Raw genomic sequence first — 115343 nt, 5'->3', positions numbered from 1 at the left:
ATTCATTTGTGCTAAATGCTACTTTTATACCGTTTTTTATTGCGATATTGCTATTGAAATAGTACGATTGAACCAAGATTAAGATAAGTTACTCATTATAAGTTTAAAGCATGAAAGTATTACATACTGCCGATTGGCATTTAGGAAAAAAACTGGATCATTTTTCGCGATTGGAAGAGCAAAAGATCGTTATGAACGAAATTTGTGAGATCGCCGACAGTCAAAATGCAGATGTAGTTATAGTGGCAGGTGACTTATTTGACACCTTCAATCCTCCAGTCGAAGCCATAGATTTACTATATAAAACGCTCAAAAGACTCACCAATAATGGCAAACGTCCTGTAATTGCTATTGCAGGAAATCACGACAGTCCAGATCGAATAGATTCCCCAAATCCTTTGGCGCGTGAATGTGGGATATTGTTTGTAGGTAATCCAGATGTTACGATTCCAACCATAACTATTGAGAACGGATTTGAAATAACCCAGTCAGAGAACGGATTTATAGAAATTCAGTTGCCGCAATACGATTTTCCTATTCGAATAATAACTACGCCTTACGCGAACGAAATGCGCTTGAAAACCTATTTAGGAGCCGAAAATAAAGAACAACAATTGAATCAGTTATTGCAAGATTCTTGGGCTGCACTTGCCGATAAATATTGCGATACCAAGGGCGTTAATATCCTCACGACCCATTTGTACATGCTCAAGCGTGGAGGCGAAATATTGGAAGAACCCGATGGTGAAAAACCATTGCGTATAGGTAACGCCGATATCGTGTACACCGATTGTATTCCGCAGCAAATTCAGTACACCGCTTTAGGGCATCTGCATCGTTTTCAGAATGTGGGTGGGCATTCTAGTCCTGCAGTGTACTCTAGTAGTCCACTGTCTTATAGTTTTTCGGAAGCGGGACAAGAAAAAAAAGTAGTTCTAATTGAGGTACAACCGAACGAGGCCGTAAAATTTACGGGTATTCCGTTGCAGTCTGGGCGGGTTTTACATCGAAAACGATTCGAAAACATAGACGAGGCTGTAACTTGGTTGTTAGAGAATCCCTATTGTTTGGTCGAATTGACTTTGGTTAGTGATACTTTTTTTGCAACCAAAGATCTCAAACGAATCCATGAAAGTCACGACGGAATCATCTTTATCATTCCCATTGTGACTAAGGATGGCGATACAGAGCAACAAACCCCAAAAGTAAATTTAGATCAAGACATTCAAGGATTATTTAAAGATTACTTTGTTTCGAAACACAAACAGGAACCCAATGACGAATTATTGGAGTTGTTCAATGAAATTATTGGAAGTCAAGCTAAAAACGAATAAAAAAAAACCTTTATGTTACCACTAAAATTAAGTATTACTGGTTTGTATTCGTATCAAAAAAAACAAACCATTGATTTTGAAGAATTGACAAATGCGGGTTTATTCGGGATTTTTGGAGCGGTTGGTTCTGGGAAATCTTCTGTTTTAGAAGCGATTGGTTTTGTCTTGTACGGAGAAACAGAGCGTTTGAATAGCAGAGATAAACGTTCGTACAATATGCTAAATCTAAAATCGGATAGAGCCAATATTGAATTTGAATTTTTAAATTTTGAAGAACGAAAATTTAAGTTTGTAGCCGATTGGAAAAGAAATAAAAAACGTTTTGAAGAAACCACAACTATAGAACGCCTTGCTTACGAATGGAAAGAGGAGGAATGGGTTCCAATGACTTCTGCCGATGCGACAGCGTTAATAGGACTTACTTATGAAAATTTTCGCCGTACGATTATCATTCCGCAAGGGAAGTTCAAAGAATTTTTGGACTTGAAAGGAAAAGACCGCTCGGATATGATGAAAGAAATTTTTCATCTCCAACGCTTTGATTTAGCCTCGAAAGTGGCAACCGCGCAAAGTGCTGCTAGAACACAATTGGATCAACTTAAGGGAGCATTATCAGGATTCGATGCTATTTCGAAAGAAACCATTTCAGCTTTAGAAGTTGAACTTGCAGAAGCGAATACGGAATTACAAACGAATAAAACAGAATTGGAATTGGTAGAAACCGAGTTCCAAAAAATGACCACTTTAAAAACTAATTTTGAAGATTTAGAAAAAAAGAAAAACCTTCTTTCGACTTTTATCGAACAAAAACCAAAAATGGATGCGCTACAAACCGAGATCGATACGTTTGAAATCACAGACAAAGCTTTTAAGGTGGTAATAAATGAGTTGGGTTCTGCAAACACAACGTTATTCAAAGCAATAGAACAATTCCGTTTACTCGAAAGTAATAAAAAAGGAGTAGAGGAGAGTAAGAAAGTGAATCAAACTGTAATGGAACAATTACAGCAGAAGTTCGACCAATTAGAAACTTCTAAAAATAAAGTATCCGATTTAGAATCGATTGAAAAAATATTTGGTTTACAGTTGGAAGTCGCATTAATCGAAAAAAAGAGTAAAGCTAGCGAACTATTATTTTTAGAAAGTGAAAAGAAAGAAACTGAGCTCAAGAAAGACCTAACGACTATTCAATTGGATTTGGTTGCTTTAAAATCTAAAAAACTAGATGGGGATGTATTATTAGATGTGGGGAATTGGTTTACTAAACAAGAATCGTTAGTAGAGCAATTAACGGCGAAAGCGAAAAGAATCAGTGTTATTCAAGACTATTTAGAGAAGCAAAAAGTCTTGTTTTCAGAATTAGAATTACCTGTGGAGACTTGGAAAACAATTTTAGATACAAAACGAGAACAGCTTTCGATAGAAAACAAAATCGTTTTGGCAACCAAAACAAAGCTTTTGGTTTCCAAAGAATTAGCGCAATTTGCCCATAATTTGCACGATGGCGAAAACTGCCCTTTGTGCGGATCGCTGGAACATCCTCATGTAATGCAAGCCGAAGATGTTACGGACCAATTGTCGATTGCGGAAGCCATGATTTCAAAATTAGAAAATAGCGAAAAAGAAATTGCTCTACTCGAAAAGAAAGCTTTCAAAATCGAAAATGATAGTACACATGCCGTCGAACAATTGCAGTTGACTGTTATTGATAAAGAAGCTTTGGAATCCGACTCCAAAATTCATCTTTCAAAATTCATTTGGACAGCGTTTAGTGCTGCCGATAACGCTGGTTTTTTGGCAAAAAAACAAGAGCAACAAATTATTGAAAAAGCGATATCCGAGACCGAAAAAAAGGAAAAAGATACTCGTACACTGCAGGAACAACTAGCAGAACAACTGAAAGTTCAATCGACAAATAAAGGAAATATCGCCAATGAAAAAGCATCCATATCAGGAGGAATCACCAATGAATTATCCCAGCTAAAAGTACTTGACTTCGTGGATTATGCGCAATCAGACATTGCTATAATTCGAAATGAAAAAACAAAATTACATTTAGAAAACAGCACAATAGCATCAGAATATAAATTAAAATCGGATGCGATTGTACTTCAGGATAAAGAATTAGCAGGATTAGAAGCCAGTTTGAAACTAATCACTGAACAAGTGGTTTCAAACGAAAAATTAGTACTCGAAACCCAAAATAAAATAACTGAATTACTCCAAACCCATCAATTGGATTCGATAGATACCGTTCAATCAATTCTTTCTAAAACTTGGGATATCGAATTGGAGAAAGCCCGAACCAAGCAGTTTACCGTAGATTTGAAAGTAGCAGAAAGTGCTGTTATCGAATCAGAGAAGTTGGTAATGAACGAGCGCTTTGATAGTACAATTTTTGAAGATAAACGAATTCTGGTTGCAGAAGGTAAATTAAAGTTTGAAACCCAATTAGGAAAGCTATCTACTTTGCAAGATAACTTAAAACGTATCAACGCATCGTTGTTAGAAAAAGCAGCCTTATTAGCTCATTTTGAAGTACTAAATACACGTTCTACAAACTTAGTTACCTTGGCGAATATGTTTAACGCTAGTGGCTTTGTAAACTATGTTTCTAGTATTTATTTGCAAAATTTAGCAGATGTGGCCAATGTCCGTTTTCATCGTATGACTAAAAATCAACTGAGTTTAACGATTAACAGTTCCAATGAGTTCGAAGTGATTGATTACCTTAATGATGGTGCTTCTAGAAGTGTAAAAACACTTTCTGGAGGGCAAGGTTTTCAAGCTTCTTTATGTTTGGCTTTGGCATTAGCAGAAAGTGTACAATCTTTAAATAAAAACGATAAAAATTTCTTTTTTATTGACGAAGGATTTGGAACGCAAGACCCTGAAAGTGTAGCCATTGTATTTGAAACCCTGCAATCGCTCTACAAGGAAAACCGAATTGTCGGAATCATTTCGCACGTTGCCGAACTGCAAGAACGTATTCCTCGTTCTATCAATGTGATTAAAGAGGAAGAAAAGGGAAGTTTGGTGAGTGAAAGTTGGAGTTAGGGTGTTTAGTTCCCGACTTTTATTCTTGATACTATATTAGCTTTAACTACTTGATTTTAGGCCGTTTTTTGAATCTAAAACATAAAAAAACCCCAACATCTGTTGGGGTTTTGTGACCTTGACTGAACAATTTACAAACCATTTTATGAATGATTTAAAGAAATTAGCGATGTGGAATTCATTATAGGATCTACAAATTTTATTCTAGTTTTAAGTGAAATTAAACCGTTTTTTAGAAAAATTCACCTAAAAATTTAGGTCTGTTAGAGGTGTTTTTTATACTTGGAGAAAATGTCTCTAAATTATAATTGATTTCAGCATTATTTCGAATAAAAATTTTACTATCAATGAACTCACCTCCTTATCGATAATAATTATAAAATTCTATATTTTCAGTAAAATTAATATTGAGTTTGTTTAATTCAGAATCCAAATACTCACGCTGAATTCTTTTGCTGCCAAGCGATTTTCGAGTTTCCAGTTTTCTAACTTTCTTGAAGTATATTAATTTTGAAGTGAATTTTGGTTTTATGATTTTAAAAAAGTGAATTTTATCTTTATCATTTTTGTTTTGACCGCTATAAAACAAGAGTATTCTTCTAAATTCAGACATTTTTTCACTGCTTTTTTTATTGTTTTTTTGAGAAATATAAACAAAAAAGAGATTGTGCATGGACTTATTATTACTGGGGTTACTTTAGTCAGCTAAATTTAAAATGACTTATTAATTGCACCCAAAAGGCTGATTTAAGTGATAGAAATAAATGCATTAATAAACCAGCGAAATAATTATTGTTTTTCAAAGGTAAAAACGTACTTTTATTTTCAATTGCAATTCAATCATAAATGGAGAACTATTTACTTAACATCGGTAAAAGAATTAAAAATATTAGGAAAGAAAAACAATTAATTATTAGTCAAGTTGCTGATGGCGCAGGAGTAAGTAATGGTTTAATATCTCGGATAGAAAACGGCAGGACTATACCTTCATTACCTGTTCTATTTAATATTATAGGGGCCTTACAAATTGATATTGGTTCTTTTTTTGACGGAATGGAAAGCGCAAACGATAATAATCATATTGTTATTCGTGCAAACGAATATAAGAATATTGAAAAAGAAGTAGAGGCAGAAGGTTTTGCTTATAAATTTATTTTCAATAAGGGATTGAAATCCATAGGTTTTGAAGCTGTTTTGTTGGAGGTGATGCCAAATAGTAAAAGAGAAAAAGTGTCCACGGATGCCTACGAATTTAAGTATGTTTTAAGTGGTGAAATAAATTATTTAATTGATAAAGAGGAAGTGTTACTTAATGAAGGAGATTCATTGTTTTTTGATGGACGTATTCCTCATGTACCGGTCAACAAGAGTGACAAAAAGGCAAGTATGCTAGTCTTATATTTCTTTAACGCAGCACTTGATAATTAATCATTTTTATTAATTTAAACCATAGCAATACTAGGGATTTAGTAAAATAAAAACTCCCCATAATTAGATACTAAAATGAGGAGTTTAAACAAAACACAATCCAAAATGAACTACAAGAGTATCGCTCTCAATTCAGTTAAACTTTCCAATATGTAAGTTGGATTTGCTTCTTGTATCTGTTCTCTATCTTGAGCACCTGTTAGTACTCCAGCAGTTATTCCGCAATTAGCGCTGATTCCCTCTTCGATATCTATTTTAGAATCTCCTACTTTTAATACTAATTTACTATCCTTTATCCCAACAATTTCCATAGCCTTAAAAATCATATCGCCAGCGGGTCTTCCATTTTTAACATCATCTGCAGTAACCAATGCATCTATAGTTTCTCCAACTGTCCAATCTAATTTTTGCAACAATCCGTTAGCTGTTTTAGCATCATAACCCGTATTCAATACTACTTTAATGTCATTTTTTCTCAAGTCTTTAAAAAGTTGTTCTGTTCCTTCAAAAGTCTTCACGTCTAAATTAGCATATGCTATTTCTAATTCAGATTTAAAACTAGTAAAAATAACGTCTACAATCTTAGAAATCTTAATTAAATTAGTGCAGTTATGGAGTACATCAGTAATAGCTTGATGCTTTTCTTTACCAGCTCCGTATTTTAAAACATCTTGTAAAGTGACATTATATCCCGCATTGTTTATCGCTTTTTGTACTGTTTTGTAGACTACATTGTTTTCATTAACAGTAGTTCCTGCCATATCAAAAACAACCAATTTTATTTCTTCTTTCATTTTTATTTATTAAAAATTTTACTAATATTTTCTTTAGAAAATCCTGCGCTTCCCGTCATTCCTTTTCCACCAATTCCAGTGATGATATGAATGTTTTTGCCAATGGTATGCTCAAAAATATCTTTAGTTTTGCATTGTGAATAGATCCCAAACCATCGGTTTTGAATTTCGTAATTGGGCAAATTAATGATTTTTTTTGCTTCTTGAATCATGAAGTTATCGATATCCATATCTAAATTAGCACCTAAATCATCTGTGTTTTGGGCATCAGCATATTGATGGGAATCTCCCAAAATAATAGATCCATCTGTAGCTTGTTTAAATAAAATATGTACACTCCATTTTTTTTCTAAGGTGTTTTTTTCTTCTTTTGATTTAATGGTCTTAAATGAAGGACATTCATAAAAAGACTCGTAACGTCTTATAGATAAACCTGATAACACAGAACCGTTCAGAGTATAATTTTTCTGTGGCTTAGTTTGCATCATTTGTAATTTAGAAATTTCTAAATCACTATTATTATATAAATGAGGAAATAAGACTTTGAACTCACTTCCATTACAAATAATTACTTTTGTGGCAAAAAATTCTTCATTAGAAGTACTTCTAATAAATACGCCATCATTAACATTTTCGCATTCTACAACACAGACATTAGTTGAAAATTCCAATCCCATATGCTGAATCATATACTCTTGTAATTTGTATATCATGGTTTTAGGTTCTATGGTAACTTCCTCTGGAAAAAACAATCCTGCCTGTACATAATCACCCCGTACTCCTGGATATTTATCTAAACATTGTTGTTTGCTAAGTAAATGCGATTCATAATTATTAGATTTATTAATTTGAGCTAATTCTTCAATCAACTGAAGCTCTTCTTCATTTGAGGCTAAATAAACCGAACCGTTCTGTCTAACCGAAATGTCGAATTGATTTTGAATTTTTTTATAAATCGCTAAACTTTCTCTTCCATACCTTTGCCATTTAGAGTCCATACCAGAGGGAACTACTTGTCCAAAATTTTGAATAGTAGCTCCTTTTGCCATTTTGTCTTTCTCTAATATAGCAACTTTAAGTCCTTTTTTTAGTGCATGATACGCATGAAAAGTTCCTAAAACTCCCCCGCCTATTACTATTAAATCATAGTGTGTTTTCATTTAAAACTAATTGATAATTTATATTTTGTTTCTTATTTTTCTTGTGTTTTTTATTCAGATATAGAATCGAAAAGGAGGTTACAAGTACACCGATGCCAGCGACTAAATACGCTCCTTTGACAAAAAAGGCTAACCAAGACAGACTGCTTTGACCAAAATTTTTATATAACAAAGCCAATACACTACCAAAATATCCAAAAGCGTCTGCAATATAAATTAGAAACCCTGCATTCCCTTTAATTTTGAAAGCACCCACAAAGCGATCGAAAAAAAGGCAATTAAACGGGACATAACAGATGTATAGACCAAATCCAGAGATAACCATCCAAATAAAAGGACTAATGTTTCCAAACTGGAATAATAAGGTAGAAATTCCTATTGAAAAAGAGCCTACTAAAAGTAAAATTTGATAAAAAATAAGGGCTTTCATATTATCTTTAAAATAAAAGGCAGTTGCTAAAACTAGCAATACAACAATAGCAACCAAGGTTTCTGAGGAAGTATAGACTGAAGGATCTTCTTTAAAACCGAGACTGTCCCATAATTCGCGAGAAAAGTTATCTCTAAAATCCCTGAATGCAGTTAAAAAAGTATAAAATAATACCCATAATGTTATAGGAAATAAAAATTTGAGCAACACTTTTTTCCGACTTGTTGCTGTCATCGGAATACGCTCGGTTCTCAATTCGATATCTTCTTGACTCGGTTTTGGAATGCGCTCCAACATCCAAGTAAAAAACAACAACGGAATCACAAACAACAAACCGGTAATAGCTGGCATCCAAAACGCTGAAAATCCCCAAGTATGCATCACAAAGTAGCCTGCAGATTTTACCACGCCGCTCGATACTATAAAACTTGTACTCAAAGCCACACCTAAAATTTCAGTAAATCGCCTTCCTTCTAAATATGAAAAAATTATCCCCCAAATCATTCCTAATGGCAAGCCATTCATAAACATAAAGAAGATATTGTAGGGCTTCGGAACTATTGCGAAAAGTACCAATGCAATTTCTGCAATACCTATCAAACCCAATAGATAGTATACGCGCTGGTTCGTCTTAAGTTCAGATATTACCTTAATGCCAATAAACTTAGATAAAACATATCCGATTACTTGAGCAATAATCAAGAGGATTTTATAGTCGATATGAAACACTTCCAACCCCTCAAAAGAGGCTACAGTAAATGGCTTTCTAAAAGCATACATGCAAAAATAGGCCCCAAACGATGCTACGGAAGCATTTAGAATAAAAAATATATTGGACTTACTTTTACTCATTTTTACTGTTTTTCTTCTGAATGTTTTTCTTTTCGCGATTTTCTAATCGGTATTCGTCTTGTTCTTTGCTTTCACGTAACATATCAGCTTCGTTGTCCATCTCTGGTGATTCTTTTAATGATTTCCAATCAAAATTTTCATCAAATGGATCCAGTGCTTTTTGAGGGTCGAAAACTCTTGGGTCAACTTCTACGGCGTTGTACGGTTTATAATTAGGTGTACTAGTGAAAAAATCAGATAAATCAGTAGCGCCAGCATCATATTGATTGAGATAGGGCGTAGCTAAAACATTCCAAAATGTTTTAAATATACTTCCAAAACTGTAATGAAGGTGACTTGCATACTCTCTTTTTACCCAAGGGGAAATTAACAGTAGGACACTGCGATGCGCATCAATATGATCAACTCCGTTTTGAGCATCATCTTCTGTAACTACGATTAGCATGTCTTTCCAATAGGGCGTTCTTGATAAGTATTCTACAATTCTGCCTAAAGCCAAATCATTGTCAGCCAAATAGCTTTCTTTGAAAGGATATCCTGCCTTTGGATTATCTCCGGCACCGTGATCGTTGGGTATAATTACTGTAATTAGCTCTGGCATAAGCTCTTTGCCTTTAACCCACTTTTCATCAAACTCTTTCTCAAACTGATCTATTCTAAATTGATCTGGAATAGACGTATTGTAGGTAGGATACGTTTTAGAAGTTCTTGTAAACAAAGGTTGTGGCATAGGGTAGTTCACAAATTGTTTGATACCTGTATACTTGAAATTGGCTTCGTATAGTGCTGGTTCAAACATGATACTAAAACCAAAGTTGTAAAAACGTATCGCGTTACGTTCCAAATGATCCCACATTGATCCCGCTTCATTATAATCTTCAGGATAAATGGCTCCTGCTGCTCCGTTCATTGCAAAAATTCCTGGCGCTTTTGATTCTGATTTAAAATCTCTATTGCCCCCATAACTAGCTGCTGTAGCCGTTTCACACCATTCATTTGGGTAGGTGTTTACTAACCAACGATGTCCATCAGCAGAGACATCAGAATCTACATAGAAATTATCGGCTAAACCAAACTGTCTTGCTAGAGCTAGGTGATTTGGCATAACAGTAATAGCAGCTAATGAATCTGTTTTTTCTCTATTTACAAAGTCAGCATTTTCACCATATCTAGCAAGTGATGCATCGCCATTCCCTTTTTTTATTTGTCCAAAAATCTCGTCATAGGTTCTATTCTCTTTAGAAATAAAAACGATATGTTTAATCGGACTCTCTTTTTCACCTGGATAAAGCGGAATAGGATTGTCTTTTCTGCTGTTATAAATAGTATCGGTTGCCTTTGTAAATTTAAAGTTGTTTGAAATAACTTGCTGCGTAATTTCTTCTAGTCGGTCATCAGAAGGAATAGCTGCAACTTGGACGGTTCCTTTCATTAACGAACCAATATAACTTCCTTCTGAGCCTACTTGAAAAGAACGACCTCCGTTTGGACCGCTTCCGTATCCTTTTGCATTAGCAATAATTAAGTGCTTCCCATCTTTGGTCACTTCGATTTTAGAGGGAAACCATCCCGCAGGAATATGTCCTACCACTTTCTGATCTTTTATATTGATTACGCCAATGGCGTTGATTCCTGATTCTGCGACATACAATCGTTTTTGATCTGGGCTTATTGCCAAGCCAAAAGGGATAACTCCTCTAAATTGTTTAACTCTGTAATCTGGTTTTAACGCAATGGTGTTAATAATAGTATCTTTCTTGATGGAAATTACCGAGATGTTGTCATTGGTACCGTTACTCACAAATACATAATCATTTGTGGCAACAATAGAATTTGGGCTTGACCCACCAACAGCTGGAATTCCTTCTATCATGGCGCCTACTAAATGACCTGTTTTAATTTTAGCAACTACTTTTGCATTGTTTTTATCCTCTAAATTAATGGCAAAAACGGAAAAAGCCTCAATAGCATTCAGTGCGCCTAAACCATTAATTTTTATTGTATCATTTTGAATTCCCTCGACCATTTCTTTAGAGCCATAAGCGGTCGCCGGATAACTAATTGGCGTGATTTTAGCTTCTTCTTTTTCACTGTCTTTTATGTACGAATATTGAAACATCCCGACATTAGCTACATAAGCCTTTTTTTCATCAGGCGATAGGCAAATTCCAAACGGATAGCGTCCTACAGGTACTGATTGTGTTAAGGTTTTAGAATCCGTATCTGCAATGATCATTCTAAAACCAATTTGGTCCACTGCATAAATGGTTTTCCCATCTTTGGAGAGTTTTAAATCACCAATGTAACCATCTGTATAATCATGAATTTCAGATTTGGAAGTACAATCAATAAAACCTTTGGCTGCACCATTTGCCAAATCAAAAAGATAAATTTTATTTTTTTGCCCCCCAGCTACATACACTGTTTTATTATCAGGAGAAATGGCTAACCCCATAAACACAGAAGCAAGAACTCCTTTGTCTGTAGCTGAAGTAGGAGGGACCTGCTGCACTTCAGGATGATTGGATAATAAGTTTCGAATGATTGAAATCGAAATCGGATTAGTCCCCGAATTAGCTGTAACGGCGATAGTATTATCGGGACTTATCGTTAGTCCGTATGGATGAGGAGCTGTTACTATACTTTTGCCGAGTGGAGTAACAAACCGTCCGTTAGGAATTATTGTTTTACCCTGTTTATTAATTTGTGTGAGCTCTATTCCAGCTGGAGCTGAAGCCAGCCATATGGTACCAATAACTTTACTTTTGGTACTGCAATCAGCAATTAAGAGCAGGAAGAAGCATGAAATAATTTTCTTTATCATTTGTGTTGTTTTATTATTTTATAAAGTGTAAGCTAAATATTTTCAATATTAGTTAGACTATCGTCTAAGATAGTCAATGCAAGATCTAACTCTTCCCGAGTAATTGTTAATGTAGGTGACAATTGCAATACATTTCCAGCAGATATCTTAAAACTTAACCCTCGTTTTAAACATTCGTACATTATCTTTTCAGCTTCAGTATTGGCTTTTTCTTTGGTGAATTTATTAGTCACTAACTCTATGCCCCACAACAAACCAATACCTCTAACATCTCCAATTAAAGCATGTTTTAATTTTAATACTTCAAATGCTGATTTTAAATACACTTCATCTTTCTTTACCTTTTGCAAGAGGTTGTCATTTTCAATTATAGCTATTGTAGTTAAACCAGCAATAGCTCCTAACGGACTTTTTTCATGCGTATAATGCCCTAAGGAAATATCCTGAAATCGATTGTACTTGTCTCTAGTGATAATGGCCGCTTGTGGAATAACCCCACCACCTAAACCTTTACCAATACACAAAATATCAGGTTCGATGTCATAATGTTCAAAGGCAAACATCTTAGCTGTTCGACCCAAGGCAATAGGAATTTCATCTAAAATCAATAGGACTTCATATTTATCGCAGAGCTTTCGGGCTTCTTGCCAAAAATGCTTCGAAGGAATCTGGACGTCTGTATTTCGAATCGTTTCGGCAATAAAAGCACCAATATCATTTTCTTTCGAAAAAACATATTCTAAGTATTCTAGACATTTGTTTTCGTTATCTTCGAAGATACCTCTATACGTTACTGGTGGTGGAATACGCTCAACACCGGGCGTCAAAGGGCCCATATAGTCCCTAAAAGCAGATTCCCCGCCAACACTGATCGCATCTAATGAAGCCCCATGAAAAGAATCCCAAAATGAGACTACCTTGAATTTTCCTGTTATTGCTCTGGCTAGTTTTAATGCAATTCCCACCGCAGCGCTACCGTTAGGAGTTAGCAGAATTTGATTGAGATTAGAAGGCATAAGACTAGCTAGTTTTTCAGCAAAATTAATTGCCGGTTCATTGGTAAAACGTCTTGGAGAAAATGGTAAAGTTTGTAATTGTTTGATAATATTTTCAATCAAAATAGGATTACCATAGCCTATTTGATGTACATTATTTCCATGGAAATCTAAATATTTCTTACCAGAAATATTTTCGATATAAGCACCACTACAACTTTTCAAAACATCTAAGCAAGGTGTTGATAATGATTGATGTAAAAAATAGCGAGCATCTTTGTCTAAAAGAATTTTCGTCTTATCATCAATTTCATTTGCTATCCAAGCATCCCTAATCAAAGAAATATTGATGTCCCCTTCTGTTTTCTTGTTCTCTCCTAAAATCATAATTTATATGCTAATATGTTTCTTTACCCTCTTTTTAGCCTTTAAAAAGGGTTGTTGGAATAATTTGTTTAGGCATTGAAGCTGTTTTGTAATAAACATCAAGCCATCCTGAGCCACCGTCATTAAACCATGTGACCTCTAATGGATAAATTCCTGGCTTCAACCTTATCTTACCCGATTTTTCTACAACACCATGGTCACCATCATTGTTTACAATAATTTCGTTATTGATTTTAAGAATGCTTCCATCGTCAGAGCGAGTGAAAAATACGTAAGTATCTTCCTTCTCGATAACCATTTCAGTTGTAAACTTTACAACAGTATTATCCTTGATAGCTTCTTTTACTTCATCTGATGTAATTTCGAAGCAAGTTCCTTTAGCATCAGGCGACAGTTGATCCAAAAAAGGAATGCTAGTTAAATTCGACAAATAAAATACCTCATAAGAAACTGGTGGTTTTAAATGTGTGGGATACACTCTAAAAAATGCCTCAGTAACCGTGCTCACAATTTTATCATTTTCGAAAACAGCACTTTTAACTACTGTGTTTTTCAAAACTTGAAATGGTTTAATGTAACTATTCGATGAGCGAGAAGGCATGGAACCATCTAAGGTGTATTTTATGCTTCCTTGATTATTCGGGTTTTCAATCAGCACTTCAGCATTATCTTTAAACAGACCACCCGCTTTTTTAATCATTGTTGCTTTTGGTACAATTACCGGTTCTAGCAGCCTTTTAATAATAGGATAATCATCTGATTGATTAAAACCTACAAACGCATTTTTTATTGGTTTTCCAATACCAGCCATTGGTAACTGCAAACCCAAAGCAAAAGCTACTGTTGCTGCGTTGTCATATTGATAAACTGGGTATTTTATAGTGTACCCTTTCTTTACCGACTTTCCCCAAATAATAAATGGAATTTCTACTTCTTGCAAAGTTTCGCCACCATGACCTTTGCCGATTCCACCGTGATCTGAAGATACTATTACTAGCGTTTCATTAGCCATTGGAGACGAAGTAATAGCTTGCATCACTTCAGCCAATAAGGCATCGGCTTTTTCAACAGCTATGTAATACTCGGGAGTACCATGACCAAATTCATGACCGGCATGATCAACGTGATCAAAGTGTATGAAAGTAAATGTTGGTTGTTTTGATATTATGTAAGCACTAGCAACTTGAGCTGTTTCATCTTCTGATTTTGGATTTATATCATAATCAACAGCACTTTTTTCAAAAAGTCTCCCAAATCCATCCCAATGGTAAATTGCCCCAATTTCTGCATTTTTTATTTTGGTGTTAACCAAATTAAAAATAGTAGGAAACAAAAAATCATCACTTTGTACCACTGCGGGTAATACAAAATTATTTTTTTCCCAACTATTAGAAGTAATCCCATGCTGTTCAGACCCAGCACCTGTAATCATGGTAGCCCAATTAGTGCTTGAACTTGAAGGTAAAACTGCTCTAGCATGCATGGTTGAAGTACCTTCGGAAATTATTTTATCAAATTCTGGTGTTTTTGTATTAGCCAGACCGTCAGGACTTAAACCATCAAATCCGATAACTACTACGTGTTTAACAGGGTCTAATTTTTGACTCTGTATTGGAAAACAAAACCACAGGGAATAAATCCCTATGGTGATGAATATACTTTTTTTTATTTCCATATTAATACCTATTTGATTATCCACATTGTGGCATTAATATCGTCAGAACCGCTGTATTGAGAACCCAATGCTGCATTTACATTTGTTGTATTGTTTTCGAATTCACTTACAGGATATTTCCAACGTAAAGGTATCTTGCCTCCGTTTTTATTGGCTGGACCAATATCAAACGAAGGAATACCTGTCCTTCTAAAATTACAATATGCTTCTATTCCAGAATTATCAAAAAAGGCAACGTATTTTTGAGTTAGAATTTGATTCAGTCCATTGGTATTGTTTCCTTTATAAACCACATTAGAATTTGTTAGAAAGGAATCAATATCTGCTTGTTCTATGTCATAGAATTGCATAGATCCCTTGATAGCATTTTCATAGTGTGTTTCTGCATTGCCAGTCGTCCAGCCTCTATTAATAGCTTCGGCAATATTAAATTCCTGCTCTGAATAACCAATCTGTATATAGGGCTCGCCTTTAAATGTCGAATAATATCTTTTTTCACTTGGGTAACTGTATTTTCCCGCATCAGAATCTACTTGCATTTGTCCTTGTTCATCACCAGTTTTAGCACCTACATAAGCATTTAAGTTTAAAGGATCATTAGCCTTGAAAAAAAACGGTGCAGGATCTGCAACAACGTAAATGCGGGGATCATTATTAGCTTTAAGTAAATCTAAATAGGTTGCGCCAATAATATTCCTATTTCTACTGAAACCATAGCTTGTTGGATTTAATTCATAACGATTCCCCTGCTCATCAGAGAATGTACGCATCATATTATCTGATATACCACTGAACAATGGGTATTTTGAAGGATTAGAAATAATTGCATTTACTTTACTTGCAATATTTAAGTCTGCATTTTTCTTGCTCAAAGAAATTAAAACTCTCAAATGATAAGCATTAATTGTTTTTTGCCATTTATCTAGATCTCCATTGAAGAAGAAATCGCCAGAAATTGCTGAAGTTCCTACCTGTGTCTTTGCTTTAGTTATCTGGTCGTTTGCGGCTTCCAATAAATCTAAGACTTCGATGTAAACTGATTTTTGATCATCATATTTCGGCTGGGTAATTGCAATTTCAGATGACGCTTGTAAAGCCTCGGTTAGAGGAATGTTTCCAAGTCTTTTAGACATATAATCATAGAAATACGCTTTAAAAAATTTAGCAATAGCTTCATACTTTTCTTGATTATCGAGTCCTTTAGCTTCTTTTTCCATTGCAATTACTGTAGATAAGGTATTGTATCTAAAATTTGCTGCTCCCCAGTTATAATCTTGATCGCCATAATAATCAAAACAGATCACCCAAAATTGATTGTCACGCTGCGTTTCACGCCAAGGCCCATCGTCACTAATATTGTTAACAACATTTAGAACTTCTGATAGCAACATCGATGGAGGGACGCTAGTGGCTTTGTTTGGATCATCTGTTAAGTCGCCAAACGGTGTGCAGGAAAACACTAGTAGCATAACAGCTAAAATTGTTAAATACTTTGTACTATTATAATTTTTCATTTTTAATTTATTTAGAATTTAAGGTTTACGTTTAAACCGTAACTTTTTACTGTTGGTGTTTGTAATGGAGATCCTTTTTCACTGTTAAACTGGTCTAAATCAATGTCTTTGTGCTTGGCAAAATAGATTAAATTTCTACCTAATAGCGAGACAGATGCACTATTAATAAAAGTATTTTTTAGCTTTTTTGATGGTAAGTTATAGGTAAGAGTTACTTCTCTTAATTTAAAGAACGTTTTGTCAATAATGTTTGCAGCTGTTTGTCCATGATACGACTTTGAAAAATCTTGATAATACATTTTTGTTGTATTGGGAGCAAAAGTTCTAGTATCTGATAGTACATTTCCTTCACCATCAGTAGTTAATAGACCTCCAGTAATTATTACTCCATCGGTTACATATGATTTTATACCCTGAACGTCAAAGGCTCTTTCGGGAGTGTCTGTACCAATTTGTCTACCACTTTGCCACATTTTAAGTGCTACATAATTTTCAATTTTTCCCCCATAACGACCATCAAGTGAAAAATCAAGAGAGAAGTTTTTGTATCGTAGATTGTTTGCAATTCCTGCAGACCAATCTGGTGCTGCATAACCAACTCTTGTTTGATACGCATTTTGCAATGGCTTACCATCATTTCCAACAATTAATTGACCTTCGTTAGTTCTCATGAAATCTGTGATATAATAAGCGTCTACTCTTTCGCCAACTTTTATCCTTCCATTATTGGTTATGTCGCCGTACACTTCTTGTAAGTATTCTTTATATGCAGACCAGTTCAGACCAATATTCCAACTAAAACTTTCATTTTTTATAGGAGATGTTGTTAATGCTATTTCCCAACCTTTTGTTTTAGTAGTAATACCATTTTGTTTTTTACCATCATACCCTGAAGCTGCAGAATATTGTAAGTCAAATATTTGAGGACCATTTTTATTTTCATAATAGGTAATATCAAAACCCAATTTATTTTTCAACAATTTAGTTTCTATACCAAATTCAGTAGAGGAGTTGAAAGCTGGCTGCAAATCTTGATTTGACAAAACCGAATTGACATAGGCAGGATTATAAGTTGTACCATTTATAGTAAACGGACTGTTTAATTTATAGGTGTTTAAATTACTATAAATAGCTAAAGAACTTCCTACTTTGGCATAAGATGCTCGTACTTTTAAATAATCTACTATAGGTATATTTACTACTTCACTCAATACAGCACTCAATGAAACCGATGGGTAGAAAAAAGAATTGTTTTTTTCTGGCAATCTAGAATCTTTATCAATACGTCCTGTTGCGCCCAAGAATAAGAAAGACTTGTAAGAGAAATCAGCAGAGGCATAGTAGCCATAAGTTTCATAATGGCTATTGTAGTTTGTCGGTTGAACCGGTGTTTGTGTATTACTTAATGTATATAATCCAGGAACGATTAAATAATCTGTGGTAGCAAATAAGTTTCTATATTTTTCTATGTTTATATTTGAACCTAATGTAGCGTTTAAACCGAAATCACCAAATGTATTATTGTAATTCAACATGAAATCAGTATAGCTCTTAATATTATTATAGTACGATTCCTTATAATCACCTTGTGCTTTTTCTCGCCCATACGTAGACATTGAATAAGGAAATTTTTCATTTTCAAATTCGTTTTCAAGAGCTATATTTGTTCTTATGGTAGCATTTAAATTAGTATTGAATTTGTGGTTTAAGTTTATTTGTCCTCTGAAATCATTTGTTTGTTTTCCTCTCAACCATTCATAAGCCATAAAATAAGGGTTGTTGTAACGTGTATATTCAAAATTCTTTTGCTGCAAACCTTCTTTGCCATCTTGCCAGTAATTTCTAAGATCCCTAACATCATAATCTGCACCACCCCAGATAAGCATGTTGTATATGTAACTATTTGGTCCGTAATTTACATTTGGATTATTTGGTGAAGTTTGTAAACTAAAATTAGCGCTTGCATCTATAGAAGTTTTTTCGCTAAAGTTATATTTACTACTTAAGTTGAAGTTATATATGTTAAGTTTAGTATTTGGATTAATTCCTTTTTGATATGTGTGTGACATCGAGAAGCGAACGTTTCCTTTGTCAAATTGGGATGCTACAGCTAGATTAGTTGTTTCTAAAATTCCAGTTTCAAGAAAATTATTTAAGTTATTTGCTCCTCGTGCTAGCCATGGTGTTGGGATTAGTTTTCCGTTTGCATCTAAAGGGCTGTCATATTGAGTAATTAACTGTCCATCAAATTTTGGTCCCCATTGATCATAATCTGCATCATTAATTCCTCCACCTTTTCCGTCCAAAAAAGCATAATTTCCATAAGAACCTGGCCCATAATTATTTTGTGTTTTTGGAACTGCATTAAAACCTCCTTGCAAAATGCTGTTTTGGTTTAACTCTACGACGAAACCTCGTTTATCTTTAGTTCCTCTTTTCGTAGTAATTTGTACTGCTCCATTTCCACCGTCAGATCCATACAATGCAGCAGCATTAGCGCCCTTTAATACGTTAATACTTTCTATGTCGTCTGGGCTGATATTCCAAGAATCTGTACCTAATGGAACTCCATCAACAACTATTAAAGGTTTTTTCCCTCTTAAGTATAAATTTGGAGCAGTAAAAAATTCTGCTGAAGAAGCAACAACCAGTCCTGAGACTTTTCCAGATAACGAATTTAGAACATTTGGATCTCTTGCTTTAGTAAGATCACCTTTAACTTCTTGAACTGAGTATCCTAATCTTTTTTTCTCTTTTTTAATTCCTAAAGCAGTAATAACTACTTCATTTAATGATTGTGAATCTGGTTTCAAAACAATTACCAAATTAGAGGTCGTGTTGGTATCTAATTCTACTAATTTATATCCTATGTACGAAATCAACAGAATTGATTTGTTCGCTGGAAGTTCAATTTTGAAGTTACCATCAAGATCTGTTAAAGTGCTAATAGTACTTCCTTTTACAGCGATTGATACCGATGGTAAGGGGATATTATTTTCACCTAAGACCTTCCCTTTTATATTACTTTGAGAATGGCTAATAACAAATGATAAAAGGGTAATTATCAATATTAGATTTGCTTTAGTTTTTTTCATTTTTTAATATTTGTAAATTTAATTAATTATTATGTGGCAAATATCGATAGGGAATATATACTTAACTTGCTTGTAATGTTATTAAATAAATGCCTTATTGTTAAAGACGTTATTAAATAGTTAACTTAAAATGTTTACAAATAGTAAATATTTTATAAAGTCATGATAGTAATATTTTATATTGTTACACCGTATTTTAAAAATATACTGTCATATGTAAGTCAAGATCAGGTATGCCAAGTACAACAGACAGCGGGTCTATTTCATACGACTCAATTCTGGGAGGAGGAAGGACCTCATTTAGTTTTTATTCAAACCATTTAGGAGAAGCTTCAACAATTTCATAGAGCTTAACTTTTACGATAATTAAATTTTTAATTATTTAGCAGGTAAAGATTGCAGTGGTAAGTAATTCGACGAATATTTTTTAATACGTCGAAACGACTTAACAAAGAAATAGCATAAAATGGCTAAAGAAAAATATCAGCTATCAACGAATTTTTCCTTAGGTCTTTATTTGCGGGGGAGGTTTTATGAGATGACGAGGGGGTATTTAAACTTGAATTTGCTTTTGCTCCAAATGTGTTTTCATCCTTAAATTTTGGCATTGTTTTACTTCCAGTAGCAGATTACATAGACTAAATCATTATTCTAAGCTTATTAAGTGCTAAATTCAATTAGTGAAAATTCTAATTAGCCTTTTTGATGATTTTATCATTGTTGCTGTTTAGCATTTTATTTCTTAAAATTATCATGTCCTCACTAACTTTTTTATCTAACACCTTTGCATAATGTTGAGTGGTTCTTAAGTTTTTGTGTCCAAGCATTTTGCTTACACTTTCAATAGGAACTCCGTTCGTGAGTGTTACTGTGGCTGCAAAAGTATGGCGTGTAATGTGAAAAGTAAGTTCTTTTTCGATTTCACAAATGCCTGCGATCTCTTTTAAATAGGCATTCATTTTCTGGTTGCTCAAAATGGGGAGCAGTTTTTTTTGATTGCAGCTTTCCAGATGATCCTCGTATTTATCAATAATCATTTGGGTAATTGGAAGAATTGGAATCTTCGAAGCCGTTTCTGTTTTCTGGCGGTGGGTGAATATCCACTTTTCTCCATCAATACCGAGGCTTATGTGGGACTTTGTTAGGTTTTTGACATCAATGTAAGCCAAACGGGTAAAGCAGCTAAAAAGAAAGATATCGCGTACTAAGGATAGTCTTTCTGTTTTGAAATCTTTGTTGATGATATTCTCAATTTCTCCCTCTGACAAATATACGCGTTCCACTTCTCTGATTTTAGCTTTGTAGTTACTGAATGGGTTTCTGTTTATCCAATTGTTGGCCAAACATATCTTCATGATTTTGCTAAAGTTCTTGATGTATTTGATAGTGGTGTTGTTGGCGCACTTTCTAACACTTCGTAAGTAAAATTCATAATCGGTAATAAAAGCATGGTTTATTTTGGCAATCTCGATATCGGATATTTTGTATTTCCATTCGAGAAAATCGATTGTATGTTTTAAGGAGGTCTTATAGCGCTCAAATGTTCCGGGTGCATATTATTTACCCACCAATTCTTTGATTTTGTTGTTATGGTCTTGGAGGATAGGGACGAGGGTTCTATATACTGTACCCATTTTTCAGACAGAAATCTCAACGATTTAAAATAGGTTTTTAGTTTGATATTCTATTATTTTGGCTGAAATAGGAGATAACTTTTGGCTATTATGAAAAGCCAAAAAAAGTCATTCTGATTTTATGCTACTTCCTTTTTGTAATAATTATTATATGGCGTTCCATAGTCTAATGACTGATTAAGTCGCCGTTTATTATAAAATTCAAAATAATCTTTGAGTCCTCTATAAAGCATGATTCCATCAGAATATGCTTGTAAATATACATTTTCGTATTTGACTGTCCTCCATAATCGTTCTATAAAAATGTTGTCAATAGCTCGTCCTTTACCGTCCATAGAAATTTTTATTCCATTGTTTAATAGCACATTGGTGTGAACCTCACTGGTGTATTGACTTCCTTGATCTATATTGAAAATTTCGGGCGCACCATACTTATGTATGGTTTCTTGCAAAATATCGGCACACCAATCGGTACTCATTGTGTTGCTTACACTCCAGTTCAAAACAAATCTTGTATGCAAATCTATAATCGCAGTCAAATACATAAATCCTTTTGCCATAGGAATATAGGTGATATCTGTTGCCCACACCTGATTTTTAGGGGTAATCTTCGAACCTTTGAGTAAATAAGGGTATTTCTTATGTTCTTTATTACTCATTGTTGTTTTAGATTCCCTATAAATGGTTTGCCAATTGATGATTTGCATCAATCGTTTTACCCGTTTGTGATTCACTATAAAACCTAAATCCTAGAGCCAGAACGTCAGTTTCCTGCAACCATAAAATGGAGTATTAAAATACTGTTGGTCTAGTAGTTGCATTATTTTCAAGTTCTCTAAACTTTCCTGTTTTGCTTTATAATAAAGACCGCCGCGATGAATTTCTAATAATCGACATTGTTTGACAATGCTCAATTTATTTTGGGTATCGACCATTTTTACTCGCTCACTGATGGATACTAACCCAGACTTTTTTTTAAAAAGTCATTCTCTAAAGTCAGCTGACCTATTCGAGCATAGAGTTTCTCTGTTGGAATTTCATCTTTGGCAACGACTGTTTTTTCTGCAGAAAAAACCGCAGAAAGATTCCGGATCGCTTCTGCCTTCCACATTGAAATTTGGTTGGGCAGCAACTCGTATTTTTTTGATAATACTTCGATGGTATCTTTCTCTTTTAAGGCTTCCAAAACAACTTTGGATTTGAAGTCTTTCCCGAAGGTTCTTCTTGTTCTTGACATAATAGTGCTAATTTAAGGTTTTTATTCCTATCTAAATTAGTCGGGATATATTGTCCGAATTTTGGGGGTCAGCATAATCCTGAATTGTAAATCTTAAAGCTCCGTTTTTTAACGGAGCTTTTTTTTTAACTTTGTACAAAAAAAAACAAAATTAAAATAGCCATTATTGAAGATGAAAATCTTGCATCAAGATATCTAAAATCGGTTCTTGAACTACAGACAATACTTTCTATCTCTGAAATTTATATACTGAAGTCTGTGAAAAATGCTACCATTTTTTTTAAAGAAAATAATGTTGATCTTGCTTTTATGGATATCCACTTAGGAGACGGTAAAAGTCTCGATATTTTTGAACAAACAACTATTTCATGTCCTGTTATTTTTATTACTGCTTATGATTCATATGCGGTTAAGGTATTCAAAAACTTCACAATAGATTATCTTTTAAAGCCTTATGCTGAAGAAGAGTTATTAGAATCTTTGATAAAATATAAAAACATAAAAGACACTTTTAATCTAGGATTAATTGTTAAGTCTTTAACTGAAATTGAAAATAAAAACAATATTCAGAATAATTTTTTGGTGAACCATAGAGATAAACTTATATCGATAAATGATTCAGCGATAGCTTATTTTTTTTGCAACGGGGAAGCACCTTTTTATTCATATCAATACAGGACATAGTTATTTGTATAATAATAATTTAAAAGATTTGGTCAATACAATTGATTCGGTTCTTTTCTTCAAAATAAGTAGAAAATACATCATCAACAGAAATTATATTCAGGAATTATTAAACATAATAGTCAAAAAATAGAAATACTTTTAAACGTGCCTATTCCAGATTCAGATCCTCTTATTTTGAGTAAAAAGGAAATTAATAATTTTAAGAATTGGTTGAATTCTTAAATAGTATAATATTAAAAAAAAAACAAACAAGGATAAAATGATGGAAGTATATTAATACTGTTTTATCAACTAGAACTGCATTTTAACCAACTATGACAAGTCTGTTGCAAAATTGTGATATCTTGGATATAGGAGGTGTAGGTACTATAGTAATTATTAAAAATGGTAAATAATTCCCGAATATAATCCAATAATAATAGGTTTGAAATTTCCTGTTTTGTTAGAATATGTATTGAGTTGGTATTTCAGGATAGGTTCAAAATTTAACTGAAATGATTTAGCAAACTGGTATTTAAATCCCATCCCAAAGTTAGTACTGAAATGTATTGAATTTAAATTGGTCGCTTCTCCCAATTTGAAATTAGCTTCAGGAGAAACTAATGCTATTTCGTTTTCTTTTAAGAATAAAGTACTAACTCCGCCAATGATATTGATACCAATTTTTTTATCTAAAATAGCATAAGAAATTTCAAGCGGAACTTCATAATAACCCATTTTTTGATTAATGGAGCCGCTGCTTGTTTTTTGTAAATTTTTTTCAAAAGAAATTAAGGAGTTTAAATTGTCTTGATTTTGAATTTCTATAGCGTTATTCGCGGTATATTTAAGATTGGCCAAGCTATTACTATTTAAGCCTGCTGCGTACGACACGTCATTAGTATTATAACCTACCGAAAACGAATTAATTCCTGATCGTAAGGCGAATTTATTACTCAAAGCATAATTTATTCCAACACCATAGCTAAAGCCGCTACCAGCTGTTTTATTGTTTTGGGATAATTGCGGGTCGATGGCAGAGCCAGATGAATTGGTATTGAGATACATTGCAGCAACATTAGGAACTAATTTCCATTTTTTTTTATGGATAGTAGCAACTTTCAGCTCTTTTTTATCTTCTTTCTCCTTTAAAAGTTCTTCGAGTTCATTAGGAACAGTAGAAATAGGAGATTCTAATTTTTCTGCATTAGTTTGAACAACTTTTGAACCTTGTTTATCTTTTAGAAGTATTGTAGTATTATTTTTATTTAAAACGGATTCCTCTATTATTAGATTTTTCGTATTGTTTCTCTCAACAAGAGCCTCATCAGTATTGAGTTTATCCCTTACTAACTTATTCTCTTTTAGCGGTCTACTATATTCTTTTTGATAAACCGCAGTACTATTTTGATATTTCGCTTCAGTACTATTGTTTTTTGACTTCGTTTTTGTAGATAGTTGGTCTGTATTTGTCCGGTTTGATTTAGATATTTTATCATTAGTAATAACTATTTGGTTTGTTTTTCTTTGATAGTTTTTGTTTATGCCTTCTGTGTTCTTAGTAGTGTTAGAATCAACATTAGAATTAGGTATAGTTGTCGTTTCTTGTTCTAAAACGATAATGTTTATAGGTAAATTAGTCTTTTTTAAGTTAGTGTTCAAAGCAAATAAAGCAGGAAATAATACCACAGCAATACCGGCATATTTAAACCATATTGGTACTATTCGTCTTTCTTTTTTTTCCTCTTGTAAAGCAGTTTGAATGTTCAACCAAGTTTGATCATTAGGTTCTGTTTCAAAATCTTTGAATCTTTCTTGAAACAATCGGTCTATGTTTTTTTTGTTTTTCATTTTACCGATGATTCGTATTTAATTTCGGTTATTTTTTCTATTTTTTCTTTTAAGATTAAGCGCGCTCTAAAAAGATTTGATTTTGTAGTTCCAGTCGAAATATTCAGTATTTCGCTAATCTCTTTATGAGAATATCCATCAAGTACATATAAGCTAAAAACAATTCTATATTGATCTGGTAGTTCATGAATGATTTGCATCAGAAATTCGAGAGAAATATTCTCATCGTCAATGTCAACTTCGACATCAGCGATTTTATCATCTAAAACCTCCATGAATCGAACTCCTTTATATTTTTGGAGAATATTATTGATAAGTATTCTTTTAGCCCATCCCTCGAAAGAACCTTTATCGCTAAACTGCCTCATTTTTCCAAATATAATTAAGAATCCGTCTTGGAGATTATCTTGTGCGTCTGCATAACTAGATGAATATTTTAAACATACCCCAAAAAATTTTTTAACGAATAATAGGTATAACTGTTCTTGAGCCTTAGGGCAGTTCTTTTTACATTCATTAATTAATTGTTCTAATACCACAGAATTACACTATTTTAGTCAACAACTTGAATTTCTACGTTTTCAAATAGGTCTTTACCATCCGCATCTTTTCCTTTGTAAAACTTAAAAACATAAGAACCGGAATTTGTTGGGTAAAAATCAAATGAAACTTCAGACTCTGCAGGAACCACATCAATGCAAACTTGGTCACTTTTTGCAGCGGCTTGTATGGCTATAGTTCTAATGTTAGAATCTTTACTATAGTAAATACCTTGATAAAGATAGCATTCTGTAGGTTTTTGATACTTCAATTTGATTGTATAAGTTTCTCCTAATTTAAAGCTTGCAGGAAGCACATAGCTTTCAATAGGAAGTATTTCGTACTGATAGTTATCTTCATAATCATTATCAATACTGCAGCTTAAAAAAGTTGTAGCTAGTACGAATAGTAAAATAATTTTTTTCATTTTTCAATAATTAAGTATATTATAAATTAAGGATTTAATTATAAAAAATAGCCATCCCTCTTTTATAAAGATGCTGAATTTTGTAAAAGGTTGCGTCAAAAAAGTTTTTTTAAAATTAAAATTAAAATTAAATTTCAATATCTGTAAACTTAGATATGACATTTGCTTCTATAAAAAAAATTTTTTTTCATTTGGATTGATTTATTTGCGTAATTTTCAAATTCTTGTTTTGTAAAAGGAGCGATTGGAAACCCAAAAACATGTCCAAGAAATTTATTCTCAGCAAATTGCCTATCCACATACAAATTGTAAATTCCAGTCCCGTTGACCATCTAATTCCAATTTAAATTGATCATTGATTTCTAATATGTTTAATAAGTATTATTTGTTTTAATTTATTGATTTTTAGATACGTTAATGGTTGTTTGTAGTTGAGTTAATCAATAGTTTGCACTGATCAATAGAAACTGGAAAGTCGTGGTCAATTTGTCCCTTTTTTCCAGAAGTATTCTCAGTTAAGAGTTTTTTTTTACATCTTAAATCTAATAAATGTGAGTATATTTGGAGTAAAAACCATCTAGATTTGAAAGCTATTACTTTAAAAATATTTTTATTCTTTCTAATAATTACTCCATTTTATGCACAGGAATTACTTCCTTTTGTAGAGAATTATAATAAATCAAATTATCAAGGTGATAATCAATCGTGGAATGTTACCCAAGGTAATGATGATGCGATGTATTTTGCAAATCATCACTATTTACTGCGTTATGACGGAGTAAAATGGGAGAAAAACATGTTGCCAAATAAAACCATTATACGGTCAATTTATGCTATAGATGACAAGATTTATTCAGGTTCCTATAAAGAATTTGGATATTGGATGCGCAAAAACGGAAAGATGAATTATGTGTCATTATCGGAGGGAAAATCTGTTTTTGACGATAAGGAGAATGAAGAAATTTGGAAGATTTTTCAATTTAATAAAGCTATTTATTTTCAATCATTTAATTCTATTTACAAGTATGATGGAGAGAGCATTACAAAGATTAAGATACCATTTCTAATTTCTTATTGCTATGTAATCGACAACCAGTTGTTAATTGCTTCCGTTAGCATTGGCGTGTATAGAATGGTAAATTCTCGTATCGAAAAAGTGCAAGGGTGGGGTGTTTTAGAAAATAATATTATCCACGGAATTGAGAAGTTCCAAAACAAAATCTATTTTTTTACTAAAAAGAATGGAATTTACGTCGAAGAAAACGGAGTTTTAACTCCCTGGAAAAATTCGCTTAATGAGACTTTAAAAACCGCAAATATAAACGGGGCTCGTTTTCTAAAAGGCAGCAAATTAGCTGTAGGAACAAGTAGCAAAGGTGTTTATATTTTCAATCTTGAAAGTAATACCTATATAAATATTGACCGTAAAAATGTACTAATGAATAATTCTATTTTAAGTATTGGCTTAGACAAAGAGAATGACTTATGGTTAGGCTTAGATAATGGAATTGCACATATAGAGATTAATTCACCAACTGCTATTTTTTATGATAATACTGGCACTTTGGGTTCGGTTTATTCGGTTGTTAAAAGTAACGATGGTTACTTGATGGCTTCTAATCATGGTGTTTTTAAATATGAAAATAAAGGTTTTTCACTAATTCCAAATTCAGAAGGTCAAGCTTGGAATATCAAGAAGATAAATAATAAGTTCATCATCGGCCATAACGAAGGAACTTTTGTTTATGAAAACAGTATTTTTTCGAAATTAAATAATATAAATGGAGGTTGGAGTTTAGTTAAAAGTAACGTTAACGACTCTTATCTACAGACAAGTTACAGTGGTATTTCAATATATAATAACTTAGAGGACCTCTTTCAGAAAATTGATGTTAAAGGGATTCTAAAGCCTATAAAATATGCTGCTCAAAATAAAAAAAACGAAATATGGGCTGCTGATAACTATAGAGGGCTGTATAGAATAACTTACAATGATTTTTATGAAACCATGGAGGTGGAGAATATTACACAAAAAAGTAAAAAGAAGGCGAATGACTTTGGAGTGAAAATATTTGAATTTAGAAATGAAATTCTTTTCTTGATTCACAAAACGTGGTATACTTATAATTCAATTTCAAATCAGCTAGTGGAAAACGAATTATTTAATTCAAATTTTGCAAATACTTCTGATATTGTAAAAATAGACGAAGATCATTTTATAATACTAAAGGAGGGATTATTATATCAGGTCGATGTTAAAGGGAATAATTTTGTTCGAAATTTAATTCAAGAAAAATACTATAAAGGTAAAATCATCAATGATTATCTAAAAGTATTTAAAAATGGTAATAGCTATTTGCTGAATTTAGATGATGGTTTTATTTCACTTCAATTGAAGAATGATTTGGTTATAAATCCCAAAATTAAAATTGAAGCATATAATAATGATGAATTAGTTGGTAATAATAGCACCATCAAATATAATTCAGAATTAAAGATACATGTAACTTCAGGAATTTATGGGTCAAGTAAACCAAGCCTATTTTATAAGATAAATAAGTCCGAGGACTATTCTCTAGTGAATGGAGGAGTAGTCGTTTTGAATAATTTAGAGAGTGGAAATTACGTGTTGACGATATACAGTCATGATGGAATGAATTATAACGAAGTCTCAAGTTTTGACTTTTATATTGCGAATCCATGGTATATCTCTTTTTGGATGATTGTACTATATATGGTCGTAATAGGAACCATTTTATTAGTGTATTATAGATGGAATAAAATGCGTTACATTCAAAAGCTAAAATTACAGGAAGAGGAATTGAAACACCAAAAGGAAATTCTGGAAATGGAATTGAAAGCGGAGAATGAATTGAATAGTCAAGAATATGAAAAGCACATTTTAGAATTAGAACTGCAAACAAAATCATCAGAGGTAACTGGGAAATCACTTTCAATTGCGAAGCAAAGTGAAATGATTGAAAGTATCCAAGGTATCTTAGATTCAGCAACAGATTTAAACAAACTGAAGAGTGAGATTAGTAAGACTATTAAAATAAATGCGGTCAATAAACACGAATGGGAAACATTTGAAACGAATTTGAATCAGATTCACAATGAATTTGTAATTGCGTTATCTAAAAGATTTCCAAACCTTACTCAGAAGGATATTAAGTTATGTATTTATTTAAAGATGAATCTTTCTTCGAAAGAAATCGCTCCAATGATGAATATTTCTTTTAGAGGAGTTGAATTACATCGTTATCGATTGCGAAAGAAATTACAGCTCGTGCAAGATGACAACCTTTCTAAGTTTTTATTATCAATATAAAAACCAATTATTTTTTACATTTTATATTTTTTTTAAGGTATTTCGTAACAGAATTATAACACATCATTACTACATCATTGAGATGTAAAGTAATCACTCAGCACGCTCGAAACCCCCTAAAATCATTGAATTACAGTATTTTTTTATTAGCTTGATGTAGTTATGTAGTAATTCAAACAGGATTGCTATAACGTTGTAGTTATCTAACTTAGCTCTACTAACATTAACAAATTATTAATAGATGAGAAATTTTATTTTTAGCTTTTTAGCACTCCTTCTACTTCCAGCTTATATGTCGGGGCAAGTAATTAAGGGTAAAGTATTGGATAAAAACGGAATTGGGATACCAGGTGCAATTTTGGTTTCTCCCACTTCAAATGCTGATACTGATTTTGACGGAAATTTTAATATCAATGCGAAAGCAGGTGATTTATTAAAAGTTACCATGTTGGGTTTTGAGGCGGTTTCTATTAAGGCGACTGCTGGACCCATGAGTATAATGATGCTAGAATCGGAAGATACTGCATTAAAGGAAGTTGTTATCATTGGTTATGGTACTAGAAAGACCATTGATAATACAGCGGCAATCACTTCTTTAAAGGCAGAAGAGATTTCTAAAACTAAAGTGTTGAATGCTTCTCAAGCGATTCAAGGTAAAGCGGCTGGTGTTCAAGTTGTTTCATCTGATTTACCAGGAAGTACGCCTTCAGTTATTATTAGAGGTTTAGGAACTGCATTAGGAGGACGTACTCCTTTATATATTGTTGATGGAATGCCTACAGAAAACATCAATAATATTAATACAAATGATATTACTTCTTATGAAATTTTGAAAGATGCATCAGCATTAGCTATTTATGGGACTAGAGCTGCAAATGGTGTAATCATCATTACAACTAAAAAAGGTAAAGGGGACGGTGTCACAGTTGAACTGGAAAGCTTTGCTGGATTTAGAGATCCTTTAAAGAGAGTAAAAATGTCGGGAAGTAATAAATATTCCTATTACTCTAATTCAGCTTTGCAAACTACAACTTTTTCTCAAGATCAACCGGTAAACACTGACTGGTTTGACGAGATCACTAGAATTGGCTCATATACTCAAAATAATATTTCTGTTTCTGGTTCTACAGAAAACATAAAATATTTCTTCAGTTTAGGGAACTATGAGGAAAAAGCGGTTTTGAATGGATTAGATTATAATCGAACTACTTTTAGAAATAATAATGAATATAAAATTTCTAATAAACTGACCTTAAATCAAAATTTTAGTTTCGGAATTACTAATTCAAACCCGAAGCCTCTAAATGCTTTTACTAGTGCTTACAAGCAATCTCCAATAGTCCCTGTTCGTTTTCCGAATGGACAATACGGAGTTTCATTTGTAGGGAATGATGGTTTTGCAGGGACAACAGGATCAAATTTTAATAATGTTGGAAATCCAGTTGCGCAATTAGATTTCTTTAATGAAGAGCAAAAGAGCGTCATCTTACAAGGTGGATTAAAGTTAGATTATGAAATTGTAGAATCATTAAAATTCACTTCGCAATTTAATGGAGAATATTACACTTGGAAAAATTATAATTTTGAAGACACTAGAAATATTTGGTTAGCTGCTGATCCTAGCCGAATTGAATCTCAATACAACTCTACTGCCAATGTCAATTTATTGACAAAAGGAAGAAGTCAATATTTCAATTGGAATCTAACAAACTACGTTACTTACAATGAGGTTTTTGGAGATATTCATGATGTTGAATTAACAGCGGGTATCGAAACTTCTATCAAAGGAGCACGCGAACAATTGACAATCTCTAGAAAGAATGTAAACCCTAATTCAAATTACTGGTCGTTAAGTGGTGTAAATGAAGTAGGGAATGTTACAAGTTATAGAGATGAAGTTTTTAATAAAACAAAGCTTGCGTCTTATTTTGGTCGTTTTCAATATAAATTGATGGACAGATACTTGCTTACTGGGACAATAAGACGTGATGGTTCATCTAATTTTGGTAAAGATTATCGTTGGGGAACTTTTCCAGCCTTCGGAATTGGATGGGTTGTTACTAAGGAAGACTTCATGGCAGATGTTAAAGGAATCGATTTGCTTAAATTAAGAGGAGGTTGGGGTAAACTAGGAAACCAAAATGTACCTCTTAATAATCAGGCCTATTCTTCAGGCCTAAGCAGTTATTTAGGTGGTTCAATTTTGTACCAAGGAACTACAATCAACTCGCAAGTTGATCCAAGTTTATCATGGGAGATTACAGAAGAAACTTCGGCAGGTATTGATTTCGAATTGTTAAACAATAGATTAAAAGGAGCCTTTGATGTTTATGATAAAACAACAACAAACGTAATTTTAAACACTAGACCATATATCACCTCTGGGATTAGTAATTCTTCTCCAGCACATGTGGGACAAGTCTCTAATAAAGGATACGAAGTTAGTTTACGTTGGGATGATAAAATCACTGATAATGTAAGCTATTGGGTTGGAGGAAATTTCTCTAATAACACCAATAAGTTAAAAGGCTTAAAAGACGCCACTCTTGCTCCAATAAATGGAGGAGATTTATCAAACGGACAGTTTACAAAATTACTTGATAATACATCTATTGGAAAACCATTAGGTAGTTTTTACATGTATGAGTACGCTGGTGTTGATCCTACAAACGGTAAGATGTTATATTATACTGCAGCGGGTACGACAGTAGCTCAAGATGTATTGGACGCTAATAAAGACAAAAAGTATGCGGGTTCTATTTTGCCGTCTTCGACCTTCGGAATTACTTTAGGTGTAAACTATAAAAACTTTGATTTATCTCTTGATGGATATGGAACTTCAGGTGCAAAAGTGTACAATGGTAAAAAAGCACAACGTTTTTCAGGAGAGAACATAGAAGAATCTGTTGCTACTAATTTCTGGACAGTAAATAACACTACAGCTTCAAATCCAGCGCCTTTTAACCAAGTTCCAGTTGCCTCAACGTATTATTTAGAATCAGGTGATTTCTTCAGAGTAAATAATATTAGTTTAGGATATAAACTGCCATTAGCTGACAATGGATTTTTGAGTTATTGTCGCGTGTATGTAAATGCAATAAACCCATTTATCACTCAAAAGTTCTCTGGTTTTTCTCCAGAATTAAATGGTAATGGAGACCCATATGGTAGTCAAGGTATCGAACTAGATGCCTACCCAACGCTAAGATCACTTGTTATTGGTGCTAATTTAAAATTTTAATACGATGAAAAAGATATATATATCACTATTTGTACTATCCGCCTACTTTTTTTCTGGATGTTCAAACGACTATTTAGATGTAGACCAAACAGAATCTATCTCTACAAAGGATATTGCTTTATTTAACAATGACGAAGGTGCAACCACATTTGTTACTGCAATCTATAACAAGTTTTTAGATTTCAATATGAGCTCGTTTTCTTGGATTGGACTAACTAGTATTGCTTCAGATGATGCTGATAAAGGTTCTTCTCCTGGAGATACAGGTTCAGATAAAGACCTGCTGGATGCCTTAACCTATAATGCATCAAGCGCTTCTATTAGAGAGGTTTTTGAGGCTAATTATGAAGGAATAAACAGATGCAACCAGGCATTAAGTATTGTGCCACAATTAGATCAAGCAAATCCTGCTTTACGCTCGAGACTAATAGGCGAAGCGAAGTTTTTGAGAGCCTTCATGTATTTTACTATATTAAAAACTTACGGCGGAGTACCTATTATAGATCATTTACCAAATCCCTCTTCTGACGAGGATAGAATCATGCAATTGACACGTAAATCAGCTCCTGAAGTTTATAGTTTTATCGAAAAAGATTTAGCTGATGCGATTGCTGCACTGCCTAATAAATCAGAATATGCTCCAGCAGAAAAAGGAAGAGCTTCAAAAGGCGCTGCCTATGCATTATTAGCAAAAGTAAATTTGTACCAGAAAAAATGGCAGAAAGTAGTAGATAACGCTGATCTAGTTACGGGATATTCAATTGTTCCTAACTATGCCACAATGTTTAGATTAGCTGGAGAGAATGATGCGGAATCAATTTTTGAAATCAATGGCACTGGTGCAGTTCCAGCTAAAGGAATTGCAGGATATTCAAACACTCAAGGTGCTCGTGGTGCCGGCGGATGGGGTTGGGGTTTTAATACTCCTTCTGAGAGTTTAGTTAATGCTTATGAGCCAGGTGATGTTAGAAAAGACGCAACTATTATTTTTGCGGGAACAACTTTATATGATGGTAGAGTAGTGCCAATAACCGTTGAAAACTCTCGTTACAATTATAAAGCATATTCTTCTGCATTTACGGATGCGTGGGAAACTGATGCTAATATCAAATACTTGAGATACGCCGAAGTTTTACTAATGAAGGCTGAAGCATTAAATGAATTAGATCAAACTCCAGCGGCTATTCTTTTGTTAAATCAAATTAGAAATAGAGCTGCATTAGGAAACACCATTGCAGTTACTAAAGCAGATGTACGTATTGCTATCTGGAAAGAGAGAAGAGTAGAAATGGCCTTTGAGCACGATCGCTTTTTTGACTTGGTAAGAACTGGGCAAGCTGTTGCAGCTTTTGCAATTCACGGAAAAACATTTGTCGCTGGAAAACATGAATTATTTCCTTTGCCACAGGCTTTTATTAATCAGGCAAATGGATTGTCAACACAAAATCCAGGTTATTAATTTTAAAAAACAGTAAAAATGAAAAAAAATAAATACATATACCTATTTACTTCTGTTCTTGTTTCACAGTTTTTTATAAGCTGTAATGAGGATAGTATAGATAAAGTAAACAGCACGATTCCTTATGAATCAATTGGTGGATATGATAACTCAGATGAGATCGCAGCTGCAAATTTAATTACTAAGGTAAGTTTTGAAAATAATATCACAGATTCGAAAAACGGAATAACTGGTGGAACAGGAACAGCCGTGAGCTATGCACCAGGAATTAAAGGACAAGCTTATCAAGGATCTTCTAGTTCGTTTATTGCTTACAGTACTGTAGCAAGTTCTTTGGTAAGTCTAAAAAACATTACCGTTTCTATGTGGATTAACACAACTCCACATACTGGTGGCGCACAGTCGTTATTTATGTTACCAAAGACGACTGATTTTTGGGGTAACATTTTTACAATGGTTGAAGGAACGGGGCCAGCAAATACTATGTTGATGAAAAATCATATTCAAAAAGATGTAACACCTAGTATTCCTTGGTCAGGCCAATTTATAGAGCATGGCGGGTCAAACCTTTTGCCAAATATGTTTGGATCTTGGAAACATGTTGTTTGGATGTATAATGGTGCTAATTCGACTTATAGCATGTTCATCGATGGAAAAAAACTTGATTTACCAGCTTCAATAGCGAAGCGCTATGCTAGCGATCCTCAAACTGGAGGTGTTGGTTATGGCGACTTGGCAAATTCAAATGTTTCAAAATTTATAATTGGAGGCTTTCAACAACATTTGGGTGCTCCATGGAGTGCTCCTGATGGATGGATGCTTAACTATACCGGATTAATGGACGAGTTTAGAATTTATAATGCTGCACTTACTGATAATGAAGTAGTGGCCTTGTATAAGTTGGAAAAGGACAATAGATAAAAGTTGTAAGAGCTAGTTTAAGAAAACTAGCTCTTAAATAATAATTATAAAAGTATTTGAAAATGAAAGTTTATATATGTTTAGTTTTAATAAGCCTTTTTAACTCCTGTTCTAACTCATCTCCAGATGTTAAAGAACCAAGTGGAGGTACACCCTTACCTACTACGCCAGGTACAACAGCCACTCCATTAACTGACATTGAAGCATTAGACCAGGTACAAAAAGATGCATTAAAGTATTTCTGGGAGTATGCTGAAACCAACTCAAAGTTAGCAAGAGAACGCTATTACACTAACGATCCTGGTTTTGAAGCTAATATTGTTACAACAGGTGGATCTGGTTTTGGATTAATGACCATTATTGCAGGTGTTGATAGAGGTTTTGTTCCCAGAGCAGAAGCCGTTTCTCGCTTGACAACAGCTATGAATTTCCTAGAGAAAGCAGAGCGTTTTCATGGTGCGTGGCCACATTGGATCAACGGAAATGACGGTAAAGTAATCCCTTTTGGTACAAAAGATAATGGTGGAGATCTCGTAGAAACAGCATTTCTTTGTCAGGGATTGTTGACGGTTAGAGAATATTTTAAAGATGGAAATACCACTGAAAAAGCATTAGCCGCTAAGGCAGACGAACTTTGGAAAGGTGTTGAATGGGATTGGTATACTAAAGGAGAAGATGCTTTATATTGGCATTGGAGTCCAAATTACGGTTGGGAAATGAATTTCAAAATTCAAGGATATGATGAATGTCTAATTACCTATGTGATGGCAGTGTCATCTCCTACTCATCCTATACCAGTAGCGGCTTACCACAAAGCGTGGGCAAGAAGTGGAGCAATTAAAAGTGGAGCCTCCCAATATGGTATTCCAGTTGTACTAAACCATAATGGAGCTAATGGAACGGTAGGACCAATGTTTTGGTCTCAATATTCCTATATAGGTTTAGATCCTTCTAATTTAAAAGATCAATATGCTGATTATAGGGCATTAACCCAAAATCATGCTAAAATAATGAATCAATATTCAATTGCTAATCCAAAGCAATGGAAAGGGTATTCTGATAAGGTTTGGGGTTTAACGGCTAGTTATACTAGAAATAATGATGGAACTACAGGTTACTCAGCACATCAACCTAATAATGACGTGGGAGTCATTACGCCAACGGCTGCTTTATCATCATTTCCATATACCCCCGTTGAATCTATGAAATTTCTACATTATTTATATGATGAAAAAAAATCGGAATATGTAGGAATAGCAGGACCTTATGATGCTTTCTCACCCCATTACAATTGGGTAACTCAGAGGTATTTAGCTATTGATCAAGGTACGATTGTCCCAATGATTGAAAATTATAGAACCGGTTTACTATGGAAACTATTTATGAATGCACCAGAGGTAAAGCCAGGTTTAGTGAAAATGGGCTTTCAGTCTGCGAAATATAATTTTTAAGAGATGACTAAATACATTTTACTAGCTATAACGTTATTAACTACCTTAATTTCCTTTGCTCAAGGTGAAGTTACTGGAAAAATTAAAATTGAAAGTGTTTCAAAGCATGAATTGAAGTATGTTTTACACATTCCGGCAAATACGATGGATAAAAAACCATTAATTATCTTTCTTCATGGTTCTGGTGAAAAAGGGACTGATATTGAAAAAGTAAAAACACATGGTCCGTTTAAATATTTAAAGAAAAACGAACTAGATGCTTATGTTTTGGCTCCACAATGTCCAGATAATGAATATTGGGACACTGAAGTATTGTATCAGTTGATATTAAAAATCCAAAAGGAGAATAAGATTGATGCCAGAAGAATTTATTTAACAGGACTTAGTATGGGAGGCTGGGGCGCATGGAACTTAGCTTTTGCTCATCCTGAGATATTTGCGGCCTTAGTACCAATCGCTGGATTTGTGGATCGTGTACCCATGATTGAAAACTGTAAAATTGAGACTATTCCTATTAGGATTTTTCATGGACTAGTTGACGATGTTGTAGATGTAAATTACTCCATTGCAATCTATAAAAAATTGAGGTCTTGTAATAAAAATATTGAACTGACCATTTTCGACGATGCAGGACATGATAGCTGGACGCGAGTATATGACAATAAAGAAATTTACGATTGGATGTTCCAACAAATTAAAAAATAAAAAGAAATGAAGAACAAATTAATTATAGTGCTCTTATGTCTTTCACTATTTGGCTACAGCCAAAAAAAGAGAAAAAAAAAAGAGATAACAATCAAACCGAGAGAGATGTTTGTTGCTGATTTAATGGCAAGAATGACTGTAGATGAAAAAATAGGACAGTTGAACCTGCCTACTTCAGGAGATATTACAACAGGGGCTGCCAATAGTTCTAATATAGCTAAAAATATTGAAGAAGGAAAAGTGGGTGGTCTTTTTAATATCAAGTCTGTACAAAAAATTAAGGAAGTACAGAAGATTGCTGTTGAAAAAAGCCGCTTGAAAATTCCATTACTTTTCGGAATGGATGTAATTCATGGATACGAAACAACTTTCCCAATACCACTTGGGCTATCTTCTACTTGGGATATGAAGTTAATTGAGCGTAGTGCCCAAATAGCTGCGCAAGAAGCTAGTGCTGACGGAATAAACTGGACTTTTTCGCCAATGGTGGATGTGTCTCGTGACCCGCGCTGGGGAAGAGTTTCTGAAGGTTCCGGTGAAGATACTTATTTAGGTAGTGAAATAGCCAAAGCGATGGTGCACGGCTATCAACAAGATGATTTGTCAAAAAACAATTCGATATTATCCTGTGTAAAACATTTTGCTTTGTATGGAGCACCAGAGGCGGGACGCGATTACAATACCGTGGATATGAGTAGAATTAGAATGTACAATGAGTATTTTCCGCCTTATAAAGCTGCCATTGATGCTGGAGTAGGTTCAGTTATGGCTTCTTTTAATGAAGTTGATGGAATTCCGGCAACGGGAAACAAATGGTTAATGACTGATGTCCTGAGAAAGCAATGGGGTTTTGATGGATTTGTGGTTACTGATTATACCGGAATCAATGAAATGATTGATCACGGTATGGGAGATTTGCAAACTGTGTCAGCTCTAGCGTTGCACGCAGGAGTTGAAATGGATATGGTAGGTGAAGGTTTTTTGACTACTTTGAAGAAATCCTTGGACGAAAATAAAGTGAGTATGGCACAATTAGACAATGCTGTGCGTCTTATTTTGAATGCCAAATATGATTTGGGGTTATTTCATGATCCTTATAGGTATTGTGATGTGACTAGAGCTAAGAATGAAATATTCACCGCTGCAAATCGATTAGAAGCAAGAAATACGGCCGCTCAATCTTTGGTTTTGCTTAAAAATGAAAAGCAACTTTTACCATTAAAAAAATCAGGAACGATTGCTGTTATTGGACCATTGGCTGATGCCAAAGAAAATATGGCAGGAACTTGGAGTGTTGCTACAAATATGGATAAATCCATTTCACTGATTGCAGGCATGAAAGAAGTTGCTGGAAAAGATACTAAGTTGCTTTACGCCAAAGGAAGCAACCTTGATTACGATGCTGCTTTTGAAGAAAAAGCAACAATGTTCGGTAAAACACTACACCGTGATGATAGAACTTCACAAGAATTATTGGCCGAAGCCTTGAAAATCGCTAATCAATCAGATATCATTGTCGCAGCGCTTGGAGAATCTGCAGAAATGAGTGGAGAGAGCAGTAGCAGAACAAATCTAGAAATACCGCAAGCCCAAAAAGATTTACTAAAAGAATTATTAAAAACGGGGAAGCCAGTAGTTTTAGTTTTATTCACAGGTCGACCTTTAGTTTTGGTTCAGGAAAACGAAACGGTTCCTGCTATTTTGAATACTTGGTTTGCAGGAAGTGAAGCAGGATTTGCCATTGCCGATGTATTATTTGGCAATGAAAACCCTTCTGGAAAATTAACGGCTACTTTCCCTAGAAGTGTAGGACAAGTACCTATTTATTATAACCAGAAAAATACTGGAAGACCATTAATGAATAAAGAAGGTAAGTTCGAAAAATTCAGATCTAATTTCATCGATGAGAGAAACGAACCATTATTTGCTTTTGGATATGGTTTGAGCTATACGACTTTCGATTATTCGAACTTGGAAATCTCATCTGATAAAATGAAAATTAATGAGACTTTGAAAGTAACAGTTGATCTTTCAAATACAGGAAATTATGATGGAAAAGAGGTTGTTCAATTGTACATAAGAGATCTAGTAGGTTCTGTGACAAGACCAATAAGAGAATTGAAGGGGTTCCAAAAAATATTGCTTAAAAAAGGAGAAATAAAAAAAGTAACTTTTGAAATCTTTGTCGAAGATTTGAAATTTTATAACTCTGATCTTGAATTTGTTGCAGAGCCTGGTGCTTTCCAAATTTTCGTAGGAACAGATTCAAACGCAGTTAATAATGTTGGTTTTGAATTGATGAAATAAATTTTGGTTTGTTTATTTTTTGATTCGCCCTTCGGTAATAAAATACCGAAGGGTTTTTTTATAGTTTTTGAAATAGTATTTATATGTCAGTTTCGAATAACAAAAACTGTAAATATTTTTGTTCCTTTACGCGTACAATAAATTTCAAAGCCTGAATTTGACTTTGTAAAGATGTAAACAATTTTATAATAGCATCATAAACTGACGAGTAATTACATAAAATTAGAATACAAATTAACCACAATCAATAATGAAAAAAAATACATTTATTACTTATGGTACACTACAGTAAATTAGACATTCTTTTCAGTATAAGACACTTATAAATGGGAAGTTGAAATAGCAGAAAGACCCGAATCCAGTGCAGGATTTATTCCTGAAAAGAATTGGATATGTCTAGGTTTTCTATGTTCCAAGATCGGAGTTTGACTTGGGGATTAACGATTGTTATAAAAAATAGAAAATATGTAGATATAATAAATTTCATTTAGTTAATTTTTTTATTTTGATCTTATTTTCTTCTCAAAAGTTCTGAAATTACAAAAATAGGATAATGGTTGGTTTCGATTAAATTTTAAATTGCCCAGAGATAAATTGGATATCCGTAAATATAATCTTAAAGTTGGACTCTCTCCTGAGAATAAGATATAGGCCTCATTTTGCAGCAGGATTTGCAAGCTGTATAAAAAAAATTTAGTCTTCATCATCAAATAAATTGTCAATATCAAAATCATCAATATCAAAATCGTCACTTTCAGTAGGAGCGATGGCGCCTGGAGGATTGAATAGACCCATTCATCCCAGATGTGGTTGTTAGTATCGGAACTATTTACCTAGTCTAGAAATAACAATCTAAATTCATCGAGTTCTTTACGGATGAGTTTTATATATTCTAGATCTTTATAGCTTTCATGAAAACGTAAACTGCCGACATGAACATATAAATGCATGGCATGGTCTTTAATAATAGCGGCATTTTGCATGCGAATACTGTATAAATCACCCCCTTCGGCACCCGCTATTTAGCTGGAATAATCATTGAATCAGCACGCATAAATTCTTTGGTGTACTGAATATATTCGTCCTCTTCGGGAAAAGAGGCCATTAAGCTTTCTACTAATTGATATATAAATTCTGCTTTTTGGTAGGTTTTTGGTTTTATCAAATAGAGACATGGGTGGGGGTATTATTAAAAGAATGGATTATAAATCCGCTATCGGGAGAATAGAATTAATCCGTTGGATAAAGAAAAATATTTAAATAACATTGATCTTCATAACGACAGTTGTACAACTTACTACGAAAACTCAAAACGAATTTTAACAAAATCTGGCAAATATAAGTGGGTTTTGACCTGAGGGAAAATAATTAAGCGGGATTCAAATTATAATCATAGGTACAAATATTGATGTTTCCTCACAAAAAGAAAAGGAAGAGGAAATTATAAAATCTCTTGAAGTTATTGCCGAGCAAAAGAAGAGGTTCTTATATTTTGCTCATATCGTTTCTCATAATCTGCGTTCTTATGCCGGTAATATTGAAATGTTATTGAATCTAATGGAAGAAGAAAAAGATGAAGTCAGTTTAAGGGGAACTAATTTGTATTTAGGCTCTTCATCTCGTGTGTTAGCAGAAACAATTGATAATTTAAAGGAGTTGTTGGAAGTTCAAACTGCGTTGCATCCTAAACTTAAAAAAGTAAACATAAATTTACATTTAGCAAAAGCCTTAGCTGTTTTAGAAGATGAAATTAATAAGAATAAGGTCATCATTCAAAATTCAATTTCAGATGAAGAAACAGTAATTTCTAATCCTGCATATTTAGAAAGCATTTTATTTGATCTAACATCTAATGCTATCAAATATTGTGCGCTAGGTAGAATCCCAGTAATTAGTTATATGGTGGTCTCAGAAGGATAAAAAAAAAATTAGTTATAGAAGATAATGGGGAAGGAAGGAATTTAAAATTGCATGGGGATAAGTTATTTGGAATGTATGAAACGTTGCATAATAATCATGATTCGAGAGACATTGGACTGTTTATTATACAAAACAAGATAGAAGCGACGGGTGGAAGTATAGAAGTTCAAAGTATAGTAGGGCAACGAACGGTTTTTAAAATACATTTAAATGAAGAAGTTTAGGGAAGTATATGTCATTGATGACGATAATTTTTTTCATTTTATAATACCCAATTTATTTAAAAACAACAACTTGGGTATTAATGCATCCTCTTTTTTTAATGGGCTTGAAGCTGTCGAAAAAATAAAAGAGAATATAAGTTTAGGTTTAGGCATGCCGGATGTAATTTTACTGGATATAAATATGCCAATTATGGATGGATGGCAATTTTTAGATGAGTTTAAAAAATTCAACAAGGCGACTGATAACAAAACCCATGTTTGTATAATTAGTTCATCGGATAGTAGTTCGGGTACAAATAAGGCAAAACCATATCAAGATCAAATAAAAATATATATTCTGAAACCAATAACAATTGAGGATTTCAAAGAGATATTTTAGCAAAAAAGCTGAGCCAATACGGACAAACTAAATTTTTTAAATTTAAACGAATGAACTTGATTTATTAAGGTAAGAATTAAATAGCAGCTTTGATTGGCTTTACAACGGTAATTAATTCAAAAGATCGTATCAAAGAAAATTCATATAGAAATCTATTTACAACAGCGGAGGTTATTTCCTTTCTTTGTGATGCACGAACTAGAAGGTCTGTGATCAATAGAAATAAATTATAACTATTGATAGTCATATTCTTAGTCGTGTTCCTAGTACTAACAAAGAAAGGAATCTTTTAGATTTAATCAGCTGTAGTTTTAAAGAGGTAGTAGCACGGTTTGGAGGTAACACTAGACGACCAAAGAGTACTATTTGTAAATTGTACTAATACCATGGAGTTCCATCTCGATTTTCAAAATAAAAACACCAGTAACAGCGATACTCAAAAAAATTTCGCAATCGATAAAACATTGAATGATGTTAATGGAGCTTTGTACAATTCTACTTAGAGCAATGAAACGCTTGTGATGTTCTAAAAGCAAGCAATGTACAAAGAAGGTCAGGAAGCAAAAGGATTAGCAACATTAAATATAAGTATAGAGGCTCTTATTACAGAATCTTTTGTTTTTAATAGAAGTGTTGCGTACTGGCTTAAAGGAATAAATTAGACAATTAGTACAAGGAGAATCAGATGTTGACAAAATAAATACATAAATAGGGGGCGCGCTTTTGTAAATTAAAAATGTACTAAAAGTAGTGAATAGAAATACATCTTGTTGGATTTATCGCTATCTTAGCCTTAGAGTAGTTCTTATATACTTCATCAACCGGAAAAGGCTTTACTTAACTGTAGATTAATAGGGAATCGTGTGTAAATCACGAACTGTCGCGCAACTGTAAGTAACACACCAAAGGTTTTCATCCACGAGCATCCACTGCCAAAGGCGGGAAGGACGATGGACACCGTTACAAGTCAGGAGACCTGCCTTTTTCGAATTGACAATGCTTTCGCGATTTGAAGCTTTTAGTCAGACAAATGTGTTTTTATACAAGTTCAAATATCCTTAGTAGGATAATTAGGGGTTGTCCTTTTTCTTTACGCATTTTTCTTTCTTACCATTTTTATTGCAAAAGTATTGTGAAATAATTAAAGAGCTTTTCATAATGATTATAAACCATTTAAAAAGTTACAAATGCAAACGCACAATCTTGACTATCCGCGAATTGGTAGTGACAGAGAACCTAAAAAAGCCTGCGAGCAATATTGGTCAGACAAAAATTCAAGAAAAGAACTGATACATGGAGGCAGCATAGGATGTATTGAAGACAGTCAGTTAGAACAAGAATCAGGAGTAGAGTTAAAACATTCTATTTTTTTTTGTTCTACGATCAAATTGTTGATACGGCGCCAATTTTAAGTACCATTCTGTAATGTTGTAATGAAACTAATTTATACCAATCGTAAAACAAACTTGACATGTATTTTGTGATGGACTTTGGCTATCAACAGACATTTTGGATAGTACAACATGTAAAAGGAAAGATGCTCTGATAATGACGAAAAGTACATTACTTCCGAATTTTACAAAAATCACAAATTCAATTTATTTCCAATATTTTTTTAATGAAGAAGGATAATAATGTTCGCTTTATGCCTATTTGGAAGAACTATAATCGGATTATTATCACCATGTTTTTCAGAACTAATTTTAAATTATCTAGGAACTATTTTTAGATAAAACCTTAAAAAACTAAAATACAATGACTACCGAAGAAAAAATAAAAAAAGCAGAAACACGAATTTTTAAAGCCGTTTTCCCAAGCACCACCAATCATTACGACACGCTTTTTGGTGGTACTGCAATGCAACTTATGGATGAAGTTGCTTTCATTACGGCAACACGTTTCAGCCGCCAAATAATGGTAACGGTAAGCAGCGACAAAATTGATTTCAAAAAACCAATTCCAGCAGGAACGATTATTGAATTAGTAGGTGCTGTGAGTCATTTAGGTAACACAAGTATGAAAGTGAGTGTTGATATTTTCATTGAGGAAATGTATTCAGAGCATCGTGAAAAAGCGATTACTGGAGAATTTACCTTTGTTGCGATTGACGTAAACAAGAAACCAGAGTTTATAGTTAAGAATTAGATTTTTTTAGTGCCAAGAAATTCTAAAAACAAACCCTAGGAGTTAATATATCTAGGAAATAATTTTAAGGAAATAGCAACAGGCACGGACAAATGGAATAATCGACCTTTTATGTTGCCCATCAGATCTGTCACTCAATTCGATAAAGATAATGGAATCGAATGCGAAAAAAACCAATATTTACAGCTAATAGTCGAATGTAGTTTGGTATGATGTAACTGTTGATAAAGTGATTTTAAATCGGTTTTATAAGGGAACAGGAAATTGGTTAGCCCCTAACCTTCATGAAATAGAACCGTCTCAAATTTAGTTTAGAGGCGGTTTTTTTTAAATATAAAATATTTTTTAACCTCTTCTACAAATAAAGATCTAAATTGTTTTTATAGTTTTTTTTAGACCAAGAGTTGATTTACGGTGTTGGCTTCCTTTTTTGTTTTAAAATGACTATTTTAAAAATTATGAGTTCAATTAATAAATCTAACTCAATTTATTTTGAACTTACACACTTTAAGAGACAGTGCAAGATAGTGCAAGACAGTGCCTTAAATAGCGATTAAAAAACCCACAAGATTTTCTTTTTTATTTAGTTGTAATTTTTTTCTTAATCGATAACGGGCCAGTTCAACGCCGCCGTTTGAAATGTTCATTATTTCTGCTATCTCCTTTGTAGACATGTTCATTAATAGATAAGTAGATAAATCAAGCTCTCTAGGGGAAATAGTTGGATGTTTTTCTTTTAATCTTTTTAAGAAATCAAAATGCACATTTTTAATGTGTTTTTCTAAATCATTCCAACTTTTATCGGCAGTTACCTCTTTAGTGATGCTCTTGTTTAATTTGTTAAGCTTTAACTTTGTTGAGTCGTCAAATGATTCCACATTAATATCTTTTAGTTTGTGGATTATTCCATTTAGTATTTTATTTTTCTTGACAACTTGAAGTGAGTTGTTTACGAGTTCTTTGTCTTTGGTTAATATTTTTATTTGAAGTTTATCATTTTGTAGCTTTTCAATTTCTTTTTCAAGTTTGTACTGCTCTTGTCTAATCTTAGATTCTTTTTCCAAATATATTCTTCTCTGTTCTATCGTTTCGTAATATTTATTTTTTCTAATTTTAACTTTTATTCTCCTTTGGATGAAAAGGATTGTAGCTATTATGATCGATATATAAAATAAATAAGTTAGAAAATGCCTATACCATGGAGGGGAAATCGTAAAATTAAAAGTGGTACTATCTGATTCGATTCCATAGCTATTTCGGGCCTTTAATTTCATTTTATAATTACCTTCTCTTAAGTTAGTGTATTCTTTAATTAAAGATGTTGACCATGGACTCCATTTGTCAGTAAAACCATTTAATAGATATGAAAATTCAACATTTTCAACATTTTCATAAGTAGGTGAGGAAAAGATAAATCGCACTGAGTTTGATTTATAAGGGATAGTGTAGTCGTTCAGTTTTGTTCTTCCATTACCTAATAGTAGCGTGTCGTTTGGGAAGGAAAAGCTCTGTATAAATACTTTGGGCTTTGTTATGAAGCTCTTTGATAAACTAGCGTTATAATGAGCTAATCCATCTGTTAGTCCGATAAATACATTAGCGGAATCAACTGTATTTATAGAAAGATAGTTATTGACTAAGTTACCGGTTAAATTAGAAAAAGGGGATATAGAGTTTTTGTACGTACTATTTGTGCTTTTTAGCAATACTCCTAGTGACTCATCGAATGCATACCATAAATTACCTAATCTATCTTCAGTCAGTGCGTTTATTAAGGGAACATTTTTAAATATAGCACTAATTGTCTGATCTTCATAGAATGTCCCTTGTTGCTGCGAATATTTGTAGAAATGATTTTTAGTTTGAAAATATATTTTATTATTAAAATGCTGAATACTAGTTATTCCTTTCGTTTCTTTCGCTAACTGCTGGTAGCATTTTATTTTAGTGAATTTTGTTAAGTTTTTAGACAATTCTAGTTGGTATAATAAATCATCTTTTTTTAGCCAAAGATTATATCTATCTATTTCAAAAGTGTTTGTTGATTTATTAAAACCAGCGATTTTATTTTTAAATTCCCAACCATTTTGTGTTTTTTCAAATAGCGTAAAACCATTGTAAGTGGAGCCAATGATAAAATTTGGATGATTAGGTATTTTTTTAAAGCCAAAGTAACCTCTATTGTCAAGTATTTTAACAGCATTCGGACTTTCGATAAGCAATGCTCCTCTATTGTGTGCGCAGAACAACAGATTATCGATTATTTGTAAATCCCATGCTTGGCCAGTTGTACCTTTTACGAGTGAAAAAGCATCCTCCTTAATTGTCTTGTTCCAAGTGTGGCAAAAGACTCCTTGATTAGTCGCTACGTACAATTTGTCATTAAAAATAACGGAAGCGTAAACAGTGCTTAAATCATAACTAAAGCCAAAGTAGGAAAAAGGGGAGCTTTCATTAATAAATGCGATCCCGTTATCAAGGCCTAGCCAGAGATTGTTTTTATTATCAATAAAGGAAGTGAGCACGGTATTGTTTTGCAAACCTTTTTTATGATTGATGTGCTGAATAATTTTGCCATTAAGGTCGCAAATGATTATTCCGTCTAATACAGAATTTATAGCGATAAAACGATTCGTTATATTGACTCCACCTAGCGAGCTATTTTTTTTAATAAATTCATTGGCTTCGTTCTTCCAAGGTGTCATTCCTTTTCCATCATAAATAAAAAGTCCTTTGCTTAAAGTGGCGACTAATATTTTGTTATTGGGCATTGGAAACATTCCCCATACCTCGTTATTGTTTAGTATTCTTGAACCTTTTAGAGGAATGAATGTATCGTTTTTATACTCTAGTATCCCCAGTGCAATGTCTTGGAGATACAGTTTATTGTTGATTATAAAGGAAAATTGAAATCGATTAGGTGCATTGCGTATTTTGAGCTGCTTGTTTTTGTATATGTAAATTTTTTCAAAGGATTGAAAAATTACTTCTATACCACGGATATGTATTTTCCAAATGAAGTCTATTGGATTGTTCGCGTCCTTATTAATCATCTTTGATAAAGAAAAATATTCAAGCTTTCCTTTTTTATTGGATTCGAAAAAACCAAATTCACTATAGCCGCCAACAAATATTTTACCGGAATCATCAATTTTTATCGATCTGACTGCAAAGGAATTTGGTAATGAATATTTTTTCCAAGATGAACCGTCAAATTGAAGTAGGCCGTTATTGTTTGCGAAATATAAGTTGCCATTTTTATCTTGGTCAATATCCCAGTTTTGCGTTCCTCCCTTATAATCGGATCTTTTGTAGTTGCGTATGTCAGGAAGCCCAATGTTTTTTACTTGACTTGTTAGTAATGTTGAAGTCATTAGAAGCCCTAGAAGTAGTAGGTTTAATGATGTGTATTTCATAATACTATAATGTGTAATGAGTAGTTTTATTTAGAAGTAGTTTTATAAGTTGAAACTACTTTTCTTAAATCATTTTGATACCTTGATTGTCGAATAAAAGCTAAAATACTTGATTTTTAACTATTGTAGTGTTTGTTTTAGTTGATTATATTTTTAAATATTTTTTTTTAATATTTAAAGGTCTTATTAATAATGTTTTGTAATTATTTTGATGTGTTTTTGTTAAGTTATATTTTGTTAGTTGATGTGTTTTTGTAATAATTTAAAAATGCCAATACCAAAATTAAAGAGGTATTATTGCGGTAAATAACTAAATAATTAACCAAAAATTATAGAAAAATGAAATTAAGAAAATTACTTATTTTTTGTTTTTCATTGATACTATTCTCAGTTTATGCACAAGCACAAGATGTTGTAGTGAACGGAATAGTCAATGATGAAGCAGGAATGCCAATTCCAGGGGCATCAATTTTATTGAAAGGGAGTACAGAATCAACCTCTTCAGATTTTGATGGAAAGTTTCAGTTTAAAGCTCCTATTAATGGAGTCTTACTAATTAGCTATATTGGATATGCTACGATAGCCGAACCTATTAAAGGGCGATCTTCTATTACTATTAAATTGGTTTCACAGTCACAAGATTTAAACGAGGTGGTTGTTGTAGGGTATGGAACTCAAAAGAAAAGCGTTGTTACTGGAGCTATTTCTAGTATCAAAGCATCAGACCTAGAAGATTTGCCTATTACAAGAGTTGAGCAGTCCTTGCAAGGTAGAGTTTCAGGTTTGACGATTGCAGCAAACTCTGGACAACCAGGTTCCTCTGCAACAATACGTGTTAGAGGAATTACTACTTTCGGGAATAACGAGCCACTTTGGGTTGTTGACGGAGTTGTGGTAGATGCCGGAGGAATAGGTTATTTAAATCAATCGGATATTGCTTCTATAGAAGTTTTAAAAGATGCAGCTTCTCAAGCAATTTATGGTGCGAGGGCTGCAACAGGTGTGATTTTAGTAACTACTAAAAAAGGGAAATCTGGAAAGGTCAGTGTGAGTTATAATGGTTACACAGGTATATCTGCTCCAGCTAGGAAATTAGATTTGCTAAATGCAACGCAATATGCAACATTAATGAACGAAGCTTCCGTAGCTGGTGGTGATGGAATAAAGTTTACAGATCCTGCTTCTTACGGTACTGGTACGGATTGGCAATCGGCTATTTTTAACAATAGTGCAAAACGTGTTGGTCATGAATTAAGCTTAAGTGGTGGAAATGAGGTTTCGACTTTTTATGTTTCATTTGGTCTTTTGGATCAAGAAGGAATTGTTGCCACTGATATTTCTAATTATATAAGAAAAAACATTAGATTAAATTCTACACATAAAATAACTAAGAAAATTACTTTTGGTCAAACATTAGGTTATTCTAGAGAGAAAAGTGTTGGAGTAGGAAATACGAATAGTGAGTTTGGCGGAGTCTTAAGTTCTGCAATTAATTTAGATCCTCTAACACCAATCGTGGAAACTGATCCAATTCTTTCTAACCAATCTCCTTATACAAATAGCGGTGCTATTAGAGATGCTAATGGGAATCCTTACGGTATTTCATCTAATGTAGGTCAGGAAATGTCTAATCCATTGGCATATATTCAAACGAAGTTAGGCAATTATGTTTGGTCTGATAATTTTGTTGGTAATGCTTATTTAGAAGTGGAACCTATAACTGGATTAAAAATACGTACAACTCTAGGTGGGAAATTAGGGTATTGGGGTAGCGAAAGTTTTACTCCTGAATCGTATTTAAATGCTTCAAGTATTGTTGCTAGAAATAATATATCAAGAAGTACCAATACTGGATTTGGTTGGAATATTGAAAATATTGCGTCTTATTCTAGACTTATTAGTAGTCATAATTTCAGTGTTTTAGTAGGTCAAGGCTCGTATGTTGATAATATCACAAGCGGTAGCGGAGTAACATATTATGACATTCCTGTAACTAGCTATATAGATGCATCATTTAATTTCAGTGTGCCTACAGATCAAATAGTTGCATATGCTTACACTGGCTCAGAGCATATTGTAACCTCTTTATTTTCAAGATTAAATTATGATTATAAAGAAAAGTACTTGGTAACAGGTATTGTCCGTAGAGATGGTTCTTCAAGATTTGGTTCAAATAATAAGTATGGTACTTTTCCATCGTTCTCTTTGGGTTGGGTAGCTTCAAAGGAAGAATTTTGGAAAGAAAACGACGTAATCAGTCAATTGAAATTTAGAGGTGGTTATGGAGTAACGGGTAATGATGCTATTGGTGATTTTAGATATTTAGCTACAATTGGCGGAGGAAGAAACTACACTATTGGGAATTCAGGTTTAGTAACTATAGGCAATAGTCCTAATGCTCCTTCAAATCCAGATTTAAAGTGGGAAGAGACTAGTCAGGCTAATATAGGTTTTGATGCAACAATTTTTAATGACTTTAATCTTTCGGTAGATCTATATGATAAAAAAACAGTGGGTATTCTACAAGATATTATAATTCCTGGATATGTGGGTTCAACAGGAAATCCTGTAGGTAACGTTGCTGATATGCAGAATAAAGGTATAGATTTTGAATTGGGGTACCGCAAAACAGTGGGGCAGGTAAATATGTCCATTAACGCTAATGTGTCTTATTTAGATAATAAAGTCACGAATTTAGGTAACGGAATTGATTTCTTATCAGGAGGTCAAACTATTCAGTCTAGTACTTATCCCATAACAAGAGTGCAAGTAGGACAACCGTACAATGCCTTTTACGGATTTAAAACAGCAGGTATATTCCAAAATCAAACTGAAGTAAATGCATACACAAATGCTAGTGGTGGATTGATTCAACCTAATGCAGTTCCAGGAGATTTCCGTTGGAAAGATGTAAATGGAGATGGACAAATCACATCAGATGATAGAGAATTTTTAGGAAGTCCAATACCGAAATATACTTTTGGTTTCACTATCAATTTAGATTATAAAAATTTCGATCTATTAGTTTTTGCACAAGGTGCTAGTGGTAATAAAATCTTTCAAGGTTTACGTAGGTTAGACATTGGAAATGCTAATTTTCAAACTACTGCATTAGGTCGTTGGACAGGAGAAGGAACTTCAAATACCTTTCCAAGGTTGACTACAGATGACACGAATAAAAACTTTAATAACCCATCTGATTTTTATTTAGAAGACGGAGATTATTTAAGATTTAAAACGGTTCAGTTTGGTTATACATTGCCAAGTGATGTCATTAATAAAGCGGGTTTACAAAAAACAAGAATTTATTTAACAGCTGAGAACTTATTCACTTTTACTAAATATTCTGGATATGATCCTGAAATTGGTGGAGGAGTAATGGGAATTGATAGAGGATTTTATCCACAAGCGAGAACATTCATGCTAGGTGTTAATTTACAATTTTAATAAAAGATATTATTATGAAACTTAAAAATATAAAATTTTCACTTATTGCCTTTATTGTGATTTTTTCAGCTACATCATGCAGTGAGGAATTTTTAAATGTGGAACCAAAAGGGACAGCATTAGAGGGTAATTATTATACAAACGAAACAGAGGCTTATTCAGGTCTTGTTGCAGTTTATGACGTTTTAGGGAAGCAATCACGAGGATTTGAAAACATGATTTGTATGCTAAATGCTGGGTCAGACGATTTTTATGCAGGCGGTGGTGGAGCTACAGATGGTACTGGAATGCAATCTTTTTCAGATTATTCAATAAGTGCAGTGACAATACCGTCTAGTTTTTGGAATGATTTTTACCAAGGTATTTTTAGAGCAAATATTTTGCTTCAAAAGCTTCCTGCTATTCCAATGCCAGAGGCTGCGAAAGCAAGATTTACTGCAGAGACTAAGGCATTACGTGCTTATTATTACTTTGAGCTAGTTAGAACGTTCAAAAATGTTCCATTGATTACCGCGCCAATTGCAACTAGTGAGATTTATAATATTATGCAATCAAGTTCAGATATTGTTTATGCTCAGATAGAGAAAGATCTAACTGAGGCATTGCCTGATCTACCTACTTCAATTACTGATGTAGCTATTGAAGGTGGTCGTTTTTCACAAGGATCAGTTCAGGCGTTGTTAGGGAAAGTGTATTTATACGAAGGAAAAAAAAACCAAGCTGCTGCGGCGTTGGCTTTGGTTAACGGAAGTCCTGCAGGAACAAGTGTTTATGGTTATAAATTACTAAGCAAATTTTCAGAATTATGGACTATAAGTAACAAGCTTAATACAGAGTCAATTATAGAAATTATGAGTACCGACAAAAGTAATACAGATTGGGGTAATTGGGGGTCAGGTTCAGATGAAGGAAATAGTATTAATGTCATGGTTGGGCCTAGAAGTTTTTCTAGACCAGCAGTTTCTAGTGCTCCAAATTATGCTTCGGGTTATAGTTTCAATACAGTAACTCAAAGTTTGTATGATGTTTTAAAATCAGACCCACGTTTTGATGCTACGATTGTAGATATGAAATCATTAAAAGCTTCAGGACAAGCAGATTATTCTCCTGGTTATAAAGACACAGGTTACTTTTTGAAAAAATTTATGCCATTAACGACAGATGTATCTACAGGTGGAGGAGCTACTGTTTTAAATTACAAACAAAATGTGTATGCGATTCGTCTAGCTGATACTTATTTAATGGAAGCAGAAGCACTTGGTGGTACTGGTACAAGAGCACAAGCATTATTAGATGCTGTAAGAGCAAGAGTAGGTTTAGGTTCAGTACCAGTTTCTATCGATGCAATATTACTAGAGAGAAGAATGGAATTAGCTGGAGAAGGACACCGTTGGTTTGACTTAGTACGTACAGGAAAAGCAGCTTCGGCATTGGCAATTAAAGGATTTACAGTTGGTAAAAATGAAATCTGGCCTATTCCTTTGAAAGAATTGGAAAATACAAAAATTGTACAAAACCCTAATTATAACTAAGCGCTAAAACATATAATTATGAAATTAAATATCATTTTAAAAAGAAGTGTTTACCTAATGTTTATTATAGCAACATTAGGGTCGCTGACTTGTTGCCAGCCTGACACTATAGGAGAAGGTAACGGATTAACGGATAGTAATGTGGATGCAACATTCACATTTACTCCAGTTGCAGAAAAAACAAATACTTATAAATTAATGGCTCAAACTCAAAGTGTAATTTTATCTAAATGGGATACGGGTGATGGCTTGTACATAGGAAAAATGAATGAAGAAATTTCATTGCCAGATGCAGGAACCTACCAAATAAGGCACGTTGCAGTAGGACGAGGTGGGTCAGAAAACACAACTATTAAAGAGATTATAGTTGCTACTTCTGATCCTTTAAAAGGAAATTTAGTACAAGGCGGTAATTTTGCAAATGCAACTGATCATGCAAAATGGAAAGTTATGAATTTAAGCCCATCAGGCGCAGCAAAATGGACTTTTAAGACTGGTAGTGCTATTATTAATTCTAATGGTGGATGGAGTCAAGAGGCAATTTATCAAGCCATAGACGTAGTAAAAGATAAAGAATACAAAATTGATATGCTAGTTTCTTCACAAAATGGTTCTGATGAAACTTGGTTTGAAGTATATGCAGGAACGACGGTGCCTGAGTCAGGTGTTGAATATAAAGATAACAGGGTTATGGGTTTAAGTACTTGGGATGGATGTGCCAAAGCTGCTTTCTCCGGAAAATTATCTATGGTAGGTTGTGTAAAAAATCAAATTGGGTCTATTTCAAACGTCGTTAAATTTAGTCAAACAGGAAAGATTTATCTAGTATTTAGAAGTGGCGGAAATATCTTCACTAGTAGTGGAATTACGATTGCCAAAGTAGAGTTTAGAGGGGTTTAATAGAGCTTTAATAGAAGAGACTATTTTCGATTTTGAAATAGTCTCTTTATAAAATTGGAATAGAAACTGTTTGAATTAGGGGTAGTGAAACAAGTACCTATTTAGAGTTTTAATTCTTGATTTTAATAAATTTTAATTATATCACAATGAGAAAATTTATATTGTTTTTCTGCTTGATCAGCCTTTTTTCGTGCAGTAGTAGTAACACAGATGCTGAAGTAGTAGCAATAACGCCATCGAACCTCTCAGTTTCTGCAATGGTTGTAGGTGCTGATTTTCAAAATCCTAACGGTGATGGCAGTGGAACAGTAAATTTTAAAATTACGGCAACCAATGCGACATCGTATAAAATTTTACTAGGTAATGGAGTGACTAAAGAACTAACAGATGGGAACCTTGCGTATACGTATTTAACAGCTGGTACAAATACCTATGTTATATATGTGTCTGCATACAATTCTGGAAAATTTGTTTCTACTTCAATTACAATAAAAGTTTTAGTAGGGTCATCATTGGTTTGGTCAGATGAGTTTAATGTGGATGGAGCTCCTGATGATACTAAATGGAATTTTCAAACTTGGGATCCAGGTTATGTTAATGAGGAACTTCAATCTTATACCACTCGTGTAAAGAATATAAAAGTTGAAGACGGCGTTTTGAAAATTACAGCACTTAAAGAGGATTTTGGCAAAGGTAAGTTTACTTCTGGAAGAATAGAAAGCAATGGTAAATTCGAATTTACTTATGGTACAATAGTAGTAAGAGCTAAAGTGCCTACTGGAGTTGGTACATGGCCAGCTGTCTGGATGTTAGGTGGTAATATTGGTAGTTTAGGATGGCCAGCTTGCGGTGAGATAGATATTTTAGAATCTGTAGGAAAAAATTTAAATCAAAATCACTCTTCGTTGCATTCGCCAGGAAGATCAGGAAATACGCCCGATACAGGAATTATAACAGTTCCTAATAGTAATACAGAATTTCATATTTATAAAGCAAATTGGACTGCTACTGACATTAAGTTTTATGTTGATGATGTTTTGTATTATACTTTTCAAAATTCGGATAAATTCCCATTTAATAAAAACTTCTATCTAATAGTAAATTTAGCGATGGGAGGCGTTTGGGGAGGTGATGTTGATCCAAATTTTACATCATCTACATTTGAAATTGATTACATAAGAGTTTATAATTAGTTTATTGTTTTGGTTAGTAGATTCTTCATTAAGAGTTTATATTCAAATTTGGACAGGAACTCTAGTGAAGAATTAATTAATAGTATAGAAAATGAAGTGTATCAAAAAAGTATTTATTCTAGTGATTTTTATGTTAGTGATTTTTATTTCTAATGCGCAATCATTAAAAGTAATGACGTACAATATCCGTTTGGATATAGCGGGTGATGGCGATAATAATTGGAATCTGAGGAAAGATTTTTTTACTTCTCAAATACAGTTTTATGCTCCTGACATTTTTGGAATTCAAGAAGCATTACCCAATCAAGTTTTGGATATTTCTAATGCACTGCCTTCATACATTCACATTGGGTTCGGTAGGGAAGAAAATGGGCAAGGAGAGTCTTCTAACATTTTTTATGATAAAAATAGATTGGAGATTAAAAAGAGCAGCACTTTCTGGCTTTCTGATACTCCAGAAAAAGTTTCAAAGGGTTGGGATGCAGCCTACAATAGAGTTTGTACCTATGCTTTATTTAAAGATGTAAAAACCGAACAATTGTTTTGGGTTTTCAATACACATTTAGATCACATTGGGCAAGTAGCTAGAAACAAAGGGCTAGGTCTTATCATGGCTCGAATTGCTCAATTCAATACCAAAAAATATCCAGTAATTTTCATGGGAGATTTGAATTCTGAACCTACCGAAAATAGAATTATAGCATTAAAAAATACAATGGATGATTCCAGAGAAATAGCTAAAGAGAGTCCTTTTGGGCCTTTAGGGACATTCAATAATTTTAAGCACAATGAAGCAGTTAACAAAAGGATTGATTATATTTTTCTTTCTAAGAACAGCATCTTTAAAGTAAAAAAGTATGCCGTTTTAAGTGATTCAAAAGATTTAAAATATCCATCAGACCATTTGCCTGTTTATGTAGAAATAGACTTTTAAAAAAAATATGAAAACTATAAAAAACACTATGAAAGCTTTCTTTTTATTAATTGTTTCGGTGATGATTTCAAAATGCTCGCCCTCTAATGATATCGTTAGTCCTACACCAACTAATCCCACGCCAGTAACGGTTACTAACGAGGTTGATTTTTGGATGACCAAAGGGAATCAAAGCAGTATGCTCCAAAAACAAACAGGAGTTTTAGCTTTTAATACGACTTATAACACCTATCCTAATATAACAGTTGATGAGGCGCAAACTTTTCAAACTGTAGATGGATTTGGTTATACCTTAACAGGAGGAAGTGCCCAGGCAATTAATCAGTTAAATGCGATCAAAAGAAAAGAGTTGTTAGTGGAATTATTTGGTACAATTAGCACTTCTATTTCAGTTAGTTATTTAAGAATAAGTATAGGAGCATCTGACTTAAATGCAACGCCATTTACTTATGACGATATGTCCATTGGACAAACAGATCTCAATCTAACAAATTTTAGTTTAGCTCCTGATAAGACGGATTTAATCCCGATGCTTAAAGAAATCATTGCAATCAATCCTGCTATTAAAATTATGGCAGTACCATGGTCTCCGCCAGTTTGGATGAAGGATAATGGTAGTTTTATAGGCGGTAGTTTACAGCCACAGTATTATGCCGTATATGCAAAATATTTTGTAAAATATATTGAGAAAATGAAAGAAGAGGGAATAGCTATTGACGCTATTACACCTCAAAACGAACCGTTACACCCTGGGAATAATCCTAGTTTATTGATGTTAGCGTCACAGCAAGCTGATTTCATTAAAAATCATTTAGGCCCTGCTTTTAAAGCGGTAAACAGTAAGGTAAAAATCGTAGTATATGACCATAACTGTGACAAACCTGAATATCCTATTGCTATTTTGAATGATAGTGATGCAAACTTGTATGTTGATGGTTCAGCATTCCATTTATATGCTGGGGATATTAGCGCACTGTCGACCGTTCATAATGCTTTTCCAAATAAGAATGTTTATTTCACGGAGCAGTATACTTCTTCATCAGGGAGTTTTGATGGAGATTTAAAGTGGCACGTTAAGAATGTTATTATTGGATCAATGAGGAACTGGAGTAAAACAGCCTTAGAGTGGAATTTAGCAAATAATAGTTCTTACGGTCCACATACTCAAGGAGGTTGTGACTCTTGTAAAGGAGCTTTAACAATCAATAGTAGTGAAAGTTTTTCTAGAAATGTAGCATACTATATTATAGCGCACGCTTCTAAGTTTGTTCCTGATGGATCAATAAGAATAGCTAGTAATACTATAGGTAATTTAAGTAATGTAGCATTTAAAACTCCTGCAGGTAAGAAAGTTCTAGTGCTAGAAAATGATGGAAATACAAATGAAGTTTTTAATATTAAGTATAATGGAAAATGGATTAATACTGCTCTGGACGCAGGAGCAGTAGCAACTTACATTTGGTAAAATAACCTAAAAAAAAATGATGAAAAAAATTACAACAGCGGTACTGTTAACGGTTTCACTTCTTGCTTTTTCGCAACAAAAAATGCAAGTTAAGACGATACCTTTTTCTATAAATAGTAGAACTGTAACGGTTTATACTTCTGCAGATAGCACAGACTTGAGACTAACAAAAACAGATGTAAACTTACAGTTTACAGACTTAAAACAACCACTTGAAACCCAACTTTGTGTTTTCGTAAATCCAAGTAAAACTTTTCAAACTTATTTAGGTATTGGCGGAGCAATCACTGACGCAAGCGCAGAGGTTTTTGCAAAATTATCGAAGAAAAGTCAGGAGGAATTTTTACAAGCTTATTATGATAAGGACAAAGGAATAGGGTATTCTATTATTAGAACTAATATACACAGCTGTGATTTTAGTTCAGGTAGTTATACCTATATTGAGGAGGGAGATGCTGCTCTAAAAAGCTTTAGCGTTGCGCACGATAAGGAATTCAGAATTCCACTAATTAAAAAAGCAATCGCAACTGCAGGAGGGAAGGCGACTGTTTACGCGAGTCCATGGAGTCCACCGGCATTTATGAAAGACACGAAGAACATGCTGCAAGGAGGTAAGTTATTGCCAGAATTTTACCAATCATGGGCTAATTATTATGTGAAATTTATCGAAAGTTATGAGAGAGAGGGAATTCCTATCTGGGGGTTAACTGTTCAAAATGAGCCAATGGCAAAACAAACTTGGGAATCATGTATTTATACAGCCGAAGAAGAACGTGATTTTGTTAAAGATTATCTAGGACCCACATTGCAAAAATCTGGATTTGGGGATAAAAAACTAACGGTTTGGGATCATAATAGAGATTTAATATCACAAAGGGCAAGTACTATTCTGGATGACCCTGAAGCGAGTAAATATGTTTGGGGAGTTGGTTTTCATTGGTATGAAAGCTGGAGTGGAGGAGATTCTATGTTTGAAACTGTTGGAAAAGTTCATGAGATGTACCCAGACAAAAAATTACTTTTTACTGAAGGTTGTGTGGAGAAATTCGATTACTCTAAATTACAACTTTGGGCTAATGGAGAGCGTTATGGCGAATCTATGATTCACGATTTTAATAACGGCACTGTAGGATGGACTGATTGGAATGTTCTTTTAGATCAAAATGGTGGACCAAACCATGTAGGCAATTTTTGTTTTGCACCTCTTCATGGAGATACAAGAACTGGAGCCTTAATTTATACGCCTTCTTATTATTTTATTGGACATTTTTCTAAATTCATTGGCGAAAAAGCAAAAAGGATTAGTAGCGTATCAAGCCAAAGTTTCTTATTAACGACTTCGTTTCTAAATCAAGATGGAAAAGTGGTTACCGTAGTTATGAATAAAACGGATAAAAACTTAACCTATTATTTGTGCATTGGTACAAAAGCAACTGAGGTTACTATTCTTCCTCATGCAATTCAAACATTAGTTTTTTAAATTAATTTTCTTGAGTCTAGATTAATTCTCGATACAATTTTCCTTTCGTGAAGATGGATCGTGAATTGACTATACCCAACAACGATAAGCATTAAATAATTATTACATGAAAAAAATACTAGTAGTACTTTTAACATTCCTTTCAATTTCTGCCTTTTCGCAAGGATTTTTACATCGAAATGGACAAAATATAGAAGATGGTAAGGGACACATATTGTTCTTAGAGGTCTAGGTATCGGCGGATTGATGGTGCAGGAAGGATATATGCTAAAGACATTAGCTTTTGCAGGGCCACAGCGCGAAATTAAACAGAAAATCACTCATTTAATTGGAGCTGAAAACACAACTGAGTTTTACGATTCTTACAAAGCAAATGGATTTACAAAGCAAGATGTAGATTCACTTGCTGTCTGGGGATTTAATTCGATTCGATTGCCCATGCATTATAACCTTTATACTTTGCCAATCGAGCAAGAGACAGTTTCAGGAAAACAAACATGGTTAGAAGAAGGTTTTAAAAGAACTGACGAATTACTAAGCTGGTGTACTTCAAACAAAATATACTTGATTCTAGACTTGCATGCGACTCCGGGAGGTCAAGGAAAAGATGCTAATATATCAGATTACGATCCTTCTAAGCCATCGCTTTGGGAAAGTACAGCTAATCAGGATAAAATGGTTGCGCTGTGGGAAAAATTAGCGACTCGTTACAAAGACGATCCTTGGATAGGAGGTTATGACATCATTAATGAACCTAATTGGAATTTTTCTGGAACGAACCAGAATGGTTGTGATGAAAAGCTAAATACACCATTGAGAGCTTTACAATTAAGAATTACAAAAGCCATTAGGGCTATAGATATGAACCATTTAGTTATCATAGAAGGGAACTGCTGGGGAAATAATTACAATGGGATTTTTCCATTGTGGGATGATAATATGGCGTTGAGTTTTCATAAATATTGGAATAAAAATGATGTGGGATCTATCCAAAAAATGTTGGATTATAGAGAAAAATACAATGTCCCAATTTGGATGGGAGAAGGAGGAGAGAACTCCAATGTTTGGTTTCAAGAAGCTATTAATTTATTAGAATCAAATAATATAGGTTGGGCCTTTTGGCCAATGAAAAAAGTGGAAAATACAGCAGGAATTACTTCAGTTAATAAACCAGCGTCTTATGATACACTTTTGGAATATTGGGAAAAGGGAGGAAAGAAGCCTACTGTGTCTTCCGCCAAAGCGACCTTAATGGAATTAGCGAATAATTATAAGTTAGAAAACACTGTAATTAAGTATGATGTTATTGATGCGATGTTCAGGCAAGTACAAACTACAGATACAAAAGAATATTCTTCTCATATTGTACCTGGTAAAATATTTGCTACCGACTATGATTTAGGTCAAAATGGATATGCCTATTTTGATACTGATGTAATCAATTATGACGGCACCAAATTTACCAAATGGAATAAAGGAGGTGTTATGAGAAATGACGGCGTCGATATTGAGGTTTGCAGCGATGAGGTTACTAATGGTTTTGATGTGGTATTTATTGAAAGTGGAGAATGGTTGCAATACACAATTGATCTGGTCAAAGCTCAAACATTTGATGTTTCCATTCGGTTCTTTAGTAAAAAAGTGGGTGGTAAATTGTTTTTAGAGGATGAAAAAGGAAACAAATTGTCACAAAATATAACAATTCCTTCATCTGGAGCATTAGGTAAATGGGATACAGTCGTACTGAAGAACGTTACTTTAAAACAAGGAACTAATAAAGTCAGGGTACACTTTGAAAAAGGAGGTTTTAATTTTAATTATTTAGAATTTAAAGAAAAAAAGTAGGCTAAGTGGACAATTAATCAGCGCATTTACTTTTAGAAAGTTATGACACACAATTTTTATCAGCAATTTTTTTAGTCACGTCTCGTAAAGTTAGAATATCAAATTCACACGAAAAAAATTAGTTGTACAAACTAAATTAGCGAATTATAATCTTGTAAGTTTTACAATTTGTAGTGAGTTTCTCTTAATTTTTTACGGAAAGTTAAAGGCGAATGGATTGAAAAGACTATCGGGCTTAATACCAAATTAATAATCGAAGAAATGAAAAAAATAACCACACTATTGTGTTTAGCAGTAACCGTTTTAGGTATTGCTCAGCAAAAAATAATTGATCAAAAAGTAAATGCTTTGTTAAAGCAAATGACACTTGAAGAAAAAATAGGGCAGCTCAATCAATATACGGGAGACAATCAGGCGACAGGCCCTATAACTATAAATCCAAACAAAGAGAAAGACATCAAGGGCGGTCATGTGGGTTCGATGCTGAATATTATTGGGACAAAATACACCAGACAATATCAAGAATTAGCCATGCAATCTAGGCTAAAAATTCCTTTGTTATTTGGTCAGGATGTGATTCATGGTTTTAAAACTACTTTTCCTATTCCTTTGGCGGAAGCAGCAAGTTGGGATTTAAAAGCTATGGAGCTTTCAGCTAGGATTGCAGCAACAGAAGCGGCCGCGAGCGGAATTCATTGGACTTTTGCGCCTATGGTCGATATTAGTCGTGATCCTCGTTGGGGAAGAGTAATGGAAGGCGCTGGAGAAGACACTTATTTAGGTTCTAAAATCGCGTATGCTAGAGTAAAAGGTTTTCAGGGAAATTTAGGAGATGTCAATTCGGTTATGGCTTGTGTAAAACATTTTGCCGCTTATGGGGCTGCCGTTGGCGGAAGAGATTATAACTCGGTTGATATTAGTGAAAGGATGCTTTGGGAAACCTATTTACCTCCTTTTAAGTCAGCGTTGGACGCAGGTGCTGCAACTTTTATGAATTCATTTAATGATCTTAACGGGGTTCCTGCTACGGGAAATAAATATTTGCAGCGCGATATCCTAAAGGGGAAATGGAATTTTCAAGGTTTTGTAGTTTCTGATTGGGGTTCTATAAGTGAAATGGAAAACCATGGTTATGTAAAAACTAAGAAAGAAGCGGCTTTAGCAGCCATACTTGCAGGAAGCGACATGGATATGGAAGGGAATGCTTATCGCTATCATTTAGCCGAATTAGTGAAGGAAAATAAAGTACCAATTGCATTGATTGATGACGCGGTAAAAAGAATTTTGCGTAAAAAATTTGAATTAGGATTGTTTGATGATCCGTATAAATTTTCAGATGCAGCGCGTGAAGGAAAAGAATTGAATAACCCGGAGCATAGGAAAGCAGCTAGGGATATCGCGGCAAAAAGTATCGTTTTATTGAAAAATGAAAACAGTATCTTACCCTTATCTAAGACAATGAATACGATCGCTTTTATAGGCCCACTAGTTAAAGAACACAAGCAGAACATGGGTTTTTGGGCAGTTGAATTACCAGGTTTGGATTATGATAAAGAAGTAGTTTCACAATGGGAAGGTTTACAAAATAAAGTAGGAAACAATACTAAATTACTTTATGCCAAAGGTTGTGAAATAAATGGAGATAATAAAGATGGTTTTGCAGAAGCAGTTGCCGCAGCTAGTCAAGCCGATATTGTGATTTTAAGTATTGGTGAAAGTTGGAACCAGAGCGGTGAAGCCAAGAGCAGAAGTAATATTCATTTGCCTGGAGTTCAAGAAGAATTGGTAAAAGCCATACTAGCAACAGGAAAATCGGTGGTGGTTCTAATCAATGCGGGAAGACCGCTAATTTTTAATTGGACCGCTGATAATGTTCCCGCAATTGTTTACACCTGGTGGCTAGGTACTGAAGCGGGTAATGCTATTGCTGATGTATTGTTTGGTGATTATAATCCTTCAGGTAAATTACCTATGACTTTTCCGAGAGAAGAAGGTCAAATTCCTATTTATTATAATCATTTTAATACAGGAAGACCTGCACCAAACGAAACGGCGACTAATTATGTCTCGGCATATATTGATTTGAAAAATAGTCCTAAGTTTTCTTTTGGCTATGGATTGAGTTATACGAATTTCGAATATTCTAATTTGAAACTTTCGAAAAATAAGATAAAAGAAAGTGAAATAATTGAAGTTACTTTAGACTTAAAAAACTCAGGAAAGGTTGCTGGAGAAGAAGTAGTTCAGTTGTACCTAAGAGACAAAGTAGGATCGGTGGTGCGACCGATAATCGAGCTAAAAGATTTTCAAAAAATAAAATTGAAAGCAGGAGAAACAAAAGAATTAAAGTTTAGGATTGACAAAGAAAAGCTGTCATTTTATAATAACGAATTAGAATGGGGAGCTGAACCTGGTGATTTTGATTTGATGATTGGTGCTTCTTCTGTAGATATTCGTTTGAGAGATAGTTTTGAATTGGTGATAAACAAATTTTGATTTACTTGTTTAGGCTCTGTTCAGAAAACTTTCGAATTAAATGGCGGCGTCACATACTCTGGCAGCAAAAATAACATCAACTTATTGATTTTCAGCAGCGACGCTGTCTATAAATTTATTAACGTACTTCACATGAAAATCCTTAACTGTAATTTTACCCTGACATTTTTTTTGACACTAATTTAAGTTTGTTACAATCTTTTGGAGATTTAGAATTCTACTTAAAATATATATTTGGTATTCTTATGTTTCATTAACAGGAATCACCTCAAGATAGTTACCTTAAAAATAAGGGAGTATAAATTTCAAAAATGCTAGGGAAATCTACTCTAGTTGTTCGGTTTATAAATTTCTGTTTTTTTCGAAATTTCCTCGACAGATTTTATTTTTGATTCGATAAACTAATCAGATTTAGTGATCAAAAAAAACTAAAAAACAGTTGAATTGAATTCAGGTCTGTCATTTTTAGTATTATTAAAAGGGGCTATAAAGCCCCTTCATCAGTAAATGAATAATAGTTCTCTGTAGTAATAATTAAATGATCTAATAATTGGATATCAAGAATCTTACTGGCTGCTTTAACCTTAGCAGTAATTTGTTTGTCAGCTTCAGAGGTGATTAGTTTACCTGAGGGATGGTTGTGAATCATTATGATCCCAGTAGCATTGGCTTTTAGGGCTGCGGCAAATATCAATCTAATATCAACTACAGTTCCAGTGATACCTCCTGATGATATTTCATAAGCACCTAGTACTTTGTTGCTGTTGTTTAATAGTAAAATTTTAAATTCCTCAAAGAATTCAATTGTATTGGGATTCCAAATCTGTAAAGCAATTTGATAGGCAGATTTAGAGGATGTGATAAGAGGGCGTTCTGCTGCTTTTACTCTTGATTTGTAATGCAATTGGATTTCTGAAACAGTACCCCAATTTGAATTTTTAGCATGATTTTCCATGATTTCTATAATTAAAGATTAATAATAGAACTCGAAAGGTCATGGGCGAGCGAGTGCAAAAAGCAACGCAATAAAGGGAGGGGAACCCGAGTATTTATGGGGGAATTTTTTGCTAGCGAACCGAAGCCTATTACCTAACTTTGTTGTAGTATTTGTCGAAGGTTAGTCTCTAAGAATTGGAAATGTTTGCTCAAGTACCTTTTGTTGTAAATGCCATTTTACGGTGACAACTGACTCAAAGGTTTATAATTAGAATTGGATGGTTTTAATGAAATGATTTAAAGGTGTTCAGATAGATGTACTAATTATTCGTTTTCACAATTAGTTGAATAGGAAATGAAGTGGCCAGTTCTAGCATTTTTCAAAATACATCTCAAATAAACTTTCTGAATTAGTTGCATAAACTTTATAAATCTCACTAAAACTGGGTATTGCCTAATCCTCAAAATCAGTGTTATTTTGCATGTTAACTAAGAAAGAAACCCAAGCAGATAGAACGTACGAAAATAAAACGGCCTAAAAAAGCTAAAAACTACGAATTACCTTATCTTACACCATCTTAAACAAATTTGAATACAAACAATTAATGGCAGCCGAACAAAAACAAAAATTAGAACAACAACTCTGGAACATCGCAAACACCCTACGTGGTAAAATGGATGCCGACGATTTTAGAGATTACATACTAGGTTTCATCTTCTACAAGTACCTGAGTACCAAAATGGATTTGTATGCCAACCAAATACTACAACCAGACGGATTAACCTTTCAGGAGATTGAAGGACATGCTGATGAAGCATTGCTAATGCAGGAAGTAAAACAACTTGCCATTGATAAATTGGGCTTTTTCTTAGAACCGTCAGAGCTGTTTTCTGAATTGGCGCATAGAGGAAATGCCGGTGGAAAAAACAATTTCATTCTAGGCGACCTTGCCAAAGTACTGACTCACATTGAGCAAAGTACCATGGGTTCAGAGAGTGAAGAAGATTTTGGAAACTTATTTTCCGACTTGGATTTAACCTCTCACAAACTAGGGAAGTCGGAGAGTGATAAAAACGAATTGATCGTTAAAGTTCTGACACATCTGGATGAAATTGATTTTGATCTAGAGAATACAGATAGCGACGTTCTTGGTGATGCTTACGAATACCTTATTGGTCAGTTTGCTAGTGGAGCAGGAAAGAAAGCGGGTGAATTTTATACCCCGCAACAAGTAAGCAGCGTTTTGGCTCAACTAGTAACGGTAGGCAAAGACAAATTAAAGAGTGTTTACGATCCTACTTGTGGTTCTGGTTCTTTGCTGTTACGTGTTGCCAAAGAAGTCAAAGACGTAAGCGCTTTTTACGGACAGGAAATGAATCCTACGACCTACAACCTTTGTCGTATGAACATGATCATGCACGATGTACATTACAAACGTTTTGACATCAAGAATGAAGATACCTTAGAACGTCCACAGCACATTGACCAGCGTTTTGAGGCCATTGTGGCCAACCCGCCTTTCTCGGCTAACTGGAGTGCAAGCCCATTGTTTATGACTGACGAGCGTTTTTCGGCCTACGGAAAACTAGCCCCAAGTTCTAAAGCTGATTTTGCCTTTGTACAACACATGGTACACCAGCTAGACGATAACGGAACCATGGCAATTGTTTTGCCCCACGGCGTTTTGTTTCGTGGCGGTGCCGAAGGTCACATTCGTAAATACCTAATCGAAGACAAAAATTACCTCGATGCCGTGATTGGCCTTCCCGCCAATATCTTTTACGGAACCTCGATTCCGACCTGTATTTTGGTGTTGAAAAAAACACGCCAAAACCCCGAAGACGTTTTGTTTATTGACGCCAGCCAACATTTTGATAAGGTAAAAACCCAAAATGTATTACAAGAAGAGCACATTGACAAAATCATAACTACCTACAGCAACCGCCTCGAAGAAGATAAATACAGCCGTATTGCCACGCTAGATTTCATGGCGTCTCAGGATTACAACCTGAACATCCCTCGTTATGTAGATACTTTTGAAGCCGAAGATAGTATAGATATTAATGCTATTGCTACAGCCTTAAAGGCATTAGACATACAAATTAGCGAGACAGATAAAACGATCGCTTCTTTTTGTACTGAATTAGGAATTGAAATGCCTTTTTAATTATGGAAAAACTACTACCACAATTACGTTTTCCTGAGTTTATAGGGGAATGGGAAGAGAAGAAGTTAGGTCAAATTATTTTAAAATTAGATTCTGGTGTAAGTGTAAATTCTACAGATGAACCAATAAAAGAAAATGGTGAATTTGGGATTTTAAAAACTAGTAGTATATCAGGAGGAAAGTTTTATTCTAATCAAAATAAAACAATCATTCAAGAAGATATAGTAAGAGCAAAACTTAATCCTGCTAAAGATGCAATCATTATAAGTAGAATGAATACTCCACAACTTGTTGGAGAAAGTGGTTATATTGAAAATGATTATCCAAATTTATTTGTTCCTGATAGATTATGGATGACAACGATTGATAAAAATAATAATAACGCAAAAATGCTTAGCATTATTCTTTCGTCAGAAAAGACTATGGGGAAAATATCAAATATTGCGACAGGAACAAGTGGAAGTATGAAAAATATTTCAAAACCAAATTTCTTGAACTTAGTAATTGCAATGCCTAAGCTTCCCGAACAAACCAAAATCACCACATTCCTCACCGCAGTCGACGAAAAACTAACCTCCTTAAACCAAAAGAAAACCCTTTTAGAGCAATACAAAAAAGGCGTGATGCAGCAAATTTTCTCGCAAGAACTCCGCTTTAAAGATGATAATGGTAATGATTTTGCGGATTGGGAGGAGAAAAAGTTGGGGGATTTGCTATCACTGGTTATTGATAATAGAGGGAAAACACCACCAGTTCAAAGTGAAGGAATTCCTCTTCTTGAAGTAAATTCTTTAGGGTCTAAAGAAGTAAAATACAATGTAGTCTCAAAATATGTAAATGAAAGTACTTTTAAAAATTGGTTCAGAAAATATTTAGAAACGGGTGATGTATTGTTTTCTACTGTTGGGAATACTGCACTATGTTCTTATTATAGTGCTAAATATGAATCTGTTATAGCTCAAAATATAATTGGTCTAAGATTTTCTAATGATTTAGGATTATTTATGTATTATCTTCTAACTGAGCAAAATAATTATTTTAAATTTAAACAAATAGAAATGGGAGCAGTTCAACCAAGTATCAAAGTTTCACAGATGACAGAGTTATATTTTTCATTACCCTGCTTACCCGAACAAACGAAAATCGCAAATTTTCTATCGGCGATTGATGTCAAAATTAATCATTGGCAAGAACAAATAGACCAAACCACGATTTGGAAAAAAGGGTTGTTGCAACAAATGTTTGTGTAAAAAATACATTATGAATAAAACATTCAATATCTATTGTGACGAAAGTTGTCATATTGAGAATGACCATAAAAAATATATGTTTTTAGGGTCGACAAGCGTAGCTTACAATCAAGTTAAATTACATACTGAGAAAATAAACGAATTAAAAAAGAAACACCATTTTTATGCTGAAATAAAATGGTCAAATGTTTCTAAATCTAAAATTCGATTTTATTTAGAGTTGGTCGATTATTTTTTTGCTACCGATTTACAATTTAGAACAGTAGGTATAGAAAAAGCTAAGATTAACAACCAGCAATTCAATCAAACCTTTGACGACTTTTATTATAAGATGTATTACTATCTTTTAAATCACAATCTAAACAGCTTGTACAATTACAATGTTTACCTAGACATAAAAGATACACTGAGTGCTTATAAGGTAAATAAGTTAAAAGAGGTTCTAAATGCAAAATTCGGTATTTTTAGAACAGTGCAAAACATGCGTTCTCATGAAAGTATCATCATGCAAGTAACCGATTTTATGATGGGTGCAATATCTTATTTACACAATGAAGAAGACAAAAAAAATAGTGCAAAAATTCAGATAATTGACAAAATGAAACACCATTGTAATGATGCGTTATTAAAAACCAATTATTCGAATAAGTTAAACCTTTTTTTCATTGAATTAAGATAAGATTATGCCATTAAATACATTAAAAACATACAATGCACATCTTGATTTAGCAGCACTTAATACACAAGAGAGAGGAGCTTCATTGAAAGGTGTTTTTGATAAAGACTTCACAAATAAACAACCTGTTTCTTTTAATGGCAAACGATTAATTCCCTGCCCTGAAGATGGTAAAATAGAAATGGATACTTTATTTAGACATTTAACGACAGTTATTACTGATCGTGCTACTAATAAAAGGGAGTTTGAGATGAGCCGTTCAAAAAGGTTGCATTGGGTTCGCTATCATGTTGACGGGAAAAAGAAAGACAATATGTTACTATTTACTGTGAAAGAGCCAGAAGGTTTTCGAACTTATTTATACGATGAGGATGAAAAATATGTTTTAGTATTCGAACCAAAAATAAAACAGAATGTTTACTTCTTGCTTACAGCATATTATCTAGAAGGTAAAGATGCTCAGAGAGATAAGATAAAAAAGAAGTATAAAAGACGTATTGTAGAAGTGATATAAAAGCAAAAAACGCAGAGCATCTAGGCTTGCGTTTCTCGATTTCCTTTTCTCAAATGAGAAATGAACTCGGTGCAAATATATGAAATAAAAAGCGGTTTTATCAACAAATAACAATAGTTATTAACAAAATTGTTAAAAACAAACTTACAGACATGATTGTCTCAATATATTTACTTTTAGATAATTAGCAAAGGGCAGCAATATATTGATTTAGTTTTAGACAGTTTAAAGAGAAAAAAAATGAGCCATCAATCTGAAGCACAATTAGAAAATAACCTAATCCAGCAATTGCAGGGTTTAGGTTATGCGTCTGTAAAAATTCAAGATGGAGACGCTTTAGTTTCTAATCTAAAAAGTCAGTTGGAATTATTTAACGAAACTAGCTTCAGTACGAAAGAGTTTGATGCCGTTTTGAATCATCTCGCCAAAGGCAATGTATTTGAAAAGGCCAAAACCCTACGCGACCGTTTTCAATTGACTAAGGAAGATGGAACTTCGTTTTATGTTCGTTTTTTTAATAGTGAAGATACAACTGCTAATGTATACCAGGTAACCAACCAAATCAGTCAAGAAGGAAGCTACAAGAACCGTTATGATGTGACGCTTTTGGTCAACGGCTTGCCTTTGGTACAAATAGAACTCAAACGTTCCGGTACCGAAATCAAAGAAGCCTTTAACCAAATCAATCGCTATCAAAAACATTCGTTCTGGAGCAATCACGGTTTGTTTCAATACGTGCAACTCTTTGTGATTAGCAATAGTGTAGATACGAAGTATTTGGCCAATAATAAATTACAATCGGTCAAACAAACATTCTTTTGGGCTGATGCTAATAACAAAAACATTACCGAATTAATAGAATTTGCAGCAGCATTTTTAAATCCAACCCATTTGGGCAAAATGATTGCGCATTATATTGTCATCAACGAGACGCACAAAGTCATGATGATTTTGCGTCCGTACCAGTATTTCGCTACCGAAGCTATAATTCATCAGGTCAAACATTCTAGCGATAACGCTTATATTTGGCACACTACGGGTTCGGGGAAAACCTTAACCTCTTTTAAAGCGAGCCAAATTATAATGGATTTGCCAGAAGTGCATAAAGTGGTATTTGTAGTCGATAGAAAAGATTTAGATTTCCAAACGATGAATGAATTCAATGCCTTCAAGAAAGACAGCGTTGATGTGACTGACAACACACAATCCTTAGTAAAGCAACTGACGGACAATACCAAACTGGTTTTAACTACGATTCAGAAATTAAACAATGCTGTTTCAGATCGATTCAAGCACAGCATAGAACCATTGCGTCATAAGAAGATCGTTTTTATATTTGATGAATGCCACCGTTCTCAATTTGGAGAAACCCATGAGCGCATTACGAAGTTTTTTGATAAAAGTCAGCTCATAGGATTTACTGGAACGCCAATTTTTGCTGAAAATGCTTCCAAAAACGATAAGGGAAAACGAACCACCAAAGATTTATTCGGCAACTGCCTCCATAAATACGTCATTACCGATGCGATTCATGATCAAAACGTTTTGCCTTTCGGAATAGAATATGTGGGGAAATACAAAAATAAAAGCAAATCTTTTATTGATATTGAAGTAGAAGAAATAGACAAACAAGAAGTGCTGGATTCGCCCAAACGGATTGAGAAAATTGTCGATTATATTATAGCCTACCACGATCAGAAAACGTTCAGCAAACAGTATTCGGCACTGTTGACCGTGAGTAGTATTGACAATGCCATACAGTATTATGATTTCTTTCAACAAAAGAAAGAAGCAGGAGAACACGATTTGCGCATAGCGACCATTTTTACCTATGGTGCCAATGAAGATTCAGACGAAGCGCAAGATTATTTGCCAGGAGATTATGATTTTGATGTAGCAGCCGAACCAGAAAGTAGTTATTCATCAAGTCACAGCAGAGATAAACTAGAAACGTATATTGGGCATTACAACCAAATGTACAATGGTAGCTTTACTACCAAAGATTCCAAGTTATTTGAATCGTATTTTAATGATATTAGTGGGCGTTTAAAAAACCGTGAGAAAGAAAACTTCAATGATAAGAAAGACCGTTTAGATATTGTTATTGTAGTCAATATGATGCTTACCGGTTTTGATGCCAAGAAAGTAAATACCTTGTACGTAGATAAAAACTTGAAGCAGCACGGCTTGATTCAGGCATTTTCAAGGACTAACAGAATACTGGGAGAACAGAAGTCACAAGGAAATATTCTGTCCTTTAGAAACCTCAAAAAAGCGACCGACGATGCGATTACTTTGTTTTCGAACAAAGACGCCATAGACGTAGTCACGATTCCCGACTATGAAAAAATAGCCGAAAAATTTGCCGAAGCCTTAAAAGCATTGCGTGAAATTACACCCACATACCAGAGCGTAAATGATTTGAAAGACGAAGAAGCGCAAGCTTTATTTGTGCAAGCCTTCCGGAAATTGATGCGTAACATGAATGTCTTACAATCCTACACTGATTTTGATTGGGAGGATTTAGAAATTGAGCAACAAGAATTTGAAGATTACAAAGGAAAGTATTTGGACTTGTACGAAAAGGTGAAGCAAGACACCCAAGTACAGAAAACTTCGATCCTAGATGATATTGATTTTGAATTGGAATTGATACACCGAGATAAAATAGGAGTGGCTTATATCCTGAAATTATTATCACAATTGAAAGGCGCCAACACCTCGGAAGCCAAAGCCCAACGTAAAGCCATATTGGACTTATTAGGTGGCGATATCAAACTGAGAAGTAAACGTGAGTTGATTCAGAAATTCATTGACGAAAACATGCCGCACATCAAAGACGGCGATGCCATTGAAGAAGAATTTGAAAAATTCTGGCAAGAGCAAAAAGTTCTAGCCTTAGGTAAACTCTGCGAAGAAGAACACCTGGACAAAGCCCAGTTCAAAGCCCTAATCGATGCCTACATCTACAGCGGCCGAGAACCCATAAAAGACGAGGTTTTTCAATGCTTGGATAATAGACCAAGTATTTTGCAAGCCAGAGTTATTGGGGATAGGATTATTGCAAAGATGAAGGAGTTTGTGGAGTTGTTTGAGAAGGGAATGGTGGCTTAGAATGTATCAAAAAGCGACAGGAATATTTATTTGGAAAAGTTTTTTTCTGAAAGTATTAAAGTCACAATTAAAAATATTATCGAAAAATATAATTTAAAAATTAAGAGATGAATTTTAGCTCTGTATTTGCTTTCTTAAGAAAACCAGTAAATGTTATTGATGAAGTAACTTCCATATCTTCACTTGCACCAAAAACATTAACATCTAATAATGATCTTGCAAATGTTCGACCGTATTTAGATAAATTATGTGACACCTTAAACGCAAAAGGAATAAATAATATTGCTTTAACAGGGGGGTATGGTTCAGGTAAAAGTACGTTGTTAAAAACATTTCAACACTTGCATAGAAACGATTTCAATTTTTTAAATATTTCTTTAGCTGCATTCAATCAAACTAAAATTAAAGACAACTTTAAAGATATTTATGAAATAAAAATAAAAAATGGGAAGTCAGAAAAAGAAGCTGAGAAAGAGATTTTAAATGAATTTAAAGAAACAATATTAAGTAATACTGAAGTTGAAAAGCAACTTGAAATTAGTATTTTACAGCAGATAATCTATAAGGTAAAGCCGTCAAATCTTCCTGAATCTCGATTTAAAAGAATCGTAAATATTCCAAATTGGAAACTATGGGGATTAATTCCTTTTTCTTTTGTTCTATGGTTCTCATGTTTAATATTACTTTTTAAATATGATTATTTAGACAATATAAATCCAATTACTTGGATTTATAAAAATGATGTAGATTGGAATTCTGTTTGCGTTATCCTAATTTCTTTTTTTGGAATTGGATATTTTTCAAAATTGGTAGTCGAATTGTTCAGTAATTCAAAAATAAATAAGGTTAACCTAAAAGGCGAAATTGAAATTGGAGATGATTCTAGTAAGTCAATACTAAATGCGCATTATGATGAAATTCTTTATTATTTCGAAAAAAATGACTTTAATGTAGTAGTGATAGAAGATTTAGATCGATTTGATAATACTAATATTTTTACCAAATTAAGGGAACTTAATATACTACTAAATAATGCTGATACCATTAGAAATAAACCTGCTTATAGAAATTTTGGAATTAAATTTTTATATGCAGTTGGTGATGATTTATTTAATGATAAAAAGGAAAGAGTTAAATTCTTTGAATATATTATTCCTGTAATCCCCTTCATCAATTCCTCAAATGCAAATGACCAATTAAAGACTTTAATAAAAGAATCTGAATTAGAAGAAGATGTATTTCCTAGAATGTTTATTTCTGATATAACAACTTTTATCGATGATATTGATATGAGATTATTGATAAACATTTTCCACGAGTTTGTTATTTATAGAAATATCTTAAAACCGGATGTTTTAAGTGGGCGTGAAGCAGAACTATTTGCAATGATTACTTATAAAAATATTGACCCTGAAGATTTCAATAAGCTAAATAGTAAAGAAGGAAAATTATATAAGTTGATTAATGATAAAAAGAAATATATTCAAAAATTAATTTCTACTATATCCGGAAAAACAATCGTTAAGGAGACTGAAATTGAAAATATTAATGCTGGAAATATTTCTGATATTGAAGAATTAAAGCCAATATATTTAATTAAAATTTCAGAAAAAATTGCTAATGCTACAGATTTATATATAAATAATAGACGGCTCCGATTTAGTGATTTAATGCCAGATGATATATTTGATGTAATTATCAACTCGACAAGTTTTAAATATTATCAAAATGGAAGTGGTGCATATACTAGTAATGTATCATTTAAAGATATAGAAAATGAAGTTAATCCAGATTTGACATACAAACAAAGAGTACAACTCATTGAAAATAAACATAATAATCGAATTACTATATTGCAAAAGGAAATTGAAAAATTAAAAAAAGAGAAAGGCGAAATTGAAAATTGGGATTTAAAGCAAATTTTTAAAGAGATTGAAATTAATCAATACTTAAATGATTTTTCTAATAATGGATTATTGAGAAATTTGATTTTAGAGGGATATATTAATGAAAATTACAATGATTATATATCATTATTTCACGAAATCTCACTTACAAAAGAAGATAAAAAATTTGAAAGAAATGTAAAAAGTGGTATTAATGAAGGTTTTGAATATAAACTGACACACATTGATAATCTTATTAATTCTCATCTAGAATTAAAATATTTTGAAAGAGAGACGATTTTAAATTTTGATTTATTAGATCATATGGCCAAGAATTACAATTTATATTCGAGACAATATGATTTAATAATTCAAACGGTTTCTAATGAGAAAGACAAATCAATTGAGTTTATTGATAATTATATTACAAGAGAGGGCCCAGATATAAAATTGTTTATCGAAAAATTAGTTAATAGCTGGAAAAATCTTTGGGCTTATATTTACACTAACGAGTATTATAATATTGAAAAAGTAAATAGATATTTGAGATTGATTATTCAATATTCAGATATTGGAACAGTATTGCGTTGTCAAAATACTGTGTTAGTTAAAGAAGCTATTGAAAAGACCCCACATTTTTTATCCTTAATAGAAGAATCTGATGAGTTATTTTATTTTGCTAAAATCACTAAATTTATTGAAGTATTGGATATCAAATTCAACAAATTGGATAATCCAACTGAAAAAACTCAAGGATCTTTTGATTTAGTTTACAACAATAACAACTATGAGATTAACAATAACAATCTTATACAAATGTTGCAACAATACGGGGAAGGTAAAATCAATTTTGAAATTTTCAACTATTCAACTATTATTTATTCTAACTGTCAACCGTTAATTGAATATGTTAATATTGAAATAAATGATTACGTTAGAAATGTTTATCTGAAGTTAGAGCAAAGGAAGATTGAAAGCGAAGTAAGCTTGTTAATTTTATTGAATAATAGAGATTTAGATTTTAGTTTAAAATCGGATATAATTGTAAATGTAGAAACCAAGATTACCGACCTAAATAGTATAAATAGCAGAGTTTTAAAAAAGGTGCTCTTGAGGGCCGATAAAGTTGTTCCTTTATGGAATAATATTGTTGTTTATTATATAGAGTGTGGAGAAGTGATAGATGAAGTATTAGCTAGCTATTTGAATTTAGATAATGTTTACAATGAACTATCTAATGAAAAAATGATTGACACAAGTGAAACTTTTGACTATTTTACATTTAGACAAAAATTGCTTTTAAGTAATGAACTTTCATATGATTGTTACAGCTCAATTTTTAAACAAAGTATTTATACTATCGATTTTTTACTTCTTGAGAATCTTGATGACGACAAAGTCGAATACTTAACTAATAATATATTAAATACAACAAAGTTAAATTATGATTTATTGAGAGAGAATTTTCCAAAGAATCATATTGAGTTAATTAAAAAAGATTTTCACAAATTTATCGAGAAGATAGATGATTTTGAATTAGAGGAAGATGAAATATTAATGATTTTGAACTTTGAAAAAATTGATACTAACAGTAAATTCAACTTTATTTCTAAACTGAATGAACAAGTAATTACAGACAATATAGCTATAGCTAACAAAGTTGGAGAAATTATCCTTACCAAATGTGAGAAAATAAATATTGAATTTCTTGCAATTCAAAGCATTGTAAAAAACTTAGATTCAATTAAAGAGAAGGTTTGTTTAATAAATTTATATTTCAAAGTTTTAAATCATGAAAACATTATTTCTTTGGTTGAAAGTGTAGGGTATTATTATAATGAATTATTTGTAAAAAAGCATAGACCATCATTTAGCGATAATTTATATAATAGAGAGTTGCTTAAGAATCTAGAATCAAAGGACCTGATTAATAGTTTTGATATAGATAAGAAAGATAAAGCTCTTATTAGAGCTGTTGCTAATTACTAAAATAAATTATTACAGTTATTATATACGCTAAACAGTCTTTTTACAAACGAAATAGCTCTCATAATATCAAATTTTAAAAATGCGGTGAATAACTAGTTTATTCACGGCATTTTTTGCGTAAATTATAAAAACATACCTATTCTAGCTTCCAATAAATCCAAATACTTCTCTTTCATTTCATCAGAAAGAAAAGAAATTTCAAGCAGCTCTTTCCATTTAGGAGTTGCTTTTTTCATTTGTTCTAGAATTGTAGCTATTGTTTTTTCGTTGAGTTGTAATCTTTCTTTAGCATAATAATCTATAAAATCGGAGGCTTTCAGGTTGCTCTTTTTTCCTTTCAAGGGCAGTGCAATTTCTTCATTGGGATTTTTAATCGCTATGGTAGAATTCAGAAAGTCATAAATAGGAGTGAGTGTAGTTTTACCATTTTTTGTGATTAATGAAAAGTTTTTCAAGTGCATGTCTTCATTGCCTGTTATAAAACAAAAAAGAATTCTCTTAAAAAAATCTGCTTTTTCAATAGCAGGAAAGGAACAATATTCATCCAATACCGGAATCAATTTTTCCATGGTAAAACGGTACTTGGTATCTCTTGTGTTTCCCGTCAATTGTGCAAAATCCTCTGTGGCATATTTTTTTCCTTTGCCGTGACGATCAAAACGTTTTATGAAATAAGACAAACTTCCATCTTTTCCGTACAACATTCCATGAAAAGGAACGTCCAAGCCGAATGCTTTTGCCATGCGCATAGTTACGTCCTCATTTTCGGGCAATTGTGGGAATAAGTCATTTTGCGGTTTGATAATATAGGTCCCAAACTGATCTACAATTTTAAACTCTTGATCTACTATAGAAACAGCTGCACTAAGTTTTGGTTGTACCCCTTGAATGGATAGTTTTTTGGCTCTATTAGCGGCTTCTTGACGAAGTTCGACAGCAGTATAGGGCAAATCATTTAAGTGCGTTAATTTGGGAGCGATAAGACGCATTCCTTTTACGCTATATTTATCTGTTCCGCACAGTTCGTAAGTAATGGGACATCTATTCATCTTCTAATGCTTTAACCGTTACAGATCCTACTAAATCATTTCCTGTAGCAATGAGTTGAGAGAAGTAATCTTTTTTGTCAATTTTGCCAATGCGCAACAATCCTTCTAGCATCACACCTTCGGGTAATAATCCTTCAAAAAATGAAGGAAAGGAGTTGTAACTGTATTTTTTATGTGTTGTAGGCATAGTCAAAGAAACCGACTCACTATTATAATCAAGATCATATTCAAAATGATACTCTTTATTCGTAATCTCGGATAAGATTCCAGCTCTATTGCCGTGAACCAATACTATTGCTTGTCTCATGTTTATTTATTTAGAGGGCTGATGAATTCTACTTTTATATTCAATACCTTAAGTACTGCAAGCAGATTATTAAAGCGTATCGTTTCTTTGTTCTTTTCAATATCAAAAACAGTAGTTTTTCCTACTCCTGCAAGGTTTGCCAACTCCAGTTGGGTAAGTCCAGCTTCTTTTCGATGGTCTTTTATCAAAGTTCCTAAATTGAAATCATTCATTTTATACTGTTTAGGCGGTAAAAATACGGTATTTATTTAATGTATTAAATGTTTTAATAGAAAATAAGTCGATATTACTGTTATTGCAGTAAATTTAAGTAATAAATGATAGTTTCTACTTATTAAAAGTAAGAAAGATGTAAAATTACTGATATAGCGGTAATAATCATCATATATATATGCGGTGATTAGCAAAAATTACCACCGCATTTTCTTGATGTAAACAAACTTGTTATAAAACAGTTTACTGCATTATGTATCTAACTTTTTTTGAAATATTTGGAATTTTCAAATACATCATCAATGATTTTATCTAGTTTTTTGTTGGGTAGTTTATTAAGGTAGGCCTGAGTAGTTCTGATCTCGGTATGACCAAGCATTTCACTAATGGCATCAATTGGTGTAGTTTCAAATTTTAGAAATGTTACAAACGTATGTCGCGCAGTGTAAAAAGTGATATGCTTGCTAATTTTTAAAACTTCCATCATTTCTTTCAGCCCTGGATTTATTTGCCCAAGTAATTTATGACTACGGTATTTAATCTGTTTAGTGGTCATCTCTTCCGTCAGTAAAAGAGGGAATAAATAGGCGTTCATTGATTTTTGATTGTAAACTTCTAGTATCTTAAGCGAATGATCCCGCAGCTTAAAATTCAAGTGTACCCCAGTTTTAGTTCTTAAATAGGATAGTCTACCATCGTACAAATTTGAGTTGTTTAATTTTAGCAAGTCTATAAAATTCATTCCTCTACAATAAAAACTAAATAGATACATGTCTTTTGCAAATTGATGATCTTTATTTGAGCTAAAATCTTTCTTTGGCGTAATAGTCAATACAATCGACTACTTCTTCAACACCAAGTAAGCCAGTCCAGGATCATTCAGCAAACGTTCCATCTCAGAATGAATAATGTCCTGCACATCCTGTTTAATTTGAAGATAATTACGCTGCACCATGGCATTGTCTAACTTTCGAATAATTGGAATTTCTTTATAGTTATCCTGTTCTTTTTTAAGTGCTTGATGGTCATTTAGAATTTCGCAATGAAAAGTCTTCAATTCAATTTTGCAGTCAGGATCATCAGCTACCATACCTACAAATTCACCAGAACTTAAAGACGAAATATTGGAGGGTGGCACAGCAGACTCTAATTGTTTAGAACGGCTTATAGAAGTATCTCCGCTATTAATTGAAAGGCTTTCTCTGTCCTGCATAATTTTCCCAAATCGCTCCGAAAGTTGTTTGGCCGTATCACCAGTAACCTGACCGCTAACAATATTTCCGGTGATGTTCATAATTACATCAGCCTGTTCGCGTCCATACTCCTTACGGAGCTGACTGAAGTCTTGAATCCCCAAACAAGTGGCGACTTTATTAGATCGTGCAGTGGCAATAAGGCTATCCATATTGTTGAGATATATTGTTGGGAATTCATCAAATATCAAACTGCTTTTCTGTTTGCCTTTTTGATTTACTTGTTTGATCAGCCTACTTACATAGAGTGATAAAACAGCACCATATATTTGTATTTTCTGTGGATTATTTCCCATGCAAACAATCTTTGGCTCTTCTGGATTATTGATATCTAACGTAAAATCGTTTCCAGATAAAACATAATACAGTTGGGGAGAGGAGAGACGTGCCATCGCTACTTTGGCGGAAGCGATCTGACCTTCTAATTGTTCCATAACATCGTTGAGGTAGGCATTGACAAAAGGGTTTATTAATACCTCTACTTCATTCTCCGTGCGCAATAGGGTAAAGAGACTGTCATAGTCCGCTTGCATGAGTTCAATCACATGGGGAAGCGTACAAAATTGTCCCTCCTTGTATTTTTTTAAATACCAGATAATAGCTGTTAGAAAATTGATAGGAGATTCCACAAAAAAATCGCCCTGACGTTTGATCCATTCTCGGTTGAGTCCCATAAGAATAGTGCGGGCTGATTCGGCTGCATCTGTAATATCCGTCATAGCAGAAGGATCTAACGGATTGCATCGGTGGGTTCGTGTTAAGTCATCAAAATTGATGATGTAAAATTTAGGATCTATAGGATATTCGTGTTTGTGATTCAGCCACGTATTATAAGCTATTCTGGAAAGATCATCGAATTTAAAATCATAGACGAACATGGTAAATCCTTTTCGAATATGTTGGGTAATCACATGCCGAATAACAAAATAGGATTTTCCGGATCCTGGAGACCCCAAAACCATCAAAGCTCGAAAAGGATTGATAATATTAATCCAACTGTTTCGTACCTTATCTTTCAAATGATAACGCGCTGGAAGATTGATCGAAAATTCATTTTCGAGTAGGCGTTCTTCTTGTGGGAAAGTCTCATTTTCTTTGTTGAAGATATCTTTGCTATTTAGTCTGTTTTTAATGATTCGGGAGAGAATAGTACCTCCAGAAAGTATCAATAGAAAACCAATCGAAGAAATCGAAATGTACAAAATCGTTACTTCCGTTATATTGATTTTGAGTAGTAAGCAAAGCGAACTTAAAAAATAGATTAACAGTCCCGTACTAATATAAGCAAAAGCTGTTTTATAATTTAGTTTCTCTTGTTTTCTGCCTTTGGCACCCAATAAAGAAATGAAAAGAAATCCTAAGGCAAATAACTTTGACTTATGAAAATTACTAAATAAACCAGCCTTATAAATATTGCCTAAGATCTGGTCGCTAAATGCACTACTGAATCCCCAGAATTTGAAAGAGGAGTAACAGTAATAGTAAAAATGCAATCCTAAAAGTAGGATGCTGATAAGCCGAGTCATATCTAATATTTTCCTCAAGGCTTGGTCGTTTTCTCCAGTTTGCATAGCCATAATTTAATAGTTTACTGATTATCAGAATGTCCTTTTCTTTTCTTCTTTTTGCGCTTTCCTTTTATCTGCTTCGGTAAATAATCGGATGCTTGTTCTGGCTGTAGTAACGGATCCAATACTTTTCCTAAATCGCTAATAGGGAGTACGGTCGAAGTCTCTTTTAAAATAGAATCTTGAGAATCCCATGACGCTGACCCTCCCTAGAATTTTTAATTCTAAAAGTTGTTTTATTTTGACTAGCAGATTCTGCTCCGCAACGCTCTTGAATTGCTTTAGCACTGTATTGTTTTCCCAAAGCGCTGCCATTAAAAACACACTTTGTTCTATGGTCAACATAGGTGATACCATAAAGTAAACCATCGGTATTCTGACGAAGTACAGCCTTGATACCCTCTTTTTCCAATCTTTCTAATAGTTCTGGAAGTCTGACCGTTTTCTTACTCAGTAATAGAAGATCAATCGTGTTTTTGACCCTTAGCTTATGAGGCTTTCGACGCTGTTCGTTCTGAATGAATTTCTCTTCTAGAAATTTAAGCGTTGGCTTACTGTAAAAGTCACTCGCTTTAATGGGTACTCCAACCTTATTTCCATTTTGATCTAGAATCCGATATAGTAATCCTTTATTGGCAAACACCCTCGAATTTTCGCTACCGCGATCAGCCAATATATTGTATTGTTGCAAGACTGCATTAAGTTCTGGAAGGCTCGTGTATTTATATTGGTTTAGCACTACATCTAGCACATTAGTAATAGCTCTTTTAGTGGGAGTACGACCGTATAACACTTTGCTAGTTGCAACTGGCGTTAGTTCATAATCTTGTTTCCTTTTATGGCAATCAGCGGGAACTAAGCCAAAGGAAATTTCTATTTCTTTTCTGGCTATTTCTGACTGGTTTTGACCAATGTTTTGGGTATCAATTCTGCTTCCATCTTCCCTCACTTTTATGGAGACGATGTGAATGTGAGGATGCCCAGCATCATGATGTTGATAGACCAAATAAGGTTGTTGGCCAAAGCCAATTTTCTCCATATAAGTATGCGCAATAGCCATTAGTTTTTCTTTAGATAAAGATGTTTCTGAAGGGTCAAAATTCAGAGAAATATGCACGCTATTTCGTGTCACATTTTCGTTTAAGGCAGTTTGTTTTAACATCCGATTCAGCTTTATATTTATTGCCAAATTAGCATCGTCAATAGGGTAATTTCCTGCCCCCATAAATACCGCCACTCCTTCTTTGACTTTGTTTTCATTGTAGTTTAAAATACGATGAATAGAGTGTCCTGTTTTGATTACCGTAACCATAATTCTGCAAATTTTTGGATGGATTTTTTAACTTCATCAATCTTATTAAAAAGAATTTTACTTTCTAGTTCATAGCGAATCAACCAAATTTTAAATTCAGGAATCTGCTGGAGAATATGAAGCTTTTTTACAGCCTGATTAAAGTTATTACCTATTGCATTTAGCTCTTTTCGCAGCTGAATCATTTGCAACATAAATTCATCCAACGAAGCGTCTCTGTAGGTAGTTACAATAGGCTTATCAAAAAGACTTCTGCGTACATAATCACTCAGTTTTCGGCAGGTACTGGCTTTCCATTTTCGCTCTATTTTTGCATACTCGGCAGCTGTTAAACGTAGCCCAATTATGCGTGTTCGGTTTGAATTTCCTTTTTCCATCATCTTTCATTTTACTCATTAATTCAATATTTTTAACTTGTCCTTGCGGAGCTGCAATACTTCATTTCATTGTGTTTAGGCCTTTTTTTTGCTTTTCAGTTTCACTGCCCACGAGTCCCGAGTGATAGGCAGCCAGACTCGGTTGTTTAACAACCGGACATCTGGCCGATTGCAGGAACGTGGCAATCTTTTAGCTACTTTTAATGGCCTTAGTTCATAAAAGCTGTTTTTAGTAAATTGCATGGGATAGTACTAATTTACTTTGAGAAATGGAATAGTAGCTAACTGTTTTTATGCCTCAAATCATTCTTTTTTGACTTTCCAAAATTCACTGACCAATCGTTGAGGTCTTTGTAGTTTCGATAAAGCGTACTTTCATCCTTGTATTTAGTACTCAGAGAAAGTGCACGCTTGGTATAACTTTGACCTGTTTCATCCCGGTCAAGATAAAGCCGAATGGATTCATGATTTTCCATAAAAAGACGTGCTCTTTCGAAAAAAGAAACAGAGTTTAGAATGACAAAATCCTGACTATTTTCAGGAAGGTTTTTGGTCATCGCTTTAAAGGATAAATAGTCAAAAAAGCCTTCAAAAACGACTACCTCATTACTGCCATTTTCGAATGTGGTTATTCCCTTTGGTGAAGCTGTTGTTTTGAAATAGGGATTTCTAATTTCATAGCCTCCCAAATCATTTTTGAAACCAATTCCGTAGTAGGTATTATCATTTAAACTATAGTGAACTTCCTTGCAAAACTGTTGAGCAATTGCAACTGGAATAGTACGCTGTTCGAGATAGCGTAATAGCGAATACGAAGTCAGTGTATTTACTTCCACAATCTTAATTTTGGGTTCTTGCTGAACACTATTTTCTAAAGAGGAAAGTAGTGGCTGTTGAAGAGAAAGATTACCACTTAAGTTGCGTAGTAATTCAGGAATGGTACACTTGTAAAATTCGATACCAAAATCAATCAAGTTTCCGCCTTTGCCAAGGCCGTGGTCATACCAACGATTTAATCTGCGATTGATTTTAAAAGACGCTTCTTTTTCATCTCTAAATGGCGAAAGGTACCAGTAGTCATTGTACCTAATTTTTTCAGGTTCAAAACCCAAGGACTTTAAGTAGTTAACTAGATCTATTGCTTTGGCTTGCTCTATTGAAAAGCTATTGTTGCTGAAATTCATAACATACATTTTATCAGGTTCATAATTCAGATTCCGCTTACTAAAGTAAAAAAGCTAAATCCCTTGACCAATCCTCATCATATTTTGACTGGGATAAATTGGAGTAAGCTTCTTATTTTTGGAGTACTGAAATATTAATTTAAAACGAGAAGATTATGCTAACAACAAATGATGTAGCCCAGGTTTTTGATACGATCCTTAGTATCCCTGGCATGAATGAGCTGGTGAAGATTGATTTGAAAATCTCCCGTAAAAATGTATTGTTATTAAACCATGTTATCGAACGTGGATTATTGACTAAAATAGATGATAAAGCATCAAACTTATTGACCAGTGTTCCTGAAGAAAATTTGGAAGAGTTGCGGTCGTTAGGAGGGGAGTGCTTATTAAAAGCCGGACTGATAGAACTAAGTGAGAAACTGAATGTGTTGAGTGGAACCACGAAGTAGCATGTGATATTAAGTGAACCTAATAGAATGCCAAATAAGCGGATACTGCGTATTTGGCATTCTTTGGTTTTAATCATCTGCGTTTCTAATAGTAATAGCTGTTTCTGTTCTTTTTTCGAAAATTGGCTTGATTTTTAAATATTTTGGATTGATTTTCAAAGCATGTTTCGAAAAAAAGGAATGTAATTTTGGTAAGTATTTAAGAATGATTGTTTTAAATAAGCGTCAAGACTTTGAAACTCTAAAATATTTATCCAGAGAAACTTCAAAGTGGTGGACATTTAAACTTCATTCGGTTTAACCCAAAAAGGAACAGATATGAAAGTAAGCGCAACAATAAAGAATGGAATCATTGAGATAATTTGTCTGTTGTACATACTGCTTTTTGTTTATGCTGCTGTGAGTAAATTATTGGATTTTGAAAACTTTGAGGTGCAGCTGGGACAGTCTCCCTTGTTAAGTGCTTTTGCAGGATGGGTATCCTGGGGCGTTCCAATTGTAGAAATTTTGATAGCCTTGACACTGCTAATTCCAAGATATCGGTTAGTAGGACTATTTGCAGCTTTTAGCCTAATGATTATGTTTACTACATACATTATCATTATCTTGAATTATAGTTCTTCTATTCCTTGCTCTTGTGGAGGAATACTTGAAAATTTAGATTGGACTGAGCATTTGGTGTTTAATATTTTATTCGTTCTACTGGCATTTACTGGTATAATGCTGTTACTATTTAACCCAAAATATGTTGGTAGTAAGAATCAGTATAATAGAACTTTTAGAACGGTCTCTATCACCTTATTGAGCAGTATTGCTGTTGTAGTTTTACTTTTTGTATTATCGGAAGATATTATTCATCATCGCAACAACTTTATTCGTCGTTTTCCGCATCATCCAGTTACAAAAATTAATGAATTAGATTTAAAACATCCGTCCTTCTATATTGCTGGAATCGAGAAGAACAAAGTTTATCTAGGTAATTATGAGGCACCACTTCATGTCATAGTAATCGACATTGGGTTACAAACGAAAAAAAGTTATGTTATAAGACTTTCCAAATCTAACCTTCCTTTTCGTTCTGTACAAGTACGTGTCCAACCACCGTATTTTTATTTGATGGACGGTACCGTTCCTTGCATCTTTAGAGGTAATCTTACCGATTGGAAAGCCAGTTTATGGATGTACGATAAAGTTTATTTTGTTAAAGGAGAGCCAATAAATAAGGAGTCTTTTGCTATTCGTTCAGTAAGCAGTAAAAATCATGAAAATGTTTTAGGAACTATAACAATTAATGATGTGATTAAAGTAAGATTAGCACCGCAGCTATTGGAAAAGCAAATTGATGGTGTTTTTGATACCGATGGTAATTTAATTTATAATGAGCAATTAAAAAAAGTCCTTTATACTTACTATTATCGCAATGAGTATCTCGTATGTGATGATAGCTTAAATTTAGTACATCGAGGTCATACTGTTGATAAAATTAGTCGAGCGCAAATTAAAGTAACTACTATTCATTCAAAAAATCAAAGTAAGCTAAGTGCTCCTCCAATCATAGTAAATAAAAGAACAGCAACTTTTGGTAATTATCTTTTTGTTCAAGCCGGTCTAATGGGGCGTTATGAAACAGAAGAGATGTGGGACAAATCATCCATAATTGATGTTTATGATTTTTTGAAAAAAACTTATTTATTTAGTTTTTATGTTCCTAATCTTCTAAATCAAAAAATGACTGATGTTAGGGTAGTTGAGGATGTTTTTGTAGCCCTATACGATTATTCTATCGTTACATATAAGATACGGACTAATGCTTATCAACCAAGGGAATCGAAGATTGTAGACGCACCTTGATCTTTATTAAAAAGAAATTAAAATATACTGCGCAGTATCAGGATTGCGATCGAAAACCTGTAAAAAAGAGTAGATCATTAACTTTTAATTTTAGTATTATGAAAACAAATTTTTTAAAAATGGGATTTCCCATTGCAGTAGTTGTTTTTGCGATTGCGGGAGCTTTCGCTAACAATGTTTCAAGTTCTAATTTAAGCAGCACAATTGATGTTAATGGACGTCTTCCTATTTCCTGTCAGGAAACAAACGTAAAGTGCTCAACAGTTCCAAATCCGCAAATGTGTACCTCTAGTGGTCAGCAGCTTTACCGTCTGAATGCTGAGGGAACCGATTGTCCGGATGCGCTATTTAAAAAAATTTAATAACCGTTCTTAAGCCAATATTTATTGGTAATACAATGCTGGATTTTTTTTAAAATCCAGCATTGTTGTTTTTAATTGCTACTCAAATTATCTCTAAATGGTTTCTCCTTAAGATAATGATCGAACCATTCTTTGGTACGCTGTGTCAAGTCATTTTTTGTCTCCCGTTTTAAAAAGGAGTGGTTTTCTCCTGGATATACTAAAAATTGGTTTGGCTTTTGAAGCCTACGCAAGGCTAAATGCAGTTCGAGTCCTTGCGTCCAACTTACCATTGTATCCTCCAGGCCAGACCATATTAATAATGGGGTGTTGATTTTTGCAGCCTGTGCTACAACTGAGTTCTCAATGTATCCCTGATAATCTTCAAAGAGGGAAACTCCCATGCGTTGTTGCTGCGATTCGTATCTCCACATCCTAGTAGTACCGCCGGCACCATCCAGACTAAGGTATTGGCTTACAAAGTCGGTAAGTGGACAACCTGCTACCGCTGCAGCAAAAATATTGGTTTGCGACACAATATAAGCTGTTTCATAACCGCCAAATGAGGCTCCCGTCAATCCAATGTGTTGCTCTTCTACTATCCCTTTTGCAGTCACTGTTTTTACTGCTGCTACTACACAATCCGCAGCTGATTTACCGGGTTCACCTACTTGATACGCTATATCAGGATATAAAACAAGATAACCGTCCAAAGTGTAATTGGTAAGAGGAAATGCATCTATTGCATTTTCTGCTGGATTGAAATAATGATGTAGAATATTCGATTGTTTTTCGTAAATATGTACGATCATGGGGTACTGTTTGCCTTTTTGAAAATTGGACGGATAGTATAACACTCCCTGTAGTGGAGTCCCTCTAGAGTCGGTATACGAAATCAGTTCGTTATGCCCCCAATCAAAATGGTTCTGTTGTAAGTTGGTTTGTATCAAAATTTTTGGCTGTTTCTCTTTCTCAGTCTTAAACATCAATCTTGGGGATAATTTAAAAGACTGTTCTCTGTATATGTAGCTTGCGGATTGTTCTGCCTTTATCAAGTGATCTATCATTCGGTCTTTATACACCATTTTTTTTATATTTCCTTCTGGATGCCAATAAAAATAGCCTGAAGATTTGTCTTCTCCAATAGCTTCCACAAATAACCCTTTAGACAGGTCAAATTTATTCCCACTCAATACCGCATTTCCTAACAACAGTGAATCCGTATAGCTGTCCTCTGCGATTCTGTATTGAATACGTTTTTCACGGCCTTGTGTTATTCTTTTTTGTGATTTTCCATCGGCAGACAATAACCAAATATCATATTGATCATAAACAATCAGATATTTTTCATCCACTGACCATCCCGGACTTCCGTAAGGCGGGGCAGTGCCTCCACAATCATAATCCACCTCATCTATGGGGATTCCCAAAGGCAATGTCAGATTGATATGGCTATCCTCCTTAATATTGTAAACCCACCAATGCTTTTCTTTAAAATAGTTGATGAAATTTCCGGACCCGGAACTCTTGATAAAATCATATTTTCGGATCTGTTTTTCCAGTATTTTTTTGCTTTGTCCAGTACGCACATCTGTTAGTACATAATCAACAGGACTGGCAATTTCATACTGTGGTTCATATTGCAGCGGATTATGGTTTAAAGCATAATTTCCATCTGCCATTAACTGCGTTTTTGGAAACTCATCGGTTCCTATATTAAATAATTTGTTTTCCTCGGGCCACCACACTACCATTTTGGAATTGTATTGCCAGCTTTCTGAATTCTTTTGGCTAGGGTAGGTCCATGGTGTTGCACCATCCCATACCTGTACGATTTCCTTGTCCTTGCTTTCCAATTTCGGAGCGGTTGTATAAAAGAAAACCTTTTTGCCATCCGTTGCCATCTCCAAAGGGTTTTTTGCTGGCGGTGTTACAATTTTCAGCCCCTTAAGTATATCTTCAGCAAGTAAGGGATCCAGAATATGCAGGTTGGGAACCCCATCCATATGATTGACGAAATACAGTTTGTGATTGGTTCCTTGGTATTGATCCTGCGGGAGTTCCTGTAAAAAAGCCAGTGCATTTGCCTCTTTATTCCAAATCAAGTTTTTAAAGCGTTTTGCGGAACTCTGAATTATTTCCGAAGTACGAAAGTAGTCGTCAATCCAAATTAATTTTACGGCGTTTTGTTGCTTTGTTATAAAAGCCGCGATTTTCCCATTAGGACTAGAACGATATTCCGCAATGTCTTTTGCATTATATTTTTGTCCAGTTCCCAAATTCAGAATACAGAGTTCCTGTTCCAGTCCTGTTTTTTTAAGGAAAGCCAAATATTTACCATTTGCTAGAAATTCATACGATTCAACATCTGCAGTCCATTGGCATTTTCCAGTTTTTAAATTCAATATCCCAAGTCCTTTTTCGGGTGCTATTGCAGCCCACCATTTTCCATCTCGACTGAAATTTTCGTCTGTTGCTAAAGGAAAAGTATATTTTTTGCTACCATAAGTTTGCTGTACAATAATAGTATCCTTTCCTGAATCATACGACAGATTATAACTCACCCACAGACCATCAGCAGCTAATTTCTCGGAGTTAAGTGTACTCCATTGGCTGTAATCAGCAGGAGAAACTTTTCTTTTTACTGAAATCTGTCCCCATATAGTTACAGATCCCAATAAAAAAAGAAGTAAAATCATATGCTTTTTGATTAATAATATAGTGTCTTTCATAATTTAGTATCCTTGATTTTGAGGTAGTAAATGACTGTTTGCTAAAAGTTCAGATGCAGGTAGTGGAAGTAAATTATCTCTATCTTTCCATGCTGGTTTAATTACACTCAAAACAGTACCAGCTTTTCCAGTACGTTTTAAGTCAAACCAACGGTGCCCGAATTCAGTAAACAATTCCACTCTTCGCTCCTGTAAGACAGCTTGTGATAGTTCCTCTGGAGTACTAGAACTCGTATTTGTTAAAGTTGCTCTTTGTCTTATCTTATTGATATCGTTTTTGGCTTCAGCTAGTTTTCCTAAATGTACTCTAGCTTCAGCTCGAATTAAGTATTGCTCGTCTAATCTAAAAATAATGGAATACTCCTGAGATGTTCCTGAATTCGTATCGAGCTTGTATTTAAAAGGGAAATAATAGGTGTCTGTTCCATCATTCACACTACCCAACCACTGATTTTTTCTTTGATCTCCAGTTTCAAAGGCATTGAGTAAGTCCGGACTTATAGCTTCAATATTTGGCGGCGCACTAGTAAAAATAAAAGTTCGACCTTCTATTGTATTTAAGCCCGCAACACCAGGATGCAATTGCCAAATCGTGGAAGGACTGTCTTTCAAGAAAACTAAATCCAAGTTATCCTGCCACTGGTAAAGGGCTGTTTTATTGATAATAACACTCGCTTCATTTTCAGCTAACTGCCAGTTTTCCGTATATAAAAATACTCTAGCCAGTAAGGCCGAAACGGTATATTTATTGGGACGGATTCGTTGAGCGGAAGTATACGACTCGGGTAATAGCTCTTTTGCTTCTAGTAAGTCTGCTATAATTTGGTTGTAGACGTCTGCTTGGGTCTGCTTTGAAATCATAGTGTTTATTTTATAATCGGTACTGGTGATATAGGGAATATCTCCAAACAAGTTTACCAAATTAAAGTGTATAAAAGCGCGGATAAATAGCGCTTCTCCCTTCAAGCGGTTTCGATTATCTCCTGTAATCGCTGTTGAATTATCTACACCTTCTACTATAGCGTTTGCAGCGTAAATTTGATTGTAGCTAGAATTCCATAAAACGGAAACCCCACTATTGGAAGGTAACAGTGTATGGGAATAGAAGTTTTGTAAGGGGGAGTCACTAACCCCGTAGTAAGTTAATTCATCCGCATAATTTCCTAACAGACTGGAAAGTCCATCAGAATTCCCTGAAATCATGCTGTAATCTCGCATTTGTGCATAGCAGTCGGAAAGAGCTGCGGTAGCTGTTTTTACATCTTGAAAAACCGCAGTTTTGATTAGTTGCGTCTTCGGGAGATCCGTTTCAGTAAAACTATCGCAACTAAAAAGCCAAAGGCAAATAATAACTATTAAAGCAGCTATTAATCCAACTTGTATTTGTCTGTAATATTTCATCTTGTTAATTTTTATGTTATAAACCCAGTTGCACACCCAATGAGATCTGACGCAATGGTGCTATGAAAAAGGAAGATTGGTTTTCAGGATCTGCTCCTTTGTAGTTCGTAAAAGTCAGTAGATTTTGTGCCTGTAAATAGACTCTAGCAGTATTAATAGCCGATCCTTTGGTAGGAATTGTGTACGATAGACTAACACTTTTTAAACGGATGTAAGATGCATCACTGATTGTTGCACTACTATTGCTGTAAGAAGACCAAGCATCGAGCGCTTCTCCATTTTCTCCAGTAGTATACAATTGCGTGTGAGAGTTTGATCCATCCACCGGCCAATGGTTTTCTATAGCTATAGGTTGATTGACCATATCTCCAGCCCAAGAAGTGTTGTATAAATAATTTCGTGCTTTTTGTTTTACAAATTGGAATAAGAAATCCATGGACCAATTTTTATAGCTTAATTGATTTGCAAAACCTCCAAACCATTTGGGAGCATTGTCTTCAACCCATTGCTGATCGTTGGGGCTACTAATTTGTCCATCACTATCATAATCTTCGAAAGAATACAGTCCGTTTTGTGGATTGATTCCTGTATAGTGATATACTTTTTGAATACTAATAGATTGTCCAATTAGGTATCTATTAGCGTAGGGAGAGCTTTCTAGATTAGGAAATTCCAACAACTTGTTCGTGGGTAGACTTAGATTGAAATTCGAAGTCCAATTCCAGTTTGTAGAGCGGAATGGTTCGACTAGTAATTCCAGTTCTAATCCCGAATTTTGAACTGTTGCATTTAGATTGGCTTGTAAGGAAGAAAACCCTGTAGTTCCTGCTAATGGGATACCTACTAATTGGTTAGAAGATCGGTTGCGGTAATAAGCTGTACTTAAAAAAACACGATCGTTAACAAATCCTAATTCTATAGCAATTTCTAATTTTTTATTCGTTTCCCAAGCAAAATTAGGATTGAATAGTCTCGAAGGCTGGAGTCCGATGATACCATTATAATTGTTTCCTGTAACATCATAGGTGTCTAAGAACTGGTAATCGCCAATTTGATCGTTTCCAGAGGTTCCATAGCTAGCTCTAAGTTTTCCAAAGCTAAGAAAGGTACTAGTATCAAGTAAGGATTCTTTTGAGAATACCCAAGCGGCACCAACAGCGGCAAAATTAGCAAAGCGGTTATCAGGTCCAAATCGGCTGGAACCATCGCGTCTGCCCGTTGCATTTAGGATGTATTTGCTTTTATAATTGAAATTAATTCGGCCAAAAAAAGCTTGGTATTTATATTCAGAAAAGGTGTTGCTTGAAATACTTAAGCGCGATGCGGCGGCAAGATTATATATCAAACCGTTACTGGGAAACCCCGAGCCTGTTTGTGCTAACTGACTGGACTTTTGATCCTGAAAAGTAGCTCCTGCAAGGATATTAATCTCGCTTTTACCTATTTTTTTTAGCCAACTTAGTTGTGGTTCAATTGTCCATGAATGGCTTGATGCATTGTTTAGGTAGAGAGTAGAACGTTCACTACCAATTCCAAACGCAGGATTATACATTGTAGATGGATTGATGCGACTTTCCTCTACTCGGTTATCGGTGTAACTTAGGCTCGTTTTTAATTCTAAACCCTCTAAAATTTGATAGGATAGCAATGTATTGGCAATCAACGCAGCGGTAGTAGCAGTATATCTTCCATTTAAGGTAGCTAGAGGGTTGGTCCAGGAATTTTTTTCCCAGTTTAGATTTCCATTTGCATCATACAAAGCGGGTGCATTAGGAGCAAGAACCGCTGCCTTGTAGGTAAAATCAGATGGGGGAAGTATGTTTTTATCGGCAGTATAAGTTGCTGAAAGGTTTATTTTGAAACGACCGTCTTCAGTACTGTGAGTCAGGCTGGTATGTACCGCCCCTTTACCGTACTTTGCATCTCCTGGAAAAACGGTGGTTTCCTTGTGCATTGTACCGCTTATTAAATATTGGGTTCCAGAACTGCCTCCAGATAAGCTAGCCTGTAGATTATTGGTTGTTGCAGTCCCTCCAATTAGTTCTTTTTGCCAATTGGTATACCTTGTTTGATCCCATTTTCCATTGACGTCATAGGCATAACCAGGATAGGTTGTGATCCCATCATTTGAGAAAGCTTCACGGCGCATAGACAAGTATTGGTCCGTATGCATTAAATCGAGTGTACGGGTTAGTGTTCCAAAGCTGCTGTAGGCATTTAAGTTAAATTTTGTTTTTCCTGCTGTGCCTTTTTTGGTAGTAATCAGGACAACACCATTAGCACCACGAGATCCATAAATAGCGGTTGCATCTGCATCTTTGAGTACTTCTATACTTTCTAAGTCAGATGGATTAATACCGTTTAATGGACTGGTAGTACCCGCAAGTATACCTGAAGAAGCGGAACTGAAACCCAGCGATTGCGAGCTGTAAGGCACGCCATCCACGATGTATAGTGGCTCGTTGCCTTCGGCACGGATGCTATTAATCCCACGAATTTGGATAGTAAAGCCACCACCAGGTACTCCTGTGGCTTGTGTAATATTGACGCCAGACATACGTCCTTGCATGGCTGCTAACGGATTAGTCACAGGCTGTTTTTCAATATCCTTTGCCGTAATTTTAGCGATACTTCCAGTACGTTCGCTTTCTTTAACGGAATAGTAGCCCGCATTAATTTTGACTTCCTGTAGTGAAGTCGCATCTTCTTGCATACTAATAGTTAAGATAGAGCGTCCATCAACAGGAATAGTTAGGGTTTTGAAGCCCATAAAGCTAAAAATAAGCTTATCGTTGGGTAATGCATTGATAGTAAATTTCCCGTCAAAGTCAGAGATAGCTCCTTTTTGTTGTCCTTTTATAGTTATGGTTACGCCAACTAAAGGTCCTGTACCATCAGTGATGGTGCCGCTTATTTGGTTTTGTTGCGGCGAATACTGAATTGGCTTCAGGGCAGTTTTTGATAAAGCAGGGGTGTAGGAGATTAGGAACCCAAATACAATCAGGTACCAAAAAGCCAATCCACCCTTGTAAAATGATTTTTTTTTCATAATATTGGGTTAGTTAATTGAAACGTTAGTTTTGTTAGCAATGGTCCTCTAGTCAACCGCCAAGAAGAGTTAGAGGGCCATTTTTTTTGTTTTAATAGCCTGTACTGCATTTTTACTAATTCAAAATAAAGAACAAGACAGCACAGGCATTTAGTAGAGATTCTTTTTTTAAATCATAGGCAAGCGAAAGTTTATACGGTTAAACAGTAAGGATCAATGCGAGACCGTAAAAAAATGAAGAGGCAGTGCTTAGAATGGAAGTTGAGTTTAGCCTAAATAATAGGCATAAAAAATGGCATGGAACTCAGCTTACTGCGTTAGAGGTACTGGTATACCTGGAAACAATAAGTGAGCCCACGCCATGGGACGTGAGCATCTTACTTATTATCTCGTTTCTATCAAATTACCAGTTTTCTAACGCGAGATTCTAAGCGAATGCTTCAAATATTTTATATGAAGAATCGCAAATATATGTATTCAATTACAAACTTACTAAAAAAATATCAAACTGTCACTATCGTGACAATAAATATGGTTAATAATATATTCTTTTGTCTAAATGGCTAGTAAAACAAATAATAAATCTTCAGACGCTAAGAAAGAAGCAGTTGTATTTCTGCTTGACCAATTTATATGTGATTACATAAGAAATGAATGGTTACATGTTAATAGGCCTGTTCTCTCTCAAGCACAAGAATTAGGAGTACATCGACATATTATAAAGAAAATCCTAGATGACCAACCTTATAGAGTACCGATGTCAACATTAGCAATCATTTGTTTTTACAAAAAAATTGCTTTATCGGATTTTTTCAAATTAATAGAAATAAAATATGGTTCTAGAATAAATGATGATTTCATATTAAAAACAAAAAAAGATGCTTAAGCATCTTTTTTTATGTCTATAAATCTTCCCTAATTACATATTGAAATTCCCTAATGGCATGAAAACTAGAAAATTATTTCGTAAATTTTGAACTTAATTAAAGTTTCAACATATGGAATGGTATGAAACAATAGGGGGTGTTATTATGTAATTTATAGGTCTTTATGTGACAAGGAAGTTTTATGAGTTTATGAGGGATTATAATAAAAAAATTAGCAGGAGGAATAGAGGGAAGGGTTGAAAAGATAATGGGAGGTGTTTTTTTTTTTTTTGGTTTTGTTTTCGTGAAAGCCTATTACGAATTAAAATTATTACGGAATACTTTTACTTACGGCAATTTTAGCAATATCACTAAAAGTGGGTATTGTAAGAATAGTTAAAAAAACCTTTATTTACCAACTACGATATATAGCTTAATTTAGGGTGAAACTTTAAAAAAAGCGTTAATGTTGATTTTATACACGAGTTATGTGACACTTTACCTAAAAAACGAGAAAAACTAAAGAAATAATTAATGGAATTAAGGAAAATAATAATTCACGAATTAATAAAAGAAAAAGAAAGTAATAACGTTGAAATCGTTCTTTCAGAGGAATTAGTTCCAAATAACGATGAATCGACAGCTTTGATATCTGCCCTTTCTGATAGTTATAAAAGTGACAAGATTTTATATGCAATATTTGACAATTCAGAAGGAAAATATTTTCCGGAAAAATTTGCTGAATATAGAGAAAATAATAGAAACGATAACGATTTTATTTCTTTTACGAAACTTGTTATGGGAAATTTGGTTGGATTCATAAAACCAGTTATTTTTGCAACGGGTGGATATTTTATTTTTGCAGAATATATTGAAAATGGCTATAATTTTGTCTCTATTTTTTTAATTCGTGATGTTGAAGGTAAAATTTTAAGAAAAACTCGAAATTCATTTTCAATTCAGACTGTAGAATATGTAGATACAAAAAATCTGGCTATGGCTTGTAGAATAAATGAGAATCGAATTGACGAAGAAGAAATAAATTATCTTTCATTTACACAATTAAGACAACAAGAAGTTTCTGAATATTTTAAAGCTTGGATTTCTATTCAACAAATTGAAAGCAGTATTGATTATACTAAAGCTTTATATACAATTATAACCCAAATTGTTCCACCAATTGATCCAGATACTACCTTACCGTATCCAATTGAAACTTTTAGAAATTTAGTTTATAGTTATACTTCTTCAAGTCCAAATGACACTGTTAACATTAGAGATTTAAGCCAACATTTTTACGGAAACCCAAATACCGTTTCGGATTATGCAAATGAAAACAATATATCATTAGACACTGAATTTAGATATAATAAAAGACAACTAAAAAAATTTGTTAAACTTGAAGTAAATCGAGATGGTATCAATTTAAAATTTTCTAGAGGAACTTTAAACGAAAAAATTAGAATTTCAGAAGATGATCCAAATATTGTTATAATCGAATCAGCAAGTTTTGCAAATGCATTAAGAGTTGAAATAGAAAACAACTAATGATAGATTTTCATAAAAATATATTTAAGGTATTTAAAGAATCTGAATTTTCTATAAATTCAGACGATATTGTTTTTCAATATTGTAAGAGTATTGAAAAACAATTATCTGCTTTAAGTTTAAAATTTCTAAAAATCAGGGAAGAATTTATAACTGTTGAAAAAAAAGATTTAGATTTAAATATATTTGAAAAGTTAGAAGATTACCTAAAATTAAATGAAGTAGTAAAAAAGGGAAACGTTTTAATTATCAATAAAGAAAGCGTTCCGCTCTCTTTAATTGATAATATAACTTTTACTAATTTCATTGTAGATGAAAATAATTTTTTCTTTTCTAATTCAAGGTCATTCTACGAATTTATTGAATTTATAAAATCACAGGAAATGGATTCTGATGAAGCATTTCATTTTGTAGATTATGTAAACAAAACTAATAGAAAAATCGTATTTACAAGTTTGAGTGAAAAAGGACGGTTAATCATAAATTACTTTAATGAAATACATTCCTTCGATAGCAAAATTAATTATAGTATTTCGTTGGAAGAATTTAAATCTTGTTTTATTAAAGAAAATTTACATTTACCAAAATTTTTAAAAAATTCAATTATTGAATTTTCGTCAAAAAGTAAAAAAGAAATTAGAGTTAATGAGCTTTTTGAAAATTTAGATAAAATAATTAAAAATGCGAAAATAAATTTTGAAATATATTTGAATAATTTGTCCATCGATTCTATTAAAAAGGAATATGATGAATATAAAACCAAATACTTTAAAGAAATTTCAGATATACTATCTAATATAACACAAAAAATAATTGGACTACCGATTGTTATTGCTACAACACTGTTTGCATTAGAAAAGATTCAAATTTCAGTTCAATTTTTATTGATGATTATTATAACAATATTAGTTACTAATATTTATTTGATTCTTTTATTAAAAATAAATTTTAATGATTTATCATACATAAAGACTATTGCAGAAAGAGATTATAAAAAAATAATTTCAAATAAATTTTTTGCTGTTTTCCCTGAAGAAAGAGAATATTTTACAGAAATAAAAACACGATTAGATACGAGAGTTAAGCAGTTAAAAAACATTTGCGAAACTTACTTTTGGATTATTGGGATAACAAACATCGGATTAAACATATTAATTTTTAATAAGTTAGAATTATCTTCAGGATTTGTTTTTATGATTAGTATAATCTCCTTTGGAATATTTGCGTTTGCTAGAAATATTATTTTAGAACTAACAGAAAATAAAAGCGTCGCATAACCGGTATGGGTTTGTGGGGCTTGAAAAGCCAACAATGAACCCGCGGTTAGCTGTAACCTTAAAAAAAAATGAACGAAAGAGAATATTTTGAAATAAGTGAAAACAAAAAACTTCCTGCAAGATGCCCTATTTTGGAATATTGCACGAGAAGAGCTTATACTCTATATTTTTTAAATGAATTGAAAGGTGGCGAAAATAAAAGTATCGTAGAAATACTGCAAAAAAATGATTTATTAAAATCCGATTTTGATGAAAAATCTATTAATTTGGCAGGAGAAATACCTTCATATATAAATGGAAAACAATACAAGGTTTATGAAAATTTTTGTCCAGAAGTTAACTTATTTGACTCAATCGGATTTAGACATTCTCAAAATACAGCCAGTATAAGTGGCGAATGGGATGATTTAAGAAATGATAAATTCAAAAATTTCAATTATAGACATTATAGCGAATGTGCTGAATTTAGTAAAATTCACTACGAAAAAAATACGAGTAAAAGAAATATGACAGAAAAACGAAAAAACCCAACCTACAGACAAAAAGTTAGGCTTCTACAAGAATCAAAAAACAAATGTGCCTTTTGTGACTTTTCAGATGCAGGGAGAATTCAATTTCATCATATTGATGAGAATTCAGCAAATACAATATTAGAAAATTTAATTTCTGTTTGTCCCAATTGTCATTCATTAATTGGTGAAAAAGCAATTACAGAAGATGAAGTTCTAATAAAAAAATCGAATTTAAAAAATGAATATTTATTAGAGGATAAGGCGAATAAATCAAATATTGAAATATCAAATAGTACATTTCACAATCCTATTTTGGGAAACAATAATGTAGTGAATTTGACTGTGAAAAACCAAATGCAGAAAAAAAAGGTCATCCAAAAATACCCTGAAGGCTCAATCGGACAAAATGTTATTATGTATAATTATTCAAAATATTTAGCTGATAGATATTCCGAATTTAAAAATTTTGAACTAAAACCTAAAGGACAAGAATTTAACTACGCAAGTTTTTATGGTAAAGTGAAAAAAGACTTTAAATCAGGTGGCTTTTTTCATATTCCACAAACACGTTTTTTAGAATTAACTTCATATTTACAAAAAAATATAGATAGAACTATTTTAGCAAAAGTGAATAAAAGTAAAGGAGTTTTGAAAAATTATTCATCATTCGAAGACTACGAATTACAAAATAAATAAAAAGTCTACAGCTAGCAGCTAAGGGGTCGTTGGGCTTGAAAAGCCAACAATAAAGCTACGGTTGAACCGCCTGTCCCGATTTTTCGGGACAACCAATTACATACCATCAATACTATGGAGTTATCATAAAGTAAATTTAAGAATGTTAAGAGGCTAGTACGCCTCTTTTTTTGCAGTTTTATAAGAGCAGTTTTTTTCGTGATTTCCTTAATTAATTGAACAAGATAAATGATCCGAAAAAGCATATACAAAACGAACTTGATTATGTGGTATAAGAGTATCTTCTAAATTCAAAATTACACTCTGAGTACGCGGTATTTCAGTGATGTGTTACATTATTAAATATACAACTTTTCTTGCTTTTGTTTTATATTAAGCGTTATATTTGAAAGAATATAACTACGTTTTTTTACAGACTGACGTTAGCGGTAATACGCCGAAAAAATGAAAAAGGACAGTTATTTTGATTGATTTCGCTTAAATGTCTAACAATTTTCCTCTATCCATTTATATAAATAATCAATAGCTAATCCCATACTAAAAAGATTAGTTCTTAAATGCAACGCTGGAATATCTTTATCTTTTTCACGATGAGTTATTGTCCGAATACAATTTGGACATTTATAATGATCGTGTGAGGCTTTTGTTCGAAGATATTTACAGTTGTGTGCTTTTAGAAACGAAACCCAATCTTTCGTTTTTACTGGTCTATTATTTCCCATTTATAAAAATTAGCAAGCTACTTTATATTGCTTATTTTTTCTAATGGTAACATTTTCTAATCCTTGTAACAATCCATTTTCGTCAACAAATAATTTAGAAAAATTCTTTCGATGATAAGGAACTTGTGAAAATCCAAGTTTAACTAATTCTAATTTTCTTTGTTCTGCTCCCAATTTCATAAAATCTTCACAAAAAGTTTCAACATTTTCATCTAAGGAATTAATTGCTTCTTGTTCTGTAGAACCATATCCACTAATCATTAAAGAAGGAATAATAGATATAAAATGATCTCCATCTTTGCCACTAACGACAGTAGCTTCCAGAGTTAAATCACCTCCTTTAATTCGTATAGTATCTTCTTGAGGTTGAATTTCAAGAGGAATTTTTGTTAATTTAGCCATAACATTGAAGTTTTATATATATAAATATATATGGCAAATATATGGAAAAAAAGAAACTTAAAATTATTTTTAAAGGAAACTTAACTTTTGATTTAGTACACCGCTAAACATGTAGCAAACTAGGTAAAAAAAACTTAAAAGCAAGTCAATCAAGAATGTTGAGAGGTTTTTTTTCGTTTAGTTGGTATTGTCTAAGACCTGCTAATTGGTTTGCGCTAATATAGGGGAATTAGTAGCTTGTAGGTTTTCTTTTAACCTTTTTGTTAGGCAATCAAAAGTAATGAGGCCATCTTTTCTATTTTTGAGACAGAGCTAACCTTACCCACAAATGGATTTTTTTTATTTTAAAAATGTTTTGGAACCACTCGCTGTTTTTGCGGTTCCTATCCAAAAGGCGAAGCCGAAAATTAGGGTTTATGTCTTCTAAACTTTAAAAGCGCATTTGTAGGCGGGAAATTCCAGTTATGTGTTGTAATCTTATAAATAAGAATAATCCTCTTTTTACGCAAGTATTTTGTTATATTTGGTGGTAATACAACGGAGGTCTTTTCACAGACTGACGTTAGGCGCAACTTTAAAAAAATGAAGGAATGAAAGAAGAAAATGGCAATTTAAAATTTATTATTTTATTGCTATCAATATCATTAATATGGGTTTGGAGTTGGATATTTATTGACATACTTGTCCCAATTGAACAAAGATCAAACTTCGGAGATAAGTTTGGTTTTATTAATTCATTATTTTCGGGTTTAGCACTTGCTGTTATAATTTACTCAATAATTCTTCAACAAAAAGAACTAAATCTTCAGAGAAAAGAATTGTCAGACACAAGACAAGAATTTAAAGACCAAAATTTTCAAACAACTTTTTTTAATCTAATAAAAACACAACAACAAATTGCTAATGAGATTTCAACAACTATTGTTAATCTAAAATAATATAACTCATATTCATATTATGAAACTAATGGACGTACATTTTTTATGCGCTCAAAGTTTGAGCTCAAAAGAATAGAACAAGCTCTTAAATTTCCTTTTGAAAATTTTAAAGAATGGGATGAATATGATGAACATTTACATGCTCCTGAAAGTGAATGGGAAGAAAATAGTTTGTTTAAAAGTAGAAAATTAGCTTATACTTTAAAATATTATAATATTAATAACCAAGATTGGGATAATGCTCAAAAACTAAATGATTTGGAGCTTATCAAATTTATTTACGTTAAGTTTTTTAATAAATTCTCACACGTTTATGGTCATTATTTTAGACATATATACCATATTTTACTGTTTATAGACAAATCAGAAGAAGAAAAAAAAGCTCAATTAATACAAGCAGATGAAAAGACGAAAGTTGAGAACGAATTTTATCAATATGCAAATTTTGTACAAGCACAAATGACCACGCCGGAATTATTTCTAACATTTTATAATTCACTAGCTTTTCCTAAATTTAAAAAATTAATTGTAAAATATAATTCACTTGAAAACTTACAAAAAGAAGAGTTAATATATAAAAAACATAATAACGTGGAAGGAATAAATTTAAAGAGCAGAGAAGATATTTTAAGTTAAAAAAAGCAGCGCCTAACAATGAGAGCTGTGTTGAAAAGGCAACAATTAAGCCTGCGTTGAACGGAAACTAGAGGCAGTTTAATTTCTGTATATTTACTTCCTAATTAATAAAATAAAGATCGTTTTAAGTTTTTTAGACGAATTGACTTTAGTGGCAATTTTAAACGACATTACAAGGACAGTAAAATTCTCTCAATAATTATAGAAATATGCAGACAGACAATTTATTAAAACAAGTAAGCTTCATAAAAGAGATAGACAAGTTGAAATACATTCAACGCAAAACCAAATTATTTAACAGCGATAGACACGAAAATGATGCAGAACATAGTTGGCATTTAGCAATGATGACAATTGTATTGGCAGAACATTCGGACAAACCGATAGATGTACTTAAAGTTTTGAAAATGGTTTTAATCCACGATATCGTGGAAATTGATGCGGGTGACACTTTTATTTACGATTCTACAAAAAGCCATACAAATACCGAAGAGGAACTTATTGCCGCAAAGCGAATATTTGGACTTTTACCATCAGAACAAGCCGAAGAACTCACATCTATTTGGGAAGAATTTGAAGAAGGTAATACGGACGAAGCAAAATTTGCAAAATCAATGGATAGATTTGAACCACTATTGCAAAACACTTCAAATAATGGTGGAACTTGGACTGAATTTAATGTGCCGTATAAAAAAGTTTATGATAAGAAAAAAGCAATTAAAAACGGTTCGTCTGCAGTTTGGAATTATGCAGAGAATTTAATAAACGAAAGTGTGGACAAAGGAATTCTAATAAAAAAAACTAACTGACCGCCAAGAAAGACGGCCACTAACAGCTAAGCTCGTTGCGTACGCAGCACGAACTATGAAAGCTAAGTTGAGCGGAACTGGATGAGTTTTAAGAAGCCACAGATTTAGATGCCGCAATAATACTATATAGAAGTCATTATATGAGTATATTTTGACAAACAGATAAAATACTTTTTTACCATCAAGTATTTTTGAATATTGATCCGCCTTAGTACTGGTGGATAGATGTGATAGAAGCGCCTCAAGAATAAAACCTAACAGCTCATTGACGGATACTTTGTGGTTGTTTAAAATTTGTCATACAATATTGATTTACAGTAGTGAAAACATATAAAATCAATAAATTAAACAAGAAAAAAATCTCGCTACAAATAGTAAATAAAATCAATTACTTTTGAAAATATAAAGCAAAAAAAAAGTCGGAAGAATTTCTTCCGACCATGACTAGATTAACCCCTTTTTTTTATTTCATAGTCTAATTTTAAACTCGTATTTATGAAAGCAAAAAAGAAACAGATTTTTATGATGCGATAGCCGTTAATGGCAATGTAAACGGAATTTTCAATATTGGCACATAACTGTCTGTTACCGAGTAAGCCGTTAACGTAAAAGTAAAGACACCAGCATTAGTTTGCGGATTATTGCTTTGCATCCAATTGTTTATCCCTGCGGTTATTAAGTCTGCCATGCTTTTTCCGTGATCTGCTACTGTTATTTGCGTTGGTGTAATCATTAAAACAGGTACGTCAACAGGGAATGCTGTTCCTGGAATAATATACGTATAATCGCACTGCATTTTTATTGTAAATTCTGTAATGGCACTGTTAATATTTTCTGTTAAGGCGTCAAACAATACCAGCATTTGCACATTTAGAGTTCGTGTTGGCTGTACTGGATATGTTGCGGTTTCTATCGTATTAACATTAATCGCACTATTGGCAACTAATAACGGAATTAGTTTATTGTAAAACATGACTTGTGGTGTCTGATAAATAAACAGTGGGTTGGTGGTTTGCCATGTTCCATCCTGATTCTCCAGTAGTTCTTCGTTTCTAATCACGGCCACACTGCTCCAGGCATTTTGCGCACTTAGAATGTCAAGGCCTCCCAAATTTATTGTTCTTGACGGATTGCTATTTCTGTCTTCGTATAATAGATATGCACGATTTCCAAGATTATCCACCCAGTAATAAACGTATTCATTTTTCTCGCCTTCAACCAGTTCGCTTGTATAGTCATTAATAGTCAGACTAATAGTAATATCTGAAGACTGTTCGTTATTAAAATCAACGCTTACAATTAGATATTCTGTTAATTCCTGTGCACTTTCCGTTATGGTATATGACAGTGTAAATGGTGGTGCAGGCGCTACATTAAGCGCTCTTGCCTGTGTCAGCGGTTTTCTTGGATTGACCTGATTGGTAACGGACCATTGTTCTGCCACCTGATTTATAATTTCTATAAAAGCCAGCATGGCATAACGTGCATTTATAGCCAAAGTCGAGTCTGCTTTCAAAGTGGCAGGTGTAAGTAGTGCAAGGCAATTATCAAAGTCGGCATTAATTAATGGATAACTATCAATAAACTGAGCCAATGCTTGATATAAAGGCAAATTTGAAGTATTAGAATTGCTGTAAAAACTTTGGTTTTCATCGGTAACATTAAACTGAATTTCTGTTACAATAGTATCCTGGGCCGCAGAAGGGTTTTGGTAAGTGTAATTATATTCCCATAAACGTGCCTCTTCTATGGTTATTGCAGCCAATGGGTTGGTCTCATTCACAGGATAATCAAAGTTCTGCACCGATATGGATGGTGGCGTAGGATAAGCGCGCAATGGTACTGGTATGGTTGTTTGGCCAACGTCGCTCATGTCAGCAAGAGGACTCTCTTTCTGATTTATTTCTCCATCAAGCGGAATAATAAATGTCAGCCATGAAGAAGCCAGATAATCTGCCAAATCGGGTATTTTAGTAATATCAAATTCAAGATGGCTCACGTAATACTCCATATCTCCAAAAGAAAAACTACGGCTTTCGGCAACATCCTTGGCTTCAAACATATAAGTCAGCCAAGAGTTGCCATTGGCTGTTGGCACTTTTGCTGTAGATAAGGAATACTCACTAGATTTGGGTACAATATCAGATCCGGAAGTCGAGGGATCAAGCCCCAACATTTTTCCGTACAAAGAAGGAACATAAGGATATTGTGCTGGTACATTATTTGAATTGGCATATTCGTTGCCTTTATAAGCCGAGCTTATGCTTGCCGTTGTCTGTACAGATGCTACGTAGCGATAGGTATTGGCAAGTTGAATCAGTATTTGCTGTTTCCACTTTTCCTGAGCATTCCCTATGTTTGATGGTTCTTTTCCACCATCAGGCTCAATAATAAAATCTATTGTACCTTCTATCGCGTCTGCCAATTTTTGTTTGGCATCTAAGATCAGTTGCAAATAATCGGGATCACCAGCAAACACATCATTTGCGGTTAATAAAAATGCAGGAACCGAATAAGTAGGACTCAGAAATTTATCAACGGCTTGTAAAAACTGCAAGCCCCAGCTGTCCATATCAATGCTAGTATAATTTTTGCTAATATTTTGATCCGAAGGAAAAGCTTTGCCTTGCTCGTAGCTATTTATTCGGGCAGAGAAAGATTGTAAACTATTGGCCAACGGAATTGGAGCAAAATAATACACTTGTTTATTGTTAAATCTAAATTTCAGACCATTAGCTCCTGTACTATCAAAACGTACCATCCAAAGAGGTGCATTTGCGGTGGTGTCGCTATTTCCTTTAGTCAAATTGGCTCCAGTAGCTGCTTTAAGTACAATGCCAGTAGCAGGCTGATTGATAAAGGCAGCCTCAAACTGTTGAGCAAAATAAGAAAGAGCCAACATACTGTTTGTATCGTTTTCAGACAATGGTTGTATGCTTGTACTGGCGATGGCTATTCCTGCAACATTGTTAAAATTAGGATCTAAATTGGCAATTCGTAGCATGGTAATACTTGCAGCAACCAACGAAATTTCAGGCAATGTGGTGATATTGGTCGTTATTATTTCGGCGCTTATGGTATAAGTTTTTAATGCAACTGGTTGATCAACATAGATGATAGCTCGTAAATATGCAATAATTGGATTGATAAAATTATTCAATAAATCATCATTTGCAATAGTATGTTCTGTCGCAATTGTGTCACCTTGTGCGTTGACCTGATCTTCTACAGTAGTGGTATAATGAATTACCATATCTCCATTACTAAGCTGATAGAAGATATTCATATAAGTGGTCATATCTATCTGAGCGTTATTCTGCGCTCCATCTCCTATATATCGAACCGTATTAAAATTAAAATTAAGGTTGATGTTCGGTTTTTTATTCACTAAACTAAACAAATACGACACAGATACTGATGGCCACTGACTAAGTGCAATAATGGCATCTGAATACAATAATTGCATAGATGCATTTAAAGGAGCTGTACCAGTTGGAGGAACATTTCCAAACATATCCTGCCAGTTCAATATCATTTCAACTGTAGTTCCTATACCCGCATATGGATTAGGATATTGGGGATCTGTTTCTGCCGATTGTACATATTTATAATAAGGTACAACGGCACTATAGTTCCAATCTTCCGCATCATCATTGGCAGAAGGGTTTCCATTTTTGGTATTGGCAATTGCTTCATCGTCCATCGAATCTACTGGTCCTGCAGGTGTTGGATTTATATATGCAGGTAATGCAGGTACCGTTATTCCTATTAGATTAAATTGTGTCTCTAGATATATTTTATCTTCTCCTAAGGATGGTACAGGTTGCGTTGGCACATATTCTCCCGGATTGTTACGAGAAACTTCATAACCAACAGTTCCTGGTAACAAAGTAGCAACTCGTGTGGTATATTGATGGGCTATTGGCTCAGTATCTGGCGACTGAACATAAACAGATGTATTTGATGTATCGATAAGATCTCCTATGACAACACTGTTTACAAAGGGGCTCAATATCAAGGTGTCATAAGTGATTACTAATGCCAGATTCGCGATTCCGTTACCAGCAAAAAGGGTTTCAGGGAGTCCTTTGTTTTCGCTATTGTTGTAATAGAAATAAAAACCGCCACTGCGAACAATACTGCATTCCCACAATAATTTTATAAAATCTCCAGCGCTATTCAGGGTATTATAATCTCTTATCGGAGTTTCAACAAAAGCCATTCTGCCCATCATTCCTTCTACAGGATTGGTTTCTGTTGAAAGATTGGCCTGTATAATTGCTGTTTTGAAAGCACCATTGGCATCTGAAATATAACCTCCTTCTGAATTTTGTGTTGGATCGGGCTGATACAATACCTGAAGCTGCTGAATGGTTTTAGTCCCATCACTATCATTATTTGTAGTGAGGTAAGTCAGGAGTTCTTGCAAATAAATTGTTCCTGCATCATCGGCACCCACCAGATTATACATATTATTAGATAATGGCGTTACCTGTCCATCAATGGCGGTTATCTTCTGCAAAGAAAAATTAACTATAGTGCCCCAACTGTAATTATTTACTTTTGCCTGGGTAGTTCCTGTGCTGGTAGTGGTCAAAGTTTTAACATCAAAAAGCCAATCTTCTTCATCGGCAAAAATAGTTGTCAAGTTTGATGGTAATTTCCACAGCACAGGTTTATTGATTACGCCTGAATAATAATCGCCGGGATACTGCCACAAAGCCGGAGCTCCTAATGAAAATGTTTGTGGTGTATCATTATAATTGATAAGAGCACTTGGTCCATACGATAATGTCGGAGACAGCGTAATCGCCGCTACATCGTGTATGTGCTGAATCTCATTGTCATCTATAGTGATACTAAGGGTGTTGTTGGTGCCTAATACCATAGTAATCCATGATACATTTGGATTTTGTAGCAATACCGAATATTTATCCCCTTTTTGTAGTGTCGACGGAATAGCGATCTGTTGGCCCGTAAGGACGTACAAAGGTTCTGTTATTCCTTTTGCAGCGTCGGGTGGTTGAGGTAATCTTAGGCCATGAAGCATAAATCGAGATGCCATTCCACCAATTCCTTGCACACTATCTGCGACAGCGTTGGTTATCACATCACTTACTGTGCCTGATAATTTCTCTTGTTTATTAAGATAATCCGATGCTGCTTGCAAGGCCTGTTTAGCTAGCAAAGCGATAAAATCTGTAAACATAAAGGTAGGAAATGACAGATTATGCTGCTCTTCATAACTAAGATCTATAACATTACTGCAATCGGAAGAATCATAATAGGTTGCGGTAATATCTGACTGGTAATCAACAGCAGAAGAGGCAAGGAGTATTGTAATATCGCTGATGTAATTTTGGTTTCCAGTCATATTTTTTGTCGAAAAATCTACTGCTGTACCAAGATTTCCGTTTAAATCCGTATTCAGAGTCAATTCAGGCACTACAGGGAAAACAGCCGCATCCATACTACCATTTTGAGTAGCATCCACAGCACGAATATTCAGTTGAAAGTAATTGCTGAAAAAAGTCTGAATGTCATCGTGTGCCGCATTTATATAATTGAAAGGGGCAACATGATTTGGCCTTGTGTTAAAATAACATAGTAAGCTATTAATTTGGTCGGCTGTTATATCTTGTAATTTCAGCCACTCCAGACCTGTATTTTCAGCTGTATTTCCGATGAGTGCATTAATGGCCCAGTAAAGTACGCCTTCGGTTAAAGCAGAAAGACTGTTGTTGGCTGTATCTGTGTTAATATACAACATTGATGCGTATTGCGGCCCTGCAGATCCTGTCTCTCCCGAAACTGTAAGTTGTGGAAAAAACAATAAATCAAGAGGTACTTTTGTGATAGGCACTATTGGTTGCCATTTTAGATATACAGGAGCTCCAGCCAGACTGAGTATTCGCCTATTTCTACTTGCAAGTTCTAACGGAGCTTTGGCATTCAATCCTTTTACTGGACAATAATTCCACGGAGCATGAGCCGATGTATCACTTCCAACGATAAAGGAAGCACTTATTGTGGCACTAAAGTGCAATGATACTTTGATAGAAAATAATCCTAAATTAATTTTAACGGTAAGTTTTACAGAAACACCAGCTTCAAAAGTAATAGGAATTGGTTTGTAACTTTCTATTATCATAGTGATGTAAGCATACGCCATAACATCTAGTCTGGCCGATATGATAGCAAAATTGATTTCACCGTAAATGTGCCCTGTTAAACCAAAAGTTCCCTGAATTTTATAATAAGTTTCATCATGAGTACTTAGTGAAGTATTGGCATTAAAAAAACCTAATACACCCTGAAAAATACCTACGGCGGTTAATGAAAGTCCCGCTTTTAATATACCTTGATCTACTGTTTTACCAACTCCTAGTGAGAGTCCAAGACCAAACTCTATAACGGGGTTAAATACACCGCAGCTGGTGGTAGGTACACTGGTCGATGTAGCTCCGCTGAGGTAGCCAAAATAAAATCCGCCAAATCCCACAAAAGGAAATACCTGTACAGAGAAAGATCGTGAAAAGTCGGTAATACTGGCAGGGAAACCAAAGTCAAGATAAAAATTACCATTGGTATAAACTTTTACACCTATAATGGGAAGTGTAATAGAAACTTCTCCAAATTCAAGATGTCTGAATTCATCTGGTAGTTGCAGATCAATCTGATACATACCTATGGTGTCGTTTATTTTTTTATATAGAATTTCAAATTGAAGATTTTTAAAAGCACCGGCATCAGGACTTACCCCCACCAATAATCCATACATATTGGGGTCGTTAAACACCGCGGCAATGCGATAAAACTTAGCTACAGTAAAGTCTGTCCCGATCAGCCAATTGCTGTTTTGGTCAAATACCAAAGTACCTGGTTTGGTAGTTGCTGTAGCAGCAGGTACGGGTATGCTGGTTGAGTTTTCATCAGACGAAGTTGTAAAAGCATTTTCTAATGCAGTAATAGAGGCATCAACAGAGTCTAAACTTACGGTATCGTACATAGAAACATGTTGTCCCATGGCCAATAATTTTAAGTCGAAAAACTCGCTGCCCATACCAGGTACACCAGGCATTTTGGTGGCATCACTTCCTTTGCCATCTTTTTGTAATGGAGAATCACTTTCGATAGGAAGCCCCAAGAAAGTGCCGTCAATATAGATATAAACACCACTGCCCGCGATCGAATCGTCTTTGGTGATTTTGAGGGATTTTATATTAATGAAACCTAAATCTACTTTTATCGGAATGGTGGCTACAATACTGCTCTTTCCAGCTTCTTTATAACGTGTATAGGTAAAATCAAATCCAGATAAATCGATACTGTTTAATAAATTCCAAGGGGCAGGTAACGTAAAGCCTGGACTAAAAACACCAACCAAAGTACTTATAATTTCGCCCAACGAAATCTTATCAAACTTAATTTCTATAATATCGTTTTTAGCATTGCTTGTATAGGTAATGGTACTAGTAAATTCAGGGAGTTTCAAGTACACTTCGGTATCGGCTGTGCCAAATTGATAACCAATTATAAATGTTAAGCCAAGCATTTGGCGTGCATCGGCTGTACCTGTAATGGTACCCGATGTTTTGGCATCGGTATAGCTAATATTTACGTTGGCACTTAATTTTAAGTCGAAGGAACTGTATTGTAAATGCCAGTCAACATCTCCTTTTACTTCGTATTTAGATGACTTGCTTTTGTCGTCAGGCAATGTATCGGTAAAGCTTATATTACTTATATTGGGTAAATTATCTGTTACCCAACTCGGAATGGTATCATATCCCATGCCAAAGGCTTGTAGGAAAGTAGTAGCAATATCGCCTAAGGAAATGGTTTGATCTATTCCTGTGCTTGCATTAAAAATCCAGGCACTTCCATCGTAAGCGGCAGATATATTTAGGTCAACTCCTGTGTCTGGGGTACTTGGGCCTATGTGAAATGAGCCTGCTATCTTTCCAGTAGTTACACCTTGCTGACTACTCACATCCAAACTAAGACCAGTCATGGTAAAACTTAAGTTGGGATTTGTTATAGTAAAGAATATCCAGTTGGTAACTATACTACAATTGAGTATATAGTTTTTAGCATTGGGATCTATTTCTATATTTAAAACTGTTATTTGCGATTGCAGGTCAATGGTAGTTCCACACCAGAACATGGTAAGTAAATCACCCAATTGTATGGTGCCGTCGATAAGTTGTACACTGGCTGTAAAAACTGGTACTTTGGCAATAAGCTGAATAGTATTGGAACTCGCTGGCCCTATAGTAAAATTACCGGTAATAGTAAATTCTGTATTAATAGTACTAGCTGTTCCCAGACCTAAAACAAGGCAATTAATATCAATTTCGGTAACAGCTACACCTGGTAAAATTTGCCAGACATAATCAGAAGGTGTGCTAATATCAACAGCGATATAATCTACATTACTATTGGCTGAATTATAACTAATATCAATGGTTTTAAGTCCAAGTGTGGTTAAGGTACTAAAAGGTTGTGGTAATGCAGTTGTAAGGTTAACACCTCCTACTAATTGATAAAAATTAGAAATACTTGGATATGGATCGGAAAAAGTCCCTTCAAATAGCCAAGTATTATTGGTAATGGGATACCCCATGGCTATTTGCAGTTTTACTGCGGTATCAATGGTACCACCTAATAAACCAACCACTGGCAATTGTGCTTCAGCTACTGAAATTTTATAAAATGGAGCACCTATAGAAAACCACTCAACTCCAGGAAGCGATAACATTTCTCCTGAAAGCAAGATGTTAAATGTAGAGTTGAGAATACCATTTTCTAAATAAAAATTGACTGAGCAAGCACAATTGGGTATTTCAAATGAATTGGTATTGCCCGTAATTAATATACTGTTTGCATCGGGCATGGTAATAAGTACTTTGTTAATCACTAATTGATTATCGGGTACAAATTGTTTGTATGCGCTTGAGGTAACAGGCAGGTTAAGGGCAGCCGTGGCATTAACAAAAAATAATTGTTGTTGAGCATTTATCTGTTGCTGTAAGCCAGTATATAATTTTTGTAATTGTAATGCGTTCATAGGTTTTTGTATGATTATTGACCATCAAGATTATTTACGAAACTTAAGAAATACAGAAGCCCCAAGAAGAGTTTGTCTTGCTGCTGATTTTGAAAGAAATTATATAAGTTGGTAAAATAGGGTTTCAGAGAACCATCAGCATCAGCGGCCTTATAAGAATCAATGGTTAAGGAAGCAATGGTATAAATGGGTGTTGCCAGGAGACCTGCCGAAGGAGGATTTAAAACAAAGGCATCTCCAAGGCTGGTGTTAATAGTTTCTGCTGAATTTTTGAATCCTGATACAGCACTATTGCATCTGGTAGCTGTGGGGCCGTCAGGAGCACTTAATGGCAGAGTCGGATAAACAATGCTTGCATCTTTTAATAAGTTTAAGTAAGGCTTATTTAAATTGAGTACCAAGTTAGCTGTGGCTTTTCCCTCCAATAAACTAGGCAGCGAACTGCAGGCATACATATAATCAAATGCCCTAATAGGTAAGCCTCCCATTTTTATTACCAATATTTTGTTAGCACCATCGGCTCCCTGTAATGCGGCAATTTTTGCATCAAGGTCACCATCGTCATAATTAATTACCTCTACATGATTGGCCGTTATGTCTCCTTGTATGGCAGGTAATTGCGTTACAAGCGCATTCAGGTTTGGTAAGTCCGCTGCTGCTCCACTTAATAAGGTATTGAGCGCGGTATAACTAGCAGCCGGAATGTCGGCAATATTTACAATAATTGCTCCACGCTGTAAATTAGCCAGTGTAGAAAAACGTTGTGTATATCTGACAGCGGTTATAAGGTCGAATAATACATTTTGAGAAAGTATTTCAGGGTTTGCATTGGTTACACCTGTAGCATCATTTCCTCCTATTCCATATACAGGTAATAGGTTTATAGGGTTTTCTGCAATGGTACAAGCAGCTATAATTTTTTGGTATGGCGTATACTTATTTTGATTGGGAGCTGTAAAGCTGTCCTGAGCAGGAGCTGCGGGTGCATTGATAAAGTAACCTCTTTTTTTTCCATAAGTGGGTCCGCCTAAAGCAGCAACGTTTAGTATATTCGCTCTTGCCGGCAGACCCTGTTGTTGTATGGTATTATCCTGAGCTCCTTTAGCCCATTGGTAAGGCTGAAGCTTTAAAAATAAATTAACATTAACACCTTTTGCATTCGGGTCATTCGGGTTAGGTTTGTTTGCTAAATTTGTAGCGTTGCTGTCAAAACCTCCTGTAAAACCAAAATTGAGCAGAGGATAGTCTGCTGCCTGGGCTTTGAAATAGGGTAAAGGAATCATTGATGCTGTTGTGTTAGCATTAAGAGCTACATTTACCGGGGAACCATCCGCGTTGGGAACAAATCCGGGTATTAGCTGGCTTAGCTTATCAGCAGTTAGGTTACCTGCATCGCCTACGGCATAAACAACGTCATAATTATGGTTAAAGCCTAACTGTATAAGGCGCGATATAATTAGTACCGTATTAGACTGATGCCCCATACCCGGAGAATCAGTTACAAATACCCTGATTGTATTATTTTTTGCATCTTGTAAAAAGGTGCTAATTGCTGCTTGTTGCTGAGGGTAATCGTCGGTATATATGTTTGATACATTACTTATCAAGGCTGTTATTTGGTCTATTAAAGGCATTTTGATTCAGATTAGTGGTTTAACTTTTTACGTATGATCCATACCAGCCTAAACTTTCAGGTTTTGCATCGGTAGCTGGGTTACCAAATAGCATAAAACATATATTCCCTCCTGGAGGAAATGAAAGACTGAACAACTCCAAGGCTATATTGTTTATTTTCATGAGGTAGGCCGTTCCGTTAGTTTCTGTTGCTCTTTGCATCAAAATAGAGCCAATATTTAATTTTAAGACGCCTTGCAAGCTAAACGAAGGTGCCTGCGGATTTACGCCTGGTAGTTTTACACCTGCCCATGCGCCTGTTGCACCAACACCCCATGCTGCCATAAAAGTTGAGGTAAAGCCTGCTGAACTGGCCAAGGAACCGAGTGTGCCCATATTGAGATTAAATACCAATGCATACCATTGTCCGCTTATATTTTGCTGCTGTTGCAAGTCGGGTATAGTCACATTCAAATATCCTTGCGTAGTAGGCGTATTGATTGAGTCTCCGCGGGTAATACCTGATAGCTGCAAAGGAAAGTGTGCATACAAGCTATCGGCTCTTGGAGTACTTTGCCCAATATCAAAAGCCATTTGATTGATATCGAATACAAATGTTTTGGTGGTGGGTGTTTCTAATTGAAAAGTAAGGTCTATGTATAAATTAGAATATGACAATCCTCTATAGTTCGTAATTTTACTATCAGGTTCTGCTCCAAAGGATAGGAGGTCAAAACTCAAGTCGGTGTAGTTAATAAAACCCCAAAATGAAAATTTTGAATTCACAGTATTGCTAGTTACATCGTTTTGTGCTACCACCGTAACAAAGGCCGTTTTTATTATTTCAACATCGGTTATAATGCTACTGTTTACTAAGTTTAATACATTGTCTTCTGTATTGGTAAAGGCATAAGAAGGAACGCCATTGTTGTTCTCATACGTGCCCGTAAGTATGATCAAATTATCTCTATTGCTGGCGTTTACTTTCTCACCAAAGAGATTATTCACGGTAAGTGCCAAATAACTATTATAATTGTAAATTTTACTATTGATAAACACAATCTTTAATTGCAAAACGATAAAATCATAATCAACAGAACCATTTATCGGAGCGTTTGTTTTGTATATAGCAGGGTTAGAGCCCATACCTTCAAAAGTAGGGTCCTGATAATCAATAAGTGCAAACATAGAACTGGTGGGTTGCATCGATACTGCTCCATTTACATTGTTTACGATACTTATATCGATACCAAAATGGTGTGCGTAAAAACTATTTAAGTCAATACCTGCTAATAGTCCCTGCAACTCTTTAGGAAAATCCTGTACACTAATATCAACACCCAAAGTAATAATACCTTGCCAATCAGGATTAGTTGCTATGTTATAAAAATTAGCATAGTCAGTGTCTTTTTGAATGATGTATTTATCCATACCATTTTGTACGTATTGCTGTAGCCACATACTTAAATTGGGTAAACCATTATTACTGGTATCATTAAAACTATAGGGTGAGTTCCAGCCTTGAATATTTTGTACTTTATCAATTAATTTACCTGTACAAAATTTAAAAATCACTACGTTTTTGTATTGACCATTTACTTGTTCAGTAGGTACATTTAATAAAAAAGGCCATTCGGCAATTTCCATTTCACTACTAAAATTACTTAACACATAGGTGCCATCGCTAAGTTTTTCATTATAAGAAATAACTAAAAACAACTGATTGGACTGTAAAGCACTTTGTAAAGTTGAACTTGCTGGGGTAAATTGTAAATTAAATATTTTGGATAATGAACCCTCAGCAGTCAAAAACTGATTGCTGGCTAGTTGCAATGTCTCCCATACTCCGTTTTGCGGATTAACATCAATATAAAATCCTTGTGGACTTGTAGACGGAATATTATTACCGTTTGCCGTTCTTGCTGTTAGTAAAGTAGTAGGAGAGGCAGGAATTTTTTCGGCACTCATTACTGCTGCGATTATAGCTTTTCGAGTGGGGTTTATTATTTGTTTTTCGAATAAAGAAAAATCAACAAGCGTACTGGGTGTTGCTGCAACAAGACCATAAGGCACCAATGGAAAAAATATAGTTTCTTTGGCAGCTGATAAAACACCGGAGCCTGTTGTCAAATGGGTAAACAGAGGGGAAGTGGCATCTGTATCAGGGGCAAAGAGAGCAGCACCTTGTGCTTGTGCATGATACACTACGGGAGTAGAATCATTATTGGCCATTACAATGCCGTTCCAAGCGGATAAATAATTAGCGTTTAACCATTCTTGGGTAGTATTGCTTCCGACTACATTTTGTGTGGCTTGAATAGGAAACTGTGGAGCAAAAGCATTTTGATTGGTTTGATAATAGAGCCAATCACCAGTTCCTGAAATGATATCATTGTCATCAATAAATTGCGGTGTAAAGCTCACGGTTTCTGTTGAGCCTAATCCGCACATTAATTGGATTTGTTTACTAGTATCTACATTTTTTTCGTATACTGTGCTTAGTGTAAGCGAAAATGCTCCTTGCGGAGTCATGTACCAGATTGTAAGTGGATCGTTTGGCGTTTGCTCGCTAAAGACCAATAGAGAACTGTCTTGTGTTGGATAGTTTAGCGAAATTTCATAGTCGATAAAATTTGTGTACGGAACCAAAACTAAAGGATAGCCAAAATTCGTAAGGTAATAAGAAGAAAGAGCTGATATTGTGCTGTTTCCTGTATGAGTATTTTGGGTCTGTCCTAAAAAAGCGAAGTAAGAGTTTGTTCCTGCTTTGTTAAGTAAGTCGCAAGGATAAATGCTGACTTGCATTAATATTAAATCGTTTAAATTGCCAGCTTCTATCAGCGAATAGTTTACTGCTGTTAAGGCTCCATTATTAACATTGTTATTAAAACCGTAATTGTTACTTACGTTAAAGCCTGTAAAGTCTGAAGCTGCATTAAAGCCCATAATAAACCTTATATGCCCTTGTCCAACTCCCGTAAGTGGTATTTCGATATTTTTCATAATCTGACTGGAAGAGGACAGATTATTTGGCCTGAAAGTATAATTGGTCGATCCCTGTTGCGAAGATATAATCATAGCATTGTTGATACTATCCACAGTCAGTGTAACGAAGTTGTTGCTTATAAATAGTGTGGCAAAGTTGTTGCCAAAATTATAATTAAACCCACTTAAAACAGAATAGGGACCATTGTTTCCTCCTGATAAAATTATTTGGGATGTATTGTTTGAGTTCAGCGTTGTGTTAGGGTTCGCAAACCAAACGACTGATGCCCACTGATATTCGATTAAGTTACCAAGAAATGTATAAACGTTGCTTACGAATGTATCGATAGCAATGTTGGGTGCCGCTAATGAAAATAAAATATAACCCTTGTATTTGTATAGTTCATCCAAACCAATTGCACCACTCGCTGGTCCTGTAACGCTATTTGCCAGAAGATAGGCACACCAGTTGTTGTCTTCTTCTGCCAGATACAACGAAGTGTTACCTGACGAAGCATTTGTAAATTGTAAGGTTGCCATAAATTCTGCTCGGTAAGGGTTAATAAAAGTATGTAATCAGCGAGGTACAAAATGTCATACCTCAAAAACCCAAAAGGTATTGCCTAATTATAAATATACCAGCCTATCAAATCACCTTTATAAGGGAAGCTGGTGTTGTTTTCTTTAACAGTGTAAGTTAGATCTGCTTTCAGGGTCGAAACTTGTGGTGAAAAATTGAGATAAATACTGAGATTTCCATTGGCTGTACTTGCCCCTGATTTTAGGTCAAATTGATAAACTGGATTGGTTGCCGTTAATGATTCTACTCCTACCAAAACAGTGGATAGATATAAGGTGCACAATACAACTTTACCAGTTGGGTCAATAGCATAATGTATTAGCAAATCACCAAAATAGCGTTCTCCACTGCTGCCGCTTTCTGCTAGAGGCGCATTTA

At 34.0% G+C, this 115343-nt stretch carries 76 protein-coding genes, 1 pseudogene and 1 riboswitch (1 of these 78 only partly in view); of the genes and pseudogenes, 42 read left to right on the top strand and 35 right to left on the bottom strand.

The window, feature by feature from the left end:
- Positions 1–110: 110 nt before the first annotated feature.
- Together BMW63_RS06170 and BMW63_RS06165 are read left to right on the top strand one after the other, a co-directional pair.
- Positions 111–1334 (top strand): metallophosphoesterase family protein, encoded by a 1224-nt coding sequence (locus BMW63_RS06170; protein WP_074722325.1) that lies wholly within the window; start codon positions 111–113, stop codon positions 1332–1334.
- A 12-nt stretch (positions 1335–1346) separates the two neighbouring features.
- Positions 1347–4391 (top strand): AAA family ATPase, encoded by a 3045-nt coding sequence (locus tag BMW63_RS06165; RefSeq protein ID WP_074722323.1) that lies wholly within the window; start codon positions 1347–1349, stop codon positions 4389–4391.
- Positions 4392–4752: 361 nt separating this feature from the next.
- Here BMW63_RS06165 and BMW63_RS18660 read toward each other — a convergent pair whose 3' ends face one another.
- The gene (locus tag BMW63_RS18660; RefSeq protein ID WP_175460266.1) at positions 4753–5004 is read right to left on the bottom strand and encodes an RteC domain-containing protein; all 252 of its coding nucleotides are present in this window, start codon (positions 5002–5004) and stop codon (positions 4753–4755) included.
- Between the two features lie 233 nt (positions 5005–5237).
- Here BMW63_RS18660 and BMW63_RS06155 point away from each other — a divergent pair, with 233 nt between their 5' ends.
- Positions 5238–5819, top strand: coding sequence for a helix-turn-helix domain-containing protein (locus tag BMW63_RS06155; protein ID WP_074722319.1), 582 nt, complete (start codon positions 5238–5240; stop codon positions 5817–5819).
- A gap of 110 nt (positions 5820–5929) precedes the next feature.
- Here the strand turns inward: BMW63_RS06155 and BMW63_RS06150 are convergent, their stop codons facing one another.
- The 12 genes and pseudogenes from BMW63_RS06150 to BMW63_RS06100 all read right to left on the bottom strand — a co-directional run bounded on the left by BMW63_RS06150 (position 5930) and on the right by BMW63_RS06100 (position 22416).
- Entirely contained in the window at positions 5930–6613 is a 684-nt protein-coding gene (locus tag BMW63_RS06150; protein WP_074722318.1) for a phosphonatase-like hydrolase, read from the bottom strand.
- 2 nt (positions 6614–6615) lie between these two features.
- Positions 6616–7773 carry a TIGR03364 family FAD-dependent oxidoreductase gene (locus tag BMW63_RS06145; RefSeq protein WP_074722316.1) on the bottom strand — a complete coding sequence of 386 codons (1158 nt, stop codon included), beginning with the start codon at positions 7771–7773 and terminating at the stop codon, positions 6616–6618.
- Positions 7757–9055, bottom strand: coding sequence for a DUF5690 family protein (locus BMW63_RS06140; RefSeq protein WP_083380366.1), 1299 nt, complete (start codon positions 9053–9055; stop codon positions 7757–7759). Before BMW63_RS06140 ends, BMW63_RS06145 begins: the two co-directional genes overlap by 17 nt.
- On the bottom strand, positions 9048–11879 hold the full coding sequence (locus BMW63_RS06135) for a bifunctional YncE family protein/alkaline phosphatase family protein (RefSeq protein ID WP_217643723.1): 2832 nt from the start codon (positions 11877–11879) through the stop codon (positions 9048–9050). Before BMW63_RS06135 ends, BMW63_RS06140 begins: the two co-directional genes overlap by 8 nt.
- Positions 11880–11911: 32 nt before the next feature.
- On the bottom strand, positions 11912–13261 hold the full coding sequence (pbfA, locus tag BMW63_RS06130; RefSeq protein ID WP_074722312.1) for a (R)-1-hydroxy-2-aminoethylphosphonate ammonia-lyase: 1350 nt from the start codon (positions 13259–13261) through the stop codon (positions 11912–11914).
- A 34-nt stretch (positions 13262–13295) separates the two neighbouring features.
- On the bottom strand, positions 13296–14936 hold the full coding sequence (locus tag BMW63_RS06125; protein WP_139174204.1) for an alkaline phosphatase family protein: 1641 nt from the start codon (positions 14934–14936) through the stop codon (positions 13296–13298).
- 8 nt (positions 14937–14944) lie between these two features.
- The gene (locus tag BMW63_RS06120; protein ID WP_074722310.1) at positions 14945–16450 is read right to left on the bottom strand and encodes a SusD/RagB family nutrient-binding outer membrane lipoprotein; all 1506 of its coding nucleotides are present in this window, start codon (positions 16448–16450) and stop codon (positions 14945–14947) included.
- An 11-nt stretch (positions 16451–16461) separates the two neighbouring features.
- Positions 16462–19545, bottom strand: a complete 3084-nt coding sequence (locus tag BMW63_RS06115) for a SusC/RagA family TonB-linked outer membrane protein (protein WP_074722308.1) — start codon at positions 19543–19545, stop codon at positions 16462–16464.
- A gap of 689 nt (positions 19546–20234) precedes the next feature.
- Positions 20235–20837, bottom strand: a complete 603-nt coding sequence (locus tag BMW63_RS18655; protein ID WP_394333760.1) for a site-specific integrase — start codon at positions 20835–20837, stop codon at positions 20235–20237.
- An 18-nt stretch (positions 20838–20855) separates the two neighbouring features.
- A pseudogene (locus BMW63_RS18605) lies at positions 20856–21083 on the bottom strand (phage integrase SAM-like domain-containing protein); the annotation flags it as partial.
- A 215-nt stretch (positions 21084–21298) separates the two neighbouring features.
- Positions 21299–21913, bottom strand: coding sequence for an IS3 family transposase (locus tag BMW63_RS06105; RefSeq protein WP_262488737.1), 615 nt, complete (start codon positions 21911–21913; stop codon positions 21299–21301).
- 224 nt (positions 21914–22137) lie between these two features.
- Positions 22138–22416, bottom strand: a complete 279-nt coding sequence (locus BMW63_RS06100; protein WP_074722306.1) for a transposase — start codon at positions 22414–22416, stop codon at positions 22138–22140.
- Positions 22417–22566: 150 nt separating this feature from the next.
- Between BMW63_RS06100 and BMW63_RS06095 the strand changes: the two genes are divergently transcribed.
- Positions 22567–23100 carry a LytR/AlgR family response regulator transcription factor gene (locus BMW63_RS06095; protein WP_317040264.1) on the top strand — a complete coding sequence of 178 codons (534 nt, stop codon included), beginning with the start codon at positions 22567–22569 and terminating at the stop codon, positions 23098–23100.
- 4 nt (positions 23101–23104) lie between these two features.
- On the top strand, positions 23105–23233 hold the full coding sequence (locus BMW63_RS18370) for a LytTR family transcriptional regulator DNA-binding domain-containing protein (protein ID WP_245744893.1): 129 nt from the start codon (positions 23105–23107) through the stop codon (positions 23231–23233).
- A gap of 248 nt (positions 23234–23481) precedes the next feature.
- Here BMW63_RS18370 and BMW63_RS06090 read toward each other — a convergent pair whose 3' ends face one another.
- The 3 genes from BMW63_RS06090 to BMW63_RS06080 are packed head-to-tail and all read right to left on the bottom strand — an operon-like array spanning position 23482 to position 25900.
- Complete coding sequence (locus BMW63_RS06090) at positions 23482–24933, bottom strand: hypothetical protein (RefSeq protein ID WP_074722304.1); 1452 nt, start codon at positions 24931–24933, stop codon at positions 23482–23484.
- Positions 24930–25472 carry an RNA polymerase sigma factor gene (locus BMW63_RS06085; protein WP_074722302.1) on the bottom strand — a complete coding sequence of 181 codons (543 nt, stop codon included), beginning with the start codon at positions 25470–25472 and terminating at the stop codon, positions 24930–24932. The genes BMW63_RS06090 and BMW63_RS06085 overlap by 4 nt, the downstream gene beginning before the upstream one ends.
- 14 nt (positions 25473–25486) lie before the next feature.
- A complete protein-coding gene (locus BMW63_RS06080; RefSeq protein WP_074722300.1) occupies positions 25487–25900 on the bottom strand; it encodes a hypothetical protein in 414 nt (137 codons plus the stop codon).
- A 583-nt stretch (positions 25901–26483) separates the two neighbouring features.
- Between BMW63_RS06080 and BMW63_RS06070 the strand changes: the two genes are divergently transcribed.
- The 7 genes from BMW63_RS06070 to bglX all read left to right on the top strand — a co-directional run bounded on the left by BMW63_RS06070 (position 26484) and on the right by bglX (position 39315).
- Positions 26484–29231: a helix-turn-helix and ligand-binding sensor domain-containing protein gene (locus BMW63_RS06070; RefSeq protein WP_074722296.1), complete on the top strand. Its 2748-nt coding sequence runs from the start codon at positions 26484–26486 to the stop codon at positions 29229–29231.
- 241 nt (positions 29232–29472) lie between these two features.
- On the top strand, positions 29473–32472 hold the full coding sequence (locus tag BMW63_RS06065) for a SusC/RagA family TonB-linked outer membrane protein (RefSeq protein WP_074722294.1): 3000 nt from the start codon (positions 29473–29475) through the stop codon (positions 32470–32472).
- Positions 32473–32476: 4 nt separating this feature from the next.
- The gene (locus tag BMW63_RS06060; protein ID WP_074722292.1) at positions 32477–33931 is read left to right on the top strand and encodes a RagB/SusD family nutrient uptake outer membrane protein; all 1455 of its coding nucleotides are present in this window, start codon (positions 32477–32479) and stop codon (positions 33929–33931) included.
- 18 nt (positions 33932–33949) lie between these two features.
- Positions 33950–34852, top strand: a complete 903-nt coding sequence (locus BMW63_RS06055) for a LamG-like jellyroll fold domain-containing protein (RefSeq protein WP_074722290.1) — start codon at positions 33950–33952, stop codon at positions 34850–34852.
- Positions 34853–34908: 56 nt separating this feature from the next.
- Entirely contained in the window at positions 34909–36303 is a 1395-nt protein-coding gene (locus tag BMW63_RS06050; protein ID WP_245744891.1) for a glucoamylase family protein, read from the top strand.
- A 3-nt stretch (positions 36304–36306) separates the two neighbouring features.
- Entirely contained in the window at positions 36307–37008 is a 702-nt protein-coding gene (locus BMW63_RS06045) for a carboxylesterase family protein (protein WP_074722286.1), read from the top strand.
- 6 nt (positions 37009–37014) lie between these two features.
- Complete coding sequence (bglX, locus tag BMW63_RS06040; protein WP_074722284.1) at positions 37015–39315, top strand: beta-glucosidase BglX; 2301 nt, start codon at positions 37015–37017, stop codon at positions 39313–39315.
- A gap of 1018 nt (positions 39316–40333) precedes the next feature.
- On the opposite strand, the gene BMW63_RS18100 is transcribed toward bglX, so the two are convergent.
- Positions 40334–40480 carry a hypothetical protein gene (locus BMW63_RS18100; RefSeq protein ID WP_175460265.1) on the bottom strand — a complete coding sequence of 49 codons (147 nt, stop codon included), beginning with the start codon at positions 40478–40480 and terminating at the stop codon, positions 40334–40336.
- Positions 40481–40872: 392 nt separating this feature from the next.
- On the opposite strand from BMW63_RS18100, the gene BMW63_RS06035 reads away from it, so the two are divergent.
- The 5 genes from BMW63_RS06035 to BMW63_RS06015 all read left to right on the top strand — a co-directional run bounded on the left by BMW63_RS06035 (position 40873) and on the right by BMW63_RS06015 (position 43983).
- A complete protein-coding gene (locus tag BMW63_RS06035) occupies positions 40873–41235 on the top strand; it encodes a HAMP domain-containing histidine kinase (protein ID WP_074722282.1) in 363 nt (120 codons plus the stop codon).
- A 47-nt stretch (positions 41236–41282) separates the two neighbouring features.
- Positions 41283–41459 (top strand): hypothetical protein, encoded by a 177-nt coding sequence (locus BMW63_RS06030; RefSeq protein WP_245744890.1) that lies wholly within the window; start codon positions 41283–41285, stop codon positions 41457–41459.
- Positions 41446–41838 carry a response regulator gene (locus tag BMW63_RS06025; RefSeq protein ID WP_074722280.1) on the top strand — a complete coding sequence of 131 codons (393 nt, stop codon included), beginning with the start codon at positions 41446–41448 and terminating at the stop codon, positions 41836–41838. The genes BMW63_RS06030 and BMW63_RS06025 overlap by 14 nt, the downstream gene beginning before the upstream one ends.
- 811 nt (positions 41839–42649) lie before the next feature.
- Positions 42650–42836, top strand: a riboswitch (cobalamin riboswitch).
- A 189-nt stretch (positions 42837–43025) separates the two neighbouring features.
- Positions 43026–43250 (top strand): hypothetical protein, encoded by a 225-nt coding sequence (locus tag BMW63_RS06020; protein WP_074722278.1) that lies wholly within the window; start codon positions 43026–43028, stop codon positions 43248–43250.
- A gap of 343 nt (positions 43251–43593) precedes the next feature.
- A complete protein-coding gene (locus tag BMW63_RS06015) occupies positions 43594–43983 on the top strand; it encodes an acyl-CoA thioesterase (RefSeq protein ID WP_074722276.1) in 390 nt (129 codons plus the stop codon).
- A 542-nt stretch (positions 43984–44525) separates the two neighbouring features.
- Here the strand turns inward: BMW63_RS06015 and BMW63_RS06010 are convergent.
- Entirely contained in the window at positions 44526–47399 is a 2874-nt protein-coding gene (locus tag BMW63_RS06010) for a triple tyrosine motif-containing protein (protein ID WP_074722274.1), read from the bottom strand.
- Positions 47400–47738: 339 nt separating this feature from the next.
- Between BMW63_RS06010 and BMW63_RS06005 the strand changes: the two genes are divergently transcribed.
- From BMW63_RS06005 to BMW63_RS05965, 9 genes are all read left to right on the top strand, one after another.
- Positions 47739–50846, top strand: a complete 3108-nt coding sequence (locus BMW63_RS06005; RefSeq protein ID WP_074722272.1) for a SusC/RagA family TonB-linked outer membrane protein — start codon at positions 47739–47741, stop codon at positions 50844–50846.
- Between the two features lie 14 nt (positions 50847–50860).
- The gene (locus tag BMW63_RS06000) at positions 50861–52378 is read left to right on the top strand and encodes a RagB/SusD family nutrient uptake outer membrane protein (RefSeq protein ID WP_074722270.1); all 1518 of its coding nucleotides are present in this window, start codon (positions 50861–50863) and stop codon (positions 52376–52378) included.
- Positions 52379–52396: 18 nt separating this feature from the next.
- Complete coding sequence (locus tag BMW63_RS05995; protein ID WP_139174203.1) at positions 52397–53278, top strand: hypothetical protein; 882 nt, start codon at positions 52397–52399, stop codon at positions 53276–53278.
- Positions 53279–53424: 146 nt separating this feature from the next.
- The gene (locus tag BMW63_RS05990; RefSeq protein ID WP_074722266.1) at positions 53425–54471 is read left to right on the top strand and encodes a glycoside hydrolase family 16 protein; all 1047 of its coding nucleotides are present in this window, start codon (positions 53425–53427) and stop codon (positions 54469–54471) included.
- Between the two features lie 91 nt (positions 54472–54562).
- Positions 54563–55405: an endonuclease/exonuclease/phosphatase family protein gene (locus tag BMW63_RS05985; protein WP_074722264.1), complete on the top strand. Its 843-nt coding sequence runs from the start codon at positions 54563–54565 to the stop codon at positions 55403–55405.
- Positions 55406–55412: 7 nt separating this feature from the next.
- Positions 55413–56870, top strand: coding sequence for a glycoside hydrolase family 30 protein (locus BMW63_RS05980; RefSeq protein WP_217643722.1), 1458 nt, complete (start codon positions 55413–55415; stop codon positions 56868–56870).
- Positions 56871–56889: 19 nt separating this feature from the next.
- Positions 56890–58350, top strand: coding sequence for a glycoside hydrolase family 30 protein (locus BMW63_RS05975; protein ID WP_074722262.1), 1461 nt, complete (start codon positions 56890–56892; stop codon positions 58348–58350).
- Between the two features lie 264 nt (positions 58351–58614).
- On the top strand, positions 58615–60195 hold the full coding sequence (locus tag BMW63_RS05970; protein ID WP_245744888.1) for a cellulase family glycosylhydrolase: 1581 nt from the start codon (positions 58615–58617) through the stop codon (positions 60193–60195).
- A gap of 261 nt (positions 60196–60456) precedes the next feature.
- Positions 60457–62691, top strand: a complete 2235-nt coding sequence (locus BMW63_RS05965) for a glycoside hydrolase family 3 N-terminal domain-containing protein (protein WP_074722260.1) — start codon at positions 60457–60459, stop codon at positions 62689–62691.
- A 484-nt stretch (positions 62692–63175) separates the two neighbouring features.
- Here BMW63_RS05965 and BMW63_RS05960 read toward each other — a convergent pair whose 3' ends face one another.
- The gene (locus BMW63_RS05960; protein WP_074722258.1) at positions 63176–63646 is read right to left on the bottom strand and encodes a JAB domain-containing protein; all 471 of its coding nucleotides are present in this window, start codon (positions 63644–63646) and stop codon (positions 63176–63178) included.
- A 586-nt stretch (positions 63647–64232) separates the two neighbouring features.
- Here BMW63_RS05960 and BMW63_RS05955 point away from each other — a divergent pair.
- The 6 genes from BMW63_RS05955 (at position 64233) to BMW63_RS05930 (ending at position 75224) form a co-directional block, all read left to right on the top strand.
- Positions 64233–65795, top strand: coding sequence for a type I restriction-modification system subunit M (locus BMW63_RS05955; RefSeq protein ID WP_074722256.1), 1563 nt, complete (start codon positions 64233–64235; stop codon positions 65793–65795).
- A gap of 2 nt (positions 65796–65797) precedes the next feature.
- Positions 65798–67045, top strand: a complete 1248-nt coding sequence (locus tag BMW63_RS05950; protein WP_074722254.1) for a restriction endonuclease subunit S — start codon at positions 65798–65800, stop codon at positions 67043–67045.
- Between the two features lie 10 nt (positions 67046–67055).
- The gene (locus BMW63_RS05945; protein ID WP_074722252.1) at positions 67056–67724 is read left to right on the top strand and encodes a DUF3800 domain-containing protein; all 669 of its coding nucleotides are present in this window, start codon (positions 67056–67058) and stop codon (positions 67722–67724) included.
- Positions 67725–67728: 4 nt separating this feature from the next.
- Positions 67729–68235: a hypothetical protein gene (locus BMW63_RS05940; protein ID WP_074722250.1), complete on the top strand. Its 507-nt coding sequence runs from the start codon at positions 67729–67731 to the stop codon at positions 68233–68235.
- A gap of 240 nt (positions 68236–68475) precedes the next feature.
- Positions 68476–71349, top strand: a complete 2874-nt coding sequence (locus BMW63_RS05935; protein WP_074722248.1) for a type I restriction endonuclease subunit R — start codon at positions 68476–68478, stop codon at positions 71347–71349.
- A 107-nt stretch (positions 71350–71456) separates the two neighbouring features.
- Positions 71457–75224: a YobI family P-loop NTPase gene (locus BMW63_RS05930; RefSeq protein WP_074722246.1), complete on the top strand. Its 3768-nt coding sequence runs from the start codon at positions 71457–71459 to the stop codon at positions 75222–75224.
- 122 nt (positions 75225–75346) lie between these two features.
- Here BMW63_RS05930 and BMW63_RS05925 read toward each other — a convergent pair whose 3' ends face one another.
- The 8 genes from BMW63_RS05925 to BMW63_RS05890 all read right to left on the bottom strand — a co-directional run bounded on the left by BMW63_RS05925 (position 75347) and on the right by BMW63_RS05890 (position 82487).
- Positions 75347–76273 carry a HipA domain-containing protein gene (locus BMW63_RS05925; RefSeq protein WP_074722244.1) on the bottom strand — a complete coding sequence of 309 codons (927 nt, stop codon included), beginning with the start codon at positions 76271–76273 and terminating at the stop codon, positions 75347–75349.
- Positions 76266–76580, bottom strand: coding sequence for a HipA N-terminal domain-containing protein (locus BMW63_RS05920; protein WP_074722242.1), 315 nt, complete (start codon positions 76578–76580; stop codon positions 76266–76268). Before BMW63_RS05920 ends, BMW63_RS05925 begins: the two co-directional genes overlap by 8 nt.
- Positions 76581–76582: 2 nt before the next feature.
- On the bottom strand, positions 76583–76792 hold the full coding sequence (locus BMW63_RS05915) for a type II toxin-antitoxin system Y4mF family antitoxin (RefSeq protein ID WP_016989164.1): 210 nt from the start codon (positions 76790–76792) through the stop codon (positions 76583–76585).
- Between the two features lie 260 nt (positions 76793–77052).
- Complete coding sequence (locus tag BMW63_RS05910) at positions 77053–77535, bottom strand: tyrosine-type recombinase/integrase (RefSeq protein ID WP_175460264.1); 483 nt, start codon at positions 77533–77535, stop codon at positions 77053–77055.
- 99 nt (positions 77536–77634) lie between these two features.
- Positions 77635–79617 (bottom strand): conjugal transfer protein MobC, encoded by a 1983-nt coding sequence (gene mobC / locus BMW63_RS05905; protein WP_074722685.1) that lies wholly within the window; start codon positions 79615–79617, stop codon positions 77635–77637.
- Positions 79618–79783: 166 nt separating this feature from the next.
- Positions 79784–80926 carry a relaxase/mobilization nuclease domain-containing protein gene (locus BMW63_RS05900; protein WP_245744886.1) on the bottom strand — a complete coding sequence of 381 codons (1143 nt, stop codon included), beginning with the start codon at positions 80924–80926 and terminating at the stop codon, positions 79784–79786.
- Positions 80914–81306 (bottom strand): plasmid mobilization protein, encoded by a 393-nt coding sequence (locus BMW63_RS05895; RefSeq protein ID WP_083380360.1) that lies wholly within the window; start codon positions 81304–81306, stop codon positions 80914–80916. The genes BMW63_RS05900 and BMW63_RS05895 overlap by 13 nt, the downstream gene beginning before the upstream one ends.
- Before the next feature lie 278 nt (positions 81307–81584).
- Positions 81585–82487 (bottom strand): toprim domain-containing protein, encoded by a 903-nt coding sequence (locus tag BMW63_RS05890; RefSeq protein WP_074722681.1) that lies wholly within the window; start codon positions 82485–82487, stop codon positions 81585–81587.
- Positions 82488–82642: 155 nt separating this feature from the next.
- On the opposite strand from BMW63_RS05890, the gene BMW63_RS05885 reads away from it, so the two are divergent.
- The 3 genes from BMW63_RS05885 to BMW63_RS05875 all read left to right on the top strand — a co-directional run bounded on the left by BMW63_RS05885 (position 82643) and on the right by BMW63_RS05875 (position 85149).
- The gene (locus BMW63_RS05885; RefSeq protein ID WP_074722238.1) at positions 82643–82936 is read left to right on the top strand and encodes a hypothetical protein; all 294 of its coding nucleotides are present in this window, start codon (positions 82643–82645) and stop codon (positions 82934–82936) included.
- A gap of 318 nt (positions 82937–83254) precedes the next feature.
- Complete coding sequence (locus tag BMW63_RS05880) at positions 83255–84787, top strand: MauE/DoxX family redox-associated membrane protein (RefSeq protein WP_074722236.1); 1533 nt, start codon at positions 83255–83257, stop codon at positions 84785–84787.
- A 98-nt stretch (positions 84788–84885) separates the two neighbouring features.
- The gene (locus tag BMW63_RS05875) at positions 84886–85149 is read left to right on the top strand and encodes a DUF6520 family protein (RefSeq protein WP_074722234.1); all 264 of its coding nucleotides are present in this window, start codon (positions 84886–84888) and stop codon (positions 85147–85149) included.
- Between the two features lie 71 nt (positions 85150–85220).
- Here BMW63_RS05875 and BMW63_RS05870 read toward each other — a convergent pair whose 3' ends face one another.
- The 3 genes from BMW63_RS05870 to BMW63_RS05860 are packed head-to-tail and all read right to left on the bottom strand — an operon-like array spanning position 85221 to position 92310.
- On the bottom strand, positions 85221–87860 hold the full coding sequence (locus tag BMW63_RS05870; RefSeq protein WP_074722232.1) for a S9 family peptidase: 2640 nt from the start codon (positions 87858–87860) through the stop codon (positions 85221–85223).
- A gap of 3 nt (positions 87861–87863) precedes the next feature.
- Complete coding sequence (locus BMW63_RS05865) at positions 87864–89261, bottom strand: RagB/SusD family nutrient uptake outer membrane protein (RefSeq protein WP_074722230.1); 1398 nt, start codon at positions 89259–89261, stop codon at positions 87864–87866.
- A gap of 16 nt (positions 89262–89277) precedes the next feature.
- Complete coding sequence (locus BMW63_RS05860; RefSeq protein WP_074722228.1) at positions 89278–92310, bottom strand: SusC/RagA family TonB-linked outer membrane protein; 3033 nt, start codon at positions 92308–92310, stop codon at positions 89278–89280.
- A gap of 559 nt (positions 92311–92869) precedes the next feature.
- On the opposite strand from BMW63_RS05860, the gene BMW63_RS05855 reads away from it, so the two are divergent.
- The 4 genes from BMW63_RS05855 to BMW63_RS17870 all read left to right on the top strand — a co-directional run bounded on the left by BMW63_RS05855 (position 92870) and on the right by BMW63_RS17870 (position 97209).
- Positions 92870–93196, top strand: coding sequence for a helix-turn-helix domain-containing protein (locus BMW63_RS05855; RefSeq protein ID WP_074722226.1), 327 nt, complete (start codon positions 92870–92872; stop codon positions 93194–93196).
- Between the two features lie 514 nt (positions 93197–93710).
- Entirely contained in the window at positions 93711–94724 is a 1014-nt protein-coding gene (locus BMW63_RS05850) for a nucleoid-associated protein (RefSeq protein ID WP_074722224.1), read from the top strand.
- Positions 94724–96001, top strand: a complete 1278-nt coding sequence (locus tag BMW63_RS05845; RefSeq protein ID WP_074722222.1) for a hypothetical protein — start codon at positions 94724–94726, stop codon at positions 95999–96001. Before BMW63_RS05850 ends, BMW63_RS05845 begins: the two co-directional genes overlap by 1 nt.
- A gap of 68 nt (positions 96002–96069) precedes the next feature.
- The gene (locus tag BMW63_RS17870; RefSeq protein ID WP_083380359.1) at positions 96070–97209 is read left to right on the top strand and encodes an HNH endonuclease signature motif containing protein; all 1140 of its coding nucleotides are present in this window, start codon (positions 96070–96072) and stop codon (positions 97207–97209) included.
- A 731-nt stretch (positions 97210–97940) separates the two neighbouring features.
- Here the strand turns inward: BMW63_RS17870 and BMW63_RS05830 are convergent.
- Positions 97941–98333 carry a hypothetical protein gene (locus BMW63_RS05830; RefSeq protein ID WP_074722218.1) on the bottom strand — a complete coding sequence of 131 codons (393 nt, stop codon included), beginning with the start codon at positions 98331–98333 and terminating at the stop codon, positions 97941–97943.
- Positions 98334–98923: 590 nt separating this feature from the next.
- On the opposite strand from BMW63_RS05830, the gene BMW63_RS05825 reads away from it, so the two are divergent.
- From BMW63_RS05825 to BMW63_RS05815, 3 genes are all read left to right on the top strand, one after another.
- Positions 98924–99271 carry a hypothetical protein gene (locus BMW63_RS05825; protein WP_074722216.1) on the top strand — a complete coding sequence of 116 codons (348 nt, stop codon included), beginning with the start codon at positions 98924–98926 and terminating at the stop codon, positions 99269–99271.
- Between the two features lie 45 nt (positions 99272–99316).
- Entirely contained in the window at positions 99317–99907 is a 591-nt protein-coding gene (locus tag BMW63_RS05820; protein ID WP_074722214.1) for a putative phage abortive infection protein, read from the top strand.
- A 209-nt stretch (positions 99908–100116) separates the two neighbouring features.
- Positions 100117–100716 carry an HD domain-containing protein gene (locus BMW63_RS05815; protein WP_074722212.1) on the top strand — a complete coding sequence of 200 codons (600 nt, stop codon included), beginning with the start codon at positions 100117–100119 and terminating at the stop codon, positions 100714–100716.
- 520 nt (positions 100717–101236) lie between these two features.
- Here the strand turns inward: BMW63_RS05815 and BMW63_RS05810 are convergent.
- The 4 genes from BMW63_RS05810 to BMW63_RS05795 form a co-directional block, all read right to left on the bottom strand.
- On the bottom strand, positions 101237–109786 hold the full coding sequence (locus BMW63_RS05810; protein WP_074722210.1) for a hypothetical protein: 8550 nt from the start codon (positions 109784–109786) through the stop codon (positions 101237–101239).
- 14 nt (positions 109787–109800) lie between these two features.
- Positions 109801–111420: a hypothetical protein gene (locus tag BMW63_RS05805; RefSeq protein ID WP_074722208.1), complete on the bottom strand. Its 1620-nt coding sequence runs from the start codon at positions 111418–111420 to the stop codon at positions 109801–109803.
- 19 nt (positions 111421–111439) lie between these two features.
- Positions 111440–114925, bottom strand: coding sequence for a hypothetical protein (locus BMW63_RS05800; protein WP_074722206.1), 3486 nt, complete (start codon positions 114923–114925; stop codon positions 111440–111442).
- 83 nt (positions 114926–115008) lie between these two features.
- Positions 115009–115343, bottom strand: partial view of a hypothetical protein gene (locus BMW63_RS05795; RefSeq protein WP_139174202.1) — the 3' portion only. It continues 136 nt past the right edge of the window; only the last 335 of its 471 coding nucleotides appear in the window; its start codon lies beyond the right edge, outside the window; it ends in the stop codon at positions 115009–115011.

Source organism: Flavobacterium frigoris, assembly GCF_900111075.1.
GTDB classification, from domain to species: Bacteria; Bacteroidota; Bacteroidia; order Flavobacteriales; family Flavobacteriaceae; genus Flavobacterium; species Flavobacterium frigoris.
The sequence above is the reverse complement of the archived record's forward strand: the minus strand, read 5'-3'. Positions and strand labels throughout refer to the sequence as shown.

Bases quoted from the DNA above. Each gene is read 5' to 3' on its own strand.
- BMW63_RS06170 (WP_074722325.1), top strand. From the start codon at position 111: ATGAAAGTATTACATACTGCCGATTGGCATTTAGGAAAAAAACTGGAT.
- BMW63_RS06165 (WP_074722323.1), top strand. From the start codon at position 1,347: ATGTTACCACTAAAATTAAGTATTACTGGTTTGTATTCGTATCAAAAA.
- BMW63_RS18660 (WP_175460266.1), bottom strand. From the start codon at position 5,004: ATGTCTGAATTTAGAAGAATACTCTTGTTTTATAGCGGTCAAAACAAA.
- BMW63_RS06155 (WP_074722319.1), top strand. From the start codon at position 5,238: ATGGAGAACTATTTACTTAACATCGGTAAAAGAATTAAAAATATTAGG.
- BMW63_RS06150 (WP_074722318.1), bottom strand. From the start codon at position 6,613: ATGAAAGAAGAAATAAAATTGGTTGTTTTTGATATGGCAGGAACTACT.
- BMW63_RS06145 (WP_074722316.1), bottom strand. From the start codon at position 7,773: ATGAAAACACACTATGATTTAATAGTAATAGGCGGGGGAGTTTTAGGA.
- BMW63_RS06140 (WP_083380366.1), bottom strand. From the start codon at position 9,055: ATGAGTAAAAGTAAGTCCAATATATTTTTTATTCTAAATGCTTCCGTA.
- BMW63_RS06135 (WP_217643723.1), bottom strand. From the start codon at position 11,879: ATGATAAAGAAAATTATTTCATGCTTCTTCCTGCTCTTAATTGCTGAT.
- pbfA (WP_074722312.1), bottom strand. From the start codon at position 13,261: ATGATTTTAGGAGAGAACAAGAAAACAGAAGGGGACATCAATATTTCT.
- BMW63_RS06125 (WP_139174204.1), bottom strand. From the start codon at position 14,936: ATGGAAATAAAAAAAAGTATATTCATCACCATAGGGATTTATTCCCTG.
- BMW63_RS06120 (WP_074722310.1), bottom strand. From the start codon at position 16,450: ATGAAAAATTATAATAGTACAAAGTATTTAACAATTTTAGCTGTTATG.
- BMW63_RS06115 (WP_074722308.1), bottom strand. From the start codon at position 19,545: ATGAAAAAAACTAAAGCAAATCTAATATTGATAATTACCCTTTTATCA.
- BMW63_RS06100 (WP_074722306.1), bottom strand. From the start codon at position 22,416: ATGTCAAGAACAAGAAGAACCTTCGGGAAAGACTTCAAATCCAAAGTT.
- BMW63_RS06090 (WP_074722304.1), bottom strand. From the start codon at position 24,933: ATGAAAAACAAAAAAAACATAGACCGATTGTTTCAAGAAAGATTCAAA.
- BMW63_RS06080 (WP_074722300.1), bottom strand. From the start codon at position 25,900: ATGAAAAAAATTATTTTACTATTCGTACTAGCTACAACTTTTTTAAGC.
- BMW63_RS06065 (WP_074722294.1), top strand. From the start codon at position 29,473: ATGAGAAATTTTATTTTTAGCTTTTTAGCACTCCTTCTACTTCCAGCT.
- BMW63_RS06060 (WP_074722292.1), top strand. From the start codon at position 32,477: ATGAAAAAGATATATATATCACTATTTGTACTATCCGCCTACTTTTTT.
- BMW63_RS06055 (WP_074722290.1), top strand. From the start codon at position 33,950: ATGAAAAAAAATAAATACATATACCTATTTACTTCTGTTCTTGTTTCA.
- BMW63_RS06045 (WP_074722286.1), top strand. From the start codon at position 36,307: ATGACTAAATACATTTTACTAGCTATAACGTTATTAACTACCTTAATT.
- bglX (WP_074722284.1), top strand. From the start codon at position 37,015: ATGAAGAACAAATTAATTATAGTGCTCTTATGTCTTTCACTATTTGGC.
- BMW63_RS06035 (WP_074722282.1), top strand. From the start codon at position 40,873: ATGGAAGAAGAAAAAGATGAAGTCAGTTTAAGGGGAACTAATTTGTAT.
- BMW63_RS06025 (WP_074722280.1), top strand. From the start codon at position 41,446: ATGAAGAAGTTTAGGGAAGTATATGTCATTGATGACGATAATTTTTTT.
- BMW63_RS06020 (WP_074722278.1), top strand. From the start codon at position 43,026: ATGCAAACGCACAATCTTGACTATCCGCGAATTGGTAGTGACAGAGAA.
- BMW63_RS06015 (WP_074722276.1), top strand. From the start codon at position 43,594: ATGACTACCGAAGAAAAAATAAAAAAAGCAGAAACACGAATTTTTAAA.
- BMW63_RS06010 (WP_074722274.1), bottom strand. From the start codon at position 47,399: ATGAAATACACATCATTAAACCTACTACTTCTAGGGCTTCTAATGACT.
- BMW63_RS06005 (WP_074722272.1), top strand. From the start codon at position 47,739: ATGAAATTAAGAAAATTACTTATTTTTTGTTTTTCATTGATACTATTC.
- BMW63_RS06000 (WP_074722270.1), top strand. From the start codon at position 50,861: ATGAAACTTAAAAATATAAAATTTTCACTTATTGCCTTTATTGTGATT.
- BMW63_RS05995 (WP_139174203.1), top strand. From the start codon at position 52,397: ATGAAATTAAATATCATTTTAAAAAGAAGTGTTTACCTAATGTTTATT.
- BMW63_RS05990 (WP_074722266.1), top strand. From the start codon at position 53,425: ATGAGAAAATTTATATTGTTTTTCTGCTTGATCAGCCTTTTTTCGTGC.
- BMW63_RS05985 (WP_074722264.1), top strand. From the start codon at position 54,563: ATGAAGTGTATCAAAAAAGTATTTATTCTAGTGATTTTTATGTTAGTG.
- BMW63_RS05980 (WP_217643722.1), top strand. From the start codon at position 55,413: ATGAAAACTATAAAAAACACTATGAAAGCTTTCTTTTTATTAATTGTT.
- BMW63_RS05975 (WP_074722262.1), top strand. From the start codon at position 56,890: ATGAAAAAAATTACAACAGCGGTACTGTTAACGGTTTCACTTCTTGCT.
- BMW63_RS05970 (WP_245744888.1), top strand. From the start codon at position 58,615: ATGCTAAAGACATTAGCTTTTGCAGGGCCACAGCGCGAAATTAAACAG.
- BMW63_RS05965 (WP_074722260.1), top strand. From the start codon at position 60,457: ATGAAAAAAATAACCACACTATTGTGTTTAGCAGTAACCGTTTTAGGT.
- BMW63_RS05960 (WP_074722258.1), bottom strand. From the start codon at position 63,646: ATGGAAAATCATGCTAAAAATTCAAATTGGGGTACTGTTTCAGAAATC.
- BMW63_RS05955 (WP_074722256.1), top strand. From the start codon at position 64,233: ATGGCAGCCGAACAAAAACAAAAATTAGAACAACAACTCTGGAACATC.
- BMW63_RS05950 (WP_074722254.1), top strand. From the start codon at position 65,798: ATGGAAAAACTACTACCACAATTACGTTTTCCTGAGTTTATAGGGGAA.
- BMW63_RS05945 (WP_074722252.1), top strand. From the start codon at position 67,056: ATGAATAAAACATTCAATATCTATTGTGACGAAAGTTGTCATATTGAG.
- BMW63_RS05940 (WP_074722250.1), top strand. From the start codon at position 67,729: ATGCCATTAAATACATTAAAAACATACAATGCACATCTTGATTTAGCA.
- BMW63_RS05935 (WP_074722248.1), top strand. From the start codon at position 68,476: ATGAGCCATCAATCTGAAGCACAATTAGAAAATAACCTAATCCAGCAA.
- BMW63_RS05930 (WP_074722246.1), top strand. From the start codon at position 71,457: ATGAATTTTAGCTCTGTATTTGCTTTCTTAAGAAAACCAGTAAATGTT.
- BMW63_RS05925 (WP_074722244.1), bottom strand. From the start codon at position 76,273: ATGAATAGATGTCCCATTACTTACGAACTGTGCGGAACAGATAAATAT.
- BMW63_RS05920 (WP_074722242.1), bottom strand. From the start codon at position 76,580: ATGAGACAAGCAATAGTATTGGTTCACGGCAATAGAGCTGGAATCTTA.
- BMW63_RS05915 (WP_016989164.1), bottom strand. From the start codon at position 76,792: ATGAATGATTTCAATTTAGGAACTTTGATAAAAGACCATCGAAAAGAA.
- BMW63_RS05910 (WP_175460264.1), bottom strand. From the start codon at position 77,535: ATGAATTTTATAGACTTGCTAAAATTAAACAACTCAAATTTGTACGAT.
- mobC (WP_074722685.1), bottom strand. From the start codon at position 79,617: ATGCAAACTGGAGAAAACGACCAAGCCTTGAGGAAAATATTAGATATG.
- BMW63_RS05900 (WP_245744886.1), bottom strand. From the start codon at position 80,926: ATGGTTACGGTAATCAAAACAGGACACTCTATTCATCGTATTTTAAAC.
- BMW63_RS05895 (WP_083380360.1), bottom strand. From the start codon at position 81,306: ATGATGGAAAAAGGAAATTCAAACCGAACACGCATAATTGGGCTACGT.
- BMW63_RS05890 (WP_074722681.1), bottom strand. From the start codon at position 82,487: ATGAATTTCAGCAACAATAGCTTTTCAATAGAGCAAGCCAAAGCAATA.
- BMW63_RS05885 (WP_074722238.1), top strand. From the start codon at position 82,643: ATGCTAACAACAAATGATGTAGCCCAGGTTTTTGATACGATCCTTAGT.
- BMW63_RS05880 (WP_074722236.1), top strand. From the start codon at position 83,255: ATGAAAGTAAGCGCAACAATAAAGAATGGAATCATTGAGATAATTTGT.
- BMW63_RS05875 (WP_074722234.1), top strand. From the start codon at position 84,886: ATGAAAACAAATTTTTTAAAAATGGGATTTCCCATTGCAGTAGTTGTT.
- BMW63_RS05870 (WP_074722232.1), bottom strand. From the start codon at position 87,860: ATGAAAGACACTATATTATTAATCAAAAAGCATATGATTTTACTTCTT.
- BMW63_RS05865 (WP_074722230.1), bottom strand. From the start codon at position 89,261: ATGAAATATTACAGACAAATACAAGTTGGATTAATAGCTGCTTTAATA.
- BMW63_RS05860 (WP_074722228.1), bottom strand. From the start codon at position 92,310: ATGAAAAAAAAATCATTTTACAAGGGTGGATTGGCTTTTTGGTACCTG.
- BMW63_RS05855 (WP_074722226.1), top strand. From the start codon at position 92,870: ATGGCTAGTAAAACAAATAATAAATCTTCAGACGCTAAGAAAGAAGCA.
- BMW63_RS05850 (WP_074722224.1), top strand. From the start codon at position 93,711: ATGGAATTAAGGAAAATAATAATTCACGAATTAATAAAAGAAAAAGAA.
- BMW63_RS05845 (WP_074722222.1), top strand. From the start codon at position 94,724: ATGATAGATTTTCATAAAAATATATTTAAGGTATTTAAAGAATCTGAA.
- BMW63_RS17870 (WP_083380359.1), top strand. From the start codon at position 96,070: ATGAACGAAAGAGAATATTTTGAAATAAGTGAAAACAAAAAACTTCCT.
- BMW63_RS05830 (WP_074722218.1), bottom strand. From the start codon at position 98,333: ATGGCTAAATTAACAAAAATTCCTCTTGAAATTCAACCTCAAGAAGAT.
- BMW63_RS05825 (WP_074722216.1), top strand. From the start codon at position 98,924: ATGAAAGAAGAAAATGGCAATTTAAAATTTATTATTTTATTGCTATCA.
- BMW63_RS05820 (WP_074722214.1), top strand. From the start codon at position 99,317: ATGCGCTCAAAGTTTGAGCTCAAAAGAATAGAACAAGCTCTTAAATTT.
- BMW63_RS05815 (WP_074722212.1), top strand. From the start codon at position 100,117: ATGCAGACAGACAATTTATTAAAACAAGTAAGCTTCATAAAAGAGATA.
- BMW63_RS05810 (WP_074722210.1), bottom strand. From the start codon at position 109,786: ATGAACGCATTACAATTACAAAAATTATATACTGGCTTACAGCAACAG.
- BMW63_RS05805 (WP_074722208.1), bottom strand. From the start codon at position 111,420: ATGCCTTTAATAGACCAAATAACAGCCTTGATAAGTAATGTATCAAAC.
- BMW63_RS05800 (WP_074722206.1), bottom strand. From the start codon at position 114,925: ATGGCAACCTTACAATTTACAAATGCTTCGTCAGGTAACACTTCGTTG.